The following is a 113,728-nucleotide window of genomic DNA, read 5'->3' as shown; positions in this document are numbered from 1 at the left end:
GGCGCGGCGAGGCGACCTCATTGATCCCGGGGTGGACGAAAAGGTCCACGCCGATCTCGGCCAGGGCCCAACCCAACCGGCGCAGGGCCTTGCCGGAGAAGGAGGCATCAGAGGCGACGACCACCGCTTCGGCGCCGGTGTCTCGAACGGCAAGCAGCGCCGTCTCCGGCCCGCCATACACCGCCACATTCGCCACCCGTTGGGGGTCCGGCAGATCGGAGGCACAGGCACCGACGACCTTCATACCGGTCGACATCGGGTCGTTCTGGATCGAGGCGATCATGTCGTGGACGGCCAGGCCGCGCCCGACGACGATCGTCGGCTGCAGCGCATGCCCGTGCGTGCGCGCCCGGGCCAGGCGACCGCGCAAGACGCGACGCGCGATCACTGTGAGCAGGAAGATCAGCGGCACAGCGACGAAGAAGAGCAGCCGAGACATGCGCCAGCCCAGCGCCACGAGCGTCACCGACAGCAGCGCCAGCAGGATGAGCAAGGCGTGGCCGATGCTGCGGTATTCATCGAGGCCAATGCCGAGATTGTTGACGCGATAGGCGCCCGAGCGCCCGCAGATGATGACCCAGGCAAAGGGCACAACGGTCGTCAAGAGAGCAACACGCAGGTTGGGTATGCCGCTGTAGAGCGCCATGGCCGCCACGAAGCAGGCGACCAGGGCGGCGAGGAAGTCGCTGACCACAACGCGACGTTGGTAGCGGATGCGCCAGCCGCGGCCGGGGCCGTCCTGATCGACATTCGGATGAACCCAGTCGGGGATATGCCACGAGGTCTGAGCCTGGGCTCGTGAGGAATGACTGGTGGTGGTTGCCCGTGGCTCTGTGGCCTCCGGTGTCGTGCTGCTCACGGTCCCCCCGACCGCATGCTGCTCGGTGTGCATGCCCGTTACACGATCCTTCCGCCGCCGCCGCAGCGACGTCCGTTTCGGCCCCGGTGGGGGGGCCGGTGATTCCGGTGTTACGCGACACGATGAGAGTGTCCCGTGGGACGGTACCGCATCCCGGGGCGATACCACACAATAGGTGAGAAAAAGTGCGCCACGCCGGGACAGGCGCCCGCGGATTGCGGACGACGGTCACCGGCGTGGCGGTCACAATGCTCAGGCTTCGGCGGGAGCTTCCTCGGCCGCCTCGGCCTCCGGCTCGTCGTGCTCGATGCCAGCCTCGGACTCCGCGTCGGCGAGTTCGGCGTCCAGCGCCTCCTGGCTGATCATCGCGGAGACATTGACGACCAGGGCTTCGGCGTCGGTGACCAGGGTCGCGCCCGCGGGCAGCGCCAGGGCACCGGCAAGAATCTGAGTGCCAGCCTCGAGGCCTTCGACAGAAACCTCGATGTTCTCCGGAATATTGGTTGCCTCGACTTCGACCTGGATGCTCGAGTGGTCAACGGTGACGACCGTCTCGGGGGCAGCTTCGCCGGTGACGTGCACGGCCACATCGACGGTGACCTTCTCGCCCTTGCGGACAACGACCAGGTCGACATGTTCGATGATCGGCTTGATGGGGTCGCGCTGCACATCCTTGGCCAGCGCCAACTGCTCGGTGCCCTCGATATTCAGGGTGAGCAAGGCGTTGGCGTGCTTGAGAGCCATCATCGTGTCGTGGCCCGGCATCGTGATGTGCACGGGGTCGGTGCCGTGGCCGTAGACAACGGCCGGAACCTTGCCGGCGCGGCGGACGCGGCGCGCCGCGCCCTTGCCGAACTCGGTGCGCAGTTCGACGTCCAAGCGGTTATCGGTGGACATGGGATCTCCTCAGGGCACAAACGGCGCCGCCGAGGACGGGTGCGCCGTGAATTAACGGTATGCGGTGGGCCTCGGGCGCTCATCGATACGGTAGGCGCGACATCATCGGGCACCACCGCGTCGATCACGGACGGCTCACGCCGCCCCTCGCCGAGGCATCGGATCTAGTTTAAGGCCGAGGGTGCGGACGACGAAATCCGCCCCCCGCGGTGATCGTGCCCAGGTGGGTGGGGCCCAGGTGGGTGGTGCTCAGGCGCGCCCGTCGAAAAGCGAGGTGACCGAGCCGTCCTCGAAGACCGCCCGAATCGCCTCCGCAATCAGCGGAGCGACGGAGAGCACCGTCAGCTTCTCGAAGTGCTTCTCCGGCTCCAGCGGCAAGGTGTTGGTGACGATGACTTCGGTGGCGACGCTGGCGGCGAGCCGCTCGGCCGCCGGATCGGACAAGATCGCGTGCGTCGCGGCGATGACGACGCCGGCGGCACCGGCCGCCATACATGCCTCCGCCGCGTTGACGATCGTGCCACCGGTGTCGATCATGTCGTCGACGACGATGCACACCCGGCCCGCCACATCGCCGACCACCCGATTGGCGACCGAAACATTCGGCCGGCTGATGTCACGGGTCTTGTGGATGAACGCCAAGGGTGCGCCGCCCAACCGTCGCGACCAGTGCTCGGCGACCTTGATCCGCCCGGCATCCGGCGAAACCACGGTGAGTTGCTGATCGGCATACTCCCGGGCCACATAGGCACTGAGCACCGGCAGGGCCATCAGGTGGTCGACGGGGCCATCGAAAAACCCCTGGATCTGATCCGTATGCAGATCGACCGCCATCAGCCGGTCGGCCCCGGCGGTCTTGAATAGGTCCGCGACGAGGCGCGCCGAGATCGGCTCCCGCCCACGGTGCTTCTTGTCCTGGCGGGCATAGCCATAGAAGGGCAGGACGACACTGATTCGCTTGGCGGAGGCGCGCTTGAGCGCATCGACCATGATCAGTTGTTCCATGATCGCTTCGTTGATCGGCGCCGCATGGCTCTGGATGACGAACGCGTCGCAGCCGCGCACCGACTCTTCGTAGCGCACGAAGATCTCGCCATTGGCGAAGTCGTAGATCTGCGTCGGAACCAGGCCGGTCCCGGCCAGCCCGGCGACCTCCTCGGCGAGTTCCCGGCCGACCCGGCCGGAAAAAAGCATGAGGTTCTTGCGCGTCTTCTTCGAAATGCCGGTCATGACCCCGGCTCCGTCTCGATGATCTGCTCCTCGAGCGCGGCGGCGGCCGCGGCGGCCGTCTTGGTCCCGGCCCGCGCTCGCGCCACCCAGCCGGCGATATTGCGCTGCCGGCCTCGGGCGACGGCGATCTCCCCCGGCCCGACGTCATTGACCAAGGCGCTGCCGGCCGCGACATACGCCCCATCCGCCACGGTCACCGGGGCGACGATGACCGAGGAGGAACCGACGAATGACTGCTTGCCGATGCGGGTGTGCGACTTGGTGACCCCGTCGTAATTGGCGAAGATCGTGCCCGCGCCGATATTGGCGCCCTCACCGATCGTGGCGTCCCCGCAATAGGTCAGGTGCGGAACCTTGGCGCCCGCGCCGATCGTCGCATTCTTGGTTTCGACGAAGCCGCCGATCTTGCCCTTGGGCCCCAGCTCGGTGCCGGCGCGCAGATAGGAATAGGGCCCGACGACGGCGCCCGCGCCGACGACGGCCAGTTCGACCTCGGCACGGCGCACGTGTGCGCCATCCCCGATCTCGCTGTCCCTGATCGTCACTTCTGGTCCGATGATCGCGCCGGTGCCGATCGTGGTGGCGCCGAGCAACTGACTCCCGGGGCGGATCGTGGTGTCGGCGCCGATCGTCACGTCGACATCGATCCACGTGCTGTTCGGGTCAACGATCGTCACGCCCGCGCGCATCCACTTCTCGGTGACGCGCGCGTTCAGTTCCCGACCAAGGGCGGCCAATTGCACCTTGTCGTTGACGCCCTCGGTCTGCCACCAGTCGTCAATGCGGTAGGCGCTGACCGTTCCGCCATCCCGGCGGGCGATCTCGAGCACGTCGGTGAGGTACTTCTCTTGCTGCGCGTTCTCGGTCGTCACGCGGGTGAGCGCGCTGCGCAGGACCTCGGCGTCGAAGGCGTAGATCCCGGAGTTGATTTCCTGGATCAGCAATTGCTCGGGGGTGGCGTCCTTGTGCTCGACGATCGCGGCCACCGCGCCGTCCGCATCACGCACGATCCGGCCATAGCCGGCGGGTTTGTCTGTGACCCCAGTTAGCACCGTCACCACCGAGCCCGAGTCAGTATGCCGATCCACCAGTTCCTGCAGGGTCTCGCCGGTGAGCAGGGGGACATCGCCATAGGTGACCAGGACCGTGCCGGTCAGGCCCTCCGGGAGTACATCCATGCCGCACTCGGTGGCGCGCCCGGTGCCCTTGATCTCGTCCTGGTCCGCGATCAACGCATCCGGGTCGACCTGCGCGATATGGGCGGCGACGAGATCGCGCTGGTGGCGCACGACGACCGAGAGATGCTCGGGCCGGGTCGCGCGCGCCGCGGCGATGGCGTGCCCGACCAGGGTGCGACCGCAGATCGCATGCAGCACCTTGGGGGTGGCGGACTTCATACGGGTGCCCTCACCGGCGGCGAGGATGATCACGGCAGCGGGGTGTCGATCGGACACGAGGACGCGGCTCCCAACAGACTCGGGGATATCAGGCAACCTGCCCATCGTATGCCGCGCGCCCCGGCTCCCGCTCACGGCGCCGACCCATCGCGACCGGCCCGGCCACTTCGGTGGCTGGGGCGCCACCGACCACATCGCGGTGGCGAAGACATAATCGGCCGAGAGGGTCGGCTCAACAGTGACCTTGCCGCATACGGCCCCGTCGGCGCGCACCAGGTCGGCCACGAGCGGCGCGATCTGCGGGGCAACGGCCAGGCGCAGGTCGGCGCACTCCTGCGTCGCCTCGCCCGAGGAGGTGGTGGACCTCGTTCCGGTGGCAGTCGTCGTCTTGTTGGCTTTGGCCGGATCAGACTTCCGATTCGCCATCGCGAAAGCCAGGCCAGCGATCAAGGCGACGACGGCGAGCGCGGACACCAGCGCCCATGGGAAGCGACGGCGAGCATGACGGCCCATGGGAGATGAATCCTTTGTGGCGGTGAATCGGGCCGGGAGCGGGGCCTGACGTGGCAGCTTGTCACGGCCCCGGAGAGCCGTTCAACTATCCGCGGGTAACCAGGCTCGGAAGGGCTGGCGCCGGCGGGCGCTCCCCGGGTAGGAATCGAACCTACGTCGCTAATCCTGATTCAAAGTCAGGCGGGCCCTACCAGCAGACCAACCGGGGAAGAGCCGGCGTCCTCGGACACCGGCCCCCCAAGGGTAGTCGAGACGGCACAATGGTTTGGGTGAGCACTTCCTCCGCGCGCACCCGGCGCACCGGGCCGAAATCGCGGATGACCGGCTCCCAGCGGCGCGAACAACTCATCGAGGTGGGTCGTCGCCTGTTCGCCGAGCGCGGCTTCGAGGGCAGCAGCGTCGAAGAGATCGCGGCCAGCGCCAAGGTGTCGAAACCGGTGGTCTACGAACACTTTGGCGGCAAAGAGGGGCTGTATGCCGTCGTGGTCGACCGCGAGATCGCCGACCTCACGGCCCGCATCACCGAGGCCCTCGGCTCAGCGAGCAGCCCGCGCGTCTTGATCGAGCGGGCGGCGCTCGCGCTGATGGATTACATCGAGGAAGAGACGGACGGCTTCCGGATTTTGGTCCGCGATTCGCCCCCCGGGCAGAGCACGGGCTCCTTTGCCAGCCTGATGGGTGATGTCGCCTCGCAGGTCGAGCACCTGATGGTCGCCCAATTCAAGGGCCGCGGCCTGGACACCAAAGCGGCGCCGATGTACGCGCAGATGCTGGTCGGCATGGTTGCCCTGACCGGCCAGTGGTGGATGGACTCCAATCGCAAGTTCTCGCGCGCCGATGTGGCCGCGCACCTGGTCAATCTGGCGTGGAATGGCCTCTCGGCCATGGAGGAGCGCCCGACGCTGCGGGGTTGAGCCAGCGCGCTAGCGGAGCTTTTCGGCGACGGCGAAGATCCGGCGGAAGGGCAGGATGACGCCCGCAGGGGTGCGGGGGTATGCCTCGCGGAGGCGGGCGGCATACTCCTGCACGAAGGCCTCCCGCTCGGCGGGCTCGGTGAGCAGGTCGATGACGGGGCGCAAGCCGGTCCCCTTAACCCATTCGAGGACGGGGTCGGCGATCTGGTTCTCGGGATCGAGGACATGCAGGTAGGTCGTCTCCCAGGCATCGACCCGGCAGCCAGCCCGCGTGAGGACTTGGAGGTATGTCGCGGGCTCGGCCGAACCGCCGCGCTTCAGGGCCGCCTCCAACTCCCCGGCCCGCGCGTGGCGCGTCGCGACCTCGCGCATCAGCCGGTGGCTCGGGGCGCCGTAATTCCCCGGCACCTGCAGGGCGAACCAGCCGCCGGGGCGCAGCTCGCGGGCCCACGTGTCGATCAATTCCAGGTGTCGCGGAATCCACTGGAGCGTGGCATTGGTCACGACCACATCGGGGATGGCGCCCAGCGCGTTCAACGACCAGGTGGCCAGGTCGGCCTGCACCCACTCGACCCGCCCGCCCTCATCGAGGGCGCGCGCGGCGTCGAGCATCTGGGTGGAGGAGTCGATCCCGACGATGCGGGCCGACGGCCACCGATCGGCCAGGCTCAGGGTCAGCGGCCCATTGCCGCAGCCGAGATCCGCCACCAGCGCTGGCTCGCTCGCCCCGATCCGAGCCGTCAGTTCGGCGAAGGGCCGGCCGCGTTCGCCCGCGAACTTGGCGTACTGGACCGGATTCCAGATCGTCGACATCTCGGGGCATCTCCAGGGCAGTCGGGTATCAAGTCGCTCACGCTAGGAGCCAAACTATCTCGACGTCAAGATATCTGGGGCTTAGAGTGAGAGCCGTGACCGAGCCCGGCGATGATGTGGATGCCATCGTCGCGGCCTGGCATCGGGAGCGACCCGACCTGGACCTGACTCCACTGCATGTGCTCTCGCGGGTCACTCGTTTGGCGAAGCGCCTGGACCTGGCGCGCCGAGATGCCTTCGCGGGCTTTGACCTGGAGTCCTGGGAGTTCGACGTCTTGTCGGCGCTGCGGCGGGCCGGGGCGCCATACCGCCTCTCCCCCAGTCAACTCATCGAGGCGACGCTGGTGACCAGCGGGACGATGACCAATCGCGTCGACCGGCTGCAGGAGCGGGGACTGGTCCTGCGCTTGCCGTCCCCACGGGACGGCCGTGGGGTGCTCGTGGAACTCACCGCGGCCGGCGCGGCGGCCGTCGATGGTGCGCTCACTGCCTTGTTGGCGCGCGAGCGGGCGCTGCTGGCTGGGCTGAGCGCGGCTCAACAGGAGCAGTTGTCGGCGGCGCTGCGGGAGTTGTCGACCGCGCTGCCGTGATGAGTGCCGCCGGGCTGCTGGCGGCGGGTGCCGCCGGGGTGCTGGCGGCGGTCAGCCAGCGATCTCGGCTGCGGCCAGCCAGGCCTCCTCGAGCTCAGCGACCTGCCCGTCCACCTCGCGCAGGGCCAGGCTGAGAGCGGTCATGGCCGTATGGTCACTCGCCTGGGCCGCCATATCCGCGTGGATCCGATCGGCCTTCTCGGCCAGCCGCTGCAACTGCTTCTCAATGCGCGCGACCTCCTTGCGCGCCTCCCGCACCTGGGCCGGGTTGGGGCCGGGGGCCGTTGCCGTGGTCGCGGCGGGGCGGATGCTCGGCGATGCGCCTGTCGGGGCCGCCGAGCGCAGGTCGAGGTACTGGTCGACGCCGCCGGGCAGGTCTCGCAGACGGCCGTCGCCGAGCAGTGCGAGTTGCTTGTCGGTGAGGCGTTCGAGCAGGTAGCGGTCGTGCGAGACGACGACGAGCGTGCCCGCCCACCCGTCGAGCAGGTCTTCGAGCGCGGTCAAGGTGTCGATATCGAGGTCATTGGTCGGCTCGTCGAGGAGCAGAACATTGGGCTCATCGAGCAGCACGCGCAGGATCTGCAGCCGTCGGCGCTCGCCTCCGGACAGATCGCCCACGCGGGCCTGCTGGCGCGGGCCGGGGAAGCCCAGTCGCTTGGCGAGGCTGCTCGCGCTGACCGGCTTGCCGTCGAGCACGGTGCTGGCGCGCACCGCCTCGATCGCCTCGATGACCTTGGCGCCGGCGAGGGCTTCGAGCTCACGCACTTCCTGGCTGACCACACCGATGCGCACGGTGCTGCCGACCTTGCGTTTGCCGCTGTCCAGGGGCTGGCTGCCGTCCAGGACGCGAAGCACGGTCGATTTGCCGGCGCCATTGACTCCGACCAGGCCGATCCGCTCGCCGGGGGCCAGTTGCCACGTGACCCGCTTGAGGATCGGCAGATCACCGAACGCCAGGCTCGCGTCGTGCAGGTCGATGACGTCCTTGCCGAGTCGCGCGGTCGCAAAGCGCATGAGTTCGACCGAATCGCGCGGCGGCGGCTCGTTCTCGATGAGGGCCGAGGCCGCGTCGAGCCGGAACTTCGGCTTGCTCGTGCGTGCCGGCGCGCCACGGCGCAGCCACGCGAGTTCCTTGCGCAGCAAATTGTTGCGACGCTCGGCCGTCACCGCCGCGATCCGGTCCCGCTCCGCGCGAGCCAGGATGTATGCGGCATACCCCCCGTCGTAGGCGGATACCGCTCCGGCGACGACCTCCCAGGTTTGGGTGACGACGGCGTCGAGGAACCAGCGGTCGTGGGTGACGACGACCAGGCCGCGATCCGGCCGCGCCCAGGTCCGCACGAGGTGGTCGGCGAGCCAGGCGACACCTTCGACGTCGAGATGGTTGGTCGGCTCGTCCAGGAGGAGCAGGTCGGCCTCGGTCACCAGGGCCGCGGCCAGTGCCACCCGGCGACGCTCGCCGCCGGACATCGTGCCCACCCGCGCATCCAGGCCCCCGACGGCGGCGGCTTGATGATCGCCAAGCAGGCCCGCCAGGACATCGCGAATCCAGGCTTGGCCGGCCCAATCGTGTTCGGCCCGCTCGCCGAGGACGATCTCGCGCACGGTCGCTGCCGGGTCAAGTAGGTCGTCCTGAGCGACGGTGGCGATCCGCAGGCCGCCCGCATGCGTGACCCGGCCGGAGTCGATCTCGCGGGTGCGGGCCAGAACGCCGAGCAGCGTCGACTTGCCGCCGCCATTGGCGCCGACCACGCCGATCCGATCCCCGGTGTTGACGCCGAGGGAGATGTCGTCGAGGACGGCCGTGATCCCCGTGTGAACGGTGACCCGCTCGACATTGGCCAAATTCGCCATCAGCGGGCGGCCGCCAACTCAACCGGGCCGACCGTGACGGGGCCGCTCGCCTTGCGCACATCGGCGGCCGATCCACTCGCGGTCAAGGACACCGCCAGGTCAATGGCGGCCTCGGCATCGCGGGCGAGGAAGGCCACGGTCGGCCCCGAACCCGACACGATCCCGGCGAGGGCACCGAACGACATACCCGCCTCCAGGACCTCGGCCAGGGCCGGCTGCAGCGAGATAGCGGCGGCCTGCAGGTCATTACCCATCGCCGCGGCGACGGCTTCGGCATTGCCGAAGCTCAAGGCCGCGAGCAGGTCGGCGCTCGGCTCGGGGGCGGGCACCGGCGTGGAGCCGCGGAGTCGATCGCACTCGGCATACACCGCCGGGGTGGACAGGCCGGTCTCGGAGAGGGCGAAGACCCAGTGATAGATGCCGCGGGCGGACGTCGGTGCGATGCGCTCGCCGCGGCCGCTGCCGATGGCGGTGCCGCCGCTCAACAGGAAGGGGATATCGCTGCCGAGCCCGGCGGCAAGGTGCGCGAGTTCCGCGGCGCTCATATCCAGGCCCCACAGCCGGTGGCACGCGAGCAGGGCGCCGGCGGCATCGGCGGAACCACCCGCCATACCTCCTGCCACGGGGATCTCCTTGGTGAGCCGGATCCGGACCGGCCGGCCGGCGCCGGTGACATCGTGGAGAGCTTGCGCGGCGCGCAACGCCAGATTGTTTTCGTCGGCGGGGACGCCCGCGGCCGTGCGACCCGCGATTTCGACGCTCCACTCCCTGGCGGGGAAGACCTCGATCGTGTCGTAGAGGCTGACCCCCTGATAGACCGTGGCCAGGGGGTGGAAGCCGTCAGCGCGCGGGGGACCCACGCGCAGTTCGAGGTTGACCTTGGCGGGCACCTTGACGCAGACACCCGGATGGATGTGCGCGGCAGATGTCATGAGCCTACCCTAATCAGCTTCCCGGGTGGCGGTGGGGTGGGGCGAGGCGGCGGCGATCGCGGCAAAGGCGGCGATATCGAGTTGCTCCCCGCGAGCCGTCGGATCAACTCCCGCTGACTCCAGGGTGGCGGTGGCGGCGGCCGTCGAACCGGCCCAACCCGCGAGGGCGGAGCGCAGCATTTTGCGGCGCTGGGCGAAGGCGGCGTCGATGACCTGGAAGACCGCTTCGCGGGGGACATCGGTGCGCGGCGGCTCGCGACGGGTCACCGCGACGAGGCCGGAGTCGACATTGGGCACCGGCCAAAAGATGCTGCGGGCCACGGTCCCGGCGAGGCGCACGTCGCCATACCAGGCTGCCTTGGCGCTCGGCGCGCCATAGGTGCGGGAGCCGGGGCCGGCGGCGAGCCGCTCGGCAACCTCCAACTGCACCATGACCAGCACGTGCCCGATGCTTGGAAAGGTCTGCAGCAGGTGCAGCATGACTGGCACGGAGACGTTGTAGGGGAGGTTGGCCACGAGCCGGGTGGGTGCGACTGGCAGGTCGGTGACCTTCAGGGCGTCCCCGGGTATGACGACCAGCCGGCTGCTCTTCTCGGGCGCGGCGACCTCGATCGTGGTGGGGAGGGCGGCAGCGAGGGTGGGGTCGATCTCCAGCGCGATGACGTGCTCGGCGGTATCGAGGAGACCGAGGGTGAGGGAGCCGAGGCCGGGACCGACCTCGAGCACGATGTCGTCCGGCGCGACATCGGCGAGCCGCACGATCCGGCGCACGGTGTTGGCATCGACGACGAAGTTTTGCCCCCACTGTTTGGTGGGCCGGATGCCGTGCTGCGCCGCGAGCCGGCGGATGTCCGCCGCCCCCAGATAGTGCACCCCGGCGCTCACGCCCGACACCTTATGCCGTTGCCCGCATCCCCTCCGCCATGCCTCACGGGTCCCTGAGCCACTTTCCCGCCCATTGCCGAAACGTGGACGTACGCAACGGATCATTTCCGTTGCGTACGTCCAGGTTGTCTCCCAGACCGGTGTCACGTTCCGGCAATGGGCGGGAAAGTGACCCTCGGCACTCGAGGCTCAGGCCGCGTGGGCGCAGCCCCAGGGCGAAAGGCCGGCGATGGCGTAGTAGCGGTTGGCCACGGTGATCTGCTGCTCGCGGGTGGCGAGGTCGGCGCGGGGGGCGAAGTCGGCGCCGCCCATCGCCAGCCAGCTCGCGGTGGCGAACTGCAGGCCGCCGTAGTAGCCATTGCCGGTGTTGATGTGCCAGTTGCCGCCGGACTCACACATGGCGATCCGGTCCCACATGGCGGCATTGGCCAGGTTGATGCCGGCGCCGGAGGTGTTGCCCGCGTTGCCGCCACCGGTCGACCCACCCGACGAGCTACCGCCGGTTGACGGGGCCGGGGTGGTCGGCTTGGCCTTGGTGCCCACGGCGATGACCTGATTGCGGGCCTTGGTGGTGACCTCGGTGCGGACATACGACAGCTTGATCTGCTTGCCGTCGTGGCGCAGCGAGGTGTAGATGTTCACGCTCTTGCCGACGTGACCGGTCGTGATGACCTTGGTCTGGCCCTCATAGAGCGAGGAGTCGTTCTTGCGGATCGTCTCGAAGGGGATCGTCTTGGACTTCTTGATCGTCGCGGTGCTCACCCGGGTGACGGTCAGCTTCATACCGTCCTGCAGCGGGGTGTCGAGGCCGGGCGCAACGATGTCCTTGGAGCCGACCTTGACCTTCAGCAGCGCGAGCAGGCCCTTGACGTCCGCCTCGGTGCTGGTCTTGCGGGTGGTCTTTCCGTCAACGGTCACGGCGACCGACTTCGGGGTGATCATGGCCATCGCCAGACCCTCGCGGCCCAGCGCGGCCGAACGCGAGGCGGACAGGACGGCATCCTCGGCGCGCAAGCCGAGGTCCTGCAGAGCCTGACCGACCGTCGTGGCGGTGGTCCAGTACTCCTTCTTCTGACCGTCGATCGTGACCGTCAGCTTGCGGCCGTAGCGCACGACGATCTTCTGGCCGTCGCTGACCGCGCTGTCGACACTGGGCACGACCAGGTCGTGCTCCCCGATGGTGATGCCCTCGTCCTCGAGCACATCGCCGACGGTGCCGGCGAAGGAGTGGACGTTGGAGGTCTTGCCGTCGACCGTCAGGCCGACATTCTTGTCGAAGTGGGCGACACCGGCCACTCCCGTGGCGAGAGCGCCGACCACACCGAATTGGGCCAGGCGCCGGACGGGAAGAAAGTTCACGGATACTCCAGTTTTGTAGTTCCGACCCGGCGAGGGGGCGGATCGGCACAGCACGAGCCACGAAGGGGTGTTTGTGATGCCGCACCGGCGTCCTCGCAGGTGGCGAACCGGGGCCGAGCGGCCCGTCTCGTGCCGGCTGATCACGGTCGTCGAGATCGGCGGACATTTCAACCATGGCGGATGATGCGCCCGAAGGTCAAATTTCGGTAACGACGGTGAGACCTATCTCGCACCACAGGTCACAGGAGTGCTATGCCGTCTCCCCCGCCTCTCACCAGGGGCCGTACAACTCCTCGCAGGTCGCGCTGACGGCCTCGCAGAGGTGGGCGACGGCGACCCCAAGGACACTCGCGGCCGTCCGGGCAGTGGTCGCCAGCAGATAGGAGGAGTTGACCGCGCCCCGCCACGGGTGTGGGGTCAAATAGGGCGCATCGGTCTCGAGCAGCACCCGATCCAGCGGCGTGACCGCGAGCGCATCCCGGAGCGCGTGGTTGTTCTTGAAGGTGATCGGTCCGGCGAACGAGAGATAGAAGCCGCGTTCCAGGCAGGCCCGGGCGAAGCTCACATCGCCGCTGAAGCAGTGCATGATCACCCGCTGCGGCGCGCCGACCTCATCCAGCACCGCGAGGATGTCGTCGTGGCTGTCCCGGTCGTGGATCTGCAGGGGCTTGCCGACGCGCTTAGCCACGTCGATATGCCAGCGGAAGGACTCGTGCTGGCTGGCCCGGCCCTGCTCGCCGGTCCGGAAATAGTCCAGCCCGGTCTCGCCAATCACCCGCACCCGCGGGTCGTGTGCCAACTCCTCGATCAGGGTGTATGCCGCCCCAAGCCCGCCACTCTCGGCAAGACGGGGGGCCTCATTGGGATGCAGGGCCACCCCGGCGACCACGCCTGGGTAGCGGTGCGCCATCGCGACGCTGGCCCGGGCACTGTCCACGTCGCAGCCGATTTGCACGATGCGGTCGACCCCGACCTGCGCCGCCGCCGCGAGCGCCTCCTCGATCCCCAGCGACGGGCCGTCATCCCGCACGATGTCGAGATGAGTGTGGTTGTCCACCAACGAGATCGGCAGCCGATCCGGGATCGGCGGGAGGCTGTGACGGGCAGAGTCGTGCGGCATACGGCTGCTCAGTCCGCCATCCGGGCCAGCTCCTCGGCGACGACTGATTCGTCGAGCTTGACGAAGGCCGGGGCGGGCTTGGCGATCGGGGTGCCCGCGACAACCGGGCGCCGGCCCCACGCCGGCGTCGCGGAATAGTCCCCGGTGATGATCGGGTAAGCGCGGCCGTCATCGAGGTCCGTCACCTCAACGACCTGAGGCATCGGCATGAAGTCGCCCTCACCGCCGAGGACTCGGTGCACGGCATTGCTGGAGTGCGGCAGCATCGGGGCGAGCAGCGTGTTGCAGTCGCTGACGCACTGGGCCAGCACGTGCAAGACGGTGGCAAGCCGCTCGCGCTGGTCCTCCCCCTTCATCCGGAAGGGCTCGGTGCGCGAGATATAGGCGTTGACCTCACCGACGACGCGCATTGCCTCGGCGGTTGCCTGCCGCAGCCGCTGGCGACGCAGCAATCCCCCGACGACCTCGAACCCGGTCTCCACGGCGGCGAGGACCGCCTTGTCCTCGGAGGCGAGCGGTCCGCATACGGGGATCTCGCCGAAGCTCTTGTGCAGCATCGTCGCGGTGCGTTGCACGAGATTTCCCCAACCGGCGACCAGCTCGGAGTTGGTGCGCTGGACGAAATCGCGCCAGGTGAAGTCGGCGTCGGAGGTCTCCGGGCCGGCGGCACAGATGAAATAGCGCAGCGCATCGGGCTGGTAGCGCGTCAGGACGTCGCGCACCAGGATCGTGTGGCCACGGCTGGTGGAGAACTGCTGGCTCTCCATCGTGAGGTATTCGGAGGAGACCACTTCGGTGGGCAGGTTCAACTCGCCATAGATGCCGGGCTCGCCGCCCTTGTCGCCCTTGCCCATATAGCCGAGCAGCTCGGCCGGCCAGATCTGGGAGTGGAAGGTGATGTTGTCTTTGCCCATGAAGTAGTAGGACAGCGCGTCGGCCTCGTTCCACCACTCGCGCCAGCGCTCGGGATTACCCTGCCGGCGCGCCCATTCGATGGAGGCCGAGAGATAGCCGACGACGGCGTCGAACCAGACATACAGCTTCTTGGTCGGCAGGTCCCGCCAGCCGTCCAGCGGCACCGGGATGCCCCAATCGATGTCCCGGGTCATGGCGCGCGGCTTGATGTCGTCGAGAATGTTCAGGCTGAACTTGATGACATTGGGCCGCCAGGTGCCGCTGGCCTCCCGCTCCTCCAAATAGGCGCGCAGGCTCTCGGCCAACGCTGGCAGGTCGAGGAAAAAGTGCTGTGTCTCCACGAAATCCGGCGTCTCGCCGTTGATCTTCGACCGCGGCTCGATCAAGTCTTCGGGCTCAAGTTGGTTGCCGCAGTTGTCGCATTGATCCCCGCGTGCCTCGGCATACCCGCAGATCGGGCAGGTGCCCTCGATATAGCGGTCCGGCAGGGTGCGACCGGTCGACGGCGAGATCGCGCCCTTTTGGGTGCGCTCGATCATGTAGCCGTTCTTCCACACCTGCGCGAAGAGTTCCTGGGCGACGGCATAGTGATTGCCCGTCGTGGTGCGCGTGTAGAGGTCGTAGGAGCAACCGAGATCGGCGAGTTCGTGGGCGATGATCGCGTGGTTGGTGTCCACCAGCTCGCGAGCGGTGACGCCCTGACTGTCGGCCAGGACGAGGATCGGCGTGCCGTGCTCATCGCTGCCGCTGACCATGAGCACGTCGTGGCCGCTCATCCGCATGAAACGGGCGAAGACATCGGAGGGCACGCCGAAGCCGGCGACATGCCCCAAGTGACGCGGGCCGTTGGCATACGGCCACGCGACGGCGGCGAGAACTCTGGTCATGACGGGGATTTTACGGACCCGGACCGACACCGCCGGACACACCTCTCGCGCATGCCGGGGACTCGACACACGGGCCGAATAGTTTAGAAATTGACCAAAACGTAATCCCCAGTGACCTTGACGCCATCGGGTTGTATCAATCCCTGGCAGGACGTGCAGACGTCAACGACAAGCGCCTCGATCCGTCACCTGCCGCAGGTCGAGGCACTGGAGGGAAGAAGACTTATGAAGCGCACAATGGGGATCCTCAGCGGTTTCGCTCTGGCCGGATCGCTCGGGGTGGGCCTGTCCACCTCGGCCTCGGCCGCGACCTCGACTGGCGACGCCGCGATTAGCATCAGCTCCGAAGCTGGTGCCAGCAGCAGCGCGAGCTGCCGCTACAGCCTGATCAACCGCGGCGTTCGGATCTGGTGCCCCAAGACCATCCCGGGCACCGCCTTCCGGGCGGGCGCGAAGTGCAAGCGCGCCAATGGCACAACCTTCTGGAAGAACGACATCTGGCGCGTCCAGGGCACCGGCTACAGCCAGGCCGTCTGCCCGATCGGCACCAAGCGGATCGCGATCCGCGCGCAGTACCGCTGATCGCGCTGGTCGTGGCTCGCTGCGGCGAGTCCGGCCGCTGAACCAGATGCACGACGGGCCGTGCGGGAGACTTCTCCCGCACGGTCCGTCGTGTCGTGGGCGGTGCCCTGCGTCAGGCGTATGCCGCCGCGCCGGGATCGCCGCGTCGGCCGCGCCGGGTCTTGCGCCAGCGATGCACCGTGCGCCACAGCCAGAAGAAGGTCCCGAACAGCACGAGCAGCGCCAGGATCACCAGCACCGGGATGAAGATCGCAATCAGCGACAGCCCGATCGAGGCGCCATCCTCCATCGTCGAGACCACCGGAGCGCCGGCGCCGAGGGTTCCGGCGTTGATCGCCGGGCGCGAGACCATCTTTCCGCTGTGCACAAGCCCGGAAACGACGATGCCGAGGACGATGCCAACCCATTGGTTGTTCTGCATCCAGGTCGACTTGTCCAGGCTTTCGGCGGCCGTGGTCGCGGCGAAGATCAGCCCGCCCATGCTCGGACGGATGAAGCTTTGGATCGCGTCATTGATTGTGTCGACCGCGGGGATCTTGTCGAGGACGACTTCGGCGAGCAACAGGATGCTGCCGATCCCGATGGCCCACCAGCTTTCGATCCAGCTGAAGCTGGCGGGCAGCGTGAGCACATCGGTGAAGCGCGCGATCAGCGCGACGATGAGGAAGGGGATGTAGGCGTTGAGGCCGGCGGCGGCCGAGAGCCCCATGCCCGTCAGGGCGGCGATCATGACCCGAGGGTAGCTTTCTGGAGGGTGAAACCGTCGGTCTATACAACATGGCCTTCCCGGTCCGGCATTCCGCGAGCTGGGGTCCGCTCAGCGCGCGCCCAGGCGTAGCGGGGACACTTGCTCCCATGGCTTCCGCCGGTATGCCGCCCGCTCCCCCCGCCCAGGCGGCCCACCTGCCCCGAACAACGCTCGCGCCGCGCTCGCTGGTGACCGAGACGGCCCTGGTTCTTGGGGTTTCGCTCGGCGCGTCGGCGATCTGGTCGCTGTTGCGGATCGTGGACCGGCTGACCCAGCACATCGCGCTCAATCAGCAGACCACGACGATGAACAATTCGGTCACCCCCGACCGGCCGTGGCTGGATCTGGCATACCAGCTGACCGGGATCGGGCTCGGGGTGGTGCCCGCGCTGCTCGCGCTGCACCTGCTGCGCCGCGACGATGGCGGGGCGTGGCGGGCGATCGGTCTCGACCGGCTCCGGCCAGCCCGCGACCTCGCCGCGGGCGTGGGACTGACGGCGCTGATCGGCATACCCGGGCTCGGGCTATATGCCGTGGCCCGCGCGCTCAACCTCAACACGACGATTGCCGCAGCGAATCTGACCGACCACTGGTGGACGATCCCGGTGCTCGTTCTCGCCGCCGCGCAGAATGCCGTGCTCGAAGAGGTCGTCATGGTCGGCTATCTGCTGACGCGCTGGCGGCAGGCGGGCTGGCCGATGTGGCTCGCGATCGGGCTCTCGGCTGTGGTGCGCGGGTCCTATCACCTGTATCAGGGCTTCGGCGGGTTCGTCGGCAATCTCGTCATGGGGCTGATTTTCGGGGCGGTGTATGCCCGCACCCGCCGGGTGTTGCCGCTGGTCATCGCGCATTTGCTACTCGATGTGGTGGCCTTCGTGGGCTACACGCTGTTGAAGTCTCATCTCGGCTGGCTGACCGGCTGACGGCAATTGGCAGGCGGGCTGTCGGTGCGGGCTGACAGAGTTCTCGCATGATCCGACGCCTAGGCTTCCCCGACGCCCGTCACCACAAAGCCCTGGTGACGGGCATCGGCATCGACGCGCTGGGCAGCGGTGTCTTCATGCCGGTCTCGATCCTGTACTTCCTCAAGACGACCGATGTCGGCACCGCCCGCGTGGGCCTGGCGATGAGCATCGCCGCCGCCTGCGCCGTGCCCTTTGTCCTGGTCTCCGGGATGCTCGTGGATCGCTTCGGCGCCAAGCGGATCATCCTGGCGGCCAATCTCATCCAGGTCGTGGCCTTTGTGAGTTACCTATGGGCGCAGACCTTTTGGGCCATCGTCGCTGTGGAAACGCTGGCGGCGCTCGGGCAGAGTGCCTTCTGGAGCGCGTATTCGCCGCTGGTGGCTGCCTCGACACCGCCCGATGAGCGAGAGATCTGGTTCGGCTTCCTCGGGGCGCTGCGCAATGTCGGCTTCGCGATCGGCGGCCTCGGGGCGGGCGTCGCGGTCGCGGTCGGGACCCCCGCCGCCTATCACGCGCTGGTGCTGATCAATGCGGCCAGTTATGCGCTGGCGTTTGCCGTGCTGCTGCGCGTGCGCGGTGGGGAGCGGGTGGTCGCGTTGCAGGATGCCGACACTTCCCGGGCCGGCGGGTGGGGGGTGCTAGCGCGGGACCGGCCTTACCTCGGGCTCGTGGCAACTAACGCCGCCTATGCCCTGTGTACCGTCTCGCTCAATGTCGCCATGCCGGTGTATGTCGTGGATGTGCTGGTCTTACCCGGTTGGGTGGTGGGGGCGATCTTCTTCATCAACACGGTCATGGTCGGGCTCGGGCAGGGCCTAATGGTGCGCCGGATGGATGGTCACCAGCGCTATCGCGTGATCGGGCTGGGGTTCACGATGTATGCCGCCGGCTTCTTCGCCCTGGCCCTGTCCGGGACGCTTCCGGTGATCATTGCCGTGGGTGCCGTCATGGTCTCGGTGGCGATCTATACCCTCGGCGAATTGCTCGGTGGCCCGCCGCTGTCGGCCGCCTCGGTGGATGCGGCGCCGGAGGCCTACCGCGGACGGTACTTGTCCGCATACCAACTCTCCTGGGTGGCCGCGGGCATCATCGCGCCGGCGCTCTATCTCGCGCTCTTGGCGCACGATCGATTCAGTGTGTGGGCCGCCCTGATCGGGATCGCCGTGCTCGGCAGCCTTGGCCTGCGTGCGGTGGCGGCCCGGTTGCCGGCCGCGCAGACCACCATCACCAGCGCCGGGTGACGGTTTCGGGCGCTCAGGCGTTGGCCGGCGTCGGGTAAATCACCCGGAAGCGTTCGAGGACGATCGGCATATCCGGCCGGAAGCCGAGGTCGTGGTCGGCATGCTCGGTGAAGAAGCGCTCATGGATGCGCCGCCACGACTCTAATGACCGGTCGTCCTCGCCCTCGAGAAAGGCGTGCTCGGCGTCGACCTGGTCGAAGGCGACGACATCGACCCGGGTGGTCTCGATCAGGGCGCGCGGGTTGCCCGCACCATCGAGGACGATCGACAAGGTCCCGGCCGTCGGCAGCGGCTCGCCCTCCGCGTCGTAATCGTCCAGGGCCCCCGCTGTAGCGGTCTTGGTGCCGGCGAGCACCAGCGCGAGCAGGTCATCGGCCTCCTGCGGGGTCGCCCCGAAGGCCCACGCCGGCGGCAGCACGGTGCTGAGCGGGGTCGCCCCCACATACACCTCGAAGCGGTTCAGTTTGGCCTTGACCTTCGCCAACTCCCAGAACTGATGCAGGGCATCGTCACTCATCCAATGACCCTAGCCGGAGCAGTTTGTGCCAGAAACCCTTTGTTCGTGCCGAAAGCTTTCCGGCACAAACAAGGGGTTTCTGGCATCGGGCGGGAAACCTACAGGCAGCGCCAGGGCGCTCAGAAGCGGCCGGACTTGGCCTTGCGCAGGTCGGCGTTGAGGGTGGAGATGACGTCCAGCGGGATGCCCTTGGGGCAGGCGTGGCTGCACTCACCGATGTTGGTGCAGCCGCCGAAGCCGGCGCCATCGTGGGTGGCGACCATCGCCTGCACCCGCATCGCGCGCTCCGGTTGACCTTGGGGCAACTCGCCGAGGTGGGTGACCTTGGCGCCCATGAAGAGCATGCCGCTGGCGTTCGGGCAGGCGGCGACGCAGGCGCCGCAGCCGATGCACTCGGCCGCGACGAAGGCGCGGTCGGCATTCGGCTTGGGCACCAAGATCGCCTCGGCGTCCGGCGCCGAGCCGGTGTTGACCGAGATGAAGCCGCCCGCCTGGATGATGCGATCGAAGGCCGACCGGTCGACGACGAGGTCACGAATGATCGGGAAGGCGTCGGCCCGCCACGGCTCGATGGTGATCGTCTCGCCGTCCTTGAAGCTGCGCATATGCAGCTGGCAGGTCGTCGTCTTCTCGGGCCCGTGCGCCTCACCCGAGATCATCAAGCCGCACATGCCGCAGATGCCTTCGCGGCAGTCGGAGTCGAAGGCCACCGGCTCCTTGCCCTCGGCATTGAGGCGCTCGTTGAGGACATCGAGCATCTCCAGGAAGGACATATCCGGGGAGATATCGGCGACCTGATAGGTCACCAACTCGCCGCGGGCCTTCGGGCCGTCCTGGCGCCAGATTTTCAGGGTCAGATTCATGAACGGGAACCTCGCGACATTTCGGGGTGAGGGGCGACGGGAGAACGGCGCGGGGCGGTCACTTGTAACTCCGCTGCTTCAACTCGATGGCCTCATAGACCAGATCTTCCTTGTGGAGCACGGGATTGCCCATCTCGCCCTCACCGGAGCCACCGGCATACTCCCAGGCCGCGACATAGAGGAATTGGTCGTCGTGGCGCAGAGCCTCGCCGTCCTCGGTCTGGCTCTCGGCGCGGAAGTGGCCGCCGCAGGACTCGCGGCGGTGCAGCGCGTCGATGCACATCAGTTCGCCGAGCTCGAGGAAGTCGGCGACCCGGCCAGCCTTCTCCAGTGACTGGTTGAGGGTGTCGGCGGAGCCGAGGACGCGCACATTGCGCCAAAACTCGGCGCGCAGCGAGCGGATCAAGTCGATGGCCTTCATCAGGCCGGTCTCGGTGCGCTCCATCCCGCAGTACTCCCACATGATGTGGCCGAGTTCCTTGTGGAAGGAGTCCACCGAACGCTGGCCGTTGATCGCCAGCAGCCGCTGGGTGCGCTCCTCGACATTGGCGCGGGCTTCGGCGACGGCGGGGCTGTCGGCGTCGAGCTTGGGGTAGGGCCCCTTGGCGAGGTAGTTGCGGATGGTGTTCGGCAGCACGAAGTAGCCATCGGCCAGGCCCTGCATCAGGGCGCTGGCGCCGAGCCGGTTGGCGCCGTGGTCGGAGAAGTTCGCCTCGCCGGTGACGAACAGGCCGGGGATATTCGAGGACAGATCGTAGTCCACCCACAGCCCGCCCATCGTGTAGTGCACGGCCGGGTAGATCCGCATCGGGGTTTCGTAGGGATTTTCGCCGGTGATCCGGGCATACATATCGAAAAGGTTGCCGTATTTCGCTTCCACGGCCGGGCGGCCGAGGCGGGCGATCGCGTCGGCGAAGTCGAGGTAGACGCCGCGGCGGAAGTCGCCGACCATCGGGCCGACGCCGCGCCCGTCATCGCACATGTACTTCGCCTGCCGGGACGCGATATCGCGCGGGACCAGGTTGCCGAACGCGGGGTAGATCCGCTCCAGGTAGTAGTCGCGGTCCTCCTCGGGGATCTGCCGCGGGTCCTTCTCGCAGTCTTCCTTGCGCTTGGGCACCCAGATGCGCCCGTCATTGCGCAGCGACTCCGACATCAACGTCAGCTTCGACTGGTGGTCGCCGGAGACCGGGATGCAGGTCGGGTGGATCTGGGTGTAGCACGGGTTGGCGAAGTAGGCACCCTTGCGGTGCGCGCGCCAGTTGGCCGTGACATTGGAGCCCATGGCATTGGTCGAGAGGAAGAAGACATTGCCGTAGCCGCCGGAGGCGAGGACGACGGCGTCCGCGAGGTGGGTCTCGATCTCGCCGGTGACCAGGTCGCGGGCGATGATGCCGCGGGCCCGGCCGTCCTCGACGATCAGTTCGAGCATCTCGTGGCGGGTGAACATCTCGACGGTGCCGGCGGCGATCTGCCGCTCCAACGCCTGGTAGGCGCCGATCAGCAACTGCTGGCCGGTCTGGCCGCGGGCATAGAAGGTGCGCGAGACCTGCACGCCGCCGAACGAGCGGTTGTCCAGCAGGCCGCCATACTCCCGGGCGAAGGGCACGCCCTGCGCGACGCACTGGTCGATGATGTTCGCGCTGACCTCGGCCAGGCGATAAACATTCGTCTCCCGCGAGCGGTAGTCGCCGCCCTTGACCGTGTCGTAGAAGAGGCGATAGATCGAGTCGCCGTCCTCCTTGTAGTTCTTCGCCGCATTGATACCACCCTGCGCGGCGATCGAGTGCGCCCGGCGCGGGGTGTCTTGGAAGCAGAAGGACTTCACGTGGTAGCCGGCTTCACCGAGCGTCGCGCCGGCCGAGGCACCGGCCAGGCCGGTCCCGACGATGATCACCGACAGCTTGCGGCGGTTGGCCGGGTTGACCAGCGAGGCATCGAACTTGCGCTGCGTCCACTTGCCGGCGATCGGACCGGCCGGCGCCTGGGTGTCGGCGACGGGGGCGCCGATGCGGTAGTAGTCGGCGCCGACGCCGTCGGGCGTGCTCAACATGGTGTCAGTCATCTGTGATCAGTCCACGATTCCGAAGAGGATGGCCAGCGGCGGGATGAGGAAGGCGGTCGCGACGAGGGCGCCGACGAAGTGCCCGGCGATCTTGGCGCGGGCCCGCGAGGTGGCGGTGTTGGTCAGGCCGAGAGTCTGGCTAGCGCTCCACACGCCGTGTGTGAGGTGGAAGGCCAGCGCGATGACGGCGAGCGCGTAAATCAGCACCAGCCACCACTTGTCGAAGCTGTTAACGACATTGTCGTAGGGCGTTGGCTGCTTGCCTTGCGGGGTGATGGTGTGGGTGGTCAGGTGCAGGATGTGGAAGATCACGAAGAGCAGCAGCGCCACCCCACCGAAGCGCATCGTGCGCGAACTGAGCGAGGCCGCGACATTCTTCTTCACGGCATACTTCGTGCTCCGCGCGCCATTGGCCCGGCCCCACAAGGTGAAGGCGGAGTAGGCATGCAGCACCAGGCTCGCGAGCAGCACCACACGCACGATCCACAGCAGCCCGCCATAGGGCAGCATCGGCTGGCCGAAGGTGCGCAGGTGGTGGGCGTAGTTGTTGAAGGTGTCGGCGCCGCCGAGGACCATCAAGTTTCCGTAGGCGTGCAGAAGGACATAGCCGACGAAGATCAGGCCAGATCCCGCCATCAGTAGCTTTAGGCCGATGGAGGACCGCACGGCCTGCTGCGATGCGGGAAGGGTCGAGGTTGCCACGATGGCAACATATCGCTCGCCGTCCGTGGCCTGCGTCACCGGGGCCGCGGTTCGTCGTGTGAACTTCTCCCTACCGGCCGGTAATCGACTCATTTCTCTCCGGATGCCGAAAGTGTGCGGTTCGGGGCGCTTTAGAGCAGTGGGTCAGCGCAGACTTCCCGGTGCAAGCATCTGCCCGGGTATGCCGTGCCGCCCGTCCCGCGCCGGCGCACCGCATACGATCCCTCGGTGATCGAGGAGCCGCCGCGCACGCTCGCTCGGGCCCAGACTTCCCGCGGTGACCTCGCCCTGCGGGTGCGCGCGAGCCCCGGCGGGCCAGTCCACGAGCTGATCGTCGCCGGCATCTTCGCGATGGACGATGTCGACCACTCGACCGAGGACGTCCTCGCCGAGGCCGCGCTGTCCCGCTGCGGGACACCCGCGCGGGTGCTGGTCGGGGGGCTGGGCCTCGGGCATACGGCCCTTGCGGTGCTGCACGACCGCCGCGTCGCCGAACTCGAGATCGTCGAACTGGAGGAGCCACTGGTCGCGTGGGCGCACGCTGGCCTGGTGCCGACGCTCGCGGCGGTCGCCGCCGACCCGCGGGTGCGGCTGCGCATCGCGGATATCGCGGCGGTCCTCACCGAGCCCGGGCCTGCGTACGACGTGGTGCTCCTGGATGTCGACAACGGCCCGTCCTTCTTGGTGCACCAGGCCAACGCCGGGCTGTATGCCGAGGCGCACCTGCGCGCCGCCATCGACCGGCTCGCACCCGGCGGCGTGCTCGCGATCTGGGCGGCGCAGCGCGAGCCGGAGCTTTTCGCGCGATTGCAGGAGATCGCCGGTGCGCAGGACTCGATCGCCGAGCTGGTGCTGCCTATCACCCGGGAGGGCCGCAGCTTCGACTATGCGATCTATCTCGTGGAACGCTCCGGCACCTGAGACCGGGCGGCCAGCGCCGCGTCATACAACGCCTTCTTGGAATGCCCCGTCAGCGCGGCGATCTCGCCGGCCGCGTCCTTGAGGCGTATGCCGTCCGCCACGAGCGCCTGCACCTGCGCCACCGCGGTCGGCAGGTCGCTCGCACCCGCAACCGGCGCCCCGGCGACGACGATGGTGATCTCGCCGAGCACGCCATCGCTCGCCCAGGCCGCCAATTCGGCGAGAGAGCCGCGCCGCACCTCTTCATAGGTCTTGGTCAGTTCGCGGCAGACTGCGGCCGGCCGGTCCGGCCCGAGTGCCTCGGCCATCGCGGCGAGGGTGGCCGGCGTGCGGTGGGGCGCCTCAAAGAAGACCATCGTGCGCCGCTCGGTGGCCAGATCGGCCAGCGCCCTTGCCCGCTCCCCCGGCTTTCGCGGCAAGAAACCGTCGAAGGCGAAGCGGTCGACGGGCAAGCCGGACAGCGCGAGCGCCATGAGCACGGCGCTCGGGCCCGGCGCACACGTGACCGGCAGGTCCGCGGCCACGGCCGCGGCGACGAGCCGGTAGCCCGGGTCGGAGACGGACGGCATACCGGCGTCCGTGACGAGGAGGACGCGCTCGCCCGCGCGTAGCCGCTCGACGAGGTCGGCCGTCACCGCACTCTCGTTGTGCTCGTGATAGCTGAGCATCCGGCCCGGCGTCACCCCGAGCGCGGCACACAGCCGGCGCGTGCGGCGGGTGTCCTCGGCGGCGATGACATCCGCCTGGCCCAGTTCCTCGATCAGCCGGGCACTCGCGTCGCGTGGGTCACCGATGGGGGTCGCGGCGAGGATGAGCGGCATACCGACCATCCTCCCAGGCCGCTCAGATTCGGTGCCCGAGTTCGAGTTTGCGGGCCAGGTGCAGGCCATACCAAATCGTGAAGGCCCCCGTCCCGAGCCCGGAAGCGAGCAGCAGCGGCGCGCGCGGGCCGAGGTCGGCGCTCGCCGAGGCGAGCAGGCCGCCGGAGAGCGCGGCGAGGGTGAGCGGGCGGGCATACCAATAGGCCATCGTCATCGGCCCGATCTCGCCGATGAACGCTAGATCCGGGGGCGCCCCGCGGAAGGCAGCCATCAGCGTGGCGCCGGCGAGAATTGTCGTCAGGGCCGCGGCGAGGCCCATGGCTAGCGGCACATCAGCACGCGTGAGTTTGGCCACGGTCGCAGTGACCGGCATTCCGATCAGCAGCGCCCCAAGCATGGGTATGACGAGGTGCAGGCTCGCTTCCGCTCGAAAGCCCAGCCCGAGCAGCGGCGGCGTGCCAGCATTGTCCGCGACCAATCGCACGCCCTCGGCGAGCGCGCCGAAGGCGAAATAGGCGCCCGCCATCGCGAGAATTCCGACGATCCTCGGGGCGGCGGGTTGGGTCAGGCTCACCCCGAGCAGGGCGTATGCGGTTCCAAGACCGAGCGCGCCGCTCACCACCCGCCCGGGCGCCCGGCGCAGGCCGAGCAGGTCGCGGGAGACCACGGTGACGAAGCGGCCACGCGAGCGCAGCCGGGCGGACCGGGCCCGGGTGACGGGTGCCGCGACATCGAGTCGGGCCGCGCGCAAGTCGCCGGCCAGCACGGCGCCGCCGACATGGGTGGTGCGGACGGCATGCGTGCGCAGGTCGTCGAGGCGTAGGCCGCGCAAGAGAGCGCCGAGCGAGCCTTCGATGCGTCCTCCGGAGGCCGCGCGCTGCCCGACGAGGGCGGTGACGGCGACGACCAAGCCGATAACGGTGCCCAGCGCGATCGCGAGCAGCACGCCAGGCACGCCTCCGAAGCCGGCGCCGAGCACCGCGCCGCCGACGAGCGCACCGGTGAGGAAGCCGATCCCGGCGCCGCCAAGCAGGGTGGCCAGCCCGAGTTCATGCAGCACGACGGCCCGGTCCAGGCCGGACGCGACGACGCTGTCAATGAAGGGCAGCTGCGGCACTACCGGCCCGCGCACTCCCCCGACCCAACGGGCGAGCAGCAGGATCGCCGCGAGGAGGGCGAGGCCGGCGAGCCCACCCCATACGGAGGCCACCTGAGCCAGCCAGGCCGGATCGGAGGTCACGAGGGTGGCGCGCAAGAGGTTGAAGCCATAAACGCCGCCGAGGATGACGACCAGGTAGAAGGCATAGAGCAGCCGCCGGATCGTGCCCGTGCCCTCCTCGCCGTGCAGGACGTGGATGGCGTCGTCGAGCCGTTCGCGGTCCTCACTCATCGGCGGTGTCGTCCGCCTCGTCCGCCAACTCGCTTGGCCCCCACCCGAGGTCGAGCACCTCGCCGGCGATCGCCTCGGTGAGCCGCGGATCGTGCGAGGCGACGATCAGCGTGGTGCCGGCGCGCTGACGATCGCGCAGCAACGAGCCGATCAGGTCGCGTTTTTGGGTGTCGAGGCGCTGCTCGGGCTCGTCGAGGATCAGCAGGTCGCTGGGGCGAAAGAGCGTCACGGCGAGCCGAAAAAGCTGGCCCTGCCCGGAGGAGAGTTCGTGCGGAAAGCGTTCGGCCAGATCGCCGATTCCGAGCTGGTCGAGGGCGGCGTGGACGCGGTCCTCGCAGCTGGCCAGCTCGCCGCCCCAGGTGGCGTCGATGAGGGTCAGGTGGTCGGCGAGGGTGAGGTCGCGGTATGCCGCGGGCGCGCCAAGCAGGGTTGCCACCCGCCGCCGGAGGGTCTGGTCCCGCTCGTCTGCGGGCCGATCGTCGATCCGCACCTCCCCCGAGGTGGGCTCGATCAAGCCGGCGAGGATTTTCAGCAATGTGGTTTTGCCGATGCCATTGCGGCCGCGAATCACGAGACAGGTTGCGGGCTCGACGAGCAGGGAGGTGGGGGCGAGCAGGGTGACCTCACCGAGCACCTTGCTCACTCCGGTCGCGACCACCCGCGGCCCCCCGGTGGGTGCCGCCTCGCCGGCACTCGTCATACGTCTTCGCACGGGCGACATCCTCGCACCGGGCCCTGACAGCCCCCGGTTCGCGGCGGCATACCCCGGGAAGTCTGCGCTTCACCCCTGCTCTAAAGCGGGGGCAAGCGCACACTTTCGGCATCCGGAGAGAAACGAGCAAGGGCGCCCGGCGGGGCAACATACGATGGCGCGCGTGACCCGGACCGACGAGCTGCGCGCCCGCTTGCTCGGGTTCCGGCCGACCGACACGGTCGCCGGCTGGGCGGGGCCGCTGCTCTTCGCGATCCTTGGGGGGCTGCTGCGCTTCTGGGCGCTCGACCGCCCGCACCAGCTGGTTTTCGACGAGACCTACTACGTCAAGCAGGGCGTCTCGATGCTGGAGTATGGCGTCGAGATGCGCTGGGCCGACAAGGGCGAGGTCGTCGATCCGCTGTTCACGCACGGCAATCTCAACGTCTTCCTCACCGACAACGGCGACATGGTCGTGCATCCGCCCGTCGGGAAATGGGTCATCGCCTTCGGTGAATGGATCTTCGGGCCGACGTCGTCGTGGGGCTGGCGGTTCTCGGTCGCGGTTCTCGGGACGCTGTCGATCCTGATGATCGGCCGGATCGCGCGGCGGCTGTTCCGGTCGACCTTGCTCGGAACGATCGCGGCCTTTCTCATGGCTTTCGAGGGCCACCACTTCGTGCATTCGCGCACGGGTCTGCTCGACCTGATCCTGATGTTCTTCGCGCTGGCCGCGTTCGGCGCGCTGCTGATCGACCGAGACCAGATGCGCGAACGGCTGGCCGAGCACGTAGGCCGGCTCTCCTGGCATACGCACGAGTCGTGGGCCCCCGTGCTCGGGGCGCGGCCCTGGCGCTGGGTCGCAGGCCTCTGCCTCGGGCTGGCGGCGGGCACGAAGTGGTCCGGCGCCTTCTTCCTCGTCGGCTTCGGGCTGATCACGGTGCTGTGGGATATGGGCGCCTATCGCGCCGCGGGGATCAAGCGCTGGGTGCTGTCGGGGCTGTTCGTGTCCGGGCCGCTGGCCTTCGTGGCGATGGTTTTCACCGCGGCGGCCACCTATCTCGTGAGCTGGACCGGATGGTTCCTCTCCGATCATGGCTACAAGCGCAACTGGGCGGCGACCCACCCCAGCGAGTCCTATGGCTGGGTGCCGGATGCCCTGCGCTCGCTGTGGAGCTATCACACCGAGGCCTACCGCTTCCACCAGACGCTGACCAGCCCGCACGATTACATGGCCAATCCGTGGAGTTGGATCGTGCAGGCCCGCCCGACCTCCTTCTTCTATGAGGGGCCGAAGAAGGGCACGGACGGGTGCACGGTCGCCGAATGTTCCAAGGCCATATCCTCGCTCGGCAGTATCCCGATCTGGTGGCTCGGGACGATCGGGATCGCCTTCGCGCTCTATCACTGGATCGTCAAGCGCGACTGGCGTGCCGGCGCGATCCTGTGCGGCCTCGCGGCGGGCTGGCTGCCGTGGTTCGACCTGCAGCACCGCACGATCTTTCAGTTCTATTCGATCGCGTTCGAGCCGTATGTCGTGCTGCTCGCGACCTTCATGCTCGCGTTGATCCTCGGGCCGGCCAGCGCGCCCTGGCCGAGGCGGCGGCTCGGCCTGATCGTCGGCGGGGCGTACTGCCTGGCCACCCTCGCGTTCTTCGCCTTCTTCTGGCCGATCTACACCGCTCAGGTGGTGCCCTATTCGTTCTGGCGCCTCCATATGTGGTTCCCCAGCTGGATCTGAGCGGTCCCCGGCCCCTGCGAAGGGGCTGTCGGTGGCAGCGCATATGGTCGGCGCTGTGTTCATCCTTCCCGGCGAGAAGCGCGCGCTGGTCAGCGCCTCCGATCTGCGCGCGGCAGCAGCGTGCGAGTGGGCGCTGCTGCGCGACTTCGACGCGCTGCTGGGCCGGGGCGAGCCCGTGCCCGGCGATGGGGAGGCGATTCTGGCGCGCACGGCGGCGCTCGGGATGGCGCACGAGCAGCGGGTGCTGCGGTCCCTGCTGGCCGAGCGACCCGGCGAAGTGACGCAGATTCCCCGGCCGGTGATGACGCGCGCCGGCTTAGACGCTGCGGCAACCGCCACGCGCGCGGCCCTCGCCTCCGAGGCGCGCGTTGTCTACCAGGCGGCCTTCGCCGACGATCGCTTCGTCGGCTTGGCCGACTTCCTCGTGCGCGACGAGCAGGGCCGGTGGCAGGTGTGGGACACCAAACTCGCCCGGTCGGAGTCTGTGGCCAGCCTGCTGCAACTGGCTGCGTATGCCGAGGAGCTGGCCGAGAGCGGGGTCCCGGTGGCCCCTGAGGCAGTTCTCGTGCTGGGGCATGGTGAGCGGGCGGCATACTCCCTGGCCGTGATCGGGCCCGTGCAACGGGCCCGGCGTGCACGACTGCTGGAGCTGCTCGACGGCCACCAGGACAGCGGACTGCGGGCGCGTTGGGGCGACCCGGCGGTGCATGCCTGCGGTCGGTGTCTGGCCTGCGAGGAAGAGCTGCGCGCCACCGATGATGTGCTGCTCGTCGCCGGCGTCTACACCAGCCAACGCAAGAAGCTGGCGGCCGCCGGCGTGGTGACGATGGCTGACCTCGCGACGCGTGCGGAGCCAGTTCCCGACCTGCCCGAGGCCATCTTGAGCAAGGTGCGCGCGCAGGCTCGGCTGCAGCGGGCTCAGGAGCAGTCGGGCTCGGTCTCCTCTGAGGTCGTCGATCCGATCCCCCTGCTCGCGCTGCCCGCGCCGAGTCCGGGCGACATCTTCTTCGACTTCGAGGGCGACCCGATGTGGACCGAGGCGGGGTCGCATCAGTGGGGCCTGGAGTATCTCTTCGGCATTATCGAGGCGCCGGTCGGCGCTGCCGCGCCGGTCTTCCAGGCCTTCTGGGCGCACGACCGCGCGCAGGAGAAGCAGGCCCTGATCGACTTCCTCGCCTATGTCGCGGAGCGGCGAAAAGCCTTCCCCGATATGCACATTTACCACTACGCCGCTTATGAACGGTCCGCACTGCTGCGACTCGCGGCGCGCTATGGGGTCGGCGAGCAGGCGGTCGATGACCTCCTGCGCGCCGGCGTGCTCGTCGATCTGTATGCCGTGGTGCGCGCCGCCGTGCGGGTCTCGCAAGACTCGTATTCGATCAAGAAGCTCGAGCCGCTCTATATGGGCGATGACCTGCGCTCCGGCCCGGTCGCGACCGGCGGTGATTCGATCGTCGCCTATCACGAGTTCACGCAATCGCTCATCGAGGGCCGCGAGGCGGAGGCGGCCGATCGTTTGGAGTCGATTCGTGCCTACAACGAGTACGACTGCCTTTCGACCTTGCGGCTACGCGATTGGTTGCTGGCCCAGCGTCCGGCGAGGGCCGAGGCCGCGCCGACTGACACGGTCGTCGCGACCGAGATATCCGCGGACGACGCACCCCGCAAGAGCGCCACGTGGGAGCGGGCCGAGGAGCTGGAGGCGCGCCTTCGCGAGTTGCTCGGTGATGTGCCGACTCAGGATCGCGATGCCGACCAACAGGCGCTGGCGTTGGCGGCTGCCGCCCTGCAATACAACCGCCGCGAGCAAAAGCCGTTCTGGTGGCGCCATTTCGATCGCTTCCGCCATCCCGTGGACGAGTGGTCGGATCAGACCGATGTCTTCCACATCCTCGATTCGACGCTGATCGTCGACTGGGGCAAAGAGGGCCGTCAAACCACCCTGCGGCGCGTCGTCGAGGTGACCGGCCGACTCGGGCGCGGCAGCCGGCCGATCCGGCCGGGCACGGAGTTCAGCGTGCTCTATGACGTGCCGGCGCCCGCGCAATTGCAGCCCTCCGACCCCGGGACGCGGGTGGCCGAGACCGCGGCGATCGTGCGCTCAGTGCGACCGGGAGCGGACGATCACGACATCTGGGAGATCGAGGAGACCCTCCCGAAGAAGTTCGATCCCTTCAGCGAGCACCCCCTGGCTCTGGTTCCCAAGCCGCCGCCGGGCACTCACCACCTTGATGTTGCCATGGCGGATATCGCGGAATCCGTTGCGGCCCAATGGCCTTCCCTGCCTCAGACGCCCGCCCTGGACATCCTCGCGCGCCGAGCGCCGCGCCTGGTCGATGGCGCTGCCTTGCCCGCTTTGGACGGATCGGCCGACCAATTCGTCCACGCCGTCAGCGCTGCGACCCGCTCCCTCGACCGCTCCTATCTCGCCGTCCAGGGCCCGCCGGGGACGGGCAAGACATATGTCGCGGCGCACGTCATCGCGCATCTGGTGCACGAGCACGCCTGGCGGGTGGGTGTGGTTTCCCAGTCGCACGCCGCTGTCGAGAATGTCTTGGACGCCCTGGTCAAGGCCGGCTTGGATCCGGCGCGCGTGGCGAAATACGCCCCCGATCGCGATGCCGTGCCCTGGCGCCGGCTCATCGATCGCGACAAGGACACGGTCGCCTTCGCTGAAGAGCATGCCGACAGCGGCTATGTCGTCGGGGGCACGGCATACGACTTCACCAACCCCAAGCGCTTCCAGCGCGGCCAACTCGACCTGCTCGTCATCGACGAGGCGGGGCAATACTCCCTGGCCAACACCCTGGCCGTGTCCGTGGTCGCCGAGCGGCTGCTGTTGCTTGGCGATCCGCAACAACTGCCCGAGGTCAGCCAGGGCATCCACCCCGAGCCCATCGACACCTCCGCGCTCGGCTGGCTGATCGAGGGCCGCCCAACGCTCGATCCGGCGCGCGGATATTTCCTCGCGACGACCTACCGCATGCATCCCACCCTCGCCGATCGGGTTTCCGACCTGTCGTATGCCGGCTCCCTCGCCGCCGCGGAGTCGGTCACGACGGCTCGATCCCTGGCCGGCATCGACCCGGGAGTGCACGTGGTGCCAGTCGTGCATCGCGACAATACGACCGAGTCGGTGGAGGAAGCGCTGGCCATCGCGGCACGCATCCACGACCTCATCGGACGACTGTGGGACGACCCGGACGACAACGAGCCGTCAAGGCCCTTGCGGCAGAGCGACATTCGAGTGGTTACGCCATACAACGCGCAGGTGCATGTGCTGCGTCAGGTGCTGGACGAGGCGGGCCTTGTTGAGGTGCCGGTGGGGACCGTCGACAAATTCCAGGGGCAAGAGGGCGCCATCGTCTTCATCTCTATGGCCGCCTCCGCGCGCGGCGATGTTGCCCGTGGCATGGGCTTCCTGCTGAACCGCAACCGGCTCAATGTCGCGCTCTCCCGCGGGAAGTGGGCCGCGTATGTCGTCCATTCCCCCGAGCTGACCGACTTCACCCCCTCCTCCCCATCCGAGCTGATGCTGCTCGGCGACTTCCTGCGCCTCACCGCGCCGTGATTGGTCCCCGACTCCGTCTGGGCTGGCTTGCCGCCTGGACGGCTCTGGCCACCGCGAGGTGACGGCCGGACCGGTGGCAGATGCACTGACCGTTCCGCCGCGCGAGTGCCAGCGAGCCGCCCTATGGTGGCGAGGGGGGTCAGCGAGCTTCCTGTATTTGACGCGCGAGAAGTTCTACGACGGCACCCAGTGCCACCGACTCACGGCCTACCACACACCGCCATACGCCCTGTCGGTCCTGCAATGCAGCGACCCACTCGGCACCGGCTGGGGCGACCCGGGCTACTGGTTCAAGGACGAGCTCGCCACCGCACAGGCCCTCCCGAACTGGCCCGGCTTCGAGGACGGCTCGCGCAAGAACTACACGCGCGGCCTGCTCGCCATGGCCAATGGCGGGCCGGACACCAATGGCAGCCAGTTCTTCCTGGTGTATGCCGACTCGCGGCTGCGCCCCGACTACACCGTCTTCGGCGAGATCACGCCCGAAGGGATGGCGGTCCTGGACAAGATCGCGGCCGCGGGCGTCGCGCCCGGTGACGAGGGCTATCCCGAGGACGGCGCTCCCGCCATGGCGACGACGATCGAGCGTGCCAAGCGCACCGGGGGCGGCGCCTAGGACCCGCCACGTCCCACCCCGTCGAGTTCGGGAAACACGCCGGCGCCGAGGCTGATCGGTCGGCGTGTTTCCCGAACTCGACCACCACGCAGGCGGTGCGGGCCCTCAGTCGTCGGCAGCCTCGATCGCTGCCGTCGCCTTGGTCGTGGCCACGTCGGTCGCCACCTCGGCCCGCTGCGCCGGCGTCAGGACGTCATCGACATCCTCGGGCGCGGCCGAATTGCTCGCGAGCAGATGGTGGCCGACCGCATTGACCACGGCCGCGACCGGCACGGCGATGAGCGCGCCCACAATGCCCCACACGATGACGCCGGTGGCAATCGCGAGGATCACGGCCAGCGGGTGCACCCGCACCGCGCGGCCCAGCAGGAAGGGTTGCAGCACGTGACTCTCGATCTGCTGCACCGCGATCACCACGCCGAGCATGATGAGCGCCTTGACCGGCCCGAGAGCAACGAGCGCCAGCAGAACGGCGACGATTCCACTGAGCAGGGCACCGATCACGGGCACGAAGGCGCCGAGGAAGACCAGTAGCGCGATGCCGCTCGCGAACGGGACGCCGAGGATCGCCGCGCCGAGCCCAATTCCTGTGGCGTCGGCCGCGGCCACGAGGATCGTGGCCTTGCAGAAGGCCTGCAGCTGACCCCAGGCGATGATGCCGCTGGAGGCGACCTTCTCGCGGGCGTCGCGCGGGAACAGCCGCACGATCCACGCCCAAATGTGCGGACCTTCCAGCAGGAAGAAGAAGAGCGCAAACATCGAGATGAAGAAGCCGGCAACGAGGTGCGTGGCGGTCAGACCGGCCTTGGCGGCCGTCCCGCCGATATCGCTACCGCCGCTGCTGACGGCATCCCGCGCCTTTTGGAAGTATTCCGTGAATTGGCTGTCGGTGATGTGGAAGGTGTTGCGGATCCAGTCCCGAACCTGGTCGATGCCCTCGCCGAGTTGATCGGTGAGGTCGGGCAGCTGGTTGGCGAACTGACTGCCGACAAAAGTCATCAGGCCGGCGAGCACCGCCAGCGTCCCAAGGACCGTAATCGCCGCGGCGAGACCGCGCGGGAGGTGCCGGTCGAGGCGCCGAAAGACCGGCTGGAGCAAGGCGCACAGCAGGGTGCCCACGATCACTGGCACGACGATCTCGCTCAAGTGGCCGATCAGCCAGCCCGCGAAGCCCAGCCCAGCAGCGATCAACAACAGCCGCCACGACCATTCACTGGCCGTCCGGACCCCCTGCGGGACAGTGCTCTTCGTCGGCGTATGCGGCGCGCTCACGGTGGAGAGCCTAGTGCGGCCCTCTGCGCCCGAGCACGATTCGGTATGCCGCCCGCCCGGTGTTAAGGTTCTCTACGCACTTGGGGCTGTGGCGCAGTTGGTAGCGCGTCTCGTTCGCAATGAGAAGGCCAGGGGTTCGAATCCCCTCAGCTCCACCACACACGCTGGTCAGAGGCCTGTACGGATCCTGAAATCAGGAGAAGTCAGTGCCAACTCAGCGAAAAGTCAGCGAAAAGTCCCCAGGCGGGACGAGGTTCTCGGCCCGCCTGGACTGCTCTCGGCCGGGCGCGTCACGCCTGGTGCACCTGGTCTGTATGGAGACCACATCGCGCCCCACGACGGCACTGGGCTCCGTCCTCACCCTCTCGCAGCTGGCCACCCAGCTCGGCGTCAGCACCCAGACCCTGTATGACCTGCGCCGCCAGGGCCGCGGTCCGCGCGGGTTCCGCGTCGGCCGCGAGCTGCGGTTCCGGGTCAGCGAGGTCGACGACGGACCTCGACGGCCGGGTCCGGCAGGTGCGGGTCTTCGCGCCCACCGCCACCGCCGCCCAGAATCTCTTGAAGGAACGCATCCGCGGCCGCCCGGTCATGCCGGGCAGCGGTGTCCTTCAGCAGACAAGCTCGTTCACCGACCTTGCTGACGTGTGGTCCTTCGCCGGTGGCTCGAGGAGCACGTGCTGCCCGCCTTCGCCGGGCGGGTCCTTCCTTTTGATCTGTCAGCGGCGCGGATCCTGGCCGCCTACCACGTTCCGGACCAGGCGCCCCTGGACGACGCCCTCATCGCCTCGATCGCCCAAAGCACCGGAATGACCGTCGCCACCCGTAACACCAAGCACTTCGAACCTCTCGGTGTCAGCATCATCAACCCGTGGAACCAGCCCGGGTAACCCACTTCAGGGGCAGCAGTCATTCCGCCGCCTGTTGGGCGTGGTGGGTTAGGTCGTGAGGTCGATGGGGTGGGTTGGGGTGTGGGCGTGTTGCTGTCGGGCCATGACGATTGAGGCGGCGATGAGCCAGAGGGGCAGGAGGAGGTAGTTGACGAGGCCGCCGGGTGGGATGCCGGCGGTGCCGAGGGCGCCGAGGGCGCCGAGGGCGATGGTGGGGATGGTGAACCACTTCGGCAGGCGGGCCGCGCGCTGTCCGCCGAGCCCGGTTGCGATGAATGCGGTGGCCAGGCCGATGCCCATGCCGGCCCAGCCGAAGGAGTGGACGTAGCTCAGGGCCTGTAGTGCCGCGTCGTCCGCGGCGGCCGCTGCGCCGTTGATCAGGCCCCAGTTCCAGGTGACCATCTGCGAGATGCCGGCCACGACTACGAGCCAGCCGCCGTAGGCGATGTGTGAGAAGGTCGCCTCGCCGGGTTCCCCCGAGCGCAGCAGGTTGCGCACGGCGGTGGCGAAGATCAGCAGGCTCATTCCCATCAGGACCAGGCATGCCACGCTGGCGTAGTTGATCGCGAGGTTTTCGCGGATGACGCTGGTGGTCGCTGCTCCGGGCTGGTCACGGGATGAAGTCCTCTGCATAGATGCCTGGCCGATCCAGCACACGCCTGCGACCGCGCCGCTGTATGGCAGGAACCTCTCGAAGGTGTTGCGCGGCATGACCGGCTCCTTGTGTCGATGTGTACCGCCGGCGGCTCTCGCCGGCGGTTCGACCTTCCACCCCGGGCTGGCCCAGCCGCATGATGCAGCCGTCCCGGTTGGGTCGGGAACAGTTCCCGGGAAGGCTGATGGCTGCTGGCGCTACCGCCACAATGGCGACATGGTTTACGCAGCCGCTGCGCTCGGCGCTGGGGTCCCGGTCGCTTTGGGGATTCTCCTGGCGTTGCGCAGTACCCAGGCTCGGATCGCGTGGCTGCTGCTCGCCCATGGCGCATCGGTCGGGTTGCTGCTGGGTGTCTCGCAGGCCACCGGCACAGGCACGGCAGCGCTCGCGCTCGACCAGGTGGCGCAGGGCGGCTGGGTCTTCCTCTTCCTGTGGCTGGTGCTGGTGGCCTACCTTGTGCCAGACGGCCACCTGCTCTCCGCGCGCTGGCGGCTGTGGGTGGGCGCCGGACTGGTCGGCGTGGTGCTGTTCCTGGTCGGCGCCGCCGGTGACGCGGACAGCTTCCGGCAGGAGCACCCCCGCCAGAACCCTCCCCTGGGCGCGCTTCCTGAGCCGCTCGCTGACGTTCTCGGCGTGGTCGGCCTGGCCTTGGTGGTGCTGCTGTTCATCGGCTCCGCGGTAGCGGTGCGCGTCAGGTTGCGTGCCGCGACCGGCGTTGTGCGCACGCAGCTGCTGTGGCTGGTCTGGGGGGCTGTGGCTGTTCCGCTCGGACTGGTGGTGGGCTGGACCAACCACTTCCTCCTCGGTGACCACGCCTGGCTGGCATATGCCGCGTTGACCGTTGTGGCTGTCGCCTTGCCCAGCGTCATCACGATCGCCATCCTGCGTCATCAGCTCTTCGACATCGAGGTCGTGTTGAGCCGAACGCTGACCTATGCAGCCCTGTCGGTGGGCGTGGTCGTGGTGTATGCCTCGGTGCTCTTGGCCGCCGAGACAATTGGCGGCACGAGCACCCTTGGCGGGTTGCTGGCAGTGGGTGTCGTCGCGGTGGGGGTCTCCCCGGCCCACTCCTGGCTGCGTCAGCGGATCGAACGCGCCGTCTACGGCTACCGTTCTGATCCGCATCGGGCGCTGCGGCTGCTCGCCGAACGCGCCGAGGCCGCTGAGGCCGAGACGCTCGCCACCTCCATCACCGAGGCCGTGGCGGAGGCGTTGCGGGTGGAGAAGGTGTGGGTCCAGACCGACAACGCTCTCGACGGTGAGCACGTCGTCCGGGTCCCTCTGCGACACCGCGGTCAGAGACTGGGCGACCTGGCGCTCGAGGTGCCACCCGGTCGGCGACTCACGCCTGCCGACCTGGCGTTGCTCGATGACCTGGCGCGATATGCCGCGGTCCTGGTCAAAGCAAGCCGCGCGGGCGACCAGCTTCGTGAGTCCAGGTCCCGGATCGTCGCCGGCCGCGAGGAGGAACGTCGCCGGCTGCGCCGAGACCTGCACGACGGGATCGGCCCGTCGTTGGCGGCGATCGTGCTAATGCTCAACGCGGCTGGATCCCGCACCGACAGCACCGAACGCAGCGCCCTGCTGGACGAGGCCCGCGCGGAGGTCAAAGACGCCATTGCGGAGGTTCGGCGACTGGTCGACGACCTGCGCCCCGCCGCGATCGACGAGGTCGGCCTCCTCGGCGCGATCCGTCAGCGTGCCGCGGCCCTCTCCGGTGAGCTTCCCATCGAGGTGGCCGGACCCCCATCCCTGCCCACGCTGCCCGCAGCAGTCGAGGTGGCCGCGTACCGCATCGCTTCCGAGGCCATGACCAACGTCGCCCGGCACTCCGGGGCATCCCGGTGCCGAGTCACCATTGCCGTGAACGGCTCGCTACAGCTCACCGTCGCCGACAACGGGCGCGGCGTCGAACAGTCCCTAAAGGACGGCCTCGGGTGGACCTCCATGCGCGAACGCGCCGCCGAGCTCGGCGGCACATGCACCATCTCACCTCGCACCCCCAACGAAGGCCTCATCGTGCACGCCGTCCTGCCGCTCAACGACACAACGCACCATCTGGCCGACATCATGGCCGAGCGATGATCCGGGTCCTCGTCGCCGACGACCACCCCGCATTCCGGCGCGGACTCCAGCTCATGCTCGCCGACACCGACGACATCAGCATCGCGGGTGAAGCAGCGAGCGGCGCCCAGGCCGTCGAGCTCGGTGAGCAGCTCGCCCCGGACGTCATCCTGATGGACCTGCGGATGCCCAACCTGGACGGCATCGAGGCAACCCGCCGGCTCAGCCGCAACAACCCCGCGCCAGCGATCGTCGTCCTGACCATGTTCGAGGACGACGACTCCGTCCTCGCCGCGATGCGAGCCGGCGCCCGCGGCTACGTCCTCAAAGGCGCCGAGCAGGACGAGATCGTCCGAGCGATCCGCGCGGCCGCTGCAGGCGAGGCGATCTTCGGCCCCGAGATCGCCCAGCGCGTCATCGACCACTTCACCAACAGCGCGGGCCCGCAAACCACAGCGTTCCCTGCTCTGACCGAACGCGAACGACAGGTGCTCGAGCTCATCGCCGCCGGCAAAGGCAACGCCAGCATCGCCCACGAGCTGATGATCAACCTCAAGACCGTACGCAACCACGTCTCGAACATCTTCACCAAGCTCCAGGTCTCCGATAGGTCGGCCGCCATCATCAAAGCCCGACAGTCAGGACTGGGCGGCACCTGAATCCGGCGGTGGAGGGCGCTGCATGATCACCCCCACTGCGCTCACGAGCCCAAGCCACATCGCCCCTCGGCGTAAGCCGAGCCCACCCACATGAGCCAACCCGGGCGCCGAACCAAGCCGCTCGGACGTGGCATCTGGGAACTGAGACTGATGTTCGGTCCCGGCTACCGCATCTACTACCTCCAGGACGGCCCGCGCGTAATCCTGCTGCTCAACGGCGGCGACAAGTCCACACAGCAGCAAGACATCGAGCGGGCTTACCAGCTCGCCGAGGAGTACTGCAGCGAGAAGGGACATGACGATGGCTAAGAACGGCACTGGCAAGTACACGCGCTTCGACGCCGCCGACTACCTCGAGGATCTCGACGATGTCGCCACCTACCTCGAGATCGCCCTGCAGGAGTCCGCCGAGGATCCGACCGCCCTCCCCAGGGCCCTGGGCGTAATCGCTCGTTCGCAGAACATGAGCGAGCTCGCCCGCCGCGTGGGAATGAGCCGCGACGGGCTCTACAAGGCGCTCTCAGCCGACGGCAATCCCACTGGTCCACCATCCTGAAAGTCACCAACGCCCTCGGCCTACGCTTCGAACTCCACCCCGTCGCCTGACCTGCAGTACAAGCAGGTTGATGCCTTTCAGCGGGTGACGGCGCAGGAGGTGAAATGGGGCGCACTGCGAGGCCGACGAATAGGTTCTCGACGGCCCACGGGCGACGATGTGCGCGGCTGTGCAGCATGGTCGCCAAAGGCTGTGTCCCCGCGCTATCCGTCATTGTTCCTGCCTCGGGCCGCCGTATGACAGTTGCTCCCGTGCTCCTTGGGCCTGCTCGATAGTTGACGGCGGCCACGGGAAACTGCCCGGAGGCGGTCATATAGCTGCCCGGTAGCGGTCGCGGAAGTTGCCCGCTGGCGGTCATGGGATCTGCCCGACACGAGTTCGTCTGCCGCGCCGCGTCCGGCGGTTGAGGCCCCTCCTGGGGTGCGGTTGGCGGTGCTGATGCGCCTACCGCCCCCAGGAGGGACCACTGTGAAGTCTGCCGAGGAGATCATGAACAGGTTGGAAGCATTCGATTTGACCAGGTCGTTGCGCGACGGCGGGGAGCTGTCGGGGTCGGCCAGTTTCTCAGTGTCCACGGGTGGCCGCGTGACCACAGTCATAGCGGGCCCGATTGGCCAGGACGGCCTCCACGTTGGACTCCGCCCACTCCCGGAGCGTTTCGACCGGCGTGGTCAAAGTGCGTCCCAGTTCACTCAGCTCGTAGTCCACGCGCGGGGGAGATGAGGGGGTCACGGTGCGCACAACGAGCCCGTCGCGTTCCATCGAGCGGAGTGTCTCGGTCAGCACTTTTGGCGTGATGGTGCCTATCCGGGCGCGGAGTTCGCCGAAGCGAAGAGCGTTGGGGACGAGGGCCAGCACAATCAGTGGAGCCCACCGGTCGGTGAGGTGACGCAGGACGGTTCGCGAATCGCACGCCGGGTTCAGGACATCCGGGACTTGGTTCATCTCATCCTTGGTTACGTTGAGGTATCTGATATCCAATTCATACCATTATGCCTGCACGCTCGTTTTCCACCACCAAGGAGTCATCATGAGAATCACTGTCATCGGAGCTACCGGGATGATCGGATCACGCGTTGTCGCCGAAGCCGCGCAGCGCGGCCACGACGTAACCGCGCTCAGCCGGTCCGGACGCGATGTGCCTGGCGCCGCGACCGCCGGAAAGCTCGACTTGAGCGACACAGCAGGAGTCCGCGAGGCGATCGACCAATCGGACGCGACCGTCATCGCCGTGCCGTCCGATCGCACCGGCGGCTCGCATGAGCCGACGATTGAGGCCCACCGCAACCTCATCGCCGACCCGCCGCGGCAGCGCGTCCTCGTCGTCGGTGGGGCCGGGTCACTCGTCGTCGACGGAATCGCGCTTAAGGACTCGGCCGGGTTCCCCGTGGAGTACCGCGCCGAAGCCGAGACCTTCACCACCATCCTGGACCTCTACCGGGAGTCCGAAGGTGTCGACTGGACCTTGCTTTCCCCCGCCCCGGTTATCGCCCCCGGCGTGCGCACCGGCGGCTATGTGACGGGGGCTGACAGCCCCGTCGGCGCCGAGATCAGCGCGGAGGACTTCGCGGTCGCCGTGCTTGACGAGTTGGCGAACCCAGCGCACCGCTTGGCTCGCTTCACGGTGGCCGCACGCTGATGACCGAGCGTGCCCGGCGCCTGGCTCGCCGGGCACGGATGACGGCAGGTCAGACGCCGCCCGTGCGCTTGGCCCGCTCGATGGTCGTGGCCATCGCGGGGGCGCCGTCCTCCGGGTAGCCCTCGTCGCCCGGGGCGACCCCGGCGGCGGCGATCTTGTCGAGGACCGCCATCCCCGCCTCGGTGACTTCCCCGAAGACGGTGTAGTCCGGGCGGAGGCGGGAATCGGCATACACCAAGAAGAATTGGCTCCCATTGGTGTCCGGTCCGCCATTGGCCATCGCGAGCAGGCCGCGCGTGTAGTTCTTGCGCGATCCGTCCGAGAAGCCCGGCCAATTGGGCAGGGCGTTGGCGGTGGTGAGTTCGTCCTTGAACCAGTAGCCCGGGTCACCCCAGCCGGTGCCGAGCGGGTCACCGCACTGCAGAACCGAGAGGGCGTATGGGGGTGTGTGAAAGGCGGTCAGTCGGTGGCAGTTGGTGCCGTCGTAGTACTTCTGGCGGGTGAGATAGAGGAAACTCGCGACGGTGCACGGCGCCCCGGCCTTGTCGAGAACGACCGGGATGTCGCCGTGGTTCGTCTTGAGGACGACCGAGGCGTTGCCCTTGGTTTGCGCGTTCTTCGGGTCCGGCGGTAGCCCGACCCAGGTCGAGTAGGTCTGGTCTTCCAGGGGCGTGAAGGCGCAGGCGCCGGTCGTCGGAGCCGAGGTCGGACTGTCCGGCTTCGCTTGGGCGGCCGGCGCGATGGCGGCGGTCGTGGCCAGAGCCAGGGTCGCGATAGCGGTGGTTTCGAGGGTGCGGGCGCGTCGTGTGGTCAGCATGATTTCCTGCCTCTCGGATGCGGAGGCCGGGTGGGCCACCCTTGGCACCATAGGCGCGGTCGGGCGCCTCGAAGCGCCCGCTCATCTGCCGCCACCGCAGCCGCGGCCACGCTCGCTTTTAGACCCGTGGCAAGGCTCCCTTCGAAGCACCGTCCTGCGGTAACCAACCCGCGCATATCAGACTGACAGCGCCGTCGACAGACACGCCGACCCCCCGGACCCAGCCCGAGAACGAATAGAGCGCCGCCGAGCAGCCAGCCCGGCGGCGCTCACCCCTGCCCCTTGACAAACACACCCCCCATATCAGCAGAGGTTAGGAAGCCCCAGCCGCGGCCGCGGGCCGGGCCGGGTCAGCCGGAGGCGAGGCGGGCGCGCTCGGCGGCGTAGTCGGTCAGGTCGGTGACGTCCTCGGCATACGGGCTGGCGATGTCGTCCTCGTCGTCGAAGGCGTCGGCATAAACCGCTTTGGCCTTCATCGTGTAGGTCGGGGGCGGGACCGGCACCGGCTGCCAGCCCTCGCGGGCCAACTGCTCGGCTGCCGCCTGCTTCTCGCTCGCCTCGACAGCGGCCAGGTCGTACAGCTTCTCCCCCACCGCGGCCGGCGCGCTCTCGACAACGGCGACGGGTGCCGGCTCCTCGGCGCGGGCCGTTGCGCGCGAGGACTCGGCGCTCGCCGCTCCCTGAGTATGACGAGTGGTCCCGCCCGCACGAACCGCCCCGGAGCGCGCCGCCGGACGGGCCCCCGAGCGGGGGTTCGAGCGACGAACCGGCTCTACGGGACGCGACCCAGCAGTCGGGCGCGACGCCGCGGGGCGAGCGCCTCGGCCGGCTCGGCGCGCAGCGTTCGCCGCCGCCACCGAGCGACGCAGCCACCACATCGCGGCAATGGTGAGCGCCAAGGACACCAGCGGGAAGCGAATGCCGATCAAACCGCCAAGGGCCATGGCCGAGGTGATCAGGGTCAGCACGAGCGCCCCGGTCACGAGCACGCCACGAGTCGAGCGGCCAAAGACGGGCGCGCGGCGCGCACCAGCGGACCCGGCGCGACGAGCCCCGGCCACCGCCCGGCCCTGCGCCGCCCGCAACCGATCCCCAGCACCAGCACCAGCCGAACGGGCGCGACCCAGGGTCGGGGACTCCGCCACGGTCGCCAGCAGTGACTCGGCGCGCGAGACCGTGGCCTGAGGGCGGTGCACTCGGGCCGCCGACGACGCAGGGCGCTCCAGCGACGCCTCAGGTTCGGCACCAGCACGGTCCAGGATGCGCATCGACTCAGAGAACCGGTCGACGGTGCGAGCAGTTGTCAGATGTTCACGTCGGCCGAGCCAGTGCTGCACGAGGAAGGCAGCCCACAAGGCGATGACAAGGAGAAAGATCAGGCTGCTCGGCTGCACGGTCCCCACCGTATGTAGGCTCCTCGCGCGAGCGCGGGACCGCAAGCGGTGTGTCGCGCATGTGGCTGCTGTGACTGGCGCGATTCGCCGCTTTCAGCCCTCCGTCGGCCCGTTTTCCGTGGCCCCGGCGAGGAGGCGCCCCACTAGCCCACCCGGCCCGATTTCCTCCGTTGTCACGGCAAATGAGCGGTGATCGCGCCACGCCCCGTCGATATGCAGGTAGCGCGGCCGCAGCCCCTCGTCCCGCAATCCCAACTTGCGCACCACGGCAAGCGAGGCGGCGTTCTCGGGCCGGATGTTGATCTCGATTCGGTGCAAGCGGACAGCCGAGATGGCGTAATCCCCCGCCATCGCAACCATCATCGGCGCCACGCCCCGCCCCGCGAACTCTTGCCCGACCCAATACCCCACCGTGCACGAATAGAACGCTCCCAGAGTCACATTCGACAAATTCACTTGCCCAGCGAGCGCGCCGTCGACGGTGGCAACGAAGGGCAGCAGGCTGTCTTGGGCGGCCTGCTTGCGTTGTTTGCGCAGCGCCTGCGCGAACGAGAGCGTTTGAGTCGGGCCGTGGGGGTTGGTGGGATCCCATGGCCGCAGCCAGTCCCGATTGCGTTGGCGCAGTTCAAGAAACTCGGCACGGTCCGAACGCTCCAGCGGCCGAAGGACCAGCCGCCCGCCGTCGATCAGCCGGCCCGGCAACTCGACCGGCCACACCCTTGACCGCACCTAGTGGTCGCCTCCTCGCACTTGCGAAAGCAGATGCGGCAGAACACTTTCCAGCACGGCGAGCGCGTCGCGCACGCCACCAGTCGAGCCCGGCAGGTTGATCACGACGCACCGACCGACCAGTCCCGCCACGCCACGCGAGAGCATGGCCGAGGGTATGCCGCGCGCCACCCCGTCGGCACGGATCGCCTCGGCGATCCCGGGGATCTCCCGGTCGAGGACGGCGCGAGTCACCTCGGGCGTCGCGTCCGTCGGCGAGCAGCCGGTCCCGCCCGTCGTGAGGATCAGGTCGTATGCCGTGACCCCCGCACGCAGTTCGCTCGCCACCGGCTCTCCGTCCGGCACGACCCGCGGCCCGTCGATGGCAGCCCCCCAGCCACGAAGGGTCTCAGCGATCAACGCGCCCCCTCGGTCGGGATACACCCCCGCGGCCGCCCGCGTCGACGCGGTGATCACCAGGGCCCGCACCCCGGCCAGGGCCGTCATGCGGGCGCCGACATCATCGTGTTCACCATCCGACGCACCACCCGCAGCGGCCGCGGAGGGGGACGTCATACCGCATTCGCTTCCGCCGAAACCGACGCGTCCTCGACCCAATCCCCAGACCGGCCACCGGTTTTCGCGGTCACGCGGATGTCCGTGATCCGCCCGTGCTTGTCCAGCGCCTTGACCATGTCGATGACCGTCAGGGCGGCGATCGACACCGCCGTGAGCGCCTCCATCTCGATCCCCGTCCGGTCGGCCGTGCGAACCGTCGCGCGGATATCCACACCATCGTCGACCACCGACAGGTCCACCTCGACGGCATGCACGGCGATCGGATGCGCCAACGGAATCAGGTCAGGCGTGCGCTTGACGGCCTGGATGCCGGCGACCCGGGCCACGGCCAACGCATCACCCTTGCTCACCGTCCCGTCTCGCAGAGCCGCAATCGCCCTCGCGGACAGCAGAACTCGCCCAGCCGCCGAAGCCGAACGCGCCGTGATCTGTTTCGCTGACACATCGACCATGTGCGCCGAACCGTCAGCGCGCACATGCGTGAGCCGATCCGGCCCGCCGCTCACCACGTGCTCCCCGGCTCGCTGAGCAGCCACACCTCAACGGGATCGCCAGCCACCATCCGCGTGGTCTCTGCCGGCACGATGACCAGGCTGTTGGCCCGCACGAGATCCGCAATGAAGTGCGAGCCTTGTCCCACAACGGGATCCACGAGCCAGTCCTCTCCTGACCGGCTTGTCACAGCGCGCGCGATCTGCGTGCGCCCTGCAGGCGAGGAGAGCTCGTGCCCCATCACGCCCTGCACCACCCGCCGCTCGTGCGTCGCGCCCATCATCGCCTCCAGCGCCGGCGCGACAAAGACCTCGAACGACACGAAGGCCGACACCGGATTCCCCGGGAGCGCGAAGATCGGCACCTGCTGCTCACCAAACAATCCGAAGCCTTGTGGCTTGCCCGGCTGCATCGCCACCTGGACGAAATCGATGCCCCGCTCATGGAGAGCGGCCTTCACCACGTCATACGCACCCATGCTCACGCCACCGCTCGTGACGAGCGCATCGCACCGACCCGCGAGGTCGGCCAGCAGCGCAACCAAGGCATCGGGATCGTCGGTCGCGGCGGACGACGCCACGACCTCGCAGCCCAACGTTCGCACGGCCGCTGCGAGCATGATCGCGTTCGACTCGTGAATTTGCCCGGGCGCCAACGCTTCTCCCGGCGGAATGAGTTCATCACCCGTTGACACGATGGCCACTCGCGGCCGCGGCCGCACCGGGAGCCGGGGGTGTCCCGTCGACGCGGCCAGCGCGAGCGTGCGGGCATTGACCCGAGCCCCAGCGGGTATGACGAGTTCCCCCTCCTGCACGTCCTCACCGGCCGGCCGGATCGAGCGACCCGACTCAACCGCTTCGGTCACCGCCACCCGCTCAAGGCCGCCATCGGTTCGCTCCACCATCACAACGGCATCGGCACCGGCCGGCATCATCGCGCCGGTCATGATGCGCACGGCTTCACCCGGCCCAACCTGCAATCCACTCGCGTCCGCGCCCGCGGCCACCTCGCCAACGACCGTGAGCGTCACCGGCGTGGCAGCCGAGGCGCCGACCACGGAGGCGGCTCGCACGGCATACCCATCCATGGCGGAGTTGTCGAAGCCCGGCAGCGGGACGCGTGACGAGATGTCCGCGGTCGTCACAAGGCCGAGACAGTCCGCCAGCGCCAGTTCGGCAGGCGGCAGCGGACTAATCGCGGACAAGATGGCGTCCCGATGCTCGGTGACGGATCGCATTGCGGCTCAGACCTTTCCGGTCAGCACGGCACCGTCCGCGATCGGTCCCGGCCGGTCAACCACAACTTCCCCCACGCAGCGCACCCCAGCACCAAAGGTGGCGTCCGCCGAGACCGTCAGCGCGGTGCACTCGCGCAGGCTCGGGGGACCAGCCGGGAAGCGGGCCAAGAAATCGGGCACGAAGCGGTATGCCGAACCCAGCCTGATCGCCGGTTCGGCATGGTCGATGGTCGCGACCAGTTGCGCGTCCTCATCCATCTCAAAGATGTCGGACTGCACGAGCAGCAGCTCATTGGTCGACTTCACCGGCCGGAATCTGTTGCGCGGCACCGAAATTGCCCGCGATCCCTCGAAAACCTCGATTGCGGCACCCATCGCGGACTCGATCTGGACGACCTTCGGGGAGCCGGCATCGGTCGGATCGACGGTCTTGCGGTTGACGATGACGGGCAGCCCGAGCACGCCGCCGCGCTCGTCGAGCAGGCGCGCGAGGACGTCGAGATCGACCCACAAGTTATTGGCGTGGAAGAGGGTATGCAGGGTGTTGTCCTGGAAGTACTCGTCCTCGCCGGGCGCAACCATCGCGCTATCGCGCAGGATCAATTGGCCGTCCGATCGGCGCACGGCGAGGTGCCCGCCCTTGCGGTCGTTCGCGGTGCGCTCGCACACCTCCGCGGCATAGGGGATGTCATTGGCGATCAGCCAGGCCGCGATATCGGGATCGCAGGTCGCGCCGAGATTGTCCGCATTGGACAAAAAGACGTAGCGAATCCCCTTGGCACGCAACGCATCCAACAGACCCGTCCCCTGCAGTGAGACATAGACGTCGCCATGCCCCGGCGGGCACCATTCCAACTCCGGGTCAGCCGGCCACGCGACGGGCTCCAGCGTGTCGGCGGTCAGCTTCGGCTCGGCATTCTGCAGGAAGTCCAGCGGCAGCCCGTCGACCTCCAATTCGGGATAGGCGGCCAGAATCTCCAGCGACTCTTCCCGGGTCCGGAAAGAGTTCATGAGCAGCAACGGGAGGTCCACGCCATAGCGCGCCCGCAGGGCCAGCGTCTGGCGGGCGATGATGTCGAGGAAAGTCAGCTCGCCGCGCACTTTCAAGGCTGTCTTGGGGCCTGACAGTCCCATGCTCGTGCCAAGACCCCCGTTGAGCTTCACCACGGCAACTTTGGCCAGCGCCGCCCGCCGGTCCGATTCGCTCGCCACGACGCCAGCCAGCGTCTCCACCTCTCCAAGTGGCGCGATGCTCGCCTCGGGAATCAGCCCCTGCTCACCCGACTCGATCATCCGATAGAAGCGCTCGAAGGTGTCGATCGCCGCCGTCGATGCCCCTCGCTGCGTCATGGCTGCCCGAGACTGCGCGAGTCCGCTCTCACTCATGGGTCCAACCCTACGGGCCGCGGCCGTAGCATTCGGAGGCGTGGGCCGCACCGCCAAGCAGCAGATCCGCGCGCAGCGCCGCACCGCGCGCCGCGACATCGCCGCCACCCGCGATCTGGCGGCCGATGGGGAGCGGCTGGCGGTCGTCATACTCCCGCTCCTGGAGGCCCTCGAGATCGGCCCCGGCGACAGCGTGACCGCCTACGAATCCTTCCCCGAGGAGCCGCAGGTCCAGGAGGTATGCCGCCTGCTCACCGCCCGCGGAGCCCGCATCTTGGTGCCCATCACCTTGTCCACCTTCGATCTGGAGTGGATCGACCTCGCCGACCCCGCCCGAAACCCCCTCGGGGAGAACGCGATTGGTGAGTGCCGACTCGTCCTTGTACCCGGTTTGAGCGTCGACACCAGCGGCACCCGGATCGGGCAGGCGGGCGGCTGCTACGACCGCGCGCTCCCCCGCACCCGGCCCGGGGCGACCGTCGTCGCGGTGCTGCACCCGGGCGAGCTGCTGCCATACCCCCTGCCCCACGACAGCTGGGACCAGCCGGTCGACGCGGTGCTGACCGCCGATGGACTGGCGTGGACCGCCCATGGAATAGCACGCCACGGGCCGCACTCGCCCTGACAGGATGGGCGAAACCGCCCCACCCCACGGAAGGCCCCCATGGTGCCCCTGGCCGCTGAACCCGCCACCGGGTTCACGCTGGCCGACCTCTCCTCGCTGCTGCTGATCGGCTCGCTGACGCTGATCCTGTGCGCGATGGCGGTGCGCCTATCGACCAAAACGGGTTTGCCGTCGCTGCTGCTGTATCTCGGCGTCGGGATGCTCGTGGACGCGGCCGGCATCGAGTTCCGCAACGACCAACTCACCCTCGTCCTGGGGTATGCCGCGCTGGTCCTCATCCTCATCGAGGGCGGGCTGACGACTTCGTGGGGGGGCATCCGACGGTCGGTCGCGCCGGCGGCGCTCCTGTCGACGGTCGGGGTGGTCGTCTCGGTTGCCGTCGTGGCGCTCGCCGGGCGCTTTCTGCTTGGCTGGTCGTGGAATACGGCACTGCTCGTCGCGGCGATCGTCTCGTCGACGGATGCTGCGGCGGTCTTTTCCGTGCTGCGCGCGGTGCCGCTGCCGCGCCGGCTGACGGGCATGCTGGAGGCGGAGTCGGGTTTCAATGACGCCCCGGTCGTCATCCTGGTCACCGCGCTGGCAACACGCGCGGCCGATCCGGCGAATGGCGTGGGCCCCCTCGAACTCGTGGGTCTGGCGATCCTCGAACTCTCGGTCGGGGCGCTGATCGGCCTGGCCGTCGGATATGTCGGCGGTGGTCTGATGCGGCGTGCGGCCGCGGGTAGTTCTGGGCTGTTCTCGATCGGCGTGGTCGCCGTCGCCGTGCTCGCGTATGCCGTGGCCACCTCCGTCCACGCCTCCGGCTTCATCGCGACCTACCTCGCGGCACTCGTCCTGGGCAACCTGCGGCTGCCGCATCAGGCGGCGGTGCACGCCTTCGGTTCAGCACTCGGGTGGCTGGCCCAGATCGGACTTTTCGTGCTGCTGGGGATGCTCGCCGCCCCATCCGGCTTCGCGGCGCAGATCATCCCGGCCCTGGTCATCGGCACGGTGCTCTTGGTGCTGGCCCGGCCGCTATCGGTCCTGGCTTCGGTGTCCTGGTTCGGGTTCAGCGTTCGGGAGCAGGCGTTCTTGTCGTGGGCCGGGCTGCGCGGCGCGGTGCCCGTTGTGCTGGCGACCGTTCCGGTGATCGCGCGCGCCCCGAATGTGGAGTGGATCTTCGAACTGGTCTTCGTGCTCGTCGTGATCTTCACGCTGGTCCAAGCGCCAACGCTGCCGTGGCTGGCGCAGCGACTTGGGGTCATCGAGGAACACCGGGCCCGCTCGCTGACGATGGAGACCACGCCCCTGGAAGAACTGGGCGCCTCGATGATGCACGTCGCCATCGGCCGACGCTCGCATTTGCATGGCGTCGCGATCTTTGAACTGCGCCTGCCGGACGGCAGTGACATCACGCTGATCCTCCGCGACGGCAAGACCATCGTCCCCACGCCCCGCACCCGGCTGCTGCACGGTGACCAGTTGTTGCTCGTGACGACGGACGCGCAACGCGCCCGCACCGAGGAGTTGCTGCGCGCCGTCAGCAAGGGCGGCCGCCTGGCCGAGTGGTCCACCGCCGACACCCCCCGCCGGCTGCGCAAGCGCCCCGGCCGCCCGGCCAGTCCGGCCTGACCGCCGCCGCCCAACCCGGCAGAGCCACTAAGGAGCGGAGGCGGCCGACCCGCGCTGCGGCATTTATCCTTGATCCGCACTCGCCCGCCCCGGCGCGGGCCGTCACCTCGGAGGACACCTTGCCCACGTATGCCTATGCCTGCGCCGACTGCGGCCACGCCTTCGACATCGTCCAGTCCTTCAGCGACGACTCCTTGACCGTCTGCCCCCAATGCGAGGGCCGGCTGCGCAAGCAGTTCAATGCTGTCGGCGTCGTCTTCAAGGGCAGCGGCTTCTATCGCACCGACTCCCGGTCCGGCTCCAAGAGCAGCACTTTGCCAGCCAAGACCGAGGGCTCCGCCAGCACCGGCTCGAGCGACTCGGCCACCTCCTCGCCGACCTCGACGAGCCCGACCAAGCAGTCTTCGTCCACAGCCGCCAGCACCAATTCGTCGGTTTCCACAGCTTCTTAAGGCCGGGTTCCGTCACGCCGAGCCGGCCCGTAGGGTCGCGGCATGACGGCATACGACCCAGCAACCGGACCCCGCGCCGAGATCGGCGTGATCGGCGGCTCCGGCTTCTACTCCTTCTTCGACGACGCCGAACGCGTGCGTGTCGAGACGCCTTTCGGCGAGCCCAGCGACGACCTCGTCATCGGCACGGTTGCTGGCCGGTCGGTCGCCTTCCTGGCGCGGCACGGCCAGGGCCACCGCTTCCCGCCGCACCGCGTCAACTATCGCGCCAACCTGTGGGCCCTGCGCGCCGTCGGCGTCCGGCAGATCCTCGCGCCCTGCGCCGTCGGCTCGCTGCGCCGCGAGCTCGGCCCTGGCAGCGTCGTCGTGCCCGACCAGGTCGTGGACCGCACGTGGGGTCGGGCGCACACGGTGTATGACGATCCGGGAGCCGTCGTGCACGTCTCGTTCGCCGAGCCCTATTGCCCGCGCGGGCGGGCGGCCACCCTAGAGGCCGCCGCTGCCCGCGGCCAGACCGCGAAGGATGGCGGCACGCTGGTGGTCGTCAACGGCCCCCGCTTCTCCTCCGCTGCCGAGTCGCGCTGGCATGCTGCTCAGGGCTGGGACATCGTCGGGATGACGGCCATGCCCGAGGCCGCCCTGGCTCGTGAACTCGCCTTGTGTTTCACGACGATCGCGCTGGTCACTGACCACGATGCCGGCGTCGACGACATCCCGGCCGTCACGCATGAGGAGGTGCTCGCGGTCTTCGCCCGGCATATGTCGGCCCTGAAGGAGACCGTCCGCAGCACGATCGCCGCCCTCCCGGAAGCGGAGACGGATTCGGACGCGAGTTGTTCGTGCCGTCGGGTCTTGGACGGGATCGACCTGCCGCAGCCGCTGCCATAGAACGTGCCATAGGACTTTGAGATTCAGGGGGAATGATCATGGGGAAAGCACGCGGGCGCGGTCAGAGCGCTCTCGGCGCGACCCGACAGGCGGCGCTCGGACCCGACTCGCCTTTTGCGGGGTTGATCGGGGCTGGGCGACGCGCGGCGCGGCGCCGCACGGTGCTCCGGCGAGTGATCGCGCTCTTGACCATCCTGGCTGCCGCGACGCTCGCGCTGACCCAGATATCCAGTGCGCGCCAGGCCGGCGCCGCGGCAGCGGCCACCTCGACGGAAGACTCGACGAGCGGCAACGCCTCGGTCGGCGGCGAACACAAGGACGAATCAGGCGACCTCGGTGACCTTGCCGGGGCCGTAGGCGGTGCGGGATCTGGCGCAGCTGCTGGCGAGCCCGATTCGGCTACTTCCGGCACCGGCTCCCGAGCAGCTGATGCCGGCACAACCACTGGAGAAACGGACAGCAACGACCGCACCACAACGCGAGGCCAGCGCGGTGCCGAAGCCCTCCCTGCCGGGCGGGTTGGCGTGGTCGTCGGCATCGACGAGGCGCTCGCCGCCCGGCTGCGGGTGGGCGATCAGGTCGATGTGTACGCCGTAGGCACCGGCCAGCGCGTGGCGCGTGGTGCGCATGTGGTGGATGTGACACGCCCGGGCGACGGCAGCGCCGAGGATCCAGCCGCGAGCGCCTGGGCATCCGGCGGGGCATCCGTCTTCCTCGCCGTCTCCACGCGCGAGGTGGCCCGCATCCCCGCAGGCCAGAGCGCTGGAAGCGGACCCGACGCGTTCTTTCTCACCGTCACGCCCCGCGACAACGCGTCAACGTCCTCGTGAGTGCGACGCCTCCTTTACCGCACCTACCCGACCCTCGACAAGACCTCGGCGCGAAAAAGTTCCCGATGTTGGGTATCCTTTTCCTCGGCTCGCTCCCGAGCCCGGCGCCTCCCGACGGATGTGATGGCGCCCTGTAACCCCTCACCAAAGGAACAAGGAATCCCATGAAGGGCTTCAAGGACTTCATCATGCGCGGCAACCTCGTTGAGCTTGCCGTCGCGTTCGTCATCGGCGCTGCCTTCGCGGCCGTCGTGACGGCTTTCACCAAGATCATCGTCGAGTTGCTGGCCAAGGCCGGCGGCGCCCCGAACTTCGATGAGTGGCAGCCGGGTGGCCTGGTGTCGGTCGGCCCGTTCCTGACCGCGCTCGTCGCCTTCCTCATCATGGCCTTCGTCGTGTACTTCTTCATCGTCAAGCCCTACGAGGCCGCCAAGGCGCGCTTCGAGAAGCCGGCTGACGAGGCTGTCGACCCGCAGATCGCCCTGCTGACCGAGATCCGCGACCAGCTCGCTCGTCGCTGAACCTTCAGCGGTGAATCGCCCGACCTGATCGGGCGGTACACGCGCCTATGACCAAGGGCGGGTGGAAAGGATTCCCTTTCCACCCGCCCTTCGTCATGTCTGGACACCCAGCCGCCCAGCGGAGCGCAGATCTTGCCGCCGAGCAGCCTCATCGCTCGGAGCGCTGCTATAGCTGCGCTCCACCGCAATGTGAGCTCTCGCCCGCGAAAACCACTCTCCGGCAGGTCAGCCCCAGTGCGGCGGCCGCTGCTCAGCGATCCACCGATCCCGGCCGTCGCCCCCAGCCGCCACCTCGCCCCACCCGGCGTCCGTGTCATCGCGGGTCTGCCCGCCGGCGGCATTCGCCGAACCGTCAATCGACGCACCACCCGTCGGGGGCCGCGAGGCGCGACGTGACCTTGGGATCGGCCCCGTTCGGACATCACCTGCGGCCAGTCGTTCCATGGCGGCCACGATACGAGCCTCTTCGCGAGCCGGGTCGCGGAAGAGGTCGACATTGAGGATCTTCAGCGGTCGCCAGCCGAGCCGTCGCAGTTGCTCGTGCACCAGTCGATCCCGCATGCGGGTGCTGCCGAGGGCGGCATATGCCGGGCCGTCGGTCTGGATCGCGAGGCCGCCGGCGCCGCGAGCGAACGGATCGGAGACCGCCAGGTCAACGACACCCGGCAGGATCCCCGGGCGCGCCCGCAACCCGCGCGCCTTAAGGCGCCGGGCCAGATCGGCCAGCAGCACGGAGGCCTCACCGGTCGGAAGATCGGGCGCCGCGGTCAACGCATCGGCCAGCAGCCGCAGCCCGGCGCGCGCCGGTCCCGGCCCGGCCGATTCGCGCACCACCGCCGGGTCGAGGGTATGGAGTACGGCCACTCGCGTCCGCCCCCGCGTCAACGCGGCCGTCAAGAGGGCGGCACCGGTCGTGCCTGCCACCTCCGCCGGGGCCGTCTGCCCGAGAACGACCAAGACCGCATCGCGCACCAACCCCGTCGCGTGCGCCCCATCGACAACGACAAAGGGCTCGTCTCCGTCGTCGGCGAAGAACTCTTCGACGGAGGAGTCCATCGCGGCGGCGAGGGCGGTGCGAATGCGGTCGGCCATCTCGGGTGTGAGCGTGACGACCGCCAGGCTCTCCTTCGGCGCCAAGCGCGCGGCGAGCAGCGCCGCCCGCACGGTGTGCGACACCAAGCCATGGTCGTTCTCGGTGATCGCCGCCGCCTCAACGCGATAGGCCCCCGTGTCACGAGGCGCGGGGAAGCGGCGCATCGTCCCGGCATACGCATGCGCCACCGGCCACTCCATCAGCCGCGCGTCCCGCGAGCGGTAATGCCAGCCGAGTCGGTGCACGGGCCACAAAGCCGCAGCCTCGGCGAGAAGCGACGGTCCCCGATCGGCCCGCGAGGCCTGACCCCCCGCGGTCGCCGTGAAGGGCACCGGACCGGGCAGCGCCGAATCCCCGAGGATCAGCGCCTGCCGGGCGCGCCCGAGCGCCGCAGCCGCCTCCGCCACCGAGAGACTTTGGGCATCCTCGACGACGACCAGATCAACGCTGAGCCCGGCGGGCAGGGCCAGCCCGACGGCATACGGACTGGTCAGCCAGATCAACGGCACCGACGGGTCGAGGCTGGACGCGATGCCCGCCGCGTGGCCGGCCTGCAGTGACCGATCGACATCCTGGAAGCGGGTCCGCGCGGCGCGGAGGTGGTCGCCGGTGGCGCGGGCATACCCCGGGTCCGACGCGGTCACCTGCGCGAGAAGCGATGCGAGCCAGACGAATTCGACCTCGGTGGGCACCGCGTCCGGGCTGACCCTCCGGGCCGCGAAGTCGTCGATGAGTTCGCCGAGGCCCGCCTCGCGGGCGCGGGCCAGATCGGCATTGGTGTCGGCGAGCGTATGCAGTCGCTCCCCCGCCCCCGCCAGCTCCGCCATCCGCTGGTGCAGCGCCGGCACGGGTTCGTGGAGCAGGTCCGGGTGGCCGTCGATCAGGCGCGACACCAGGCTCGCCTGCTCGGCGAGCGTGTCATAGGCCGCCTGCGCCGACGCGATCCCCTGGACCTGACCGGGCATGATCCGCGAGCCGCGCACGTGCTGCCAGAGCGGCCGGCTCGCCAGCGCGTCGCGCACCAGCGCGTGGAGGTCGCTCGGCGAAGCGCCCGGGCGCAGCAGCGCCTTCACCGCCCGCTCGTGCTTCCATCGGCCAAAGGCCCCGGAGCCGTCCGCGGCCGCCCACTCCTCCAGCGGCGCATCGAAGATGCCGAGTCGGAAGGCGTCCAGCACGCGGGTCAATCGGCCCATCCCGGCGATGAACTCGCCATGGTCGGCGAGCGTGGACATCGCCGGGACATCGATGCCATCGAAGGTCCGCCGGAAGTCGCTGGCGAAGCCGGCGAACCGCTCGGCGCTCAAGGCGGTCACGGCGTCCAGAGCCCGGGAGACGTCGGCCACGTCCGCGACCTGGGCCCCCCACCACAGGTCCTTGGGCTCATCGGCGGCCGGCCACGCGCCATCGGCCGCGGCGGCTTGCAGATCGCTTGACCACTGCCGCACCTGCTCCGGCCCGAAGGCGCGCAGCACCTGCTCGGGCAGGCGCACCTTCGAGCGCGGCGGATTCGGGTGCTCGCACACCGCGGCGATCCGCTCCTGCAGGTCGTGCAGCGACAGACCGTGCGGCTCGTGCACCCGGTGCATCCGGCTCACGTGCTCGCGCAACTCCCGCCCGGCCGAACTCCAGTCGGACTGCACCTGCGCGGCCCGCACCGACGGGCGGCGCGGCCCGCTTCCGGCCCCGGCCTGCGGCGCCCGGAGTATGCCGGTGAGCCCGGCATGCGCGAGCCGCCCGGCAATCGCGGCGCGTGATCCCGCGGAGGCCGCGACGATGAGGGTGCGTTTGCCGGCGAGCGCGCGGTCGGCGGCGATGTTCACGACCGTCTGAGACTTGCCGGTGCCCGGGCCGGCGTCCACGACGACGGTCCGCCCGCCACGCACCGCTTCCAGTACGGCGATCTGGTCGGGATCGGCGTCCAGGACGGTCGGCATCTCCGGCTCGGCCGGCGCGAAATGCCGGCCCTTGTCGGGGCCGAGCGCCGTGCCGCGGGCGAGCGGCCCGAGCAGCGGGTGGCTTTCGGCCGCCGCAATGACCTCACGGAAGGCCGCAACCGCGGACAGCTTCGCGTACGGGAAGGTGGTCAGCCACATATCGGGAGTGATCCGCCACCCCGGCGGGCCGGCCCAGGCCCGGTTCAGGGCTTCATACGCGCTGGTCGGGTCGAAACCGTGCGTGCGCACGGACATGCGCACGAGCACATCGAAGGGAATATCCGTGCCGCCGGTGCTTTCCAGGAAGCTACGCAGGGCGGGGTTGAACTCCAACTCTCCGGTGGCCACGACATCGAATTCGGTCTGCCGGGCGTCGTGCGGAAGCACCTCGCACGGGCGCAGGAAGACCGGCGCGCTCGGCTTGGGGCCGCGCCGCTCGGTCCAGGTCGCCCGGCCCACCGCGAGAAAGCTGCCAGGGACGCCGCGTTCACGCTCCAGTTCGAGTTCTTTGGCGCGGATGGCGCGGGCCCGAGAGATCGCCCGCTCGCGCGCTGCAGGCTCACGGTAGAGCTCCGTGAGCCGGGTCTTCTTGCCCGCCAACAGCTTCGCCAGCCCGCCCGGATGAGCGTGGGTGATATCGAGCGCGACGGCGTGATCGGACCACAGCAAGGTGTTGGGGCCGGAGTGGGCTACCAGTTGCGCGCGCCACCCGGCGATCCGCTCCGCCGCCGCCTCCGGCGAACCGGGTCGGGGGGCGGGCGCGGGGGTCACGGTGGCAAGGCTAATCCACGCGCGAAGGGCCTCAGACCGGCCGATCCACGGGCGCCTCGGCCGCTCGAGCGGAGGCGGTCGCGGCCATCGCCGCGATGGCCATGATCGTGAAGGCACCGACGAGGGCGACGTGCGCCAGCCAGGCGTAGCCCCAATGCTGAACGATCACCCCGGCGGCGGCCCCACAGATGGCTGCGGTCAGGCCCATCCCGAGATCGGCGAGGCCCTGACCTGCCGGGCGCTCGGTCACGGTGAGCGGCCCGACGAGCAGCGTAGACCCGCTGATGAAGGCCGCCGACCAGCCCAGCCCGAGCAGGAAGAGCGCGATCGTCAGCAGCACCGAGAAGCCCGCCGCGCTCAGGCCCGCAAGGACTGCCGAGATCAGCAGGATCGCTCCCCCGGCGAGCGCCACATATGGCGCCCCGAACCGGTCGACCCCGATTCCCCAGATTGGCGCGAAGGCGAACATGCCGAAGATGTGCCCGCTGATGACGAAGCCGACGATGGCCAGGCTCGCGTGGCCGTGCACGAGGTGCAGCGGAGTCATCACCATGACCCCGACCATCACCGCATGGCCGAGCGCCATGATTGCCACGCCTTGACTGGCCTCGGGGTGGCGTCGCAGGGCCGCAACCCCGCGGCCTAGCGAGCCCTTGCGCGGCGCCGCTTCCTCGCCGCTCAACTGCCGCGACAACAGCAAGGGGTCCGGTCGCAGCAGCGCGGTGATCGCCACGGCCCCAAGCATCAAGACGACGGCCGAGACGACGAAGGGCCCGGCCAGCACGTCCAGTCCGAGGGCTCGGGCGATCGGCTCCGCTGGGCCGGCGAGATTCGGGCCGAGAACCGACCCAAGGGTGGTGACCCAGACGACGAGCGATAGGTCGCGTCCGCGGTGCGCGGGGAGCGCGAGGTCGGCGGCGGCATACCGGGCAGCACTATTGGCGGCGCTCGCGGCCCCAAGCGCCGCCGAGCCGAGCAGGAAGAGGGCGAAGGACCGGGTCGCCGCGGCGGCGACGATCCCGAGCGCGCCGAGGGCGGCGACGACATACGCCAGCGTCAGGGACGGGCGGCGGCCTGCGCGATGCGCGACGGTGGCGATCGGCAGGGCCAGCAGGGCCGCGCCAAGTGTCTGGAAAGTGCCGCCGAGACCGGCCAGGTCGGTGCGGCCACTGATCCGCTCGGCGAGCAGCGATCCGACGGTCGCGCCCGCGGCGAGGCCGACGCCGCCGAGAACCTGGGTGAACATCAGCGTGCGCAGGGTGCGCCGCTGGGCCTCGGCGCGACCGACCATCTGCACGGACGCGAATAATAGTGGGCCCCATCTTGCGGACCGTCCGCGTGCCCGGGCTGCGGCGGGGACGTGATTGGCTGGCCCGCATGGCCGCAACCTTGCATCCTCGACTCCAGCCTCAGTTCGACACCGTGGTCGCGCGCAATCCGGGGGAACCGGAGTTCCAGCAGGCGGTCTTCGAGGTCATGCATTCGCTGAACCCGATCGCCGGGCAGCGCTCCGAATACGCGCAGTGGTCGATCCTGAAGCGGATCTGCGAGCCGGAGCGGCAGATCATCTTCCGCGTGCCGTGGGTGACCGACGACGGCGAGGTGCAGATCAACCGCGGCTTCCGGGTCGAGTTCAACTCCGCGCTCGGGCCCTATAAGGGCGGGCTGCGCTTCCACCCCTCCGTCAATCTCTCGATCATCAAATTCCTCGGCTTCGAGCAGGTCTTCAAGAATGCGCTGACGGGTATGCCGATCGGCGGCGGCAAGGGCGGTTCCGACTTCGATCCCAAGGGCCGTTCGGATGCCGAGATCATGCGCTTTTGCCAGTCCTTCATGACCGAGCTGTACCGTCACCTCGGCGAATACACCGATGTCCCGGCTGGCGATATCGGCGTGGGCGGCCGCGAACTGGGCTATCTCTTCGGGCAGTACAAGCGGATCACCAACCGCTACGAATCCGGCGTGCTCACCGGCAAGGGCCTGGCCTGGGGCGGCTCGAAGGTGCGCACCGAGGCGACCGGTTATGGCACGGTCTTCTTCGCCCAGCGGATGCTGGAGGCGCGCGGCGAGAGCTTCGAGGGCAAGAAGGTCCTGGTGTCCGGCTCGGGCAATGTCGCGATCTATGCCATCGAGAAGGTCCACCAACTCGGTGGCACGGTGATCGCGTGCAGCGACAGCGATGGGTATGTCGTCGACGAGGCGGGGATTGACCTTGAGCTGCTCAAGGACCTAAAAGAGGTGCGCCGCGGCCGGCTCAGTGAGTATGCCGATGCTCGCCCCGGTGCCCGCCACCAGTCCTCCGGGTCGATCTGGGAGGTGCCCTGCGATATCGCGTTGCCGTGCGCGACGCAGAACGAGTTGCCCGCGGACGCGGCGAAGTCGTTGCTGGACAATGGGGTTCGACTCGTGGCGGAGGGCGCGAATATGCCGTGCACCCCCGAGGCGGTCGATCTTCTCCAGGGCGCCGGCGTGCTCTATGCGCCCGGCAAGGCCTCGAATGCCGGTGGTGTGGCGACGAGCGCCTTGGAGATGCAGCAGAACGCCAGCCGCGACTCCTGGCACTTCGAGGAGACCGAGGCGCGGCTGCAGGAGATCATGACCGATATCCACACCCGCTGCGTCGAGACCGCCGAGGAGTTCGGCGACCCCGGCAATTACGTCCTTGGTGCCAATCTCGCTGGTTACCTCAAGGTCGCCGACGCCATGGTCGCCCTCGGCGTCATCTGAGCCTCAGCGCAGCAGGCTGATGCCGAGCGCGATCATGACGACCGCGATCACGGCATCGAGGACGCGCCAGGCCATCGGACGAGCGAAGACCGGGGCGAGGAGGCGGGCGCCATACCCCAGCCCGGTGAACCACAGCAGCGAGGCGCCCGCGGCGCCGGCGGCGAACCACCAGCGCTGGCCGGCGTGGCTGGTGGCGACCGAGCCGAGGAAGACCAGCGTGTCGAGATAGACGTGTGGGTTGAGCCAGGTGAAGGCCAGCACGGTGAGGATGGCGGTGCGCAGGGGCACCGGTCCGCCGCCGTTTGCGGCCGCGTCGAGATGTTCGGCGTGCAGCGCGCGGCGGGCCGCGAGCAGGCCGTAGGCGATGAGGAAGGCCGCTCCGAGCCACTTGACCGCAGTGATCAGACCAGGAGCGGCCGCGACGAGCGCCCCCATTCCGCCCACGCCGGCGATGATCAAGACGGCATCGGAGAGCGCGCAGATCGCGACGATCGGCAGCACATGCTCGCGGCGAATCCCCTGTCGCAGGACATAAGCATTCTGCGCGCCGATGGCGATGATCAGGGCCGCGCCGGTGAGCAGTCCGGTGAGCGCGGCGGCTGCGGGGGATTCCATGACGGCAACGCTAGGTCGGCCGCCCTCCCCAACGCCAACTCACTTTTCTGACGAATCATTAGAGTTTCTGTATGGACGTGAGTCTGGAGCAGCTGCGCACCCTCGCCGCGGTTGTGGACGAGGGCACCTTTGATGCCGCGTCTGTGGCTCTCGGTGTGACGCCATCGGCCGTGAGTCAGCGGATCAAGGCACTGGAGGTGGCCTGCGGGCGGGTGTTGTTGACGCGCTCCAAACCGGTGCGGCCGACGCCACCTGGACAGGCGATGCTGCGGCTGGCGCGATCGAGTACGCAACTGGCCGACGACACAGCGCGCGAGTTGGGGCTCGGGACGAGTCGGTCCCACACGCGCTTGCCGATTGCGGTCAATGCCGACTCGATGGCGACCTGGTTCCTGCCCGCCGTGGCGCGACTGCCCGCGCGGCATCGAGCCGTCTTCGATGTCCATATCGACGATCAGGACCGCACCTTCGAGTTGTTCAGCAGCGAATCTGTGCTGGCCGCGGTGACATCGGTGGCTCGGCCGGTGCCGGGCTGTTCGGTGACGCCGCTGGGCACGATGCGCTATTTCGCCTGTGCGGCAGTCGATTTCGCGGACGCTCACTTTCCTGACGGGCTGACACCCTCGGCACTGGCCACCGCGCCGGTGGTCGTCTTCAACCGCAAGGACAGCCTGCAGCACCGCTTCCTGCGAGAGTTGGCGGGGCGCGACCTCGATCCGCCGACGCACCACCTGCCCGCCTCGGCAGACTTCCTGCGCGGCATCCAGCTCGGACTCGGCTGGGGGCTCGTGCCGGTGCTGCAATGGCAGACCTTAAGTGATGCCGACTCGATCGTCGGCCTGGCGCCGGATCGGCCCGTTGATGTTCCGCTCTACTGGCAGGTGTGGACCTTGGACTCGCCAGCGCTGCAGGCCTTGACGTCCGTCGTCACGGCGGCAGCGGCCCACAGCTTGCTGCCGGTGCCCGCGGACTAAGGTTCGTCAGGCGCAGAAGTCACACCGTCCCGTGGCCGGCAATGCCATGAAACAGCTGGGACAGAAGGACATCGGGCGCGCTTCCGCGCGGGCGGCCGAAGCCCGAGGGCGGGATGCGGCGCTTCGCGAGCTGCTGCGGACCACCGGGGCCTTGGCCCGCCAGCCACCGGCGGGCTCGGGCGCACCGGCCCACTGGTAACACGCGATCCGCTCGGTTGCCGCGAGGTTCTCGCGCTCCCGCGAAGACGCCGGTTCGGGCCGGTCATAGGCCGCGAGCGCACCGTCATACAGCTCCCCCACCTTGCCGTCGGTGGTGACGACCAGGGCAGTGAGGCAGGGTATGCCGTCGGCCCGAGCTGCCTCGGCCACGGCGGTCAGGCAGTTCCCAAGCCACTTGCTGGCGGGCACCAGGGCGCTCACACCGGTGTCGGCTTGGATGCGGGCCGCAAAGTCGGCGTGCCCGATCGTGCCCATCGGCCGGGCCGCGACACCGGCGAGCAGGTCTCGCGCGGCAGGCACCCATCGCGCGTGCGCCGCCGTTCGGCCCACGGTGTGCCCCGTCTCGTCCTGGGCGAAACCTCCGATAGCCATGGGCATCCTTTCGCGTGCGCCGGACCGTCCCTTGGCAGGATATCGGGCACTCCTTTGCGGCCTGACGGACGTTGGGCCGTCGCCAAGCGGCCCGAATCTTGCTGTCTCGGGACAGAATCGGCGAATGGCTGTCATCCTGCTTGCCCTCGGATCGCGAGGCGATGTGCAGCCCATGGCGGTCTTGGCTGGGGAGCTGACCCGCCGTGGCCAGGCGGCGCGGGTTGTCGCGACATCAGATTTCGCTGGCCTCGCCGCGGGCTGTGGCGCGGACTTCGTGTCGATTGCGGCCGACAGCCGGGAGGCCGTCGCGATGACCCATGCCCGATTCGGGCGACAGCTGTTCAGCCACCCGCTGGGACAGGCCTGGCTGTTGCGACGCTGGCTGGCCCTGATTGCCGAGCCGGTGGCGGATGCGTGCCTCGAGTCGATTGGGCCGGGCGATGTCGTGCTGTCCGGAATCCTCACCCGAGGGGTTGGACTCGCGCTCGCCGAAGCCCGCGGCGCCCGGCTGGTGACGGTGCTGCATACCGGCCAGGTGCCCACGCGCTATGCCGAGAGTCACTTCGCCTTCGACCACTTCCGGGGGCGGGCGACATACGACCTGCGCGGAGCGCGGCTGAGCTGGCGGATCGCCAGCGGCCTCGGCGCCCCGGCAGCGTATCTCGCGCGGGCGAAACTCGGGTTGCCGAGGCTGGCAGCCGGTGCCACGGCAGGGGCGGCCGATGCCTTTCCGGTGATCGTCGCCGCAAGCCCACTCGTGGTCCCGCCAGCTCACGATTGGCCGAAAAATGTTGTGTCGACGGGATATCCGACTCCGCGCCAGGAGTCATTCGCGCCGGATGCGGAGCTTGCCGCCTTCCTCGACGCTGGGCCGGAGCCTGTGTATGTCGGGTTCGGCAGCCTCGGCGCGAGCGGCGCCCACGACAACCTGGCGCCGGTGATCGAGGCGGCGCGCCTGAGTGGCCGGCGGATCGTCACGCCGGCCGTCGGTGGCGCGGCCGCCGGCTCGATCGACCGGCGGGTGCACGTGATCGACTCGGTGCCGCATGACTGGCTCCTGCCGCGGATGGCCGCCGTCATCCACCATGGGGGCGCCGGCACGACCTGGGCCGGATTGCTCAGTGGCCGGCCGTCCGTCGCCGTGCCGTTCGGAGTCGACCAGCCCTATCAAGCGCACCGGCTACACGGCCTAGGGGTCGGGCCGGAACCCATTCCGGTGCAGCGCCTTTCGGGCACATCACTGGCTCGGCTCATCGCCCAGGCAACCTCGGGGTCGTATGACGAACGCGCCGCGGAGGTTGGGCGGGTGGCACGGGCGGAGGACGGCACGGAGGCGACCATCGCGGCTCTCACGCGGTGGGGTTATCTCTGACCGAGGGACCTCTTACCCGCTGGTAACCTCAGGGGAGTTCCCGAATCGGAGGCCCGATGTCCGACTTCCCGTATGCCGACCGCTTTCATGTGCACCGCAGCTTGCCCGCGACTGGCAGGAACCGTGCGGAGGTGCTCGCCGAACTCGACACGATGGCGCGCGAGGAGGACGCCACCTGGGAGACCGGCAAGATCTCGGGGACGATGTACTGCGGGGATCACGATCACTACGCATTCCTCAGCGAAGCCTTCGCGAAGTTCGCGCATGTCAACGCGCTGCAACGCGACTTGTGCCCCTCGCAGACGAAATTTGAGGGCGAGATCATCGCGATGGTGCTCGACCTGATGCACGCGGACGCCGTCACGGCGACGACACCCGCCGGCCTAGTCACCAGTGGCGGAACCTTCAGCATCCTGCACGCGATCCTCGCGTATCGGGAGTATGCCGCCGCCACCCGCGGCATCTCGGCGGCCGCCGGGCGGCTCCCCAATCTCGTCAAACCGGAGACCGCACATCCGGCCTTCGACAAGGCCTGCCACCTCTTTGGTATCGAAAATCGCACGGTGCCAGTCGATCCCACGAGCACCCTGGTGGATCCGGCCACGGTGGCCGAGGCCATCGACGACAACACCATCGCGATCATCGGATCGGCGGGCAACTATCCCTACGGCACGATCGACCCGATCGCCGAGTTGGGCGCACTCGCCCTTGCCCGCGGCGTCGGGATGCATGTCGACGGCTGCCTCGGCGGCTTCATCCTGCCGTTCGGGGAGGAGTTGGGCTATGGCATACCCGCCTTCGACTTCCGCGTGCCCGGCGTCACGTCGATCTCGGCCGACACGCACAAGTACGGCTATGCCTTCAAGGGGTCCTCGGTAGTTGTGTTCTCGGACAAGGCGATTCGCAATGCGCAGTACTTCCATCAGCTCGGTTGGTCGGGCGGGAAGTACATGTCGCCGGGGATGGACGGCTCCCGATCCGGAGGCATGCTGGCCTCGACGTGGGCATCGATGGTCACACTCGGCCGGGAGGGTTATCGCGGCTATGCCGATGCCATCTTCGCCACCGCGCGGGAGCTGATGGCGGCGGTGCGATCCCACCCGGACCTGCGGATCATGGGTGAGCCGACTTTCTGTTTTTCCTTCACCAGCGATGCCTTCGACATCTATCACATCGCCGACTTCATGAAGCCGCGCGGCTGGCGCTTCAACGGCCAGCAGTATCCCAACGCAATTCACCTGGCGGTCACCCGTCCCCAGACGAAATCCGGTGTTGTGGAGGCTTTTTCGGCCGATCTCGCCGAGGCCGTCGAGTACGCCCGAGCGCAGCAGGCCGCTGGCCGCATGACGCAAAGCGGCGCGATCTATGGCGGTGTCGTCGGCGGGCTGAGCAGTGAGGTGGAGAGCGTCATGACGATGATCATGGACGGCATGCTCGACACGCAGCAGGCGCTGCCGCCGAGGGCGTGACGTGACCGAGGACCTGGTCCTGACCGTTGACCTCGGCAGTGGCGGCCCGAAGGTCGGCTATGTCACGAACACCGGCCGCCTGGTGTGGACGTGGTACGAACGCGGCGACATCTTGCGCGGGAGCGCGGCACAGGACGCCGACGAATGGTGGCGCACGATCGTGATGGCAGCCCGGCTGGGCATCTCGAGTGGCGCGGTCGCGGGCGAGCGCGTAGTCGGGGTGGCCTGCACCGGCCAATGGGCGAGCACCGTGCCGGTCGACGCCGATGGCACGCCGGTCGGCGAGTGTCTGATGTGGAGCGACACGCGCGGGGCGGAGCATTCCTCGCGCCGCTTCGGAGGCCGCGTGCAGGGGTATGCCGCCCGCCCCCTCGCCACCTGGCTGCGCCGCTCGGGTGGCATCCCGAGCCCGGGTGGCGCCGACCCGATCGCGCACATGCTGCACTTGCAGCACGACCGACCGGAGGTCGTGGCACGCTGGTTCCTCGAGCCGGTGGACTACCTCACGATGCGGTTCACTGGACGCGCCGCGGCCACACCGATGTCGATGACGGCCGCCTGGTTGACCGACAATCGCGACCTCTCTCTGACGGCATACGACCCGATCCTGTTGGGGCACAGCGGGATCGATCCAGAGCGGCTTCCGCCGCTGGTGCCCTCCGGCTCGCTCATCGGTCCGGTGCGGGCCGACGTGGCGGCCGCGATCGGCATACCCACGAGCGCGCAAGTTGTCACCGGCTCACCCGACCTGCACGCCGCGGTCCTCGGCTCGGGCGCCGTGGGCATGCTCGCGCCACATGCCTCCCTCGGCACCTCCGCGTGGGTCTCGTGCCCGGTTCCGGCCAAGAAGACCGATGTGCTGCGCTCCATGGCGTCGGTGCCCGGTTATGGCGATGGCCGCTACCTCCTCGCCGACAATCAGGACAATGCGGGCCGGGCGCTGGAGTGGTTCCGCGAGACTTTCGCCCCCGGGGTGGAGTATGCAGACCTGCTGGCCGCGGCGGCAGCGGCCCCACCGGGGTCCGGATCGGTGATCTTCACGCCGTGGCTGACGGGCGAGCGCTCCCCCGTCGACGACCGCAACGCGCGCGGCGGCTTCCACAATCTCTCGCTGGACGCCGGGCGCGGCGACCTGACGCGTGCCGTTCTCGAAGGCGTCGCCTTCAATCTGCGCTGGTTGCTCGGCGGGGCCGAGAAGTTCACCGGCCGCCGTCTCGAGGACATTCGATTGGTGGGCGGCGGGGCGCGTGGGGACCTGTGGTGCCAGATCCTCGCGGACGTCTGCGACCGGCGCTTCGAGCGCGTCGCGGACCCCTTGTATGCCGGCCTGCGCGGCGCCGCCCTGCTCCACTCGCTCGCGACGGGCGCGGTCACCGCTGCCGATGTCGCGTCACTGGTGCCGGTTGATCGCATCTTTGAGCCCGACCGGGCGCAGCGCGCGGTTTATGACGCGCTCTTCGGTCAGTTCCCAAAACTGCACTCGCGCAACAAGAAAATGTTCGCCGCCCTCAACGGCTGACGCGTGCGCCACCCCCACAGCGGCCGCACCTCGTAGGGTTGGCCCATGGCCAAGCCCACCGCCGTCGGTGTCCAGGCGGGAGATCGCGCGGTACGCGTCTCCTCCCCCGACCGGGTGATCTATCCCGCGACGGACCGCACTCCGGAGGTGACGAAGGTGATGGTCGCGGAGTATTTCGCGTCTGTCGGCGATGGCCTGATGCGCGCCCTCCGCGACCGGCCGACCGCCTTGGAGCGCTGGACGAAGGGGGTCCTGCCGGGGATGACGCTCGGCACCGGGCGCCCCGGAGAGAAGGCGGATGCGTTCTACCAGAAGAGGGTTCCGGTCGGCGCGCCCGATTACCTCCGCAGTTGCGAGATCACTTTCCCCTCCGGCCGCACGGCATACGAGGTGTGCCCGAGCGAGATCGCCGTCCCCGTGTGGTGCGCGCACATGGGCACGCTGACCTTTCATCCCTGGCCGGTCCGGTGCGCCGATGTCGACCATCCCGACGAATTGCGCATCGACCTCGATCCGCAGCCGGGCACCGATTTCATCGACGCGGTGCGCATCGCGGGCGTCGCCCGGACGCTGCTGACCGAACTCGGCATCACCGGCTTCGCCAAGACGTCCGGGAACCGCGGCGTGCACATCTATGTGCGCATCGAACCCCGCTGGACTTTCGAGCAAGTCCGGCATGCCGCCATCGGCTTCGGCCGAGAGTTGGAGAAGCGCGACCCCGGGGTCACCACGGCCTGGTGGAAGGAGGAGCGCGGGGAGCGGATCTTCGTCGACTTCAACCAGAACTGCCGCGACCGGACGATCGCCTCGGCATACTCCCTGCGCCCGAAACCCGGTGCGCCCGTGTCGACTCCGATGAGTTGGGAGGAGCTGGCCGAGGTGACCGACCCCACGGCATACAACCTCTTCACCGTGCCCGACCGGCTGCGCGAGCATGGCGACCCGTGGGCGACGATCGACGACCAGGCCTTCTCGATCGAGCCGCTGCTCGCGTTGTATGAGGAGTCGGGACTCGGCGAGATGAACTTCCCGCCGGACTATCCCAAGATGCCCGGCGAGCCGCCGCGGGTGCAGCCGAGCAAGAAGGTCGCCGCGCACTGGGACGCCGACGGCAACCGCATCCCGGACTGATCGTGCCGCTTAGCCCGCAATAGGGCGCCCGCGAATCCCCAACTCGGACAATCGGATCGACATCGCCCGCGCTCGCTCGACAAACTCGCCGTATGACATCCGGTCCCGCCCGTTCGCGAGCTCGGCCAGCGCGATGAAACGCGGAAACGCCATATCGCTGACCCGCTCGGGGGTGGGGAGGTATTCGCCCCACAGGCAGCCCTGCACGCCGACACCACTGCTGCGCCTCGGACGGACGGGCAATCCCCAAGTCTGCCAACCGTTTCCGGGCTACCGGGCTCGCGGCCCATTCGTCGGTGGGGCATTAGTCGCCGCCGATGTGAATCCATGGGGCGGGGAAGATCGACAGGACGTGCTCGAGCACATCGCGGCAGAAGGCGATCGTCTCGTCCGACAGGTTGAGCACGGTGTCGTGCACGCCCCACCGCGTGGAGACCTGGTGCGGTCCGGACACGTCGACATTGCCGAGGTGCGGGTATGCCGCGATCGCCGCCGTCATGTGCCCCGGCATGTCAATCTCGGGCACCACGATGACTCCGCGCGCCTCGGCATACGCGACGAGGCCACGCAGTTCGTCATCGGTGTAGCACCCACCGTGCGGGATGTCATCCGTGCTCGTCGGATCGAGGGTGGTTTGGCTGGCTGCTCGAACCGAGCCGATCTCGCGCAACCGCGGCCAGCCGGGCACATCGATCCGCCACCCTTGATCGTCGGTCAGGTGCAGGTGCAACCGGTTCAGTCCGAGCAGCACCATCGCGTCGACGAAGCGCTCCAAATAATCCACCGGCAGCCAGTGCCGTGCCGGAACGATCAGGACCCCGCGCCATGCGTATGCCGTCGTCGGGGGTGCTCGTCGGCCTCGAGTTCTCGGATCGTCAGCTACATGGCCCAGTCTCTCGTGGGCGTCCGGCCTGCCACTCGAAAGCGCGCGGCCGAACCCCTGGCACTTCCGAGTGCTCACCGGCCCCGCTTCGCTCGTATGGTGAACGGATGCCGCTGCGCTTCCTCGCCGTCTCGTTCGCTTCTCAAGATCCCGAGCGGGTTGGCGCCTTCTGGGGCGCGATGCTGGGACGCGATCCCACCACCGGGGCGGGCGGCATACTCCTGGCCGGCTCGGCGACCCAATGCGGGCTGGCCTTCCACAAGGCTTCGCGGACCGACGTTCCGGGACGGGTGCACCTCCACCTGACCAGCGACAGCGCGGCTGCTCAACAGGCGACCGTCGAGCGCGCAATCGGGCTCGGGGCGCGCTACCTCGATGTCGGCCAGCGGCCCGAAGAGGGTCACATCGTGTTGGGCGATCCGGAGGGAAATGCCTTCTGCGTCATCGAGCCGCACAACAACTACCTCGCCGGGACCGGCTTCCTCGGTGAGCTGGCGTGCGACGGAACCCGGGAGGTAGGGCTCTTTTGGAGTGCTGCTCTCGATTGGCCGCTGGTGTGGGATCAGGACGAGGAGACCGCGATCCAGTCACCTGTGGGCGGCACGAAGATCGCGTGGGGCGGTCCGCCGGTGGCGCCACCCGACGGCGGGGAGCACTTCATCGTGACGGCCTCCGACCCAGCCCGGGAGGCGGAGCGGTTGTCGTCACTCGGCGCCGAGATACTGGCCGAAAATCCAACCGGCGCAATCGAACTCACCGATACCGATGGAACTCGATTCGTGCTGATGCGCGAGGAGTGAGTCACCCGCTCTGGTAGTCGCGGATCCACGCCCCCATCCCCGGGAGGGTGAACCGCAGGCGACCACGGCCCGCTGCTTCGATCACGCCGCGGTCGATGAGGCGGGCCCGCGGGACGCTGATGGCGCGCGACTCGCGACCCATCGTCGTGGCGATGTGATCCCGCGGGACGATCTCCTGCTCATAGTCGGCCATCGCGGACAGGAAGGACTGTTCGAGTTCGCTCGCGGAGTCCCATCGGGCCCGACACATGGCGGCGAGTTGGCCGCGCATCCGGCCCTCGCCGGCCTCCAGGTCGTCGCGCTCCAGGATGTCGCCCTTGACGGGGGCGGCCTCTTGCCAGGTCGAGTCGCCGACCAACTGCAGCAGGTAGGGATTGCCGTCGGCGATCTCCAGCCCAGCCACCAAGGCGTCCTCGCGCCAGCCGACACCGACCTCGTGCGCCGGCTCGTGCAGGACGCGGCGGGCGTCTGCCTCGTCGAAGCGCTCGATGGAGATGAACTCGCTGCGCTCACCAAAGGTCGCGGCGCGCATGATCATTTCGGGCGTCGACGGCAAGCCCGCCGCCATCACGGCGAGCGGGTTGTCGGCCCGTCGGCCGGCGAGATTTTGCAGCGCATTGAGGAGGATGGCGACCTCGGCATAGGGCGCGGCGTGCAACTCATCGACCAGCAGGAGCAGCCCGGCGCCCCCGCGCACGCGAACCGATGCGGCTGCCTCGTGCAGCACTCGTTCCAGGCCTGTGATGGCAGCGACCGGCTGCTCGCCGTCGGTCTTGTCCCGGCCGAACTCGGTCGAGAGCCCGACGCCGAAGATCGCGAACTCCAGCGAAATCGTGTCGAGCACGCGCTTGGTCGAGCGGTCGTCGAGCACCTCGGCGTCGATGAGGGCGCGACGCACCGAGCCCGCCACTTCCGTGAGCATCGGGCTGCCTTTGGCGCAGGCCACCCAGGCGGTGACAAACCCCAACTCGCGCGCCCGATCCTCGGTGTCGCGCAACAGCGAGGTCTTTCCGAGCCCACGTGGCGCATGCAGGACCACCGGCGGCCCGGCGAGTTCGCCAAAGGTCACGACGCGCGCCAGCAGATCACCCAAGCGCTGCCGCTCCCGCGCCCGGCCCACCAGCACCCGCGGCAGATCCCCTGGGGTGAACGGACTCGCGAGCGCCACGGCATACCTCCTGATCGTTTGTTATACAGCGACCTGGTATAACACCCGATCAACCACCTCCTACTCTCCCACGCACCACCGACACCCCGGCGGCCGTCGCACACGTCCCACCTGTCACAACTTTCCCGCCCAATGCCGGAACGAACAGGTCATGGGAAAGAACATGGACATACGCAACGGAACAGATCCGTTGCGTATGTCCATGTTCTGGCAATGGGCGGGAAAGTGCCCTCGTCAACCTGCCCGACGGTCAGGCGCCCGGGGTCCAGCGGTATGCCGTGGGCTCGCCGGCGCCGAGGTCGACGATGGCGGCGACTGGGCCGCCGCCGTCGGGGCCCTGGTGGGCCGCGGAGACCGAGACGAAGACGGCCGGGTCACCGGTGACCGAGGCGGTCACGCCGCCGACGGCGCTCTTGATCTGGCGGTGCCAGTGCACATCGGAGTCATCCAGCATGGCGTTGCGGCGGCCGTGGACGGTGCCATCGGTCGAGGTCTCGCACTTGAGGAAGACGTTGACCAGGCGACCATTGATATCGGTCCAGTGCGGGCGCTCGGGCAACTCCAGCCCGGCGTCCTTGATGGCGGCCCAGATGCCATCGGTGTCGAGGGCGTCCTTCATGACCGAGTGACCGATGCGGTAGCGACCGCCGATGCCCTTGGCGTTGCCGACGACGACGACCTGCGCCTGGTCCAGCTCGACGCCGGAGGAGCATGAGGCGACCGAGGAGTACTTCGAGCGGTTGTGCATGACATCCGCGTCGACGATCTCCGTCGCCTCACCGAGCGCCTGGGCGATGCCGAGGGCGGTGCAGCCATTGGACAGGTCCATCGACTCGTGGGTGTGCTCGGTCCACACCTTGTGCCCGCGGGACTTGGCGTCGCGGATCGTGTGAATCGTCAGCAGCGGGGTCTTGGTCTGGACGTAGTGCACATCGGCGGGGTCGCTGATGCCGGCGCGCTCCATGGCGACCTTGACGGCCTCGGCGACCTTGTCGACCATCCCGACATAGCCGATCTCCTCCGGCGCGATCGCCTCGCTCATCGCGAAGCCCACCGTCAGCCGGAGGTCGTCGGAGGCCTCGGCCTGGTCAGCCGGCACGGTCGCGAAGATCGTCGCGTGCGGGCTGATGACGCCATCGGTGCCGCCGGACCACACGATCGGCACGCCCTTGACCTGCTCCTCGGGCGCGCCATTCTTCATAAGCACCTCGCGGAAGGCGCGGTCGGCGATGATTCGCGTGTAGTCGTTGACCCCGCCATTGCCCTCGGTCTTGCCGATGATCGCGATGACGCGGCTCGGGTCCATGACGCCCTCGTCGATGAGCTTCTGCAGCTCCGAGGCGTCGGCGACGGAGTGGATCGGAACCTTGCGTACTTCGATGGGCTCAGGCACGGTTGCTGACCTTTCTTGTTGGGGCAGAGCGATTTTCATCCAGGATGTATGACGGTCCCCACCGCCGGGTCGCTCGCCTCCACGGCGTCGGCGATCCGGTCCAGGGAGGTGATGATGCTGCGCGCGCCGCCGCCGGCGACGAAACGCATCGCGGCCTCGACCTTTGGCCCCATGGAGCCACTGGCGAACTCGCCGGCCTCGGCATACCCCTGCATCTCGGCGAGCGAGAGGGCACTGAGCGCGCGTTGGCCGGGAGTGCCCCAGCCGATCATCGCGTTCTCGACATCGGTGGCGATGACGAGGACATCCGCGTCGAGAGCCTGGGCGAGGAGGGCAGCAGTCAGGTCCTTGTCGATGACCGCCTCGACGCCATGCACTTCGCCGTCGGTCGTGCGCACGACGGGTATGCCGCCCCCGCCCGCCGCGACCACGAGGTAGCCAGCCCCGAGCAGAGTGCGAATCGTCCCGGTCTCCAAGACCTCGATCGGCTCGGGCGAGGCGACGACCCGCCGCCAGCCTTTCTCACCCCGGTCCTCCCACGTTTGGCCGTGGGCGATGAGGACGTGCGCTTCGGCATCCGGCAGGAAGCGGCCAATTGGCTTGGTGGGCTTGGTGAATCCGGGATCGCCCGCGTCGACAAGGGTGCGCGAGACGATCGCCGCAGCGGGACGGTCGATGCCGCGGGCGCGCAGTTCGGCCTCGAGCGCGTCGAGGATCGTGAAGCCGATGGTGCCCTGCGTCTGCGCGCCGCACCAGTCGAGAGAGACGGGCGGGACGACGGCGGCAGCGAGCTCGTTCTTGACCAGCAGGTTGCCGACCTGAGGACCGTTGCCGTGGGTGAGGACGACCTCGTGGCCGCGCGCGATCACCTCGGCGACGTGCGCCATCGCGGTCCGGATCGCTGCGCCCTGTGCCTGCGGCGTCGCGCTGCCGTCCGGGCCGGTCATGGCGTTGCCGCCCAGAGCGATAAGGATGCGCACGCGTCGAGCCTAGGAAGTGCGGGCGGTATGCGGCGTTGTCAGACCCTGCCCAGCAGTGCCGGTTCCGTTGGCAGATTCGCGCAATGCATGGTCTAGGGAGTCGGCGGCGCCTCCGAGCGGAGCGGGGTATGCGGATGGGCGCGGCCGGGCCACGTCCGCGTCAGAGGCCGAGGCGGCGGTAGCGGTCGTGGCGGGCGGCCAGACGGGAGGCGTCGCGCATCTCGGTCAGGCGCGAGAGTTCGCCGGCGATGACGTGACCCATGCGACGGCAGAAGTCCTCCGGCTCGTCGGCGGCGTCCGGGCGCTCGGCGACGATGCGGTCCACGATCCCGGCCGCGAGCAGGTCCACCGATCGCACCATCTGTTGCGCCGCGATCTCGGGGGCGCGATCAGCGGTGCGATAGAGGATCGCGCTGGCCCCCTCGGGCGGCAGCGGCGAGAGCCACGAATGCTGCGCCGCGATGACGCGGTCGGCGGGCATCAGCGCGATGGCGCCGCCACCAGTGCCCTGCCCGAGCAAGACACACACGGTGGGTTCCGCATGCACGACCATCTCCGTCAGACAGCGGGCGATTTCGCCGGCGAGCCCACCTTCCTCGGCCTCCTTGGACAAGGCCGCACCGGCCGTGTCGATGATGGACACCAGCGGGAGGTCTAGCTCCGATGCGAGCTTCATGCCGCGACGTGCGACGCGAAGTCCGCTGGGGGACAACGGCTTATCGGAAGTTTCGAGGCGACGATCCTGACCGAGGACGACACACGGCATACCTCCGAAGCGCGCCAGCGCGAGGAAGAGCGAGCGGTCCCACTCCCCCGCACTGGTGCCGAAGAGCGGCAAGACTTCCGTCGCTCCGAGCTTCAGCAGCTCGCGGACGCCGGGGCGCTCGGGGCGGCGGGATCGGGTGATCGAGTCCCATGCCGGCAGCTCTGGCAGCGTCTCCTTCTCGATGTCCTCGATGTATGACGCGACCTTCGGCGCGAGCACCAGGTTGAGGAAGCGGCTGGCCGTCTCGGTCAGATCCTCCACGGGCAGGACAGCGTCCAAAAGCCCATGCGCATAAAGGTTTTCGGCCGTCTGGACGCCTTCCGGGAAGGGCTGGCCATAGAGCGCTTCGTAAACCCGCGCGCCGAGGAAACCGATCGTTGCGCCGGGCTCGCCGACGGTGACATGCCCGAGCGAGCCCCACGACGCAAAGACTCCGCCGGTGGTCGGGTGCCGCAAATAGGTGATGTATGGCAGCTTGGCCGCCTTGAAAGCCGTCACTGCGGCGGTGATCTTCACCATCGTCACGAAGGCGGGTGTGCCCTCCTGCATGCGGGTGCCGCCAGAGGACGGGGCGGCGAAGAGCGGCAAACCCTCACGCGTTGCGCGTTCGAAAGCCCGCACGATGCGCTCCGCGCCGGTGCGCCCGATCGATCCCGCGAGGAAACGAAACTCGCCACCGATCAACGCAACTCGCCGGCCGCCGATGCGGCCCTCACCGGTGATGATCGACTCGTCTGTCCCGGCGCGCTCGGCCGCTTCGGCGAGCTCCACGGCATACTCGCTCCCCGGCGCAGCGACGTCGAGCGGCGGGTCATCCCAACTGACATAGCTGCCCTCATCGAGGACGACCTCGAAGAGCTCACGCGCCCCGAGCCGCCGCCCTCGGTCAGCCATCGGCACGGTCGTCATCCAGCCACGCTCGCACCGCATCGGAATGCTCGCCAAGCCCCGGGGGTGGCAAGTGAACCTCGCGCCCGCCGCTGAAAGCGTTGTCGTCCAACCGGATTGGCGAGCCCGGGATGGTGATACTGCCCAGCACGGGATGGTAAACCTCCAGCAGCAGGTGCTGACTGGCCACCTGATCCCAGTCATAGACCTCATCCATGCTGCGCACCTTGCCGGCGGGTATACCCACCTCGGCTAACTTCGCCAGCACGTCCTGAGCCGTGTAGGACGCGAGCGCACCATTGACCGCGGCGATCACCGCCTCGCGGTTCTGGACCCGCTCGCGATTCGTCGCCATGCCAGGCGCTGCTGGATCGAGGCCAAAGGCAATGGCGAACTTCACCCACAGGCTCTCGGCCGCACAGGCGATTTGCACCGGTCCGTCGCTGGCCTGGAAAAGTCCGTAGGGCGCGATGGACGGGTGGTGATTGCCTTGTGCGTGACCGACTTTGCTGCCGACGAGATAGTTGGTGCCGTGCATCGCGTGGGCGCCAATCACCGAGGCGAGCAGGCTGGTGCGGACCACCCGCCCGCGTCCGGTGCGTTCGCGCTCATAGAGCGCTGAGACCACGCCAAAAGCGCCATTCATCCCAGAGAGCAGGTCACCGATGGGCACGCCGACCCGCTGAGGATCCTCCGCACCGGAGCCCGTGACCGACATCAGGCCGGCCTCGCCCTGAGCGATTTGGTCGTAGCCAGCTCGTCCGCCCTCGGGCCCATCGTGACCGAAACCGCTGATCGACAAGATGATCAGCCGTGGATTCAGTTCATGCAGGTGCTCATTGGAGAAGCCCAAACGCGCAAGAACACCGGGCCGGAAGTTCTCGATGAGCACGTCCGCTCGCTGTGCCAGCCGCGTGAGAATGTCGCGGCCATCATCGGATTTCAGATCCAGAACGATGGATTCCTTGTTGCGATTGGCCGCGAGGTAGTACGTGGAAATGTCGTGGTCGGGACCGACAAAGGGTGGCCCCCAGCCACGGGTGTCATCGCCGCTCTCCGCTTCCACCTTGATGACGCGAGCACCCATGTCGCCCAACATCATTCCGGCCTGCGGCCCCGCTAGGGCACGCGAGAGGTCGATGACGACGATGCCGTCGAGTGGTCCGGGCACGGTGGGCTCCTTCGCTCGCGTGTGCCCCGAGCCTAAGACGCCGGGTCTCCGCACCCGGCGTCAGGTTGTGGCAACTCCCGACGACTCGCGCTGTCAGGAGTTGCCCAGGCAACCTTCCCTCAGGTGACACTCACGATCTGCAGGCTCTGGGTGCCCGCACGGATGCCAATATCACTGCCCGGCGGCATCCACCACGCTCGCGCATCGGTCGGTCGACTCGCTATTGGCATCGCGGCCGTCCCGGCTTCGCCGAAGGATGTCCGCCCAGCGCCCGGCCGGTCGGCCAAGCAGACTCCGCAGCCGGGCTGGGTCGCCGGCGAAGCCGTCACGGTCGTATGCCGTGAACATCGCCCCGAGCTCCTGCCGCTCTCGCTCGGACAAAGCGTCGCCGGGTCCGGCCTCCCACTCCCCCATCGTGATTCGCCGCGAGTACACCTCATGACCGAGCACCTGGCTGGCGATGGCCGCGAGAGATCGCGCGTCGTCTGCCGCTCGGGTCCCGCGAGTTCGTAGGTCGCCCCCGCGTGGCCGTCCTCGGTGAGCACGCGGGCGGCCACTTCGGCGACGTCGCCGAGGTCGACATTAGTGAACACCGCATCGAGGGAATAGGGCACAACAAGGTCGCCGGAGAGGGCGGCGCCGAGGAGGTTCTGTTGGTATGCCGAGGGCCGCAGGACAGTGGCACCCGGCCGTCTGTCGCGGATCAGTCGTTCCGCCCGCGCCTTGCGCAGGTGGTGCGGCATCGACGCGTCGTCGGGGTGCAGCACGGAGTGATAGGCGATCCGCGGAACCCTTTGCGCCACAGCACTCTCCACCACGTGGCGCACCATGTCGACTTCGCTGTCGTCCACATTCGGGGCGATGACATAGACGCCCGTCACGCCCTTCATGGCAACGTCGAGGCCCTGCCCGGTCGCAAGGTCGGCGGGGACCCGGCGCACCGCGCTGTGGTCGAGCACCGGGCTGGTCGAGTTGGGTCGGACCATGGCGCGGTCGGTGACCCCACGGCATACAAGCGCACTCGTCACGGCGCGGCCGGTCTTGCCGGCCGCCGGTGACGAGAATCTCGGTCACAGCCAGTCGAACTCGTTCGACGTCGCGCCATTGGCAGCCAAGCGGGCGTAGCCGGGTCCGCGGTCGAAGAAGGCCTCTTCGCCTCGGGCGGAACGCATCTCGGCGCGCGTGGCATCGCTGGCAGCGATGTCGAGCACGACGGCCTCCTTGGTCCCGGAGGCGACCACACCATATGCGGACCGCGCCCCCTCGAAGGAAACCTTGCCCCACCGCAGGTCACGTTCGACCTCGTCATACGGACGCTCCAGCGGGTCGCCCCAGCCGCCACCACCAGTGGTGCGGATGCGGATGATCTGTCCCGCTTCGACGAGTTCGGCATCGGCCAGCGCATCGACGATGCGCTCGTTGGGGCCGCCGAGGTCGATGGTGACCTCGAAGGGTCGCCCTGCCTTGCCGCCCTTGACGCCCCAGCACGCGAGGATCGAGCGATCCGCGATCGACATGAAGTGCGCGTCCTTGAGCATCCGGATGTGCTTCTCGTAGCCGAGGCCACCGCGATAGCGCCCGGCACCGCCGGAATCCACTGCGAGACCTAGGCGTTCGACGATGAACGGGAAACGCGACTCGGTGAACTCGGTCGGCAGGTTACGGCTGTCCGGGACGACATGGATGGTGTCCTCGCCGTCGGCGTAATAGCGGCCACCCGAGCCACCGCCGAGCACCTCGCGCATGAGGTAGTCATTGCCATCCGCGTCCTTGCCATAGACACCGGTGTAGCGGATCGTCTCCTGATCGGCCGGCATCTTGCCATCGACCGACTTCGCGACGACGCCGGCGAGCACACCGAGCAGACGCAGGATGACGAAGGTGCGCGCGTTGGTCGGCGCCGGATAGATCGGGGTCAGCAGCGTGCCCTTCGGCGGGAAACGCATCTCGATCAACGGGACGATGCCCTCGTTGACATCGAGTTCGGCCATCCGCTCCGGGGTGTCCGCAAGATTGCGCAGGATCGGCGCCAGCCACTTCTTCAAGAAGTTGCCGCCCACATAGTCGCCACAGTGGTTGATCGGCCCCTTGGCCTGGGGCGCGGTCCCGGTGAAATCGATGACGATGCGCGGGCCATTGCCCGGGCCGCCGGTCTCCTCCTTGATCAGGGTGATCCGTTGGGTATGCAGCATCGGCTCGTCGACGCCGTCGTGCTCGGCATAGTCCTCCCAGACATAGGTCCCGGTGGGGATCTTGGAGAGAATCTCGCGGCGATAGGTCTCGGTCGTCTTGTCGAGAATGGCGTCGAAGGCCGCCTCGACCGTCTCGCGGCCATAGCGCTCGAAGAGCTCCGACAGCCGCCGCGCCCCCATCAAGCAGGCCGAACACTCGGCATCCAGGTCGGCGGCCAGGCTGTCCGGCATCCGGCTATTGCGAGTCATGATCCGCAGGGCGGCCTTGTTCGAAACGCCCTTGTCCCACAGCTTGATTGGTGGGACCGAGAGGCCCTCCTCGAAGACGGTGCGGGCGCCCGAAGGCATCGACCCGGGCACGGCGCCACCGATGTCATCGTGGTGTCCGAAGGCTTGAACAAAGGCAACGACCTCGCCCTCGTGGAAGACCGGCACGGTCACGCACAGGTCAGGTAAGTGCCCGATGCCACCCTCGGATTCGTAGACGTCATTGTGGAAGAAGACATCGCCCTCGGACATCTCGTCGAGCGGAAAGTCGCGCGCGATGGGGTGCACGAGAGCGCTATACGACCGACCGGTCAGCTTCCGCAATTGTCGGTCGTGGATGCCGGCCCGGAAGTCGTGTGCGTCGCGGATCATGGGGCTGCGGCTGGTGCGTGCGATGGCGGTCTCGACCTCCATCTCGACACTGGCCAGCGTGCCCTCCACGATCTCCACGAGGATCGGGTCGACGCTGCTGCCCTCCGGCGTCAGCCGGTTGCCGTGCTCGTATGCCGTGGGCAGGCCCGCCGGGTTCGGCACGTCCGCCGCCGCCTGGCTGTGGTTGATGCGGGTGGCGGCGGTCTGGCAGGACTCACACATGGCTCAGGCCTCCTTGATGACGATGAGGTTGCCGAACTGGTCGACGCGGACGGTGAACCCGGGGTGGATCGGGACCGTGGAGCCGAACTCCTCCACGATCGCCGGCCCGGCGAAACTGTCTCCGGCGCGCAGGTCTGGCCGCCAGTAGACAGCGGAATCGACATACCCCTGCTCCGCGTCGAAGCAGACGGGACGGGTGCTCTTCTGGGCACGCTCGGCCAACCCGGAATCAGCTGGCGCGGAGTCGATTTCGCGGATCGTGGGCCGGGTGATCGGCCCAATTCCACTCACCCGAAGGTTGACCCACTCCACCTCCTGCGTGGGGTCGTTGCGGAAGTCATAGCCATAGAGCGCGCGATGCTCGTCATGGAAGGCGGCAGCGACGGTGTCCGCATAGGCCTGATCGACGGTGCCCTCGGGGGCGGTAACGCGCACTTCGTATGCCTGCCCGAAGTAGCGCAGGTCGACCGTGCGAACGTAGTGGTGGTCCGCCGCGGCGAAACCTTCCTTGTTCAAGGCAGCGGCCGCGCGCTGCGTCAGACCAGCGAAGATCTGCTCGATCGCGGCATGATCGAGGCCGGACTGACGCGCGACGGCAGTCTGGACATAGTCGTTCTTGACGTCCACGGTGAGCAGGCCAAAAGCGCTGACATTGCCGGGATTTGGCGGGACGACAACGCCGGCCAGGTCGAGGATGTCGACGAGCGTGCAGGCCAGCAGCGAGCCGGAACCGCCGAAGGTCGTCAGCATGAAGTCGCGGACGTCGAGGCCGCGCTTGACGCTGACTTGGCGCAGGGCGTTGGCCTGATTCCAGGCGGAAATCTCCAGAATGCCCGTCGCGCACCGCTCGAAGTCCAGCCCCAGTTTGCTGGCCAGGTCCTCAATCCCGGCGCGGGCCGCCGCCACATCGAGCGGGATCTCGCCGCCGAGCAGGTGCGGGGGTATGCGGCCCAGCGTCACGTGCGCGTCGGTGATTGTCGGCTCGGTCCCGCCCTTGGCGTAGCAGAGCGGGCCGGGGTCGGCGCCCGCGGATTGCGGGCCCACCTTGAGCATGCCTTCCGGCGAGATCCAGGCGATGGAGCCGCCCCCTGCGCCGACCGTGACGACATCGATCATCGGGATTTTGCTCGGGTAGGCCCCGACGCTGCCCTCGGTGGTCAGCGTCGGCTCGCCATCGAGCACGACCGAGACGTCGGTGGACGTGCCGCCACCATCGCAGGTCAACACCTTGCCGAAGCCAGCCTTCTGCGCGATGAGGGCCGCACCAAGCGCCCCAGCCGCCGGTCCGGACAAGACGGTCGTAATCGGTTGGTGCACAACCTCATCCGCCGAGAGCACGCCGCCATTCGACTTCATGATGTAGAACGGCAGGGCCGTGTCGCCACTAACGAACTGCTCCAGCCGCTCGTGGATATTCCGCACATAGCGCGACACATTTGGCTTCACGGCGGCGTCGACGAGCGTGGTCATCGAGCGTTCGTACTCGCGGTACTCGCGCAGCACTTCGGACGAGATCGAGACGATGGCCTCGGGGTGCTCCTCGGCGAGGATGGCGCGCATCGCGAGTTCGTGGGAGTCCTCCGCATACGAATGCAGGAAGCAGACACCGATCGTTGTGATGCCCTGGTCCTTGAACCAGCGGGCGACAGCGCGGGCGCCATCTGCGTCGAAGGGCCGAATCTCGTTGCCCCGGAAGTCGAGCCGGCCGCCCACGGTCTTAACGAAGTCGGCGGGCACGATACGCGGTGGCTTGACCCAGAAGTAGGAATTGCCATAGCCATCCGGGACCGCCTGCCGGGCGATCTCGAGGATGAACTCGTAGCCCTCGGTCGTGATAAAGCCGAGCGCCTCAACCTTGCCCTCGAGCAACTTGTTCGTCGCGACCGTGGTGCCATGGCTGACGGCGGTGATGTCGTCGCCGCTGGCTCCCATCAGGTCGAGCACCTTGGCGACGCCATTGATGAAGCCGTCCGCCGGATTGCTCGGCGTGCTCGGGGTCTTGGTCGTGACCAACTCCCCACTGAGCTCATCGAGCGCCACGACGTCCGTGAACGTCCCGCCCGTGTCGATGCCGATCCGTATCCGTCGCTGCGTCATTGCTGTCACGCTCACGATTCAACCGACCACCGGACTGAGGCGCCTTGTCACAACCTGCCAACGAATGGCGCCAGGGCCGTCGATCTACACGGGGCGTCGCTCACGCGTGCGGAAAGGCCGTCTTGGCAGGGGCGCGCAGGTCGTCGAGGTGGTTGTTGATCAGGTCGAGGTTGCGGTCGCGTAGGTGGTCGAAAGCCTGGCCGATGTTGGAGCCGGGGGTCAGCGAGGCCATCGCCTCGGCCGGGTCGAGGCGGGCCGTGACCCAGCCCTCGTGGGTCGCGGCCTTGGCCGCGATGTGCGCGATCGGCGTCACGATGTGCGAGTTGCCGAAATAGAGCACGCCCGCAGGGTCGGCGCCGACGGCATTGGCACCGATGACGTAGACGTGATTGTCATAGGCGCGAGCCCGAGACGTCAGCTCCCAGATGTCCGCCGAGCGCAGCAAAGCCGATGGGCGGCAGATGATTTCGGCGCCCTGCACCGCTTGAATGCGCGACAGTTCTGGATAGTCGCCATCGAAACAGATGATCATGCCGATCCGGCCGAGGTCGGTGTCGCAGACCGCGACCGTGTCACCGGGTGTGACCCAGCCACCGCCGGTGACGATTTCGGAGCAGAAGGGATGGGTCTTGCGGTAGACCCCGAGCACCTCACCAGAGCGGTCGATCAGAACCGACGAGTTGTAGACGACGCCACGCTCGGGACCGCGCTCATAGGTCCCGACACAGATGACGACACCCAACTCCTTGGCCACGTCCTGCAGCGGCTCTATGAGCCCGCCGGGCAGGTCGGTGATCAGGTCCCACAATTCCTCCGGCGGGCACGCCGGCGTGAAACCGGTCGTCGCCGACTCCGGCAGCACCAGCAATTCCGCACCAGTCGCGTCCACACAGCGCCGCGTGAAATCGACGCACTTCGCCACATTCGCCGCGACCGATTCAGCGCTCAACGGCCCCGGCACCGGGGCGATCTGAAGAGCAGCGGCAGTGAAAGCCTTCATGAGATACCTCCTACGATCCTGTCCTCAACCGTAGCCCGAGCCCGTCAGCGCAGGCCGCGGATCGCAGCTCCCAACGCGACGCCCGCCAGGGCAACCAGCCCGCCCACCGCAACACCGAGGGCAAAGCCGTTGTCTCCCAAGGCAGACGACGCCGATCCGCTCGCGGCGCGCCCCGCATATGTCGCCGCACCGGCCTGGCCCTCGGGCGTCATACCCACCGCGGAGCTGCCGCCACCGACCGCCTCCGGGTCCACCTTGCGGAGCCCGGCTATGTCGGCATCGACGGCTTTGAAGAACTCACCAGCCATCTTCTTTGTCACGCCCGTCAGCATCCGCTGACCGACCCCACCGATCATGCCCCCGACGATGGCGTCGGCGTCATATGACAGCTCGGTCCCGCCGCCGGTGGCCGACGGCGACAACCGGACCGCGACATCCGCCGCGACGGTGCCCGGTCCGCCCGCGCCCTGCGCCTTCATCGTGAACGAGCCGGGCTCGTTCTTGTCGGCGATGGCGACGGTTCCGTCATAGGTCCCCTTGACGGCCGCGACGCCGGCGGTCACCCGCATGGCATAGGCATCCGGACCGGTCTCGCTCAGTGACTCACACCCCGGCAGGGTGCCTGCCAGGACGGCCGGGTCCATAAAGGCGGCCCAGACCTTGTCCACCGGAGCCTGCAGGGTGTGGGTTCCCGAAATCTTCATGACTTCTCCTTCGCGGATTCGGCGGTCGTGCGGCGCAGCGAGGGCAACTCGCCGCGGTCGTGCTGCTGGCGCAGCTCCCAGAGGTCGCCGGGTGAAATGGGCATGGAGGTGATCGGGAAACCTTCGGCGTCCTCGATCGCGGAGGCAATCACGGCCGACACGGGTATGCAGCCCGCCTCGCCAGCTCCCTTGATGCCCAACGGATTCAGCGGTGACGGTGTCTCCAGATGGTCAGCCTCGACATGCGGCACCTCGGAGGCATAGGGGATGAGGAAGTCCATGAAACTGGCGTTGAGCAATTGACCGAACTCGTCATAAACCATCCGCTCATAGAGCGCACCGCCGACACCCTGGGCGACGCCGCCGTGCACCTGACCCTCGACGATCATCGGATTGATCATCGTGCCGCAGTCATGGATCACGCAGTAGCGCAGGATCTTGATCTCGGCGGTGACGGGGTCGGTCTCGACGATGGCCGCGTGCATGCCATTGGCGAAGGTCGCCTGCGTCGGGCTGTAGAAGTCCTTGCCTTCCAAGCCCGGCTCTTCGTCGTCGGCCACCGGCGGCTTGTCCGGATCGAAGGTGCCGGCGAATTGAGTCGCCGCCTTGGCCGCTTCGTCGAAGGCATAGCGCAGCGGATTGGACAGGACCGCGGTGGTGCCGATCGGCATACTCGCCTCCGGCAGGCCCTTGACGCCGATCACGCCATCGATGATCTCGAGATCGTCTTCCGAAACTTCCAAGGCGTCGGCCGCGATTTTCAGCGCCTTGGCCTTGGCCGCACGGGCGGCAAGAGCGATGGCGTTGCCGGACATGACGGCCGCGCGCGAGGCGAATGTGCCGACGGCATAGGCCATTCGGCGCGTGTCACCCGTCGTCACGTGCACGGTCTCGATCGGCACTCCCAGCTCGTCCGCGACGATCTGCGCGAAGGCCGTCTGGTGTCCTTGGCCCTGGGTCGTCAGGCCGGTGGCGACATTGACGCGTCCAGAGGTCTCGATGACGACATGCGCACCCTCATACGGCCCGACGCCGGTGCCCTCGACATAACAGCCGATCCCGAGACCCACCCGGCGACCTTCCGACGCGGCCTGCTCGCGATAGGCCGCGAAGTCGTCCCAACCGACGAGCGCCTTGAGTTTGGCGAGTGAGGCGGGGAAGTCACCGCTGTCGTACTTCAGCGGGCGGCCGTCCTGGAACATCAGGCCGTGGTCGTAGGGCATCTCCTCGGGGAGGATGAAGTTGCGACTGCGAACCTCCGCTCGATCGACGCCGAGATAGTCCGCGATGGCGTCCATGGTCCGCTCCATCGCGAAGCAGCCCTGCGGTCGGCCAGCACCCCGATAAGGCGTCACGAGAACGGTATTGGTGAACATCGACCAGAACTCGACGCGATAGGCGCCGGGCTTGTAGGGCCCCAAAAGCTGGGTCGCGGTGATGATCGGGACGATGATGCCGTATGGCGTGTAGGCACCGTTGTCGTGCCAGAACTTCACGTCGAGCGCGAGCACCCGGCCCTCGTCGTCGAAGCCGACCTCGACTTCCTGGAGTTGGCCGCGCTCGTGGGCGGATGAGATGAAGTGCTCGCGTCGGTCCTCGGTCCACTTCACATCGTGGCCGAGAAGCCTTGCCGCCCAAGGGATCAGCACCTCCTCGGGCCACGGGTGCATGATCTTGACGCCGAAGCCACCGCCGACATCCGGCGTGATGCAGTCGACCTTGGCCAGCGGGAGGCCGAGGCGGGCCGCCACTGCCGCCCGGACGCCGGTGGAGGTCTGCGTCGAGGACCACAGGGTCAGGTGCTCGGCGTCGGTGTCCCAGCGGGCATAGACCCCCTTGCCTTCCATCGGCATACACGCGCTGCGCTCGATCGCCAGGTCGAGCGAAAGCCGGTGGGGCGCACCGGCCATCGCCGTCTCGACATCGCCGACCTCTTGGAGCAGGTGGGCCGAGATATTGCCCGGAGCGTGGTCGTGCACGAGATTCGCTGCCGTGCGGGCGGTTTCGAGACCGACCACCACCGGGAGGAAGTCGTAGTCGACACGGATCCGCGCCACCGCATCCTCCGCGGCATAGCGATTCTCGGCGACGACGAGGACGATCGCCTCTCCGACGTGATTGACCTCGTCCTTGGCCAGGGCAAAGCCCGTTGCGGGAGCGATCAATGCGGGGTGCGGGATGAGCAGCGGCAGGTTCTCCCCGACCGGCCCGTCCAGGTCTTCGTGCGTCCAAATCCCCACCAGGCCAGGCGTTTCCAGCGCATCGGTCACGTCGATGTCGACGATCCGCGCGTGCGCGTGCGGGCTGCGGACAAAGGCCGCTTCGAATGCCGTGTGCCCCAGGTCGTCGAGATAGCGGCCGCCGCCGGTCACCAGCCGCGGGTCTTCGCGCCGCTTGATCGGGGCGCCGAACATCTTGGTCGTCATCGCGTCTTCCCCGCCTGCTCGCCCGCGATCTCGGCAGCCCGCAGCACCGACTTCACGATGTTCTGATATCCCGTGCACCGGCACAGATTCCCGGAGATCGCCTCGCGCGCCTCATCCTGCGTCGGCGCCGGATTCTCCTTGAGGAAGGCCGTGATGGTCGTGATGAATCCGGGTGTGCAGAAACCGCATTGGAGGCCGTGACACTCGGTGAACGCCTGCTGCACCGGACCCATCGACTCGATGGTGCCGCACCCCTCGACCGTCGTGACCTCGTGGCCGACGGCCTGCACCGCGAACATCAGGCAGGAGCGGACCGGCTCACCGTCGAGCAGGATGGTGCAGGCGCCGCAGACGCCGTGCTCGCAGCCCACGTGCGTGCCGGTCAGCCGCAGGTCGTGGCGCAAGAAGTCAGACAGCAGCCGGCGCGCTGGCACCGAGGCGCCGTAAGGCGCGCCATTGACGGTCACGTGGACCGGCACCAAAGCCTCCGCATCGTGCGTGGCCACGGAAGTGTTCATCGAGACATCACCTCGGCAACGAGTCGGCGCGTTAGTTCGGCTGCGAGCATCCGGCGGTAGTCAGCGGTGGCGTGAATATCGCCCTCGGGAGCGACATGCTCCCGGACCGCCGTGACGAGGTCATCGGACCGCGAGGCAATATCCCCCGCGGAGGCGCCCGCCAGAACTGGCGTCAGGTCCAAGACATCCGGCACATCCGTCACCGAGACGAAGGACGCCCGCGCCGCCGTGACGGTGCCCTCGGCCGCCGTGAGCGCCACGCCCACGCCGGCCATCGCGTAATCCCCACTGCGGCGGGCTGATTCGACGAAACCGGTCCGGGTGCCAGGGGCGAATCGGCCGAAGCGCACCGCCGTCACCAGTTCGTCCGCCGCCAGCTCCGTCTCCAAGGGACCGGTGAAGAACTCACCCGCAGCGATCTCGCGCGACCCCTGCGGGCCACGCACCTCGATCACCGCATCGGTGAGCACCGCGATCGACGGCATTTCACCAGCCGCATCCGCGTGGGCGATCGAGCCGACCGTGGTGCCGCGATTTCGGATCGCGGGATGCGCGACGTTCAGGAGAGCTTGCCGCAGGAGGGGCAGCACGGCATACGCCTCCTCGGAGCGCTCCACCCCGCGGTGGCGCACGGTGGCGCCCACCCGGACATACCCCTCATCCACGGTGAGGGCATCCAGGCCGGCCACCCCGTTGATGTCGACGAGGTGGGCCGGCGCGGCCAGTCGCATCGACAGCATCGGGATCAGGCTCTGTCCGCCGGCGAGGACCTTGCCGTCGTGGCCGACCTCGGCGAGGACGGCCACGGCCTCATCCAGCGTGCGTGGCGCGTGATGGACGAAGGGAGCGGGCTTCATTGCTCGATCCTGCCTCTCGCGGTGGGGGTTGGGAAGGGAAAAGGCCGAGGGCCCCGAAGTCGGCTGACCGCGGGGCCCTCGGGCGGTGGATCAGTGCTTGGGACGGTGACCGTAGAAGTCTTCGGGATTGTCTTCCTGAAGGAGGTCATCGACGCCGTCGCTGTCGCCATAGGTGTAGTCGCCCACGGCGATCGCCGTTCCCTCGGCGCGCGTCCGAAGGTCTTGGGGCGCAAGGGCCTTGGCGAGGTGGTAGGCGCCCACCGCGACGATCGTGCCGAGCGCGATGCCACCGAGGGTGAAGTTGTCGGTGAACTTCATCTTCACATCGCCGACACCGATGATCACGCCCGCCGCGACGGGGACCAGGTTGATCGGGTTGCCGAAGTCGACGCCATTTTCCTTCCAGATCTTGGCTCCGAGCAGGCCGATCATGCCGTAGAGGACGACCGTGATCCCGCCGAGGACGCCGCCCGGGACGGAGAAGACGAGCGCACCGAATTTCGGGGAGAGGCCGAAGAGGATGGCGACGCAGGCGGCGACCCAGTAGGCCGCAGTGGAGTAGACGCGGGTGGCCGCCATGACGCCGATGTTCTCGGCATAGGTGGTGGTCGGTGAGCCGCCGAAGAAGGAGGCGAAGGCGGTGCCGACACCGTCACCGGCGATTGCGCGGCCCATCACTGGGTCGAGGTCCTTGCCGGTCATTTCGGCGACGGCCTTCACGTGGCCGGTGTTTTCCGCAACGAGCGCGATGACGGCCGGCAGGACCAGGAGGATCGCGGCCATCGAGAAACTCGGCATATGCCAGCCGGCCACTTCGGTCCCATCCTGGCCGATGGTCGTCTTGGCGGGCAGACCGAACCAGGATGCCTCTCCGATGCCGGCGGTGTTCCAGCGCAGGTGCTCGCTCGCCTCCGTGGCGCCACCGAGGACGGAGGTGATCGGGCCTGCAGTCTTGTCGAGGAACCAGGACAGCGCGGTGCCAAAGATCAGGGCCAGGAAGACCGAGATGCGACCGATAAAGCCTTTGAACGCGACCGCACACACGATGGTGAAGAGCATCGTCAAGAACGCGACCCACTGGTCTTGCGGCCAATAGATTCCTGCCACGACGGGCGCGAGGTTGAAGCCGATCAACATGACGACCGCGCCGGTGACGACGGGTGGCAGCACGCGGTGCAGGACACCGGAGCCGAGGAAGTGGATCGCCACACCGACGAGCGCCAGCACGACGCCCGCCACCAAGATCGCGCCCGTCACGCGGGCGGAGGTGGCGCCTTCTTGCGCGCGGATCGCGGCCACCGCGCCGACGAAGGAGGCCGATGTGCCGAGATAGGAGGGCACTTTGCCCTGAACGATGAGCAGGAAGATGATCGTGGCCAGGCCGCTCATCATGATCGCGAGCTGTGGGTTCAGCCCCATGACCAGCGGGAAGACGAAGGTCGCACCAAACATCGCGACCACATGCTGGGCCCCGAGGCCGATGGTCTTGCCCCACGAGAGGCGTTCATCGGGAGCAACGACATCATCGGGACCGGACAGGCTGCCGTTCCCGTGCAATTTCCATCCAAAGGCCGACATTCGCCCTCCAACCTTGCTACGGCGCCTCACGACGCGGAACCGCCCCGACCGGGGATGATGGGAACGCTAGTGGCGTGGACCACACGCGCGACTGAGCGACACTCGACAGGCGACAACCGGTGGCCTTGGCAGGACTTGCCCGCGTGTCATCCCCCGCCGGGGATGGTCCGTGCCCTCACTCCGAGGTCCCGGACCTGCGGCTTTGCGCCAGGCCACGCATTTCCAGAACCTTCAGGGCCAGCGCGAGGGTCAGGCGCAATTGCGGATCGGTCGTGAAGGGCCCGAGCATCCGCTCCAGCTTCACGATGCGGTAGCGCAGGGTGTTGTAGTGGAAGAACAGGATTCGCGAGGCTTCCGCGACATTGAGATTGGTGTCGATGAGGACCGTGAGCGTCTGCCGAAGCCCCTCGCTTTCGGGGTTGTCATCGGTGGCGAGATCGCCGAGGGCGTCGGTGACGAACTGCCGCAGCTCGGCCGAGTCGGGCACCAGGGACAGCAGGCGATAGATCCCCAGTTCGTCGAAATGCGTGATCGCACCCGAGCCGTGCTTCTGCCGGCCGACCGCCGCAGCGCGCAGTGCTTCGGCGTATGCCGTGGGCAAGCTCGCGAGGTCCGTCACCGGCCGCGAGACACCCGTGGAAAAGCTGCGCCGGCCACCGCCGCCGTCGCCGCGCACCACCCGAGCCAGGTCCGCCACGACCCCCATCACCTGTTCGGTCGCGGTCTCGGGCGTGATCGCGAGCAGAGTGACGACCTCCTGGCTGAAGCCCATCACCGGCGCCCGCCGGTCGCGCGCGCCGACGGCCCGCACCCACGCCCGGGCAAAACGCTGCTGCAGGCCGCGCACCTCTTCGGCCGTGCGCTCGGTGATGGCATCGTCTTCATCGGTTTCGGCGACGACGACCACCATCCGTGGCGCCAGCGTCCACCCCAGGCTGTCGGCGTGCGCGATCGCGTCGAGCCCACTGCCGACGCGACCCGCGAGCGCGTCGCGGAGGAACTCGGCGCGGTACTTGCTCTCGACGGCCGTGACGGCCTGCTCGCGGGTGATCGCCAGGGCCGCCACCGTGGACGCTCGCTCGAGCAGGTGTATGTCGTTGCGAGACAGCACTCTTGACCCGCCGAAGGCGACGATCCGGCCCTCGACGCCGCTGCCGCCGACGATCCGGACGGTGGCGCGTCGCACCCACTCGCCCTCGCCCGTTCGTTCGCCGACCAACTCGTGCTCGACGAGGAATCGGCCGGTCGGGTCGAAGGCGGACGTGGCGTAGGCCGCCGCGAGGGCCTCGGGCTCCCCGGCATCGGCGATGACGCGCCCGTCGGTCGTCGTGATCATGACGGGCATGTCCAGTAGCCCCGCGAGGGCCGCGCACAGGTCGGCCTGGCTGCCGCCCGCGACGACCGTCGACAGCAAGGAGCGGTGCACCTCATCCTCACGGCGCAGCGCCGCGGCGAGGTGCTCGGCCAGAGTGCGCAGCCCGTCGGCATCAAGCCCCTCGGGGATGTCCAGGGGCAGGACCACTTCCCCCGCCGGCACCGATGCTCCTGGCAAGTCGATGACCGATCCCGCGGGATCGTTGGCAACTTTCTCCATGCGGGGATGCTAGCCAAGGTCGCTAGCGTCGGGGCATGCTTCCTGCCGCCCGCTCGCCGCTCGCGCCCCGCGCTGGTGTGGCGGAGTCGGGGGCCATCGAGCGCTGGACGGTCCTCGGGGCCTTCCCGACCGCGGTGTACCTCCATCGCCACGGCTCTGGAGTCCTGGCCGTCGTGACCTCCGACGGCCTCGCCTTGCCGACGGCCTGGCGCCTGGGCGTGACGTCCCGGGATGTTGACTGGGGCGTCTCTCCCGGCGACCAGGTCGGTGTTTCGACGGACCGAATCACGCTGCCGCACAATGACATCCACGCCGTGCGCGCATGGCGCCCGGCACGCGTGCGTCGCCGCTCGTCCTCCCGGGTGTCGCTGCGCGCGTTATGGTCTACCGAGCGCATCGGTCGCGGTGAGGGCCTGACCCCCGAGGGCGATGACGAGATCTGCGGCGCCTTGTTGGTGGCATATGCCGTCGGCGACCCCGCCCTCGCCGCGGCCGTCCTCCCCCTGTTGCCCCGCACGACGGCGCTCTCCGCCTCCCTTATCGAGGCGGCCACCCAGGGGTATGCCGTCCCGCCACTCGTCGCGTATGTCGACGCGGTGACCACAGGCGACCCGATGGCGGCGGCGCGCCGACCCGCGGTGGCAGCGATCGGGCATACCTCGGGAGCGGCGCTCCTGCGGGGCGTCGATCTGGCCCTAACAGCGGTCGGCGACCACCCGGCATACGACCTGAACCCGAAGCGAAACCCGATCAAGGAGTCCCTCAGTGCTTGAGCTCGTCGCTATCCGCCGCGGTGCCTACTACGACTCGGTGACGCTGATGCAGGTGTCGAAGCGCATCGCCGCGACGCCTGGCATCACCGCGGCACAGGTCGCGATGGGCACCGAACTCAACCTCGAGGTGCTCGCCGGCATGGGCTTCACGCTGCCGGATGGCATCGGGGTCAATGATGTTGTCGTCGCGTTGCAGGGCGACTCCGCGGAGGCCATCGACGCCGGAGTCGCGGCCGTGGATGCCGCGCTCGCCGAGCTGAAAGCCAACTCCCGCAAGCCTTCTGGCTTCGGATCAGCGCCCGAGCCGGTCACCCTGGGCGGCGCGATCGCCGCCGGCGAGTCCAACCTGGCCTTGATCTCGGTGCCCGGTGAACACGCGACCGCGGAGGCTATGGATGCCATCGACGCCGGCGTTTCCGTCATGCTCTTCAGCGACAATGTCGCGGTCGAGGACGAGGTCGCACTCAAAGACGCAGCCGCCGCGTGCGGCGTGCTCGTCATGGGGCCGGACTGCGGCACGGCCGTGGTCAGCGGTGTCGCGCTCGGCTTCGCCAATGTCGTCGCGCCCGGCTCGGTCGGCATCGTGGCCGCCTCCGGCACCGGTGCCCAGCAGGTCATGTGCCTGCTCGATGCGGCGGGCGTCGGGGTCTCGCACGTGCTGGGGGTCGGTGGCCGCGACCTCAAGACCGAGGTGGCCGGTCGCTCGACGCGCCAGGCGCTCGCGATGCTCGCGGCGGACGGGGCGACGGATTCGATCATCGTCGTCTCCAAGCCGCCAGCCGCCGAGGTGCTGGCGGACCTGGAGGAGTATGCCGCCACGCTCGGCCTCCCCGTGCACTGGGCGATCCTCGGAGCCGGGCGACCGGACCTCACGACCTCAACCTCGGCCGCTCTCGGTCCGTCGGGTTCCGCTGCGCCGCAATGGCTTTCCTGGGGAAAATCACCCGAGGGGGTCGGTGCGGGGAGCCTGCGCGGCCTGTTCTGTGGTGGCACCTTGGCGGATGAGGCGATGCTCATCGCGGGCGAGGCGCTCGGACCGATCCGGTCAAACATTCCCCTCTCGCCCGAGATGGCGCTCAGGTCGGATCTCGGGGCGCATGGCGGTCATGTCGTCATCGACTTCGGTGACGACGGACTGACCCGCGGCCGAGCGCACCCGATGATCGACCCCTCCCTGCGCCAAGAGCGGATCCTCGCCGAGGGTGCCGACCCGAGCTGTGGGGTGCTGTTGCTCGATCTGGTTCTCGGATATGGCTCGCACCCTGATCCGGCTGGCGATCTGGCTGAGGCAATTCGGGCGGCACGATCCAGAGCGACTGCAGGGGGCCGCGATTTGCCGGTCGTCGTCTCTCTCGTGGGGACTGCTGGCGACCCGCAGGGCTTGGAGGCCTGTGCGCAGGCCCTCGTCGACGCGGGCGCCTCGGTTTACCTCTCGAATGCCGAAGCCACCCGAGCCGCGTTGACGGCGCTCGGCCACGACGCTCCGAAACCCGAAACGCCGAGCGCCACAAGCGATTCCGCACCGCAGAACGGGGCACACGACGGCCAGACAGCAGCGACGCTGCCGACCGAACCGGTCGTCGCAACCGTTGGAGTCGGCCTATTCAGTGACGCTCTCACGGCGCAAGCCGTCGCCGTGACCGAAGCGCGCTGGCAGCCACCGATGGCTGGTGTCGACACCGCTGATCTGCGGCGCATCCTGCTCGACCCGCGTCGCGAAGCCGCCAATGCGCTCGCCTTTGAGCGCATGACCGCTGCTGGCGCCGAGTTGGTCGACGTCCGGCCCGCGTCGGCGGCCCTGGGCCTGGAGAAGGGCACCTTCTTGCACGCGGGACCGCCGTTGGAGTGGGAGCGGGCCAGCGGCCCGATGAAGGGCGCGCTCATTGGAGCCATACTTTTCGAGGGCATGGCCGCGACGCCGGAGGAGGCCGAGGCCAAACTCGCTGCGGGAGAGGGCATCACGCTCGAACCGTGTCACCACCGCGATGCCGTTGGACCGATGGCGGGCGTCGTCAGCCCGAGCATGTGGGTCTATGAACTCCACGATCCCATCCACGACAACCGCTCATGGTGCTCGCTCAACGAGGGCCTGGGCAAGGTGCTGCGCTATGGCGCTTACGGTCCTGAAGTCATTGATCGCCTGCACTGGATGAACTCGGTGCTGGGGCCGCTATTGCAGCAGGCCGTCCGAAAGGCAGAGCGCATCGACATCATGGCGATCGTCGCGCAGATGCTGCAGATGGGCGACGAGGGCCACAACCGCAACCGCGCCGGCTCCTTGATGCTGCTGCGTGAACTCCTGCCGAACCTCATCACCGCCGATGGCTCGCCATCGGATATCGCTGAGGCCGTGCGCTTTTCGGGCGCCAACGAGCACTTCTTCCTCAACCTCGGGATGCCCGCGTGCAAGCTGGCAACGCTCGCAGCGCACGGCATACCCGGCTCCACGATCGTCACGACGATGGCGCGCAATGGCACCGACTTCGGCATCCGCGTCTCCGGCACGGGCGAGCAATGGTTCACCGGCCCCGCCAACACCCCGGAAGGTCTCTTCCTCGGCGCCTATGGCCCGGAGGACGCCAATCCCGATATCGGAGACTCGGCGATCACCGAGACGGGCGGCATCGGCGGCGTGGCTATGGCGGCCGCCCCTGCGATCGTGAAGTTCGTCGGCGGCGACGTGCCCTTCGCGCTGCAGGCGACGCAGAAGATGTACGCGATCACTGAAGGTGAGCACCCGGCATACCAGATCCCCATCCTCGAATTCCGGGGCACGCCAACAGGAATCGATGTCACCAAGGTGATCCGCACCGGCATACTTCCACAAATCAACACCGGCATGGCCGGCCGGGTTGCCGGCACGGGCCAGGTCGGTGCCGGCCTGGTGAACCCGCCCGAAGCCTGCTTCACCGGCGCGCTCGCCGCCCTCGCCCGGGCTGTCTAACACGCCCTAGCCCAGCGCCGGCAAGGCTCGTCCGCGACAACTCGAACGCCCGTCTTGACCAATATCAAGGCGGGCCTTTCGTTCGCGACGGACGATCGAAGGACCGGCGCCGCGGGAACCGGTGCACCCGCGGCGCTCCATCGACGGGAGGGCGACCCGATGAGCACAACCTGGGCTCGGACGCCGCAGACACTCAGCAGGGCTCCCGCGGTGCCGCGCCGCCAACCCGGCACAACGATCGTGCGCTGGCTGACGACCACGGATCACAAGGTCATCGGCAATTTGTACTTCATTACGTCCTTTGCCTGGTTCATCTTCGGCGGGATCCTCGCGCTGATCATCCGGCTTGAGCTGTTCAGCCCGGGCCTGCAGGTGGTCGATGACAAGCAGCAGTTCAACCAGCTGTTCACCATGCACGGCACGATCATGTTGTTGCTTTTCGCGACACCACTTTTCGCCGGTTTTGCCAACGCGATTATGCCGCTGCAGATCGGCGCACCGGATGTCGCCTTCCCCCGCCTGAACATGCTCTCCTATTGGCTATACCTCTTCGGCGGGCTGATGACGGCGGCCGGCTTCCTGACCCCCGGCGGGGCCGCGGCCTTCGGCTGGTTCGCGTATGCCCCACTCAGCGACGCCGTGCACAGTCCAGGGGTCGGCGGGGACTTGTGGGTTTTCGGCCTAGCACTGTCCGGTTTCGGCACGATCCTCGGCGGTGTCAACTTCATCACGACGATCGTGTGCCTGCGCGCCCCCGGGATGACGATGTTCCGGATGCCGATCTTCACGTGGAATGTGCTGATCACCTCGATCCTCGTGATCCTCGTTTTTCCACCCCTCGCCGCCGCGCTCTTCGCGCTCGGCGCCGATCGACGGTTCGGGGCGGACGTCTTCGATCCGGCCAATGGCGGGCCGATGTTGTGGCAGCACCTGTTCTGGTTCTTCGGTCATCCCGAGGTCTACATCATCGCGCTGCCCTTCTTCGGCATCGTCTCGGAGGTCTTCCCGGTCTTCTCGCGCAAACCGCTCTTCGGCTACAAGACGCTGATCTTCGCGACCATCGCGATCGCGGCCCTGTCCGTCAGCGTGTGGGCCCACCACATGTACGCCACCGGGCAGGTGCTGCTGCCCTTCTTCGCCATCATGTCGATGCTCATTGCCGTGCCGACGGGCGTGAAGTTCTTCAACTGGATCGGAACGATGTGGGGCGGCCAACTCAGTTTCAGCACGCCGCTGATCTTCGCCCTCGGCTTCCTCGCGACGTTCTTGTTCGGCGGGCTCACCGGCATCATCATCGCTAGTCCCCCAATGGATTTCCACGTCACGGACAGCTACTTCATCGTCGCGCACTTCCACTACACCGTCTTCGGGACCGTCGTCTTCGCGATGTTCTCCGGCTTCTATTTCTGGTGGCCCAAGCTGACCGGCCGGATGCTCGACGAGATGTGGGGCAAGGTGCACTTCGTGCTGCTCTTCGTCGGCTTCCACACCACCTTCCTCATCCAGCACTGGCTGGGTGTCGACGGTATGCCGCGCCGCTATGCCGACTATCTGCCGGAGGATGGCTTCACGCTGGCCAACCGGATTTCCAGCGTGGGGTCCATGCTGATCGGTCTGTCGACGCTCGCCTTCCTCTACAACGTCTGGCTGACCTGGCGGACCGCGCCGCTCGTGATCGACGACGATCCGTGGGGGTATGGCGCCGGGCTGGAATGGTGCACGAGTTGCCCGCCCCCGCGGCACAACTTCAACTCCATCCCGCGGATCCGATCCGAGCGACCCGCCTTCGACCTGCACCACCCCGAGGCAGCGCCGGCGGGCTTGACCCGCTCGGTCAGGCCGAAGCCGCCAACTCCGCCAACGGAATCGACTCATCCTTAAGACGATCGGACGCGACCTCCGAGCCGACGATCGCTCGCAGGTCGTCATTGACATCCCAGATGTTCACATTCATGGCGGCGCGCACGACGCCATCGCGAACCCAGAAGACGATGAAGGCGCCGCTCTCAAGGTCGCCGCGCACGATCGCCTGGTCGTCCGCGCCGGCGTGGCCGACATACTCCATGCCCAGGTCGTACTGGTCGGTGAAGAAGTAGGGCTGCCAGTCGAAGCTCTCGTCGCGTCCGAGGATGGTGTATGCCGCGAGCTTGCCCTGCCGAATCGCGTTGTCCCAGTGCTCGACTCGCAGCTCACCCAGTGAGGTGTGCCGTGCTCGGGCCACATCGCCCGCGGCCAGAATGTGCTGATCGCTGGTGCGCAGGTGTTCATCGGTCACGACGCCGCGATCGACATCCAGGCCCGCTGCTTGGGCGAGCTCGGTGTCAGGTATCGCGCCGACACCGACGAGCACGAGGTCCGCGGGGATAGTTCCCTCGGACGTGCGGACACCCGTGATCTGGCCGTCTGCACCCTCGATCGACTCGACCCTGACCTCCGTGCGCAGGTCCACGCCATGCTTCCGGTGCAGGTCGGCGAAGTAGCCGGACATCGTCGGCCCCAGCACGGCATACAACGGCAGTGACTCGCGCTCGAGGACGGTGACCTCGCAGCCGGCATTGCGCGCGGCGGCGGCGACTTCGAGGCCGATCCACCCGCCGCCGATGATGACCAGGCGCGCCTGGCGGGTCAACGCCGCGCGCAACCGGGTGCTGTCCTCGATGGAGCGCAAGGTGACCACGCCGTCCAGGTCGGCTCCGGGCAGGTCAAGCAGCCGCGGCTGCGCACCGGTCGCCAGGACGAGCCAGTCGTATGCCAGTTCCTCCCCCGACGCCAGGGTCACCCGCTGTGCCTGCCGATCGATCGCGGTCGCGGGATCGGCATACCGCATCTCGATGTCGTGAGCGGCATACCACTGCGGCTCGTGGACGCGCAGGGTGTCGGCGCTCTTGGTGCCGGCAAGGTAGTCCTTGGACAGGCCAGGGCGTTCATAGGGCGGGTGATCCTCGGCGCCCACCAACGTGATGCTGCCATCGAAGTCACCCTCGCGGAGCGCCTCGACCACCTTTGCCGCCGCAAGCCCGGCACCGATCACGACAACGGACGACATCTGAGCGCCTCTTTCTTGGGGTTGTGGCTTCACGATGGCGACTGCAACAGACGGTCGCCTTGACTTGCATCAAGTCCCGAGCGGTCGCGGACCATGATCCGGCCGCGGGTCTGCACCTCGATCAGCCCATGACGTTGCAGTCGAGTCAGAGCGCGGCTGAGGCTTTCCGGCGTCGTCCCGAGGTAGGACGCCAAATCCTTCTTCGCCATCGGCAGTTGCACGACCGCCGACTGCGTCCCTGAGCCGGGCGGGAGGGAGAGGAGGTATTCGGCGACGCGCGTGGGGACATCGACCCCCGCCTGCTCGGCAAAACGCCGCTCGGCGTCACCGAGGCGCTCGGCCAGCGCACTGAGCAGGCGCAGCGCAATCGCGGGGTATTGGGTCACCAAGGGTGCGAGCGCTTGATGCGGGAAGACGCACAAGATCGTCGGCTCGACGGCGAAGACCCAGGCGAGCGGCGGGCGGCCGGTGAGGAAGGGATACTCGCCGACGGTCTCCCCGGGTCCGGCCATTCGGATCAGTTGTTCCTTGCCCGGAGCAAGAATTCGGACCATCCGCACCCGGCCGCTATGCACGACGAAGAGGTCGCTGACGTGGTCTCCCACGCCATACAGCCGGCCGCCGGAGGCCAACTCCACGCGACGACCGAATCGGGCGATGTCTTCACGTTGCGGGGCGTCGAGACCGCGAAAAATGGAGACCCGTGCCACGCACGAGGCGATCGCTTCGTCGGGCAGCGGGCTCATGGTGACCTCCACCTTCAGGATCGCACGCCTTTGCGCAAATCCGTCCGGCCGCTGGCGACGTTGATTCCCCTCGTCAGCGCCCGTCGCGGGGGTTGCCCTCAACGCGGGTGACGGCCACCTTGTGGCGGGGGTCTGTCACGGGCCAGAGCACAGTCGCGAGGAGGGCCGCGACGAGGAGGACGAAGAGGACGGTCATCAGGGAGGCGTGGACGGGCCCCATACCCACGGTCGTTCCGAGTTCGCCCGGCTTGAGGGCATCCAATGCGCGCATCCCGCGCCTCCTCACTACTCCGCTCGGGCTCGTTCCTGGGTGGGCGACCGCGCGGGCTTTTGCCAGCATGCGTCCCCCACCTCCGCAGGAGGTGAGAGCAACCTCAACGTTCCCTGGGAAAGACGCTGCGCTTGTATGCCGTGTGCCCCCGAGACGATTCGAACGTCCGACACCCGCTTTAGGAGAGCGGTGCTCTATCCCCTGAGCTACGAGGGCGGGGGCCGATCGGCCCGTCAAGTCTAAGTGGTGCGGTCGAGAAGTCGTGTCGACTGCTGGCGCCGCGAGCATGGGTGGAGCCCACTGCTCCGCCAGGAGCCACACATGCCCATGTGTGGCTTTTTGTGTAGGATCTCCTTTGTGGCCACCAACCTGTCTATCGACCCCGATCTGCTCGACCGGGCGCTCGCCATCGGTGGCGAGCGAACGAAGAAGGCGACAGTGACGCGGGCTCTTGAGGAGTTCATCGTGCGACGCGAGCAAGAGCGCATCCTCGAACTTTTCGGAACGGTCGAGTGGGACCCGGAGTACGACTACAAGGCGGAGCGGTCCCGAGGGTGAGCTTGCTCGTCGACACCAGCGTCTGGTCACTGGCTCTACGCCGTGATCAGACGGAACTCGATCCCGCTGTCGCAGCGCTTCGTCGAGCGCTGGCTGGTCAAGACCTGGTCGCGACGACCGGCGTCGTCCTCCAGGAGATCTTGCAAGGCGCGGTGCATGGGACGACTCGCGAACGCGTCCTCGAGCACTTTGGCAAGCTGCAATATGTCGCGCCGGATAGGGAAGACCACACCCACGCGGCTGATGTGCGCGATCAGTGCCGCCGACACGGCGTGCAGTTGGGCACCATTGATGCGCTCATCGCCGCACTCACGATCCGCCACGGGCTCACCCTGTTGACGACCGATCAAGACTTCGAGCACGCCGCGCGCTGGGTGCCGCTGCCCGTGTGGCGAGCGTCCTAAAACGCATCCGACGCACCGGGGACCACGCTTATGGTGCGCAGTCCTCGCGCCGGAGCGCTCATTCCGCAGCTGAGCGCTAGTATAGCACCGATCGCGTGCGAAATTAGCTCCAGGGCGAAAACAGCGCTCAGCCGGGCGACGGCGGCAGTAGGAAGGCAAACACAGGGACCGCGCCAACTGGCCTCCGCCAGTTGACAACCGCCGCTGCAGTCAAAGGCGGGCGAAGGCGCGGTCGAGCACCTCGGGGAGGGGGAGGTCGGCATACCCACCGTCGATGTGCAGGCGGATGGCGGCGCGGAAGGCGCCGAGGGCGGCATACGCCTCCACGGCCAGGCCGAGTTCGTCATCGACCGAGAGCGGCCGCTCAGCGCGCAGCCGGTTCAGGATTGCCTCGACCAGGGCGCGGTCAGCGCGGGCATAAATACCGAGGAAGCGCAGGCCGAGGCTGGGCTCGCGCAGCGTCATCTCGCGCCGCATCGCCCACAGTTCCGGATCGGCAACCAGGGCCTCCACTCGCCGGTGCGCCACGAATCGGACAATCTCGCGCGGGGATTCGCCGACCGGGCGGCCGGCGATGAGCGCCAGCAGGGGTTCGGGATCGGCGCCATAGCTGCCAAGGATTGCGTCGTCCTTGGCCGGGAAATAGTTGAAGAAAGTGCGCGCCGAGACGCCCGCGCGCTCGGCAATCGCGTCCACCGTCAGCCCGTCCAACCCGAACTCGACGGCCAACTCCAACGCAGCCCGATGAATCGCCAGCCGCGTTTCGCGCTTCTTGCGCTCGCGCAGGCCCTCCTCGGGCTCGACGGCAGTATCCACGGCAACGCTCATGCCCACCACTATACCTGCAGAATATGCAAACTTGCAGACTCTGCACTTTTTGCCCTACCCTTGCGTGGTGACCTCTTCTCCCACGGCTCCCGCTCCGGAGTTCCACCTCGACGCGACGGGCCGGCGCATCTTCATCGGCCTGATGCTCGGGATGTTCGTTGCCTCGATCAGCCAGACCATCGTCGGTCCGGCGATGCCGCGCATCGTCGCGGAACTCGGCGGCATGGACCACTACTCCTGGGTCGCCACCGCCGCGATGCTCGTCTCGGCCATAGTCGTGCCAATCGTCGGCAAGTTCTCCGACCTTTATGGCCGGCGGGGCTTCTACCTGGCGGGGCTCATGGTGTTCATGGTCGGCTCGCTGGTCTGCGGGCTGGCGCCAAACTTCTGGACGCTCGTCGCCGGTCGGGCCATTCAGGGCCTCGGCATGGGCACTGTAATGCCCTTGGCGCAGACCATCATTGGCGACATCATCCCGCCGCGAAACCGCGGCAAGTACCAAGGCCTGATGGGCGCCGTCTTCGGCGTCACCTCTGTTGCCGGGCCGCTCGCTGGCGGATGGATCACCGACAACCTCGGCTGGCGCTACCTCTTTTGGACCTCCATCCCCTTCGGCATCGTCGCGACCGCCGTCGTCTTCCGCTTCCTGCACATCCCGCACCAGCGCCGCGATGCAAAGATCGACGTCGCCGGCATCGCCACCCTCACCCCCGGCCTGGTCGCCGTTCTCCTCGCCACCAGCTGGGGCGGCACGACCTACGCGTGGACGTCGGGGATCATCCTCGGACTGTATGCCGTGGGCGTGGCCCTGCTGGTCGCCTTCGTCTGGGCGGAATCCCTTGCGGCAGAACCTATTCTGCCCCTGCGCCTGTTCAAGAACTCCGTCTTCACGATGTCGAATATCTCGGCCTTCGGTGTCGCGATGGTGATGTTCGGCTCGATCATCTACATCCCCGTCTTCGCGCAGGGCGTCGTCGGTGTCAACGCGACCAACTCTGGCCTCATCCTGCTGCCCCTGATGATGGGCCTGGTCGTCTGCGGTGTGCTCGCTGGCCTGATCATCACCCGGACCGGCCGTTACAAGGCGATCATGCTCTCGGGTGTCGGGCTGATGGGTGCCGGCGTATGGCTGCTCACTCGCCTGACCTATCAGGCCACCTCCACGCAGCTCACCCTCGCGATGGTGGTGCTCGGTGTTGGCCTGGGTCTGTGCATGCAGCAGTTCACACTGCTCGTCCAAAATGTCTCTGCCCGAGCGGATCTCGGCATCGCGACGGCATCGACGCAGTTCTTCCGCAATGTCGGCTCGACGGTCGGCATCGCGATCTTCGGCACGGTCATGACGTCCGGTTTGCACGCGGCGATCGTCAGCCATTTGCCCGCCGGGGCGGCGGAGAAGATGGCCGCCTCCGGTCAGCAGATCGGGGCCGGTTCGGTGCTCGACCCGTCGGTGATGGCGAAACTGCCGCCGGCCGTCGCCGAAGCCGTCCGCCAGGGCCTGGCCGAGCGCTTGCATGATGTCTTCTTGCTTGGGCTGCCGATCCTGGCCGTCGTCTTCCTAACGACCGCCATGATCAAGTCGGTGCCGCTGCGCACCAGCAACCACGCCCCCGCCTCCGCCGAAGAGGCCGGACACGAGCTGCTCGACGGCCTCTCGTCCTCCGCGGCCGAACCCGCAGACCAGACGGCGACCGATGAGCGAGTGCCAGTCGCCGCACGCTGACCCTGCTGGGCAGCGAGCGGAGAATGGCCGGATGACCGAGACGCCCGACGTCCTCGCCCAAGCCGCCGCCCTCGTCCTGGCGGAGTCGAACGCACGACACCCATCCGGCTGGACCTCACGGCATACGCCTGGGATGCAGCGACTCGACGAGTCGCTGCACGTGAGCCACTGACGTGTGTCACGGCTCGAATTGGTGACGTCGTTCAGGAACTAGCGCAAGCCACACTCGCTGCGGCGCAACAGGATCCGATCTGGCCGGGGTGCCCGCTGCATCCGGGAACCCATCCTCTAACCCCCGAGGAGGTCATGGGTCGATGGGTATGCCCGACCGCCCGCTACGGGCGAAGCAGTTTCGGGTACGCGTGGCCCGGCATACCGATCGTGAGCCTGGGTCAAGCGCGGGTGGCACCGATCCTCGTGCGCCGCGCCCGCATTGGGGACGTCCAAGCGATCGTCGCGATGCTGGCCGACGATCCGCTGGGGGCGGAGCGGGAGCGCGATGTCCTCGACGACGCTTATCTGGATGCCTTTCGGCGGATCGACTAGAGCTGGCACGACCGGCTCGTCGTCGCCGAAATCGAGGATGAGATCGTTGCGACTCTGCAGATCACCTATTTGACGAGCCTCTCGCGGGGCGGGGCGATCCGGGCCCAGATCGAGGCCGTCCGGGTGGCGGGCGAAGCCCGCGGGAAAGGCGTGGGCGAGGCCGTGCTGAGCTGGGCGATTGGGGAGGCCACGGCATACGGCTGCGCTCTGATCCAACTCACCTCGGACAACACCCGTGCCGATGCGCACCGCTTCTATGAGCACCTCGGCTTCGTCCCCAGCCACACAGGATTCAAGCTCGCGCTCTAGCCCCCGACTAGCCTGGGTGTCCATGAGTGCCATCGAGGGAGTCAGCGAAATCTTCGATCCGAGCCAATGGGACGCTGTCCCAGGTTTCGAGGACCTGACTGACCTGACATATCACCGCGCGAAGGCTCATGGCACGGTTCGGATCGCCTTCGACCGGCCCGATGTCCTCAACTCCTTCCGTCCGCATACCGTCGATGAGTTGCTGCGGGTTCTGGAGCATGCCCGCACCAGCGCTGATGTGGGCTGCGTCCTGCTGACCGGGAATGGTCCGAGCGCCAAGAACGGCAAGTGGGCCTTCTGCGCCGGAGGCGACCAGCGCATTCGGGGCCGCGCGGGCTATCAGTATGAGACCGAGCACGGTACGACATCAACCGGCGCCACCACCCCCAATCCGATCGACCAGGCTCGCCTTGGGCGGCTGCATATCTTGGAGTGCCAGCGATTGATCCGGTTCATGCCCAAGGTCGTGATCTCGCTGGTCAATGGGTGGGCCGCCGGCGGTGGACACTCTCTACACGTCGTCTCGGATTTGACCCTGGCCAGCATCGAGCACGCCCATTTCAAGCAGACCGATGCCGATGTGGGCTCCTTCGACGGGGGTTTCGGATCGGCATACCTGGCTCGCCAGGTCGGCCAGAAGTTCGCTCGGGAAATCTTCTTCCTCGGCCAGGAGTACTCCGCCCAGGACGGCGTGCGCATGGGCACCGTCAACCGCGCCGTCCCGCATGCGGAACTCGAGGCGACGGGCCTGGAGTGGGGGCGGCTCATCAACGGCAAGAGCCCGACCGCGCAGCGGATGCTGAAGTATTCGTTCAACCTGATCGACGACGGCCTCGTCGGTCAGCAGCTCTTCGCCGGCGAAACCACCCGCCTGGCGTATATGACGGACGAAGCCCAAGAGGGCCGCGACCAGTTCCTTGAAAAGCGCGAACCAGACTGGTCGCCGTACCCCTGGTACTACTGATCGGGCGCGTTTGCGCAGGTCAAAGACGGTATGGGTCGCCAGATGTGGCAGAGATATGGCACGAAGTGAAACTGAGCGGAGACAGAGTCAGACCCGTGCGGTGATTGCGCGCTCTGACTGGACGAGGATCTGGTCCGCCAACGCCATCGCTTGGTCGAGATCATCTCCGCGACTCGTCGCCAGATCTTGGAGTTGAATCGTTGCAACGGTGAGCTGAGCGGCAGCGATCGCTACGAAGTCCTGGTAGCGCTCTTGATCGCTTTCGGAGAGGTCCTTCCACGGCACCGGGCTCTCGCCGATTTCGTTGCCCCACCTCGTGAGCGCGTGGGCGGCGTGCAACGCGATGTACTCCAGGATCGCTGTCGCCTTCGAGATGACCTCAAGCAGTGCTTCGACGTTTGCTTGAGTTGCGGCGATGTCGGCTTCGGCCGCCGCGAGCTTCGCGGCTGATTCTTGTTGGCGGCGGTTGCGCTTCGCGGTCGCTTGGCGCTCAAGGATGGTGGCGACGACCGTGCCGACAGCTACTGCGGCCATGAGGTTCATCCCAGCACTTGTACCTGCGAGCTTGGTTGACCTTCCGACTCCCATTGCAGACCTGAGACCGTTCAGCGCCGTGGTCGCTCCGGCGAGCCTCGGAATGGCGCTTCCCAGTGGTGCGGTGCCCAACGCGACTGCTTCGGTAAACGCAAGATAGGCGGCAGCGCTGCCCACGGCGCCAGCAGCGACCGCGTCACCGGATGAGTCAGTGAGCGCCTTCGACACCCCGTACTGGGTGAACCGAAGTTGAAAGGAAGCTTCTGCCTCGGCCTCATCGGAGGAGCCTTCATCGGGCTTCTCGACCTGATCCGGTGAGAGCGCCGGGGCGCCGATCACTCTCGCTGCAAGTTCGCGAAATTTCAGGAGAAAGGCGTCTTCAGCCCCCCGCCGTGCGGAGGCGAGCTTGTCGAGTTCCGGGGCGAGCTGTTTCCTTCGCTCGCTCGCGTGAACGATTGCTGCAATCCGATCCTCGTGCGACGGCGTACCGGCCTTGTCGGGTTGGTGAGCAGCTTCGTCCGCTGCAGCACGTTCCTGGAGGTCCGCAATACTCACACCGAGAGCTCGCGCGATCCCAGGGAACTTGTCCGTGGGCTCTAGGCGCCCGTTCTCCAGTCGTGAGATCGAGACGCCAGCGCCCTTGCCGTATCCCGCCGCGTCTCCAAGTTCCTCCTGAGTCAGTCCCATCTCACGACGGAGGGCCTTCACGACGCGACCGAGGGCTTCCAAGGAGTAGTCCGACATGACATCAGCATAGCCCGACTCCTTAGCAGTGAGGTTGACGATGTCACGACTTAGACACTAAGTTCTCTGCCAGTCGGCTAACTGGCCGACATCATTCAATGATCGGAGAGGTAGGGCCAGCCATGCGGTACAACAGCGAACTGGGCGTCAAGGAGGTGCTCGGGATCGAGTCGTGGAGAAATCTCTCGAAGGACACGTTCCTTCGATTTCTGACGGCGATGCCTGAGATCGACAAGGAGGTCGCCCTCCAGCTCATCGGTCAGATTCCTGAGATTACGACGTTCGCCAAGGTGGCACTGGAGGATGCGGCGAAGGCTTACGAGGGACTCCTGACCTCGAACTCCCGCAGTATGGAGGGGCTACAGGCCCTGGACGCGGCAGTCCTCACGGCACTGCGGGAAGAGCTCGCGAAGGAACTGACTCCTGAAGAGCGGGTGCGGGTGCTCGACCAGATCCGGGAGGTTCACGAACGCGCGCATCTGAAGGACACCGAAAACAAGAAGTTCCTCGGCGAGCAGTTCGAGAAGCGCCTCGGTGTCGGCCTCGCGGTGGCGGCTGCCGTCGTCGCAGTGGTATTCAGCGTCAGCAAGTCTGGCGGAAAGTCGACCGGCGGCATCAGCAACCTGAAGGCGGCCTGACCGTGGGACGCGTCGGGTGCGGGCTGGTCCGGAGCCAGACCTCATGACGACGATCTACACGACCCGGGAGTGGAAGGGCTACGGGAAACAGAACTACTACTGGAACGAGTACAGGCTCGAAGGCGACACCGTCGTCAAGTACAAGTGCCATCGGCAGAAGTTCTTCGACGGCGATGAGAACACCTGGCAGGAGGACGAATCCCTCGAAGAGACTTGGGCGGTTGACGACCCGAGCATGCCCGAGTGGCTGAAGCAGTATCTCTAGCGTGCGACTCGCTCCGGAGCCTTGCTGCAAGTGCCAAGTCGCGTCAGGAGGACGAAGCGCTCCGCGACTTCGGGCCGGTCAGTGAGAGCACAGCAGTCGCCATGCCGGAGGCTGCGGCGCGGGTCTTGTCCTCGGCGTTGGGCCACAGGTGGGCGTAGGTGCTCAGGGTGGTCGTGGCAGATGCGTGGCCCATTGCTTGCTGGACAGTCACGACGTCGCAGCCGGCAGCGATGAGGCCGCTGGCGAAGTAGTGCCTGAGCTCGTGGAGTTTGAAGTTCAATCCGGCGTCGGTGCGGGTGGATCGCCAGCGGTAGTCGGCGAGGTTGTCATGCCAGGGCCTGCCGTCCTCGGAGAACAGCCACCGGGTCGGCTCGCCGGTGGGAGTGTGCTGGCGGACATGCTCGGCAAGGATGGCCACCAACTCGTCGGGTAGGTAGATGGTCCGTTCGGATTCGTACTTCGGCGGTCGGGTGAGCACGGTCATGCCGGCGACGGCTTCCACGAGGTTCTTGCCAGCCTTGATGTCTGCGGGCTTGGCTCGCTGAATCTGTCTCGTAACGCGCAGCGTGCGGGCGAGGAAGTCGATGTCGCTCACCTGTACCCCCAACGCCTCACCACGACGTAGCCCGGCGAACGTGCACAGCGCGACGAAGGCCGTGAAACCCGGCCGGGACTTCGGTCGCTTCGGTGGCTCCGCCGCGTTGAGTAGCAGCGCGATGTCGGCGGTGGTCGGGATGCTCATGGCCGCTTCGTTCTTGCGCTTGCGAGGCAGCACGACTCCGACCGAAGGATCACTCGGGATGAGCCGGTCGGCGACGGCCGCCCGGAACACGCCGCGAACGATGGTGAACCGGGTGTCGATGGTCGTTGGTGCGAGGTAGGACGCCATCTCCTTGACCCACGTTTCAACGTGGGAGCGCCGGATCGAGCGCAGCTGCATGTCGCCGAACGTCACCCCTGTCACCGCCATGTCGGCGTCCTCCCGCGTCGAAGACAGCCAGACCTGCCGCGGTGACCAGTCGGCGTAGAACGCCGCGAATGTCACCTTGCCTGCGGCAGGGTTCACCCAGTCGCCACGGACGACCTTGGCCTCCTCGGTGGCGACCCACCGCTTGGCGTCGATCTGCCGCCGATGCGACTTCGTGTGCTGCCTGCCGGCTTCATCGCGGTAGGCACCGCGCCACGCCTGGCCTTGCTTCCAAACCCAGCCCATCGCACTACTCCTTCCGGGATGGCTCCATGATGCGCTCCGGCACCGACATGAACAGAGTCCCTTCAGTCGTGCCGTGAACGGTTGGCCTGCTCGGCGCGCCAGAGCATGAGGTCGGTGCGCCAGTAGCGGACGTGCCGGCCGAGGCGGAAGCTGTGCGGGCCGTCGCCGCAGTAGCGCCAGTAGCGCATGGTGGCGACCGGCACCCGCAGCAGGGCGGCGGCTTCCTCGATGGAGAGCATCTCGTCGTGCTCGTGGTTGTCGTTGTTCATCGGTGCTGTGCTCATGGTCGCGCTCCTTGCTGGTCGATGAGGCCAAGCGGTCCTCAACCTCGTCAAGTAGGTGCGCACGGGCTCCCTATCGATGTTCAGCGATAATCTGAGGTGGTGAAGGCAAAGACGGTGATCGAGACAGCTCGCAAGGCAGCGGGTCTGTCCCAACAGCAGTTGGCGGACTGGGCGAGGACTCAGCAGTCGTCGGTTTCGGAGTACGAGTCCCGCCGCAAGTCACCGACGCTGGAAGTGGTCGAGCGGCTCCTCGGCGCCGCCGACCATGACCTGACTGCGACACCTCGGGTGTTCTTCGAGTATCGCGAGGACCCGGTGACGGGCGGGTACCTGGTCCCGGACCGACTGTGGCGGGTCCCGATCCCGGACTGTTACTCACTCATTGTGGTTTTCCACCTCCGCGCGATCAGAGGCTACGACGTCTGGGACCTCTCTATTCCAGAGGATCGCATCGACTTCTACGAGGTCGCCCTCCATCACGGTGTCGAGGAAACCCTGCTCAACGCCGTCGACGGTGCGCTCCTGGTGGAAGCGTGGCCGCACCTGGAACTTCCCGACGCCGTCCGGTCGGCGTGGCAGCCGCTCATCGATGCAGCCAAGGGCGACCGCTCCCGCAGATCGCGTCCGCTCGATCCGGGTGGCTACTCCGCGCAGGTCGTCGCTGAGCTGGGCGCGCGGTGGCCCCTGCCGACCAAGGAGCGCCCCCGCTCAGAGCCCAAGGGAGACGCCGCCGGTGGGTGAGGGTCGACGCGTTTCCTGCACCGGCTGACGGCGCTTCCGGCTGCCGTACCGGTCCACGGCGTCAAGCGCCTGCCGCTTTGCGTGAGCGGGGCCGAGGTCGGCCCGGTCACGGCCGGACACTTCGACCCACTGCTTGCGGGCGTCGTCGATGTTGTCGGCGACGAGGTGCGCGGTGTTGCCATGTCGTCCTCGGGTCATAGCGACGTACGCCGCTGCCGCACCTGTGGTCTCGCCGATGGCGACGTGCGCCCGGTCGACGGTCTCGCCTTGTGCGCCGTGGATGGTGGTGGCGTAGGCGAGTTCAACGAACCGGGCCGCGTACTCGGCAGGGATCGCTCGGTCGCGGCCCTTGCTGCGCAGGGTGAGGCTGCCGTCATCGCCTATGGAGGTGACGGTCCAGGTCTGCCGGTTCGCGACCCCGAGGTCGGCGTCGTTGCGGCGGGTGGCGACCCGATCGCCGAACCCGATCTGCTCACCGCGCGCTGTCACCAGCACGCCATCCGATTCGGGCAGGTCATGGCGTTGATTCCGGATCGCGGCGTTCAGGGCAGCGACCTGCTCACGAGTGTCGGCCACCACGAGGTCGCCACTCGCACCCGCGACCGCGAGGGCTGCGTCGCGTTCGATGTCGCTGGGATGTACGACGATCTGCCCACGCCGATGAAGCTCGTCGAAGACACTCGCGGGGTTGTCGCCTCTGCGCATCTTCAGGCTGAGGGCGGCGTAGTTGGGGTCGGAGAAGCGATGCACTGTCTCCAATGTGCCTACCGCAGTGGGGTGCGCCCAGGCGACTGCGTGGTCGAGCAGCCCGCCACGACCCACGGCAGGGAGTTGGTGCCGATCACCGACGAGTGCCATCCGTGCGCCGGTTTCGTCTGCGATGGTCAGCAGCGCTCGGGCGGTGTCTTGGTCGAGCATCCCCGCCTCGTCCACCAGCAACAGGTCACCCCGACGCAACTGTGCCACCGGACTCGGCTGGGCATCCGGGTTGCGTGCCCAGTGCCCTTCGCCGTCCCACCGCCAGCCGTGCTGGTGAATGAGCCACGCCGCCGAGTGCCCCTTCGCGCCGGTCTCAGCGGCGGCGACCTCGGCAGCCTTCAACGTCGGCGTCACCACCACGAGTCGATGGCCTTGGACTTCGAGCAGTTGCCGTGTCGCCCGGAGCGCCGTGGTCTTGCCCGCCCCGGCTGCGCCCTCGACCACGACCAGTTGCCCGGTGCCAGCGAGCGTGCCCACCACGGCGGCCTGGCCTGGGTCGATGCGGACCATCCCACGCGCTGTGGCGCGGAGTCGCTTCGCCGGTTCCTGCGAGCGCTGCGCGAGCCGGCGAACGATGTCTGCCTCGACCTCCAGCACTTCATGCGATGTGAGCGCCCGGACGTGCTCAGGCACGTCCTCCGCCGACAGCAGCGGTGTGCAGCGGGCGACGGCGCGTGCGGTGATGTCCTGGGCCAGTTCGATCCGCGCTGCTGGCTCCGCGCCGAGGTTCGCATCGGCGAGCAACATCTCGACCCGGCCCCGGACGTCGGCAGCGTTCCACGCCGACCGCTTCGCCGAGAGTTGAGCGATGGCCCAATCGGCGGTGCCGTCACGGTTGATCCACGCCGCCTGCACCGACTCCACCGTGACGGGCTCAGGGGTCGCGTTAGCCGAGGTCGCGCAGCTCTTGGTTCCACCCCGCCACCAAGTCAGCGCCGCTGACCGGGGCGACCTTGTCCGGGCGGGCGTCGGCCCAGGCGCGCCGGTCCCAAATCTCCCGGAGCTTCGGACCGGGTTCCTCGCCGGGTGATCGCGTCGCCACTCGGCTTCGTAACGGTCGATGTTGCGGTGAATCTGACTCGTCCGAGCGCTGAATGCGCCGATGTACGACGCGAGTTGGTTGATCTCCCCGGACATGGCATCCAGCGTCAGCCCGTGGGTGGCGAGAACTGCGCGGAACTCGGGGTCGGTGGCGACTGCGGCGTGGCCGATGCCGTTGATCGCCTCTATCATGTCCCGCACCCCGACCGAGTGCAGTCCCCGCCACTTGCCGTCGGCCCAGACGCGGGCGTTGATCTGAACATGCAGATGCCGATGCGGGTCGCCCGCCCTGGACGTGTGGTGCCGGATGACGGCTGCCTCGATCTGCCCGACCGGCACCTGCACTTGGCGCCCGCGCGGTCCCACCCGCGTCGTCGCGTGCTGCGTGAGGAACGCGACGATCTGCCCTGTCGCGCGGTCCTGCGCGGCATCCAACGCGGCCGAGACGTCCGGGTGCAGGGCTGCTGCCAGTGACCACGTCTTGGGGCCGTTGACGGTGACCTCGACGAACCGCAGCGCGTTCCCGTCCTGGCGGAGTCGTCCCTTCTTGGTCCCGGTGTCGACATCTATCCCGGCGACCCAGGACTCGTAGGACTCCGCGTCCGGATCACCCTTTGCCGTCACACCGTCGGGTGTGGCTGCGAACCGTTGGGCGAGGCCGCTTCCCTCGGCGAGGTAATAGTCGTCGGCGCGCGAGTGATCGGCCTCGACATAGGCGCGCGCCACCTTCGCCGCGCCGCGATAGAACTTCACCCCGCCATGCATCCCGATCGCCTCGCTTCCGGTGTCGGACGCGGCCTCAACAACCACCAGCAACGTCCAACAACTACCCTGAAAATGACGCTCGGCCCGCCCCAGGAGGGCGGACCGTCTACGAACCTTCGTAGCATGTGTGCCGACGCTTTGACAGGGTCTGAGAGCGACTCCGAGGCGTGTCAGACCAGAAAGTTGAACAGCCAGCAACGACCAGTGATCAGGGGCTTTCCAGAGTTCTGTCGGCGCATCTCGATACCGTTGTCAAGGTGAGCAGACCGAGGGAGGTGACCGATGATCGACTGCCCCAGTTGCGGCGAGGATGAGGAGCTGCGTGGAGTCGGGCTCGACGACGGTCGTCGTCAGATCACCTGCGAGCGCTGTGGTCACTCGTGGACCCGAGGGACAGCGACCCGGGTGGTCGCACCTCCTACTTCGTCGCGTCGTATCGCCTCGCCGGCCTCGGGCTCGTGTGGACCCCGATGGGACGACGACCCTGTTGTCGCGACGCTGAACGATGAGGCTCCGAATCTGGAGGTGTCTGGTCCCGACGGTGCTCACCTTTCATTCGCGCCTGGCCGCGAGCGGACGTGGGAGGTTGGCGATCCGGTCCAGACGAACCGAGTCTTCTCCTACATCGTGGTTCACGACACGGGCTTCTCGCCGAACCCGTTCCACGGCCTCCTGACGCTGGCCTGTTGCAAGCCGTTGATCCGCAAGACTGCCAGCGTCGGCGACATCATCGTCGGCCTGTCGAGCCGAAGCGAACGCATCGTCTACGCGACGCAGGTCGCCGAGGTGATCGCATTCGAGGAGTACTGGGCTGACCCGAGGTATCAGCCCCGGCGTCCGGTGATGAACTCTCCCCAGATCGTCTATCGCGCAGGTGACAACATCTACGAACCCGTCGAGGGCGGCTACCGGCAGTTGCCGTCGTTCCACTCGAATCGTGACGGGTCAGAAGACGCCGGGTTGAAGCGCACGGACCTCAGCGGCAACCACGTCTTGGCCTGCGAGCGCTTCACCTACTGGGGCCGAAGTGGACCAGCGCTGCCCGAGGAACTCCAGTTCCTCGCGGTTGGCCGTGGCCACCGCTCCAACTTCAGCACCGACCAGGTTCAAACCGTCGCCCGATGGTTCGCAGACCTCCCCGGTGGCGTCTTGGGTGCGCCGACGCAGTGGAAGGCAGGCGACCAGAGTTGGCGTGAGACGTGAAGCTGATCCTGAGCCGCAAGGCGTTCGACTCGGGCGCGGGCAAGGTCGCCAACCCCATCTTGGACGACGGCTCGTTGATCCCGATGCCGATCCCGGACAAGCAGTCACCGATCCGCTACCAGGACGTCACCATCGCTGGCCAGAACCTCGGCAAAGTGGCAACTGACCTCACCAACGGCAGGACGCGGGCCGACCACTTCGCGCACCTCGACCCCGACCTGATCGAGTCTGCCTATCCACGCGAACCGGGGTGGCGGCCGATCTTCGGTCAGGTCGACGCCCCGCAGTCCGTCCTGGCACGCGAGGGAGTTGGCCCAGGCGACCTGTTCCTCTTCTTCGGCTGGTTCCGGCGGGCGACATCATCTGGAGGGCGACTGCGTTACGTGCCAGGCGCGCCCGACCTGCACGTGATCTGGGGATGGATGCAGATCGACGAAGTCGTGCCAGTCGGCAGCGTCGAGCACTCCGCCTGGATGAAGTACCACCCCCACATCGCAAGCCCCCGCGGACGCGGCAACACCGCCTACACCGCACGCGAGAAGCTCACCCTCGATGGAGTCGACCTCGACCTGCCCGGTGCAGGTGCCTTCGACCACTACGACGACCGACTTCGGCTGACGAGGGTGGGCGGCAGTAGATCAGTCTGGGACCTGCCAGCATGGTTCGCCCCCGGTTGCACCCGACCGGCACTTGGCTTCCACGACAAGCCGGACCGCTGGCACGTCGATGGCGAGCGAGTTCGTCTCAAGAGCGTTGCCCGTGGCCAGGAGTTCGTTCTCGACACCGTCTACTACCCAGAAGCGTTCGGTTGGCTTCGTGGCTTGCTGGACGCCGCGCGTACGGTTGGAGACCTCGATGTGGAGGTTGGGCGTGACGGCACCTGACAACACTTCGTATCTGTGGACCGCGCCGGCTTCGTACGCGGAGAACCAACACATCCGCGCGTGGTGGAGCGAGCCGCAAGACCAAGTGCTCGCGCGCCTCATCGAGCAGTACGCCTGGCTGTACCCGTGGCACATCTCCGAAGCCATCGTTGCGGTCACCCCCGAAGATGTCATCGCCGCCTGGCGAGAAGAGGATCCTGTCTGCCAGCGGTACGCCTGGTACGACGTCCTGATGTATTTCGGGGTTGCCCGGGCGCGGACAACCGGTCTTGAGCAGGCGATGCGACCGCCGGAGACCCTGAACTGCCTCCGGTGCAAGAAGGCATTCCGCCAAGATCAAGTGGGGGCGTCAACGGCTCGCAAACTCGGCGACATCAGCAATATCCGGTACTGCCAAGATTGCTCCGGCGCTGCGTTCGCCGGCGGAAGCGACCTGGATGATCTGAAACTCTCGGACGCTGACATTGCCGACTGGGTTCGCGATGTCGCGACGCTGACCGGGCTGATCCCGCCGCAAGACTTCTTCGGCGGCGACTTCTTGAAGACGGTCTCGGGCGACGTCGCACGTTCCCAGTTGCTCAGCTTGGCTGCACGGCGACCCACCGCGAAGCGGATCAAGGACTCGTTCGGATCGTGGCTCAACCTACTCACTGTGTCCGGCGTGCTTCCAGACGGAGCACACCACACCGTCCGCGGCGTCCGATCCGTTGCCGCCGACGGTCATGTGTGCCTGTCTCTGCCCGAGCGCACGATCGACGACTGGCTCTCGGTACGGGGTTGACCACGAGAAGGAGCCGCGGTACCCCGACAGCAACTACCGAGGTGACTTCCGAGTGGGAAGCTCGTTCATCGAATTCTTCGGACTCGTCGGCAAGTCTGACTACGACGCGCGAATCCGGGAGAAGCGCGATCTCGCCGAGAAGTGCGGCATCGACCTGATCGAGGTCTACCCGAAAGACATGGTGACGTGGGGCGCGACCCAGGAGTGGCTGGCGGCGCGTCTTGGATTCGACGTGGAGACGCGTGAGCGGCAGGTCCTGCCGACGCAACCGCAGGTCCTGAGCGAGGCGAAACCAGCGATCCCGGAGGCACCCCCGGCTGGTCCGGCAGAGGGCTGGTACGCCGATCCGACTGGCCGCGAGGCTTCGAGGTGGTGGGATGGCCGCTATTGGACGCACTGGGTCACCGACGCGGCAGGAGCGACCTACGCCGACACGCCCGATCCCGGGCGGGACGACCAGGTGAGTCGCGGAGCCGAGATCGAGGGCCAGCAGACGTGGGAGTTCCTCTCGACCACCAAGTTCCCCTGGCCCGGCAAGCTCAAGGGCGCGGAACTGGTCACCCACCTTGAGCTGGTTTTCCGCTGCATGGATGCAGTCGAGAACGGTGCCGGAGGCGACGGCTACGGGACGGCCGCAGCGGCCTATTTTGAGGCTGCCGGGCACCTGCGGCACGCACGAAACCACGGGGGTGAGGCGGCGGTCCTGGCCCGCGCGATCGAGAGCGGACTTGGGCCCGGAGCAGGGCGACGAGACATCTCGGCGCGGCTGGCTGCGCTCGAAGGGGCGGGCGTTCATCCCAACCCGGTCGAAGCGGGCATGACAGCTGACTACCCTCCGCCAGAGGTGTAGGTGTTGGCCGCCCCGACGGGCCATCTTCCGGCTGCTGATGGACTTCGTTCACCGCTGCGAGATCAGGCAGCACTCGCTGGTGCTAAACAAGCGCGAAGTCGGCGAGATCGACCGACTCGTGTCACTGATGTCCCGAGACATGGGGGCGCTGATCCGCGACAACTACGAGTACTTCAGCTCGTGGGACCGCATCGTCATCTACTACGACAACGGGCAGAAGGAATTGACCAACATCGTCAACAGCGCCTTCAACTCGCAGTTGAGCACGGTCGAGGTCCGCAAGGTGATGCCGTCCGACTACAGCCTGTTCCAGGCCGCCGACCTGTGCTGCACGCAGGAACTCCTGCGATCCAAGATCAACTCCGTCGGCCTGTCGTCCTCGGAGCGCGACTTCTTCGCCACCGAGAAGCGTAGCGCCGAGCAGGCGCTGAAGCGCCTCTACTTCAAGGATCTGGACCGCGAGCGGTTCGGGTCCTGAGCAGCCTCGGAGATGTGGCAGAAATGTGGCAGGACGACACAGAGCGATCATCGACCTCCAACAACGACGAGCATATTTGCGCAGGTCAGGCCGCACATGCCAACAAGGGTCAACATCAGCCGTCACTCGTGACGACGTTCCCCTGGTACTACTGATCTTGCGTGTTTGCGCAGGTCAGACTGGCGTAGGGCGAGGTGGGTAACACCATCTGGGTATGGAAGTCGAGTGGGCGGGGCCGCCGCGAGGACGTGCTCAACGGCCTCGACGTCTTGGCCAGTCTGAACCGGTCGACGAACACGAGGCCGCTGCAATGCGGCGGATCCCGGTGTTACAGTTGTCAACCTGGGCTGGCCGAGAGGCCCTGGTCCAACCTTTAGGCGGGGACATCCCCCGCCGCCCTCTTGAGGCGGGTTTTCCCGCCTCAAGTCGTTTCCAGGGGTCCTTGTCGTGCGTGAGCTGAGCATCTTCATTGACGAGTCCGGCGACTTCGGCCCCTTCGAAAAGCACTCGCCGTTCTACGTGCTGAGCCTCGTCTTCCACGACCAGAGCGACGACATTGCTCGGCACTTGGACAAGATCCACGACGCGTTGGTGGCGCGTGGTTTGCCGGCTAACCACGCGATCCACACCGGTCCCCTGATCCGTCGAGAGCATGACTATCGACTGCTCGACATGTCGTCCCGCCGGTCGATCTTCCGCGTGCTTGTCGACTTCGTACGGACGTGCGAAGTCACGCACCACTCGTGGGTTTTCAGCAAGCGCGAGCTTGGTGACACAGACCGGCTCGTGAGCGCGATGTCACGCGAGCTCGGCATGCTGATCCAGTCGAACTACGAGTTCTTTACTTCGTGGGAGCGAATCGTCATCTACTACGACAACGGTCAGAAGGAGATCACAAACCTCGTCAACAGCGTCTTCAACGCTCACTTGAGTGTCGAGGTGCGCAAGGTGTTTCCGGCCGACTACAGCCTGTTTCAGGCAGCTGACCTCTGCTGCACGCTGTCCCTGCTCCGGCGGAAAATCGAAACCCTTGGACTGTCTCCGTCCGAGCGCAGCTTCTTCTCGACGCCGAAGGACAGCGCCGAGCGCGCGCTGAAGAAGGGCTACTTCAAGACCTTGGATCGTAAGCGCTTCGGTGGCTGAAGCCGATGGACTCCGCTGGTCAGCCTCATAGTGCCGGCACCAACCAACGAAAGAGCAATTGTCAAGAGTTGTGGATGGGTGTGTCATGACGCGAGTTGATCTCCTCCTTCGTGGTGGTCGTCGCGTTCGACGAGTTTGCCGTTCTTGAATTCGGCTCCGGCTCGGACGAGGGCGACGAGGTGGGGTGCGTTGACGGCGCGCCAGCGGCGCTGCGCGGATTCGATGAGCTTTTAGGCCATCGCGATCCCGGCGGCGCGGGAGCCGGGGCCTTTAGTGATCCGCTGCCGGAGCCGGACGGTGGCGAAGGTGGACTCGATCGGATTGGTGGTGCGCAGGTGGATCCAGTGCTC

Annotated in this window: 105 protein-coding genes, 3 tRNA genes and 2 pseudogenes (1 of these 110 cut by a window edge); 49 read left to right on the top strand and 61 right to left on the bottom strand. The window is 67.8% G+C overall.

Features of this window, described 5'->3' with window-relative positions; all coding sequences use genetic code 11:
* The 5 genes from ABD225_RS10720 to ABD225_RS10700 all read right to left on the bottom strand — a co-directional run.
* Positions 1-892 carry the 5' portion of a sugar transferase gene (locus ABD225_RS10720; RefSeq protein WP_344084770.1) on the bottom strand. It extends 668 nt beyond the left edge of the window, so only the first 892 of its 1,560 coding nucleotides appear in the window; the start codon lies at positions 890-892; its stop codon lies off the left edge, out of view.
* Between the two features lie 219 nt (positions 893-1,111).
* Positions 1,112-1,756 (bottom strand): 50S ribosomal protein L25/general stress protein Ctc, encoded by a 645-nt coding sequence (locus ABD225_RS10715; protein WP_344084767.1) that lies wholly within the window; start codon positions 1,754-1,756, stop codon positions 1,112-1,114.
* Positions 1,757-2,005: 249 nt separating this feature from the next.
* The gene (locus ABD225_RS10710) at positions 2,006-2,986 is read right to left on the bottom strand and encodes a ribose-phosphate diphosphokinase (protein WP_344084763.1); all 981 of its coding nucleotides are present in this window, start codon (positions 2,984-2,986) and stop codon (positions 2,006-2,008) included.
* Positions 2,983-4,488 carry a bifunctional UDP-N-acetylglucosamine diphosphorylase/glucosamine-1-phosphate N-acetyltransferase GlmU gene (gene glmU, locus ABD225_RS10705; protein WP_425564397.1) on the bottom strand — a complete coding sequence of 502 codons (1,506 nt, stop codon included), beginning with the start codon at positions 4,486-4,488 and terminating at the stop codon, positions 2,983-2,985. The genes ABD225_RS10710 and glmU overlap by 4 nt, the downstream gene beginning before the upstream one ends.
* Before the next feature lie 538 nt (positions 4,489-5,026).
* Positions 5,027-5,105: transfer RNA gene (locus ABD225_RS10700), tRNA-Gln, on the bottom strand.
* A 108-nt stretch (positions 5,106-5,213) separates the two neighbouring features.
* Here ABD225_RS10700 and ABD225_RS10695 point away from each other — a divergent pair.
* On the top strand, positions 5,214-5,810 hold the full coding sequence (locus ABD225_RS10695) for a TetR family transcriptional regulator (RefSeq protein ID WP_344084927.1): 597 nt from the start codon (positions 5,214-5,216) through the stop codon (positions 5,808-5,810).
* Between the two features lie 9 nt (positions 5,811-5,819).
* Here ABD225_RS10695 and ABD225_RS10690 read toward each other — a convergent pair whose 3' ends face one another.
* Positions 5,820-6,623 carry a methyltransferase domain-containing protein gene (locus ABD225_RS10690; RefSeq protein ID WP_344084761.1) on the bottom strand — a complete coding sequence of 268 codons (804 nt, stop codon included), beginning with the start codon at positions 6,621-6,623 and terminating at the stop codon, positions 5,820-5,822.
* A gap of 86 nt (positions 6,624-6,709) precedes the next feature.
* On the opposite strand from ABD225_RS10690, the gene ABD225_RS10685 reads away from it, so the two are divergent.
* Positions 6,710-7,213, top strand: a complete 504-nt coding sequence (locus ABD225_RS10685) for a MarR family winged helix-turn-helix transcriptional regulator (protein WP_344084759.1) — start codon at positions 6,710-6,712, stop codon at positions 7,211-7,213.
* Between the two features lie 51 nt (positions 7,214-7,264).
* On the opposite strand, the gene ABD225_RS10680 is transcribed toward ABD225_RS10685, so the two are convergent.
* From ABD225_RS10680 to metG, 6 genes are all read right to left on the bottom strand, one after another.
* Positions 7,265-9,067 (bottom strand): ABC-F family ATP-binding cassette domain-containing protein, encoded by a 1,803-nt coding sequence (locus ABD225_RS10680; protein ID WP_344084756.1) that lies wholly within the window; start codon positions 9,065-9,067, stop codon positions 7,265-7,267.
* A complete protein-coding gene (locus ABD225_RS10675) occupies positions 9,067-9,999 on the bottom strand; it encodes a 4-(cytidine 5'-diphospho)-2-C-methyl-D-erythritol kinase (RefSeq protein WP_344084753.1) in 933 nt (310 codons plus the stop codon). The genes ABD225_RS10680 and ABD225_RS10675 overlap by 1 nt, the downstream gene beginning before the upstream one ends.
* Positions 10,000-10,008: 9 nt before the next feature.
* The gene (rsmA, locus tag ABD225_RS10670) at positions 10,009-10,884 is read right to left on the bottom strand and encodes a 16S rRNA (adenine(1518)-N(6)/adenine(1519)-N(6))-dimethyltransferase RsmA (protein WP_344084750.1); all 876 of its coding nucleotides are present in this window, start codon (positions 10,882-10,884) and stop codon (positions 10,009-10,011) included.
* Between the two features lie 189 nt (positions 10,885-11,073).
* Positions 11,074-12,243: a resuscitation-promoting factor gene (locus tag ABD225_RS10665; protein WP_344084747.1), complete on the bottom strand. Its 1,170-nt coding sequence runs from the start codon at positions 12,241-12,243 to the stop codon at positions 11,074-11,076.
* Positions 12,244-12,514: 271 nt separating this feature from the next.
* Positions 12,515-13,363 carry a TatD family hydrolase gene (locus tag ABD225_RS10660; RefSeq protein WP_344084744.1) on the bottom strand — a complete coding sequence of 283 codons (849 nt, stop codon included), beginning with the start codon at positions 13,361-13,363 and terminating at the stop codon, positions 12,515-12,517.
* A gap of 8 nt (positions 13,364-13,371) precedes the next feature.
* Complete coding sequence (gene metG, locus ABD225_RS10655; protein ID WP_344084741.1) at positions 13,372-15,165, bottom strand: methionine--tRNA ligase; 1,794 nt, start codon at positions 15,163-15,165, stop codon at positions 13,372-13,374.
* 225 nt (positions 15,166-15,390) lie between these two features.
* Here metG and ABD225_RS10650 point away from each other — a divergent pair, with 225 nt between their 5' ends.
* Positions 15,391-15,747: a hypothetical protein gene (locus ABD225_RS10650; RefSeq protein WP_344084738.1), complete on the top strand. Its 357-nt coding sequence runs from the start codon at positions 15,391-15,393 to the stop codon at positions 15,745-15,747.
* Between the two features lie 112 nt (positions 15,748-15,859).
* Here the strand turns inward: ABD225_RS10650 and ABD225_RS10645 are convergent, their stop codons facing one another.
* Positions 15,860-16,477, bottom strand: a complete 618-nt coding sequence (locus ABD225_RS10645; protein WP_344084735.1) for a DUF4126 domain-containing protein — start codon at positions 16,475-16,477, stop codon at positions 15,860-15,862.
* A 125-nt stretch (positions 16,478-16,602) separates the two neighbouring features.
* Here ABD225_RS10645 and ABD225_RS10640 point away from each other — a divergent pair, with 125 nt between their 5' ends.
* Complete coding sequence (locus ABD225_RS10640) at positions 16,603-17,418, top strand: CPBP family intramembrane glutamic endopeptidase (RefSeq protein WP_344084732.1); 816 nt, start codon at positions 16,603-16,605, stop codon at positions 17,416-17,418.
* Positions 17,419-17,465: 47 nt separating this feature from the next.
* Positions 17,466-18,701 (top strand): MFS transporter, encoded by a 1,236-nt coding sequence (locus ABD225_RS10635; protein ID WP_344084729.1) that lies wholly within the window; start codon positions 17,466-17,468, stop codon positions 18,699-18,701.
* A 13-nt stretch (positions 18,702-18,714) separates the two neighbouring features.
* Here ABD225_RS10635 and ABD225_RS10630 read toward each other — a convergent pair whose 3' ends face one another.
* The 4 genes from ABD225_RS10630 to ABD225_RS10615 form a co-directional block, all read right to left on the bottom strand.
* Positions 18,715-19,218: an ASCH domain-containing protein gene (locus ABD225_RS10630; RefSeq protein ID WP_344084726.1), complete on the bottom strand. Its 504-nt coding sequence runs from the start codon at positions 19,216-19,218 to the stop codon at positions 18,715-18,717.
* A gap of 119 nt (positions 19,219-19,337) precedes the next feature.
* The gene (locus ABD225_RS10625) at positions 19,338-20,081 is read right to left on the bottom strand and encodes a succinate dehydrogenase/fumarate reductase iron-sulfur subunit (protein WP_344084723.1); all 744 of its coding nucleotides are present in this window, start codon (positions 20,079-20,081) and stop codon (positions 19,338-19,340) included.
* Between the two features lie 58 nt (positions 20,082-20,139).
* A complete protein-coding gene (locus ABD225_RS10620) occupies positions 20,140-22,134 on the bottom strand; it encodes a fumarate reductase/succinate dehydrogenase flavoprotein subunit (RefSeq protein ID WP_344084924.1) in 1,995 nt (664 codons plus the stop codon).
* 18 nt (positions 22,135-22,152) lie between these two features.
* Positions 22,153-22,848 (bottom strand): succinate dehydrogenase cytochrome b subunit, encoded by a 696-nt coding sequence (locus ABD225_RS10615; protein WP_344084720.1) that lies wholly within the window; start codon positions 22,846-22,848, stop codon positions 22,153-22,155.
* A 228-nt stretch (positions 22,849-23,076) separates the two neighbouring features.
* On the opposite strand from ABD225_RS10615, the gene ABD225_RS10610 reads away from it, so the two are divergent.
* Positions 23,077-23,769: a spermidine synthase gene (locus ABD225_RS10610; protein WP_344084717.1), complete on the top strand. Its 693-nt coding sequence runs from the start codon at positions 23,077-23,079 to the stop codon at positions 23,767-23,769.
* Here the strand turns inward: ABD225_RS10610 and rsmI are convergent.
* Genes rsmI through ABD225_RS10595 form a run of 3 tightly spaced genes read right to left on the bottom strand, consistent with a single transcriptional unit; the run spans position 23,742 to position 26,692 of the window.
* Positions 23,742-24,590, bottom strand: coding sequence for a 16S rRNA (cytidine(1402)-2'-O)-methyltransferase (gene rsmI / locus ABD225_RS10605; protein ID WP_425564396.1), 849 nt, complete (start codon positions 24,588-24,590; stop codon positions 23,742-23,744). The two genes, ABD225_RS10610 and rsmI, sit on opposite strands and share 28 nt — an antisense overlap.
* Positions 24,591-24,612: 22 nt before the next feature.
* Positions 24,613-25,980, bottom strand: coding sequence for a hypothetical protein (locus tag ABD225_RS10600; protein WP_344084712.1), 1,368 nt, complete (start codon positions 25,978-25,980; stop codon positions 24,613-24,615).
* A complete protein-coding gene (locus ABD225_RS10595) occupies positions 25,973-26,692 on the bottom strand; it encodes an ABC transporter ATP-binding protein (protein WP_344084709.1) in 720 nt (239 codons plus the stop codon). Before ABD225_RS10595 ends, ABD225_RS10600 begins: the two co-directional genes overlap by 8 nt.
* 154 nt (positions 26,693-26,846) lie before the next feature.
* Between ABD225_RS10595 and ABD225_RS10590 the strand changes: the two genes are divergently transcribed.
* The 3 genes from ABD225_RS10590 to ABD225_RS10580 are packed head-to-tail and all read left to right on the top strand — an operon-like array spanning position 26,847 to position 32,599.
* Complete coding sequence (locus tag ABD225_RS10590) at positions 26,847-28,412, top strand: dolichyl-phosphate-mannose--protein mannosyltransferase (protein ID WP_344084706.1); 1,566 nt, start codon at positions 26,847-26,849, stop codon at positions 28,410-28,412.
* Positions 28,413-28,467: 55 nt separating this feature from the next.
* The gene (locus ABD225_RS10585) at positions 28,468-31,983 is read left to right on the top strand and encodes a TM0106 family RecB-like putative nuclease (RefSeq protein ID WP_344084703.1); all 3,516 of its coding nucleotides are present in this window, start codon (positions 28,468-28,470) and stop codon (positions 31,981-31,983) included.
* Between the two features lie 58 nt (positions 31,984-32,041).
* Positions 32,042-32,599 (top strand): peptidylprolyl isomerase, encoded by a 558-nt coding sequence (locus ABD225_RS10580; RefSeq protein ID WP_344084700.1) that lies wholly within the window; start codon positions 32,042-32,044, stop codon positions 32,597-32,599.
* A gap of 105 nt (positions 32,600-32,704) precedes the next feature.
* On the opposite strand, the gene ABD225_RS10575 is transcribed toward ABD225_RS10580, so the two are convergent.
* Positions 32,705-33,871: an AI-2E family transporter gene (locus ABD225_RS10575; RefSeq protein ID WP_344084697.1), complete on the bottom strand. Its 1,167-nt coding sequence runs from the start codon at positions 33,869-33,871 to the stop codon at positions 32,705-32,707.
* An 82-nt stretch (positions 33,872-33,953) separates the two neighbouring features.
* Here ABD225_RS10575 and ABD225_RS10570 point away from each other — a divergent pair.
* The 3 genes from ABD225_RS10570 to ABD225_RS10565 all read left to right on the top strand — a co-directional run bounded on the left by ABD225_RS10570 (position 33,954) and on the right by ABD225_RS10565 (position 34,758).
* Positions 33,954-34,029: transfer RNA gene (locus ABD225_RS10570), tRNA-Ala, on the top strand.
* Positions 34,030-34,185: 156 nt separating this feature from the next.
* Positions 34,186-34,512, top strand: coding sequence for a helix-turn-helix transcriptional regulator (locus ABD225_RS18710; RefSeq protein ID WP_425564395.1), 327 nt, complete (start codon positions 34,186-34,188; stop codon positions 34,510-34,512).
* 3 nt (positions 34,513-34,515) lie between these two features.
* Positions 34,516-34,758 (top strand): PIN domain-containing protein, encoded by a 243-nt coding sequence (locus ABD225_RS10565; RefSeq protein WP_344084694.1) that lies wholly within the window; start codon positions 34,516-34,518, stop codon positions 34,756-34,758.
* Positions 34,759-34,806: 48 nt separating this feature from the next.
* Here the strand turns inward: ABD225_RS10565 and ABD225_RS10560 are convergent, their stop codons facing one another.
* Positions 34,807-35,469 carry a hypothetical protein gene (locus ABD225_RS10560; protein WP_344084690.1) on the bottom strand — a complete coding sequence of 221 codons (663 nt, stop codon included), beginning with the start codon at positions 35,467-35,469 and terminating at the stop codon, positions 34,807-34,809.
* A gap of 160 nt (positions 35,470-35,629) precedes the next feature.
* Between ABD225_RS10560 and ABD225_RS10555 the strand changes: the two genes are divergently transcribed.
* The 4 genes from ABD225_RS10555 (at position 35,630) to ABD225_RS10540 (ending at position 38,692) form a co-directional block, all read left to right on the top strand.
* On the top strand, positions 35,630-37,498 hold the full coding sequence (locus tag ABD225_RS10555) for a sensor histidine kinase (RefSeq protein ID WP_344084687.1): 1,869 nt from the start codon (positions 35,630-35,632) through the stop codon (positions 37,496-37,498).
* Positions 37,495-38,136, top strand: a complete 642-nt coding sequence (locus ABD225_RS10550) for a response regulator transcription factor (protein WP_344084684.1) — start codon at positions 37,495-37,497, stop codon at positions 38,134-38,136. The genes ABD225_RS10555 and ABD225_RS10550 overlap by 4 nt, the downstream gene beginning before the upstream one ends.
* 90 nt (positions 38,137-38,226) lie before the next feature.
* Entirely contained in the window at positions 38,227-38,445 is a 219-nt protein-coding gene (locus tag ABD225_RS10545; RefSeq protein ID WP_425564394.1) for a type II toxin-antitoxin system RelE/ParE family toxin, read from the top strand.
* On the top strand, positions 38,432-38,692 hold the full coding sequence (locus ABD225_RS10540; RefSeq protein WP_344084681.1) for an addiction module antidote protein: 261 nt from the start codon (positions 38,432-38,434) through the stop codon (positions 38,690-38,692). Before ABD225_RS10545 ends, ABD225_RS10540 begins: the two co-directional genes overlap by 14 nt.
* A 564-nt stretch (positions 38,693-39,256) precedes the next feature.
* On the opposite strand, the gene ABD225_RS10535 is transcribed toward ABD225_RS10540, so the two are convergent.
* On the bottom strand, positions 39,257-39,637 hold the full coding sequence (locus tag ABD225_RS10535) for a winged helix-turn-helix transcriptional regulator (protein WP_048546044.1): 381 nt from the start codon (positions 39,635-39,637) through the stop codon (positions 39,257-39,259).
* 85 nt (positions 39,638-39,722) lie between these two features.
* Between ABD225_RS10535 and ABD225_RS10530 the strand changes: the two genes are divergently transcribed.
* Positions 39,723-40,331, top strand: coding sequence for an NAD(P)-dependent oxidoreductase (locus ABD225_RS10530; RefSeq protein WP_344084675.1), 609 nt, complete (start codon positions 39,723-39,725; stop codon positions 40,329-40,331).
* A gap of 49 nt (positions 40,332-40,380) precedes the next feature.
* Here the strand turns inward: ABD225_RS10530 and ABD225_RS10525 are convergent, their stop codons facing one another.
* From ABD225_RS10525 to ABD225_RS10495, 7 genes are all read right to left on the bottom strand, one after another.
* On the bottom strand, positions 40,381-41,148 hold the full coding sequence (locus ABD225_RS10525) for a peptidylprolyl isomerase (RefSeq protein WP_344084672.1): 768 nt from the start codon (positions 41,146-41,148) through the stop codon (positions 40,381-40,383).
* Positions 41,149-41,498: 350 nt separating this feature from the next.
* A complete protein-coding gene (locus ABD225_RS10520; RefSeq protein ID WP_344084669.1) occupies positions 41,499-42,542 on the bottom strand; it encodes a hypothetical protein in 1,044 nt (347 codons plus the stop codon).
* Positions 42,543-42,635: 93 nt separating this feature from the next.
* Positions 42,636-43,271 (bottom strand): GNAT family N-acetyltransferase, encoded by a 636-nt coding sequence (locus ABD225_RS10515; protein WP_344084666.1) that lies wholly within the window; start codon positions 43,269-43,271, stop codon positions 42,636-42,638.
* Positions 43,272-43,826: a MogA/MoaB family molybdenum cofactor biosynthesis protein gene (locus ABD225_RS10510; RefSeq protein WP_344084662.1), complete on the bottom strand. Its 555-nt coding sequence runs from the start codon at positions 43,824-43,826 to the stop codon at positions 43,272-43,274.
* On the bottom strand, positions 43,823-44,281 hold the full coding sequence (moaC, locus tag ABD225_RS10505; RefSeq protein WP_344084921.1) for a cyclic pyranopterin monophosphate synthase MoaC: 459 nt from the start codon (positions 44,279-44,281) through the stop codon (positions 43,823-43,825). Before moaC ends, ABD225_RS10510 begins: the two co-directional genes overlap by 4 nt.
* A gap of 50 nt (positions 44,282-44,331) precedes the next feature.
* Positions 44,332-45,558 carry a molybdotransferase-like divisome protein Glp gene (gene glp, locus ABD225_RS10500; RefSeq protein ID WP_344084659.1) on the bottom strand — a complete coding sequence of 409 codons (1,227 nt, stop codon included), beginning with the start codon at positions 45,556-45,558 and terminating at the stop codon, positions 44,332-44,334.
* Positions 45,559-45,564: 6 nt separating this feature from the next.
* Entirely contained in the window at positions 45,565-46,944 is a 1,380-nt protein-coding gene (locus tag ABD225_RS10495) for a UTP--glucose-1-phosphate uridylyltransferase (protein WP_344084657.1), read from the bottom strand.
* A 40-nt stretch (positions 46,945-46,984) separates the two neighbouring features.
* On the opposite strand from ABD225_RS10495, the gene ABD225_RS10490 reads away from it, so the two are divergent.
* The 6 genes from ABD225_RS10490 (at position 46,985) to mscL (ending at position 51,871) form a co-directional block, all read left to right on the top strand.
* Positions 46,985-47,569: a 5-formyltetrahydrofolate cyclo-ligase gene (locus tag ABD225_RS10490; protein WP_344084654.1), complete on the top strand. Its 585-nt coding sequence runs from the start codon at positions 46,985-46,987 to the stop codon at positions 47,567-47,569.
* A 39-nt stretch (positions 47,570-47,608) separates the two neighbouring features.
* Positions 47,609-49,180, top strand: a complete 1,572-nt coding sequence (locus ABD225_RS10485) for a potassium/proton antiporter (RefSeq protein WP_344084651.1) — start codon at positions 47,609-47,611, stop codon at positions 49,178-49,180.
* Between the two features lie 119 nt (positions 49,181-49,299).
* The gene (locus tag ABD225_RS10480) at positions 49,300-49,632 is read left to right on the top strand and encodes an FmdB family zinc ribbon protein (protein WP_344084648.1); all 333 of its coding nucleotides are present in this window, start codon (positions 49,300-49,302) and stop codon (positions 49,630-49,632) included.
* A 42-nt stretch (positions 49,633-49,674) separates the two neighbouring features.
* The gene (locus ABD225_RS10475; protein ID WP_344084645.1) at positions 49,675-50,520 is read left to right on the top strand and encodes an S-methyl-5'-thioadenosine phosphorylase; all 846 of its coding nucleotides are present in this window, start codon (positions 49,675-49,677) and stop codon (positions 50,518-50,520) included.
* 38 nt (positions 50,521-50,558) lie between these two features.
* Complete coding sequence (locus tag ABD225_RS10470) at positions 50,559-51,350, top strand: hypothetical protein (protein WP_344084642.1); 792 nt, start codon at positions 50,559-50,561, stop codon at positions 51,348-51,350.
* Positions 51,351-51,514: 164 nt separating this feature from the next.
* Positions 51,515-51,871 carry a large conductance mechanosensitive channel protein MscL gene (mscL, locus tag ABD225_RS10465; protein WP_344084639.1) on the top strand — a complete coding sequence of 119 codons (357 nt, stop codon included), beginning with the start codon at positions 51,515-51,517 and terminating at the stop codon, positions 51,869-51,871.
* A 225-nt stretch (positions 51,872-52,096) separates the two neighbouring features.
* On the opposite strand, the gene ABD225_RS10460 is transcribed toward mscL, so the two are convergent.
* Entirely contained in the window at positions 52,097-55,669 is a 3,573-nt protein-coding gene (locus ABD225_RS10460; protein ID WP_344084636.1) for a hypothetical protein, read from the bottom strand.
* Between the two features lie 31 nt (positions 55,670-55,700).
* Positions 55,701-56,960 (bottom strand): MFS transporter, encoded by a 1,260-nt coding sequence (locus ABD225_RS10455; protein ID WP_344084918.1) that lies wholly within the window; start codon positions 56,958-56,960, stop codon positions 55,701-55,703.
* An 86-nt stretch (positions 56,961-57,046) separates the two neighbouring features.
* Between ABD225_RS10455 and gdhA the strand changes: the two genes are divergently transcribed.
* A complete protein-coding gene (gdhA, locus tag ABD225_RS10450; protein ID WP_344084633.1) occupies positions 57,047-58,396 on the top strand; it encodes an NADP-specific glutamate dehydrogenase in 1,350 nt (449 codons plus the stop codon).
* Between the two features lie 3 nt (positions 58,397-58,399).
* Here gdhA and ABD225_RS10445 read toward each other — a convergent pair whose 3' ends face one another.
* Entirely contained in the window at positions 58,400-59,011 is a 612-nt protein-coding gene (locus ABD225_RS10445) for a LysE/ArgO family amino acid transporter (RefSeq protein WP_344084630.1), read from the bottom strand.
* Positions 59,012-59,082: 71 nt separating this feature from the next.
* Between ABD225_RS10445 and ABD225_RS10440 the strand changes: the two genes are divergently transcribed.
* The gene (locus ABD225_RS10440; RefSeq protein WP_344084627.1) at positions 59,083-59,985 is read left to right on the top strand and encodes a LysR family transcriptional regulator ArgP; all 903 of its coding nucleotides are present in this window, start codon (positions 59,083-59,085) and stop codon (positions 59,983-59,985) included.
* Positions 59,986-59,991: 6 nt separating this feature from the next.
* Here ABD225_RS10440 and ABD225_RS10435 read toward each other — a convergent pair whose 3' ends face one another.
* On the bottom strand, positions 59,992-60,576 hold the full coding sequence (locus ABD225_RS10435) for a hypothetical protein (RefSeq protein WP_344084624.1): 585 nt from the start codon (positions 60,574-60,576) through the stop codon (positions 59,992-59,994).
* A gap of 124 nt (positions 60,577-60,700) precedes the next feature.
* On the opposite strand from ABD225_RS10435, the gene ABD225_RS10430 reads away from it, so the two are divergent.
* Genes ABD225_RS10430 through ABD225_RS10415 form a run of 4 tightly spaced genes read left to right on the top strand, consistent with a single transcriptional unit; the run spans position 60,701 to position 66,067 of the window.
* A complete protein-coding gene (locus ABD225_RS10430; RefSeq protein ID WP_344084621.1) occupies positions 60,701-61,948 on the top strand; it encodes a glycosyltransferase in 1,248 nt (415 codons plus the stop codon).
* Between the two features lie 56 nt (positions 61,949-62,004).
* A complete protein-coding gene (locus ABD225_RS10425) occupies positions 62,005-63,417 on the top strand; it encodes a pyridoxal phosphate-dependent decarboxylase family protein (RefSeq protein ID WP_344084618.1) in 1,413 nt (470 codons plus the stop codon).
* A 1-nt stretch (position 63,418) separates the two neighbouring features.
* Positions 63,419-64,936, top strand: a complete 1,518-nt coding sequence (locus ABD225_RS10420) for a xylulokinase (protein WP_344084615.1) — start codon at positions 63,419-63,421, stop codon at positions 64,934-64,936.
* Positions 64,937-64,981: 45 nt separating this feature from the next.
* Entirely contained in the window at positions 64,982-66,067 is a 1,086-nt protein-coding gene (locus ABD225_RS10415) for a DNA polymerase domain-containing protein (protein ID WP_344084612.1), read from the top strand.
* 9 nt (positions 66,068-66,076) lie between these two features.
* On the opposite strand, the gene ABD225_RS10410 is transcribed toward ABD225_RS10415, so the two are convergent.
* Positions 66,077-66,310 carry a family 20 glycosylhydrolase gene (locus ABD225_RS10410; RefSeq protein WP_344084609.1) on the bottom strand — a complete coding sequence of 78 codons (234 nt, stop codon included), beginning with the start codon at positions 66,308-66,310 and terminating at the stop codon, positions 66,077-66,079.
* A gap of 61 nt (positions 66,311-66,371) precedes the next feature.
* Positions 66,372-67,028, bottom strand: coding sequence for a family 20 glycosylhydrolase (locus ABD225_RS10405; protein ID WP_344084606.1), 657 nt, complete (start codon positions 67,026-67,028; stop codon positions 66,372-66,374).
* A 29-nt stretch (positions 67,029-67,057) separates the two neighbouring features.
* On the opposite strand from ABD225_RS10405, the gene ABD225_RS10400 reads away from it, so the two are divergent.
* Positions 67,058-67,750, top strand: coding sequence for a VOC family protein (locus ABD225_RS10400; RefSeq protein ID WP_344084603.1), 693 nt, complete (start codon positions 67,058-67,060; stop codon positions 67,748-67,750).
* 1 nt (position 67,751) lies between these two features.
* Here the strand turns inward: ABD225_RS10400 and ABD225_RS10395 are convergent, their stop codons facing one another.
* From ABD225_RS10395 to ABD225_RS10325, 15 genes are all read right to left on the bottom strand, one after another.
* A complete protein-coding gene (locus ABD225_RS10395) occupies positions 67,752-68,918 on the bottom strand; it encodes an ATP-binding protein (RefSeq protein ID WP_344084600.1) in 1,167 nt (388 codons plus the stop codon).
* Between the two features lie 250 nt (positions 68,919-69,168).
* A complete protein-coding gene (bar, locus tag ABD225_RS10390) occupies positions 69,169-70,311 on the bottom strand; it encodes a barbiturase (RefSeq protein ID WP_344084597.1) in 1,143 nt (380 codons plus the stop codon).
* 35 nt (positions 70,312-70,346) lie between these two features.
* Positions 70,347-71,291, bottom strand: coding sequence for a carbamate kinase (locus ABD225_RS10385; protein ID WP_344084594.1), 945 nt, complete (start codon positions 71,289-71,291; stop codon positions 70,347-70,349).
* A gap of 160 nt (positions 71,292-71,451) precedes the next feature.
* Positions 71,452-72,966 (bottom strand): carboxyl transferase domain-containing protein, encoded by a 1,515-nt coding sequence (locus ABD225_RS10380; RefSeq protein WP_344084591.1) that lies wholly within the window; start codon positions 72,964-72,966, stop codon positions 71,452-71,454.
* Positions 72,944-74,116, bottom strand: a complete 1,173-nt coding sequence (locus ABD225_RS10375) for a CaiB/BaiF CoA transferase family protein (protein WP_344084588.1) — start codon at positions 74,114-74,116, stop codon at positions 72,944-72,946. The genes ABD225_RS10380 and ABD225_RS10375 overlap by 23 nt, the downstream gene beginning before the upstream one ends.
* A gap of 119 nt (positions 74,117-74,235) precedes the next feature.
* A complete protein-coding gene (locus ABD225_RS10370) occupies positions 74,236-75,144 on the bottom strand; it encodes an SDR family oxidoreductase (protein WP_344084585.1) in 909 nt (302 codons plus the stop codon).
* A 42-nt stretch (positions 75,145-75,186) separates the two neighbouring features.
* On the bottom strand, positions 75,187-77,169 hold the full coding sequence (locus tag ABD225_RS10365; RefSeq protein ID WP_344084583.1) for a hydantoinase B/oxoprolinase family protein: 1,983 nt from the start codon (positions 77,167-77,169) through the stop codon (positions 75,187-75,189).
* A gap of 3 nt (positions 77,170-77,172) precedes the next feature.
* The gene (locus ABD225_RS10360; protein ID WP_344084580.1) at positions 77,173-79,266 is read right to left on the bottom strand and encodes a hydantoinase/oxoprolinase family protein; all 2,094 of its coding nucleotides are present in this window, start codon (positions 79,264-79,266) and stop codon (positions 77,173-77,175) included.
* 100 nt (positions 79,267-79,366) lie between these two features.
* A complete protein-coding gene (locus ABD225_RS10355; RefSeq protein ID WP_344084577.1) occupies positions 79,367-80,266 on the bottom strand; it encodes a carbon-nitrogen hydrolase family protein in 900 nt (299 codons plus the stop codon).
* Positions 80,267-80,310: 44 nt separating this feature from the next.
* Positions 80,311-80,970 (bottom strand): SRPBCC family protein, encoded by a 660-nt coding sequence (locus ABD225_RS10350; protein WP_344084574.1) that lies wholly within the window; start codon positions 80,968-80,970, stop codon positions 80,311-80,313.
* Positions 80,967-83,396 carry an aerobic carbon-monoxide dehydrogenase large subunit gene (gene cutA, locus ABD225_RS10345; RefSeq protein WP_344084571.1) on the bottom strand — a complete coding sequence of 810 codons (2,430 nt, stop codon included), beginning with the start codon at positions 83,394-83,396 and terminating at the stop codon, positions 80,967-80,969. The genes ABD225_RS10350 and cutA overlap by 4 nt, the downstream gene beginning before the upstream one ends.
* Complete coding sequence (locus ABD225_RS10340) at positions 83,393-83,914, bottom strand: (2Fe-2S)-binding protein (protein WP_344084568.1); 522 nt, start codon at positions 83,912-83,914, stop codon at positions 83,393-83,395. The genes cutA and ABD225_RS10340 overlap by 4 nt, the downstream gene beginning before the upstream one ends.
* A complete protein-coding gene (locus tag ABD225_RS10335; protein ID WP_344084565.1) occupies positions 83,911-84,771 on the bottom strand; it encodes an FAD binding domain-containing protein in 861 nt (286 codons plus the stop codon). The genes ABD225_RS10340 and ABD225_RS10335 overlap by 4 nt, the downstream gene beginning before the upstream one ends.
* Before the next feature lie 90 nt (positions 84,772-84,861).
* Positions 84,862-86,349, bottom strand: a complete 1,488-nt coding sequence (locus ABD225_RS10330) for a uracil-xanthine permease family protein (RefSeq protein ID WP_344084562.1) — start codon at positions 86,347-86,349, stop codon at positions 84,862-84,864.
* Between the two features lie 175 nt (positions 86,350-86,524).
* A complete protein-coding gene (locus ABD225_RS10325; protein ID WP_344084559.1) occupies positions 86,525-87,943 on the bottom strand; it encodes a PucR family transcriptional regulator in 1,419 nt (472 codons plus the stop codon).
* Between the two features lie 35 nt (positions 87,944-87,978).
* Between ABD225_RS10325 and ABD225_RS10320 the strand changes: the two genes are divergently transcribed.
* From ABD225_RS10320 to ctaD, 3 genes are all read left to right on the top strand, one after another.
* Positions 87,979-88,716, top strand: coding sequence for an oxamate carbamoyltransferase subunit AllH family protein (locus tag ABD225_RS10320; protein ID WP_344084556.1), 738 nt, complete (start codon positions 87,979-87,981; stop codon positions 88,714-88,716).
* A complete protein-coding gene (locus ABD225_RS10315) occupies positions 88,709-91,660 on the top strand; it encodes a bifunctional FdrA/YlbE family protein (RefSeq protein ID WP_344084553.1) in 2,952 nt (983 codons plus the stop codon). The genes ABD225_RS10320 and ABD225_RS10315 overlap by 8 nt, the downstream gene beginning before the upstream one ends.
* 159 nt (positions 91,661-91,819) lie before the next feature.
* Positions 91,820-93,541 carry an aa3-type cytochrome oxidase subunit I gene (gene ctaD / locus ABD225_RS10310; RefSeq protein ID WP_344084550.1) on the top strand — a complete coding sequence of 574 codons (1,722 nt, stop codon included), beginning with the start codon at positions 91,820-91,822 and terminating at the stop codon, positions 93,539-93,541.
* On the opposite strand, the gene ABD225_RS10305 is transcribed toward ctaD, so the two are convergent.
* The 4 genes from ABD225_RS10305 to ABD225_RS10290 form a co-directional block, all read right to left on the bottom strand.
* Positions 93,495-94,706 carry an NAD(P)/FAD-dependent oxidoreductase gene (locus ABD225_RS10305; RefSeq protein ID WP_344084547.1) on the bottom strand — a complete coding sequence of 404 codons (1,212 nt, stop codon included), beginning with the start codon at positions 94,704-94,706 and terminating at the stop codon, positions 93,495-93,497. The genes ctaD and ABD225_RS10305 overlap by 47 nt on opposite strands.
* Before the next feature lie 29 nt (positions 94,707-94,735).
* Positions 94,736-95,452: a Crp/Fnr family transcriptional regulator gene (locus ABD225_RS10300; protein ID WP_344084544.1), complete on the bottom strand. Its 717-nt coding sequence runs from the start codon at positions 95,450-95,452 to the stop codon at positions 94,736-94,738.
* A 73-nt stretch (positions 95,453-95,525) separates the two neighbouring features.
* Positions 95,526-95,723 carry a hypothetical protein gene (locus tag ABD225_RS10295; protein ID WP_344084541.1) on the bottom strand — a complete coding sequence of 66 codons (198 nt, stop codon included), beginning with the start codon at positions 95,721-95,723 and terminating at the stop codon, positions 95,526-95,528.
* Between the two features lie 143 nt (positions 95,724-95,866).
* Positions 95,867-95,939, bottom strand: a tRNA-Arg gene (locus ABD225_RS10290).
* 141 nt (positions 95,940-96,080) lie between these two features.
* Between ABD225_RS10290 and ABD225_RS10285 the strand changes: the two genes are divergently transcribed.
* Together ABD225_RS10285 and vapC are read left to right on the top strand one after the other, a co-directional pair.
* Complete coding sequence (locus ABD225_RS10285; RefSeq protein ID WP_344084538.1) at positions 96,081-96,281, top strand: type II toxin-antitoxin system VapB family antitoxin; 201 nt, start codon at positions 96,081-96,083, stop codon at positions 96,279-96,281.
* On the top strand, positions 96,278-96,685 hold the full coding sequence (vapC, locus tag ABD225_RS10280) for a type II toxin-antitoxin system VapC family toxin (protein WP_344084535.1): 408 nt from the start codon (positions 96,278-96,280) through the stop codon (positions 96,683-96,685). Before ABD225_RS10285 ends, vapC begins: the two co-directional genes overlap by 4 nt.
* Positions 96,686-96,895: 210 nt before the next feature.
* Here vapC and ABD225_RS10275 read toward each other — a convergent pair whose 3' ends face one another.
* The gene (locus tag ABD225_RS10275) at positions 96,896-97,513 is read right to left on the bottom strand and encodes a TetR family transcriptional regulator (RefSeq protein WP_344084532.1); all 618 of its coding nucleotides are present in this window, start codon (positions 97,511-97,513) and stop codon (positions 96,896-96,898) included.
* Positions 97,514-97,580: 67 nt separating this feature from the next.
* On the opposite strand from ABD225_RS10275, the gene ABD225_RS10270 reads away from it, so the two are divergent.
* From ABD225_RS10270 to ABD225_RS10250, 5 genes and pseudogenes are all read left to right on the top strand, one after another.
* The gene (locus ABD225_RS10270) at positions 97,581-99,236 is read left to right on the top strand and encodes an MDR family MFS transporter (protein ID WP_344084529.1); all 1,656 of its coding nucleotides are present in this window, start codon (positions 97,581-97,583) and stop codon (positions 99,234-99,236) included.
* A gap of 31 nt (positions 99,237-99,267) precedes the next feature.
* On the top strand, positions 99,268-99,408 hold the full coding sequence (locus tag ABD225_RS10265) for a hypothetical protein (protein WP_344084526.1): 141 nt from the start codon (positions 99,268-99,270) through the stop codon (positions 99,406-99,408).
* Positions 99,409-99,617: 209 nt separating this feature from the next.
* Entirely contained in the window at positions 99,618-99,782 is a 165-nt protein-coding gene (locus ABD225_RS10260; protein WP_344084523.1) for a hypothetical protein, read from the top strand.
* Positions 99,783-99,800: 18 nt separating this feature from the next.
* A pseudogene (locus ABD225_RS10255) lies at positions 99,801-100,091 on the top strand (GNAT family N-acetyltransferase); the annotation flags it as partial.
* Positions 100,092-100,113: 22 nt separating this feature from the next.
* Complete coding sequence (locus tag ABD225_RS10250; protein WP_344084520.1) at positions 100,114-101,055, top strand: 1,4-dihydroxy-2-naphthoyl-CoA synthase; 942 nt, start codon at positions 100,114-100,116, stop codon at positions 101,053-101,055.
* A gap of 87 nt (positions 101,056-101,142) precedes the next feature.
* Here the strand turns inward: ABD225_RS10250 and ABD225_RS10245 are convergent, their stop codons facing one another.
* Positions 101,143-102,333, bottom strand: coding sequence for a helix-turn-helix domain-containing protein (locus tag ABD225_RS10245; RefSeq protein WP_344084517.1), 1,191 nt, complete (start codon positions 102,331-102,333; stop codon positions 101,143-101,145).
* Positions 102,334-102,455: 122 nt separating this feature from the next.
* Here ABD225_RS10245 and ABD225_RS10240 point away from each other — a divergent pair, with 122 nt between their 5' ends.
* Both ABD225_RS10240 and ABD225_RS10235 read left to right on the top strand, forming a co-directional pair.
* Positions 102,456-102,971: a hypothetical protein gene (locus tag ABD225_RS10240; RefSeq protein WP_344084514.1), complete on the top strand. Its 516-nt coding sequence runs from the start codon at positions 102,456-102,458 to the stop codon at positions 102,969-102,971.
* A 43-nt stretch (positions 102,972-103,014) separates the two neighbouring features.
* Complete coding sequence (locus ABD225_RS10235; protein WP_344084511.1) at positions 103,015-103,236, top strand: hypothetical protein; 222 nt, start codon at positions 103,015-103,017, stop codon at positions 103,234-103,236.
* A gap of 43 nt (positions 103,237-103,279) precedes the next feature.
* Here ABD225_RS10235 and ABD225_RS10230 read toward each other — a convergent pair whose 3' ends face one another.
* Both ABD225_RS10230 and ABD225_RS10225 read right to left on the bottom strand, forming a co-directional pair.
* Positions 103,280-104,449 (bottom strand): tyrosine-type recombinase/integrase, encoded by a 1,170-nt coding sequence (locus ABD225_RS10230; protein WP_344084508.1) that lies wholly within the window; start codon positions 104,447-104,449, stop codon positions 103,280-103,282.
* A gap of 62 nt (positions 104,450-104,511) precedes the next feature.
* Entirely contained in the window at positions 104,512-104,733 is a 222-nt protein-coding gene (locus tag ABD225_RS10225) for a helix-turn-helix domain-containing protein (RefSeq protein ID WP_344084505.1), read from the bottom strand.
* A gap of 114 nt (positions 104,734-104,847) precedes the next feature.
* Here ABD225_RS10225 and ABD225_RS10220 point away from each other — a divergent pair, with 114 nt between their 5' ends.
* A complete protein-coding gene (locus ABD225_RS10220) occupies positions 104,848-105,474 on the top strand; it encodes a helix-turn-helix domain-containing protein (protein WP_344084501.1) in 627 nt (208 codons plus the stop codon).
* Here the strand turns inward: ABD225_RS10220 and mobF are convergent.
* On the bottom strand, positions 105,442-108,084 hold the full coding sequence (gene mobF / locus ABD225_RS10215; RefSeq protein ID WP_344084498.1) for a MobF family relaxase: 2,643 nt from the start codon (positions 108,082-108,084) through the stop codon (positions 105,442-105,444). The genes ABD225_RS10220 and mobF overlap by 33 nt on opposite strands.
* A gap of 480 nt (positions 108,085-108,564) precedes the next feature.
* Between mobF and ABD225_RS10210 the strand changes: the two genes are divergently transcribed.
* The 6 genes from ABD225_RS10210 to ABD225_RS10185 all read left to right on the top strand — a co-directional run bounded on the left by ABD225_RS10210 (position 108,565) and on the right by ABD225_RS10185 (position 113,378).
* Positions 108,565-109,242 (top strand): Nmad2 family putative nucleotide modification protein, encoded by a 678-nt coding sequence (locus ABD225_RS10210; protein ID WP_344084495.1) that lies wholly within the window; start codon positions 108,565-108,567, stop codon positions 109,240-109,242.
* On the top strand, positions 109,239-110,126 hold the full coding sequence (locus ABD225_RS10205) for an Nmad3 family putative nucleotide modification protein (protein WP_344084492.1): 888 nt from the start codon (positions 109,239-109,241) through the stop codon (positions 110,124-110,126). The genes ABD225_RS10210 and ABD225_RS10205 overlap by 4 nt, the downstream gene beginning before the upstream one ends.
* Positions 110,113-110,907 carry a hypothetical protein gene (locus tag ABD225_RS10200; protein ID WP_344084489.1) on the top strand — a complete coding sequence of 265 codons (795 nt, stop codon included), beginning with the start codon at positions 110,113-110,115 and terminating at the stop codon, positions 110,905-110,907. The genes ABD225_RS10205 and ABD225_RS10200 overlap by 14 nt, the downstream gene beginning before the upstream one ends.
* A 52-nt stretch (positions 110,908-110,959) precedes the next feature.
* On the top strand, positions 110,960-111,757 hold the full coding sequence (locus ABD225_RS10195) for a DUF2510 domain-containing protein (protein WP_344084486.1): 798 nt from the start codon (positions 110,960-110,962) through the stop codon (positions 111,755-111,757).
* Positions 111,758-111,836: 79 nt separating this feature from the next.
* A complete protein-coding gene (locus tag ABD225_RS10190; protein ID WP_344084483.1) occupies positions 111,837-112,235 on the top strand; it encodes a hypothetical protein in 399 nt (132 codons plus the stop codon).
* Positions 112,236-112,682: 447 nt separating this feature from the next.
* Entirely contained in the window at positions 112,683-113,378 is a 696-nt protein-coding gene (locus ABD225_RS10185; protein WP_344084480.1) for a DUF3800 domain-containing protein, read from the top strand.
* A gap of 83 nt (positions 113,379-113,461) precedes the next feature.
* On the opposite strand, the pseudogene ABD225_RS10180 reads toward ABD225_RS10185, so the two are convergent.
* A pseudogene (locus ABD225_RS10180) lies at positions 113,462-113,728 on the bottom strand (IS256 family transposase); the annotation flags it as partial.

This window comes from Nostocoides veronense, assembly GCF_039531185.1.
Lineage (GTDB): Bacteria > Actinomycetota > Actinomycetes > Actinomycetales > Dermatophilaceae > Nostocoides_A > Nostocoides_A veronense.
This window is presented reverse-complemented; position numbering and strand designations above follow the sequence as displayed.

What these genes read in the sequence shown, in the direction of transcription:
- ABD225_RS10715 (WP_344084767.1), bottom strand. Translation starts at nt 1,756, where the DNA reads ATGTCCACCGATAACCGCTTGGACGTCGAACTGCGCACCGAGTTCGGC.
- ABD225_RS10710 (WP_344084763.1), bottom strand. Translation starts at nt 2,986, where the DNA reads ATGACCGGCATTTCGAAGAAGACGCGCAAGAACCTCATGCTTTTTTCC.
- glmU (WP_425564397.1), bottom strand. Translation starts at nt 4,488, where the DNA reads ATGGGCAGGTTGCCTGATATCCCCGAGTCTGTTGGGAGCCGCGTCCTC.
- ABD225_RS10695 (WP_344084927.1), top strand. Translation starts at nt 5,214, where the DNA reads ATGACCGGCTCCCAGCGGCGCGAACAACTCATCGAGGTGGGTCGTCGC.
- ABD225_RS10690 (WP_344084761.1), bottom strand. Translation starts at nt 6,623, where the DNA reads ATGTCGACGATCTGGAATCCGGTCCAGTACGCCAAGTTCGCGGGCGAA.
- ABD225_RS10680 (WP_344084756.1), bottom strand. Translation starts at nt 9,067, where the DNA reads ATGGCGAATTTGGCCAATGTCGAGCGGGTCACCGTTCACACGGGGATC.
- ABD225_RS10675 (WP_344084753.1), bottom strand. Translation starts at nt 9,999, where the DNA reads ATGACATCTGCCGCGCACATCCATCCGGGTGTCTGCGTCAAGGTGCCC.
- ABD225_RS10660 (WP_344084744.1), bottom strand. Translation starts at nt 13,363, where the DNA reads ATGCCGCACGACTCTGCCCGTCACAGCCTCCCGCCGATCCCGGATCGG.
- metG (WP_344084741.1), bottom strand. Translation starts at nt 15,165, where the DNA reads ATGACCAGAGTTCTCGCCGCCGTCGCGTGGCCGTATGCCAACGGCCCG.
- ABD225_RS10650 (WP_344084738.1), top strand. Translation starts at nt 15,391, where the DNA reads ATGAAGCGCACAATGGGGATCCTCAGCGGTTTCGCTCTGGCCGGATCG.
- ABD225_RS10645 (WP_344084735.1), bottom strand. Translation starts at nt 16,477, where the DNA reads ATGATCGCCGCCCTGACGGGCATGGGGCTCTCGGCCGCCGCCGGCCTC.
- ABD225_RS10640 (WP_344084732.1), top strand. Translation starts at nt 16,603, where the DNA reads ATGGCTTCCGCCGGTATGCCGCCCGCTCCCCCCGCCCAGGCGGCCCAC.
- ABD225_RS10635 (WP_344084729.1), top strand. Translation starts at nt 17,466, where the DNA reads ATGATCCGACGCCTAGGCTTCCCCGACGCCCGTCACCACAAAGCCCTG.
- ABD225_RS10630 (WP_344084726.1), bottom strand. Translation starts at nt 19,218, where the DNA reads ATGAGTGACGATGCCCTGCATCAGTTCTGGGAGTTGGCGAAGGTCAAG.
- ABD225_RS10625 (WP_344084723.1), bottom strand. Translation starts at nt 20,081, where the DNA reads ATGAATCTGACCCTGAAAATCTGGCGCCAGGACGGCCCGAAGGCCCGC.
- ABD225_RS10620 (WP_344084924.1), bottom strand. Translation starts at nt 22,134, where the DNA reads ATGTTGAGCACGCCCGACGGCGTCGGCGCCGACTACTACCGCATCGGC.
- rsmI (WP_425564396.1), bottom strand. Translation starts at nt 24,590, where the DNA reads ATGCCGCTCATCCTCGCCGCGACCCCCATCGGTGACCCACGCGACGCG.
- ABD225_RS10600 (WP_344084712.1), bottom strand. Translation starts at nt 25,980, where the DNA reads ATGAGTGAGGACCGCGAACGGCTCGACGACGCCATCCACGTCCTGCAC.
- ABD225_RS10590 (WP_344084706.1), top strand. Translation starts at nt 26,847, where the DNA reads ATGGCGCGCGTGACCCGGACCGACGAGCTGCGCGCCCGCTTGCTCGGG.
- ABD225_RS18710 (WP_425564395.1), top strand. Translation starts at nt 34,186, where the DNA reads ATGGAGACCACATCGCGCCCCACGACGGCACTGGGCTCCGTCCTCACC.
- ABD225_RS10560 (WP_344084690.1), bottom strand. Translation starts at nt 35,469, where the DNA reads ATGCCGCGCAACACCTTCGAGAGGTTCCTGCCATACAGCGGCGCGGTC.
- ABD225_RS10555 (WP_344084687.1), top strand. Translation starts at nt 35,630, where the DNA reads ATGGTTTACGCAGCCGCTGCGCTCGGCGCTGGGGTCCCGGTCGCTTTG.
- ABD225_RS10550 (WP_344084684.1), top strand. Translation starts at nt 37,495, where the DNA reads ATGATCCGGGTCCTCGTCGCCGACGACCACCCCGCATTCCGGCGCGGA.
- ABD225_RS10545 (WP_425564394.1), top strand. Translation starts at nt 38,227, where the DNA reads ATGAGCCAACCCGGGCGCCGAACCAAGCCGCTCGGACGTGGCATCTGG.
- ABD225_RS10540 (WP_344084681.1), top strand. Translation starts at nt 38,432, where the DNA reads ATGACGATGGCTAAGAACGGCACTGGCAAGTACACGCGCTTCGACGCC.
- ABD225_RS10535 (WP_048546044.1), bottom strand. Translation starts at nt 39,637, where the DNA reads ATGAACCAAGTCCCGGATGTCCTGAACCCGGCGTGCGATTCGCGAACC.
- ABD225_RS10530 (WP_344084675.1), top strand. Translation starts at nt 39,723, where the DNA reads ATGAGAATCACTGTCATCGGAGCTACCGGGATGATCGGATCACGCGTT.
- ABD225_RS10525 (WP_344084672.1), bottom strand. Translation starts at nt 41,148, where the DNA reads ATGCTGACCACACGACGCGCCCGCACCCTCGAAACCACCGCTATCGCG.
- ABD225_RS10510 (WP_344084662.1), bottom strand. Translation starts at nt 43,826, where the DNA reads ATGACGTCCCCCTCCGCGGCCGCTGCGGGTGGTGCGTCGGATGGTGAA.
- moaC (WP_344084921.1), bottom strand. Translation starts at nt 44,281, where the DNA reads ATGGTCGATGTGTCAGCGAAACAGATCACGGCGCGTTCGGCTTCGGCG.
- glp (WP_344084659.1), bottom strand. Translation starts at nt 45,558, where the DNA reads ATGCGATCCGTCACCGAGCATCGGGACGCCATCTTGTCCGCGATTAGT.
- ABD225_RS10495 (WP_344084657.1), bottom strand. Translation starts at nt 46,944, where the DNA reads ATGAGTGAGAGCGGACTCGCGCAGTCTCGGGCAGCCATGACGCAGCGA.
- ABD225_RS10485 (WP_344084651.1), top strand. Translation starts at nt 47,609, where the DNA reads ATGGTGCCCCTGGCCGCTGAACCCGCCACCGGGTTCACGCTGGCCGAC.
- ABD225_RS10475 (WP_344084645.1), top strand. Translation starts at nt 49,675, where the DNA reads ATGACGGCATACGACCCAGCAACCGGACCCCGCGCCGAGATCGGCGTG.
- ABD225_RS10470 (WP_344084642.1), top strand. Translation starts at nt 50,559, where the DNA reads ATGGGGAAAGCACGCGGGCGCGGTCAGAGCGCTCTCGGCGCGACCCGA.
- mscL (WP_344084639.1), top strand. Translation starts at nt 51,515, where the DNA reads ATGAAGGGCTTCAAGGACTTCATCATGCGCGGCAACCTCGTTGAGCTT.
- ABD225_RS10455 (WP_344084918.1), bottom strand. Translation starts at nt 56,960, where the DNA reads ATGGTCGGTCGCGCCGAGGCCCAGCGGCGCACCCTGCGCACGCTGATG.
- gdhA (WP_344084633.1), top strand. Translation starts at nt 57,047, where the DNA reads ATGGCCGCAACCTTGCATCCTCGACTCCAGCCTCAGTTCGACACCGTG.
- ABD225_RS10445 (WP_344084630.1), bottom strand. Translation starts at nt 59,011, where the DNA reads ATGGAATCCCCCGCAGCCGCCGCGCTCACCGGACTGCTCACCGGCGCG.
- ABD225_RS10440 (WP_344084627.1), top strand. Translation starts at nt 59,083, where the DNA reads ATGGACGTGAGTCTGGAGCAGCTGCGCACCCTCGCCGCGGTTGTGGAC.
- ABD225_RS10435 (WP_344084624.1), bottom strand. Translation starts at nt 60,576, where the DNA reads ATGGCTATCGGAGGTTTCGCCCAGGACGAGACGGGGCACACCGTGGGC.
- ABD225_RS10430 (WP_344084621.1), top strand. Translation starts at nt 60,701, where the DNA reads ATGGCTGTCATCCTGCTTGCCCTCGGATCGCGAGGCGATGTGCAGCCC.
- ABD225_RS10425 (WP_344084618.1), top strand. Translation starts at nt 62,005, where the DNA reads ATGTCCGACTTCCCGTATGCCGACCGCTTTCATGTGCACCGCAGCTTG.
- ABD225_RS10415 (WP_344084612.1), top strand. Translation starts at nt 64,982, where the DNA reads ATGGCCAAGCCCACCGCCGTCGGTGTCCAGGCGGGAGATCGCGCGGTA.
- ABD225_RS10400 (WP_344084603.1), top strand. Translation starts at nt 67,058, where the DNA reads ATGCCGCTGCGCTTCCTCGCCGTCTCGTTCGCTTCTCAAGATCCCGAG.
- ABD225_RS10380 (WP_344084591.1), bottom strand. Translation starts at nt 72,966, where the DNA reads ATGACGACCGTGCCGATGGCTGACCGAGGGCGGCGGCTCGGGGCGCGT.
- ABD225_RS10365 (WP_344084583.1), bottom strand. Translation starts at nt 77,169, where the DNA reads ATGTGTGAGTCCTGCCAGACCGCCGCCACCCGCATCAACCACAGCCAG.
- ABD225_RS10360 (WP_344084580.1), bottom strand. Translation starts at nt 79,266, where the DNA reads ATGACGCAGCGACGGATACGGATCGGCATCGACACGGGCGGGACGTTC.
- ABD225_RS10355 (WP_344084577.1), bottom strand. Translation starts at nt 80,266, where the DNA reads ATGAAGGCTTTCACTGCCGCTGCTCTTCAGATCGCCCCGGTGCCGGGG.
- ABD225_RS10350 (WP_344084574.1), bottom strand. Translation starts at nt 80,970, where the DNA reads ATGAAGATTTCGGGAACCCACACCCTGCAGGCTCCGGTGGACAAGGTC.
- cutA (WP_344084571.1), bottom strand. Translation starts at nt 83,396, where the DNA reads ATGACGACCAAGATGTTCGGCGCCCCGATCAAGCGGCGCGAAGACCCG.
- ABD225_RS10340 (WP_344084568.1), bottom strand. Translation starts at nt 83,914, where the DNA reads ATGAACACTTCCGTGGCCACGCACGATGCGGAGGCTTTGGTGCCGGTC.
- ABD225_RS10335 (WP_344084565.1), bottom strand. Translation starts at nt 84,771, where the DNA reads ATGAAGCCCGCTCCCTTCGTCCATCACGCGCCACGCACGCTGGATGAG.
- ABD225_RS10330 (WP_344084562.1), bottom strand. Translation starts at nt 86,349, where the DNA reads ATGTCGGCCTTTGGATGGAAATTGCACGGGAACGGCAGCCTGTCCGGT.
- ABD225_RS10325 (WP_344084559.1), bottom strand. Translation starts at nt 87,943, where the DNA reads ATGGAGAAAGTTGCCAACGATCCCGCGGGATCGGTCATCGACTTGCCA.
- ABD225_RS10320 (WP_344084556.1), top strand. Translation starts at nt 87,979, where the DNA reads ATGCTTCCTGCCGCCCGCTCGCCGCTCGCGCCCCGCGCTGGTGTGGCG.
- ctaD (WP_344084550.1), top strand. Translation starts at nt 91,820, where the DNA reads ATGAGCACAACCTGGGCTCGGACGCCGCAGACACTCAGCAGGGCTCCC.
- ABD225_RS10305 (WP_344084547.1), bottom strand. Translation starts at nt 94,706, where the DNA reads ATGTCGTCCGTTGTCGTGATCGGTGCCGGGCTTGCGGCGGCAAAGGTG.
- ABD225_RS10300 (WP_344084544.1), bottom strand. Translation starts at nt 95,452, where the DNA reads ATGAGCCCGCTGCCCGACGAAGCGATCGCCTCGTGCGTGGCACGGGTC.
- ABD225_RS10295 (WP_344084541.1), bottom strand. Translation starts at nt 95,723, where the DNA reads ATGCGCGCATTGGATGCCCTCAAGCCGGGCGAACTCGGAACGACCGTG.
- ABD225_RS10275 (WP_344084532.1), bottom strand. Translation starts at nt 97,513, where the DNA reads ATGAGCGTTGCCGTGGATACTGCCGTCGAGCCCGAGGAGGGCCTGCGC.
- ABD225_RS10265 (WP_344084526.1), top strand. Translation starts at nt 99,268, where the DNA reads ATGACCGAGACGCCCGACGTCCTCGCCCAAGCCGCCGCCCTCGTCCTG.
- ABD225_RS10250 (WP_344084520.1), top strand. Translation starts at nt 100,114, where the DNA reads ATGAGTGCCATCGAGGGAGTCAGCGAAATCTTCGATCCGAGCCAATGG.
- ABD225_RS10245 (WP_344084517.1), bottom strand. Translation starts at nt 102,333, where the DNA reads ATGTCGGACTACTCCTTGGAAGCCCTCGGTCGCGTCGTGAAGGCCCTC.
- ABD225_RS10240 (WP_344084514.1), top strand. Translation starts at nt 102,456, where the DNA reads ATGCGGTACAACAGCGAACTGGGCGTCAAGGAGGTGCTCGGGATCGAG.
- ABD225_RS10235 (WP_344084511.1), top strand. Translation starts at nt 103,015, where the DNA reads ATGACGACGATCTACACGACCCGGGAGTGGAAGGGCTACGGGAAACAG.
- ABD225_RS10230 (WP_344084508.1), bottom strand. Translation starts at nt 104,449, where the DNA reads ATGGGCTGGGTTTGGAAGCAAGGCCAGGCGTGGCGCGGTGCCTACCGC.
- ABD225_RS10225 (WP_344084505.1), bottom strand. Translation starts at nt 104,733, where the DNA reads ATGAGCACAGCACCGATGAACAACGACAACCACGAGCACGACGAGATG.